At 44.1% G+C, this 115,343-nt stretch carries 105 protein-coding genes and 2 pseudogenes (1 of these 107 running past the window's edge); 48 read left to right on the top strand and 59 right to left on the bottom strand.

Features of this window, described 5'->3' with window-relative positions:
• Positions 1-654: 654 nt before the first annotated feature.
• The 3 genes from GPUN_RS00020 (at position 655) to GPUN_RS00030 (ending at position 2,954) form a co-directional block, all read left to right on the top strand.
• Positions 655-906: a hypothetical protein gene (locus tag GPUN_RS00020; protein ID WP_141567177.1), complete on the top strand. Its 252-nt coding sequence runs from the start codon at positions 655-657 to the stop codon at positions 904-906.
• Positions 907-1,393: 487 nt separating this feature from the next.
• Entirely contained in the window at positions 1,394-1,654 is a 261-nt protein-coding gene (locus GPUN_RS00025; protein WP_006002116.1) for a helix-turn-helix transcriptional regulator, read from the top strand.
• A gap of 1 nt (position 1,655) precedes the next feature.
• The gene (locus GPUN_RS00030) at positions 1,656-2,954 is read left to right on the top strand and encodes a type II toxin-antitoxin system HipA family toxin (protein ID WP_006002118.1); all 1,299 of its coding nucleotides are present in this window, start codon (positions 1,656-1,658) and stop codon (positions 2,952-2,954) included.
• A gap of 602 nt (positions 2,955-3,556) precedes the next feature.
• On the opposite strand, the gene GPUN_RS00035 is transcribed toward GPUN_RS00030, so the two are convergent.
• On the bottom strand, positions 3,557-3,829 hold the full coding sequence (locus GPUN_RS00035; RefSeq protein ID WP_006002120.1) for a hypothetical protein: 273 nt from the start codon (positions 3,827-3,829) through the stop codon (positions 3,557-3,559).
• A 406-nt stretch (positions 3,830-4,235) separates the two neighbouring features.
• Positions 4,236-6,542, bottom strand: a complete 2,307-nt coding sequence (parC, locus tag GPUN_RS00040; protein WP_006002124.1) for a DNA topoisomerase IV subunit A — start codon at positions 6,540-6,542, stop codon at positions 4,236-4,238.
• A 174-nt stretch (positions 6,543-6,716) separates the two neighbouring features.
• On the opposite strand from parC, the gene GPUN_RS00045 reads away from it, so the two are divergent.
• Positions 6,717-9,887 (top strand): hybrid sensor histidine kinase/response regulator, encoded by a 3,171-nt coding sequence (locus tag GPUN_RS00045; RefSeq protein ID WP_158309250.1) that lies wholly within the window; start codon positions 6,717-6,719, stop codon positions 9,885-9,887.
• Here GPUN_RS00045 and GPUN_RS00050 read toward each other — a convergent pair.
• From GPUN_RS00050 to GPUN_RS00060, 3 genes are all read right to left on the bottom strand, one after another.
• On the bottom strand, positions 9,884-10,585 hold the full coding sequence (locus tag GPUN_RS00050) for a DUF2982 domain-containing protein (RefSeq protein ID WP_006002129.1): 702 nt from the start codon (positions 10,583-10,585) through the stop codon (positions 9,884-9,886). The two genes, GPUN_RS00045 and GPUN_RS00050, sit on opposite strands and share 4 nt — an antisense overlap.
• Positions 10,586-10,679: 94 nt before the next feature.
• Complete coding sequence (locus tag GPUN_RS00055) at positions 10,680-13,844, bottom strand: efflux RND transporter permease subunit (protein ID WP_006002131.1); 3,165 nt, start codon at positions 13,842-13,844, stop codon at positions 10,680-10,682.
• A gap of 3 nt (positions 13,845-13,847) precedes the next feature.
• Entirely contained in the window at positions 13,848-15,107 is a 1,260-nt protein-coding gene (locus GPUN_RS00060) for an efflux RND transporter periplasmic adaptor subunit (RefSeq protein WP_006002133.1), read from the bottom strand.
• Between the two features lie 174 nt (positions 15,108-15,281).
• Here GPUN_RS00060 and GPUN_RS00065 point away from each other — a divergent pair, with 174 nt between their 5' ends.
• Entirely contained in the window at positions 15,282-15,923 is a 642-nt protein-coding gene (locus GPUN_RS00065; protein ID WP_006002135.1) for a TetR/AcrR family transcriptional regulator, read from the top strand.
• A gap of 37 nt (positions 15,924-15,960) precedes the next feature.
• Here GPUN_RS00065 and GPUN_RS00070 read toward each other — a convergent pair whose 3' ends face one another.
• A complete protein-coding gene (locus tag GPUN_RS00070) occupies positions 15,961-16,863 on the bottom strand; it encodes a DMT family transporter (RefSeq protein ID WP_006002137.1) in 903 nt (300 codons plus the stop codon).
• 222 nt (positions 16,864-17,085) lie between these two features.
• On the opposite strand from GPUN_RS00070, the gene GPUN_RS00075 reads away from it, so the two are divergent.
• Complete coding sequence (locus GPUN_RS00075) at positions 17,086-18,111, top strand: aspartate carbamoyltransferase (protein WP_006002139.1); 1,026 nt, start codon at positions 17,086-17,088, stop codon at positions 18,109-18,111.
• A gap of 74 nt (positions 18,112-18,185) precedes the next feature.
• Positions 18,186-19,472, top strand: a complete 1,287-nt coding sequence (gene hemL, locus GPUN_RS00080) for a glutamate-1-semialdehyde 2,1-aminomutase (RefSeq protein WP_006002140.1) — start codon at positions 18,186-18,188, stop codon at positions 19,470-19,472.
• A 311-nt stretch (positions 19,473-19,783) separates the two neighbouring features.
• Here the strand turns inward: hemL and GPUN_RS00085 are convergent, their stop codons facing one another.
• Together GPUN_RS00085 and ggt are read right to left on the bottom strand one after the other, a co-directional pair.
• The gene (locus GPUN_RS00085) at positions 19,784-20,740 is read right to left on the bottom strand and encodes a Dyp-type peroxidase (RefSeq protein ID WP_006002142.1); all 957 of its coding nucleotides are present in this window, start codon (positions 20,738-20,740) and stop codon (positions 19,784-19,786) included.
• Complete coding sequence (gene ggt, locus GPUN_RS00090; protein WP_006002144.1) at positions 20,740-22,434, bottom strand: gamma-glutamyltransferase; 1,695 nt, start codon at positions 22,432-22,434, stop codon at positions 20,740-20,742. The genes GPUN_RS00085 and ggt overlap by 1 nt, the downstream gene beginning before the upstream one ends.
• A gap of 171 nt (positions 22,435-22,605) precedes the next feature.
• On the opposite strand from ggt, the gene GPUN_RS00095 reads away from it, so the two are divergent.
• Positions 22,606-22,890, top strand: coding sequence for a hypothetical protein (locus tag GPUN_RS00095; protein ID WP_006002146.1), 285 nt, complete (start codon positions 22,606-22,608; stop codon positions 22,888-22,890).
• A 94-nt stretch (positions 22,891-22,984) separates the two neighbouring features.
• Positions 22,985-23,428 (top strand): VOC family protein, encoded by a 444-nt coding sequence (locus tag GPUN_RS00100; protein WP_006002148.1) that lies wholly within the window; start codon positions 22,985-22,987, stop codon positions 23,426-23,428.
• A gap of 149 nt (positions 23,429-23,577) precedes the next feature.
• On the opposite strand, the gene GPUN_RS00105 is transcribed toward GPUN_RS00100, so the two are convergent.
• From GPUN_RS00105 to mrcB, 3 genes are all read right to left on the bottom strand, one after another.
• Entirely contained in the window at positions 23,578-24,810 is a 1,233-nt protein-coding gene (locus GPUN_RS00105) for an ammonium transporter (RefSeq protein ID WP_006002150.1), read from the bottom strand.
• A gap of 24 nt (positions 24,811-24,834) precedes the next feature.
• On the bottom strand, positions 24,835-25,173 hold the full coding sequence (glnK, locus tag GPUN_RS00110) for a P-II family nitrogen regulator (protein ID WP_006002153.1): 339 nt from the start codon (positions 25,171-25,173) through the stop codon (positions 24,835-24,837).
• A 182-nt stretch (positions 25,174-25,355) separates the two neighbouring features.
• A complete protein-coding gene (gene mrcB / locus GPUN_RS00115) occupies positions 25,356-27,710 on the bottom strand; it encodes a penicillin-binding protein 1B (RefSeq protein WP_006002155.1) in 2,355 nt (784 codons plus the stop codon).
• A gap of 318 nt (positions 27,711-28,028) precedes the next feature.
• Between mrcB and GPUN_RS00120 the strand changes: the two genes are divergently transcribed.
• From GPUN_RS00120 to GPUN_RS14090, 4 genes are all read left to right on the top strand, one after another.
• Positions 28,029-29,321, top strand: coding sequence for a lytic murein transglycosylase (locus tag GPUN_RS00120; RefSeq protein WP_006002157.1), 1,293 nt, complete (start codon positions 28,029-28,031; stop codon positions 29,319-29,321).
• A gap of 49 nt (positions 29,322-29,370) precedes the next feature.
• A complete protein-coding gene (purU, locus tag GPUN_RS00125) occupies positions 29,371-30,222 on the top strand; it encodes a formyltetrahydrofolate deformylase (RefSeq protein ID WP_040519890.1) in 852 nt (283 codons plus the stop codon).
• Between the two features lie 124 nt (positions 30,223-30,346).
• The gene (locus GPUN_RS00130) at positions 30,347-32,533 is read left to right on the top strand and encodes a M3 family metallopeptidase (protein WP_006002164.1); all 2,187 of its coding nucleotides are present in this window, start codon (positions 30,347-30,349) and stop codon (positions 32,531-32,533) included.
• An 83-nt stretch (positions 32,534-32,616) separates the two neighbouring features.
• Complete coding sequence (locus tag GPUN_RS14090; protein WP_141567178.1) at positions 32,617-32,763, top strand: type II toxin-antitoxin system prevent-host-death family antitoxin; 147 nt, start codon at positions 32,617-32,619, stop codon at positions 32,761-32,763.
• Here GPUN_RS14090 and GPUN_RS14435 read toward each other — a convergent pair.
• The 14 genes from GPUN_RS14435 to rpsJ form a co-directional block, all read right to left on the bottom strand.
• Entirely contained in the window at positions 32,713-32,880 is a 168-nt protein-coding gene (locus GPUN_RS14435; RefSeq protein WP_006002166.1) for a hypothetical protein, read from the bottom strand. The two genes, GPUN_RS14090 and GPUN_RS14435, sit on opposite strands and share 51 nt — an antisense overlap.
• A 72-nt stretch (positions 32,881-32,952) precedes the next feature.
• Complete coding sequence (locus GPUN_RS00135; RefSeq protein WP_006002168.1) at positions 32,953-34,398, bottom strand: 3-deoxy-D-manno-octulosonic acid transferase; 1,446 nt, start codon at positions 34,396-34,398, stop codon at positions 32,953-32,955.
• On the bottom strand, positions 34,398-35,366 hold the full coding sequence (gene moaA, locus GPUN_RS00140) for a GTP 3',8-cyclase MoaA (RefSeq protein ID WP_040519892.1): 969 nt from the start codon (positions 35,364-35,366) through the stop codon (positions 34,398-34,400). Before moaA ends, GPUN_RS00135 begins: the two co-directional genes overlap by 1 nt.
• Before the next feature lie 178 nt (positions 35,367-35,544).
• Positions 35,545-35,802 (bottom strand): 30S ribosomal protein S17, encoded by a 258-nt coding sequence (gene rpsQ / locus GPUN_RS00145; protein WP_006002171.1) that lies wholly within the window; start codon positions 35,800-35,802, stop codon positions 35,545-35,547.
• Position 35,803: 1 nt separating this feature from the next.
• Positions 35,804-35,995, bottom strand: coding sequence for a 50S ribosomal protein L29 (gene rpmC, locus GPUN_RS00150; RefSeq protein ID WP_006002172.1), 192 nt, complete (start codon positions 35,993-35,995; stop codon positions 35,804-35,806).
• Entirely contained in the window at positions 35,995-36,408 is a 414-nt protein-coding gene (gene rplP / locus GPUN_RS00155; protein WP_040519839.1) for a 50S ribosomal protein L16, read from the bottom strand. The genes rpmC and rplP overlap by 1 nt, the downstream gene beginning before the upstream one ends.
• 2 nt (positions 36,409-36,410) lie before the next feature.
• Positions 36,411-37,115 (bottom strand): 30S ribosomal protein S3, encoded by a 705-nt coding sequence (gene rpsC, locus GPUN_RS00160; RefSeq protein ID WP_006002174.1) that lies wholly within the window; start codon positions 37,113-37,115, stop codon positions 36,411-36,413.
• 9 nt (positions 37,116-37,124) lie between these two features.
• Entirely contained in the window at positions 37,125-37,457 is a 333-nt protein-coding gene (rplV, locus tag GPUN_RS00165) for a 50S ribosomal protein L22 (protein ID WP_006002175.1), read from the bottom strand.
• A 12-nt stretch (positions 37,458-37,469) separates the two neighbouring features.
• Positions 37,470-37,745 carry a 30S ribosomal protein S19 gene (gene rpsS, locus GPUN_RS00170; RefSeq protein WP_040519841.1) on the bottom strand — a complete coding sequence of 92 codons (276 nt, stop codon included), beginning with the start codon at positions 37,743-37,745 and terminating at the stop codon, positions 37,470-37,472.
• A 15-nt stretch (positions 37,746-37,760) separates the two neighbouring features.
• Positions 37,761-38,585 (bottom strand): 50S ribosomal protein L2, encoded by an 825-nt coding sequence (rplB, locus tag GPUN_RS00175; protein WP_006002177.1) that lies wholly within the window; start codon positions 38,583-38,585, stop codon positions 37,761-37,763.
• An 11-nt stretch (positions 38,586-38,596) separates the two neighbouring features.
• The gene (gene rplW / locus GPUN_RS00180; RefSeq protein ID WP_006002178.1) at positions 38,597-38,896 is read right to left on the bottom strand and encodes a 50S ribosomal protein L23; all 300 of its coding nucleotides are present in this window, start codon (positions 38,894-38,896) and stop codon (positions 38,597-38,599) included.
• Entirely contained in the window at positions 38,893-39,498 is a 606-nt protein-coding gene (gene rplD, locus GPUN_RS00185; RefSeq protein ID WP_006002179.1) for a 50S ribosomal protein L4, read from the bottom strand. The genes rplW and rplD overlap by 4 nt, the downstream gene beginning before the upstream one ends.
• Before the next feature lie 14 nt (positions 39,499-39,512).
• Positions 39,513-40,151, bottom strand: coding sequence for a 50S ribosomal protein L3 (gene rplC, locus GPUN_RS00190; protein WP_006002181.1), 639 nt, complete (start codon positions 40,149-40,151; stop codon positions 39,513-39,515).
• An 18-nt stretch (positions 40,152-40,169) separates the two neighbouring features.
• On the bottom strand, positions 40,170-40,481 hold the full coding sequence (gene rpsJ / locus GPUN_RS00195; RefSeq protein WP_006002183.1) for a 30S ribosomal protein S10: 312 nt from the start codon (positions 40,479-40,481) through the stop codon (positions 40,170-40,172).
• A 573-nt stretch (positions 40,482-41,054) separates the two neighbouring features.
• On the opposite strand from rpsJ, the gene GPUN_RS00200 reads away from it, so the two are divergent.
• Positions 41,055-43,283 (top strand): GspE/PulE family protein, encoded by a 2,229-nt coding sequence (locus GPUN_RS00200; RefSeq protein ID WP_006002185.1) that lies wholly within the window; start codon positions 41,055-41,057, stop codon positions 43,281-43,283.
• A gap of 32 nt (positions 43,284-43,315) precedes the next feature.
• On the opposite strand, the gene GPUN_RS00205 is transcribed toward GPUN_RS00200, so the two are convergent.
• Together GPUN_RS00205 and GPUN_RS00210 are read right to left on the bottom strand one after the other, a co-directional pair.
• Positions 43,316-44,749: a helix-turn-helix domain-containing protein gene (locus tag GPUN_RS00205; RefSeq protein WP_006002187.1), complete on the bottom strand. Its 1,434-nt coding sequence runs from the start codon at positions 44,747-44,749 to the stop codon at positions 43,316-43,318.
• Between the two features lie 209 nt (positions 44,750-44,958).
• On the bottom strand, positions 44,959-45,534 hold the full coding sequence (locus GPUN_RS00210) for an HAD family hydrolase (RefSeq protein ID WP_006002189.1): 576 nt from the start codon (positions 45,532-45,534) through the stop codon (positions 44,959-44,961).
• Positions 45,535-45,825: 291 nt separating this feature from the next.
• Here GPUN_RS00210 and GPUN_RS00215 point away from each other — a divergent pair, with 291 nt between their 5' ends.
• Positions 45,826-46,113 carry a YebG family protein gene (locus GPUN_RS00215; protein ID WP_006002190.1) on the top strand — a complete coding sequence of 96 codons (288 nt, stop codon included), beginning with the start codon at positions 45,826-45,828 and terminating at the stop codon, positions 46,111-46,113.
• Between the two features lie 119 nt (positions 46,114-46,232).
• Here GPUN_RS00215 and tldD read toward each other — a convergent pair whose 3' ends face one another.
• The 8 genes from tldD to GPUN_RS14095 all read right to left on the bottom strand — a co-directional run bounded on the left by tldD (position 46,233) and on the right by GPUN_RS14095 (position 56,714).
• Positions 46,233-47,678: a metalloprotease TldD gene (tldD, locus tag GPUN_RS00220; RefSeq protein ID WP_006002192.1), complete on the bottom strand. Its 1,446-nt coding sequence runs from the start codon at positions 47,676-47,678 to the stop codon at positions 46,233-46,235.
• A gap of 182 nt (positions 47,679-47,860) precedes the next feature.
• Positions 47,861-51,766 carry a YhdP family protein gene (locus GPUN_RS00225; RefSeq protein WP_006002194.1) on the bottom strand — a complete coding sequence of 1,302 codons (3,906 nt, stop codon included), beginning with the start codon at positions 51,764-51,766 and terminating at the stop codon, positions 47,861-47,863.
• Complete coding sequence (gene rng, locus GPUN_RS00230; RefSeq protein ID WP_006002196.1) at positions 51,766-53,232, bottom strand: ribonuclease G; 1,467 nt, start codon at positions 53,230-53,232, stop codon at positions 51,766-51,768. The genes GPUN_RS00225 and rng overlap by 1 nt, the downstream gene beginning before the upstream one ends.
• Before the next feature lie 5 nt (positions 53,233-53,237).
• On the bottom strand, positions 53,238-53,810 hold the full coding sequence (locus GPUN_RS00235; RefSeq protein ID WP_040519844.1) for a Maf family protein: 573 nt from the start codon (positions 53,808-53,810) through the stop codon (positions 53,238-53,240).
• Positions 53,811-54,287, bottom strand: a complete 477-nt coding sequence (mreD, locus tag GPUN_RS00240; RefSeq protein WP_006002201.1) for a rod shape-determining protein MreD — start codon at positions 54,285-54,287, stop codon at positions 53,811-53,813.
• Complete coding sequence (gene mreC / locus GPUN_RS00245) at positions 54,288-55,163, bottom strand: rod shape-determining protein MreC (RefSeq protein WP_006002204.1); 876 nt, start codon at positions 55,161-55,163, stop codon at positions 54,288-54,290. It lies immediately after the preceding gene.
• Between the two features lie 11 nt (positions 55,164-55,174).
• Positions 55,175-56,218 (bottom strand): rod shape-determining protein, encoded by a 1,044-nt coding sequence (locus GPUN_RS00250; protein WP_006002206.1) that lies wholly within the window; start codon positions 56,216-56,218, stop codon positions 55,175-55,177.
• A gap of 181 nt (positions 56,219-56,399) precedes the next feature.
• Entirely contained in the window at positions 56,400-56,714 is a 315-nt protein-coding gene (locus GPUN_RS14095; RefSeq protein WP_006002208.1) for a hypothetical protein, read from the bottom strand.
• 250 nt (positions 56,715-56,964) lie between these two features.
• Here GPUN_RS14095 and GPUN_RS00260 point away from each other — a divergent pair, with 250 nt between their 5' ends.
• Positions 56,965-57,537, top strand: a complete 573-nt coding sequence (locus GPUN_RS00260) for a hypothetical protein (RefSeq protein WP_006002210.1) — start codon at positions 56,965-56,967, stop codon at positions 57,535-57,537.
• A gap of 221 nt (positions 57,538-57,758) precedes the next feature.
• Here GPUN_RS00260 and ssb read toward each other — a convergent pair whose 3' ends face one another.
• The gene (ssb, locus tag GPUN_RS00265; protein WP_006002213.1) at positions 57,759-58,340 is read right to left on the bottom strand and encodes a single-stranded DNA-binding protein; all 582 of its coding nucleotides are present in this window, start codon (positions 58,338-58,340) and stop codon (positions 57,759-57,761) included.
• A 24-nt stretch (positions 58,341-58,364) separates the two neighbouring features.
• Positions 58,365-59,741, bottom strand: coding sequence for an MFS transporter (locus tag GPUN_RS00270; protein WP_006002215.1), 1,377 nt, complete (start codon positions 59,739-59,741; stop codon positions 58,365-58,367).
• Between the two features lie 198 nt (positions 59,742-59,939).
• Between GPUN_RS00270 and GPUN_RS00275 the strand changes: the two genes are divergently transcribed.
• Both GPUN_RS00275 and uvrA read left to right on the top strand, forming a co-directional pair.
• Positions 59,940-60,413: a LabA-like NYN domain-containing protein gene (locus tag GPUN_RS00275; RefSeq protein WP_006002218.1), complete on the top strand. Its 474-nt coding sequence runs from the start codon at positions 59,940-59,942 to the stop codon at positions 60,411-60,413.
• A 108-nt stretch (positions 60,414-60,521) separates the two neighbouring features.
• A complete protein-coding gene (gene uvrA, locus GPUN_RS00280) occupies positions 60,522-63,362 on the top strand; it encodes an excinuclease ABC subunit UvrA (protein ID WP_006002221.1) in 2,841 nt (946 codons plus the stop codon).
• Between the two features lie 74 nt (positions 63,363-63,436).
• Here the strand turns inward: uvrA and ppa are convergent, their stop codons facing one another.
• Together ppa and GPUN_RS00290 are read right to left on the bottom strand one after the other, a co-directional pair.
• Positions 63,437-63,973, bottom strand: a complete 537-nt coding sequence (gene ppa, locus GPUN_RS00285) for an inorganic diphosphatase (protein WP_006002223.1) — start codon at positions 63,971-63,973, stop codon at positions 63,437-63,439.
• A 75-nt stretch (positions 63,974-64,048) separates the two neighbouring features.
• Positions 64,049-65,017 carry a class 1 fructose-bisphosphatase gene (locus tag GPUN_RS00290; RefSeq protein WP_006002225.1) on the bottom strand — a complete coding sequence of 323 codons (969 nt, stop codon included), beginning with the start codon at positions 65,015-65,017 and terminating at the stop codon, positions 64,049-64,051.
• Between the two features lie 221 nt (positions 65,018-65,238).
• Here GPUN_RS00290 and mpl point away from each other — a divergent pair, with 221 nt between their 5' ends.
• Positions 65,239-66,618, top strand: coding sequence for a UDP-N-acetylmuramate:L-alanyl-gamma-D-glutamyl-meso-diaminopimelate ligase (mpl, locus tag GPUN_RS00295; RefSeq protein WP_081483865.1), 1,380 nt, complete (start codon positions 65,239-65,241; stop codon positions 66,616-66,618).
• A 170-nt stretch (positions 66,619-66,788) separates the two neighbouring features.
• Positions 66,789-67,577 (top strand): S1/P1 nuclease, encoded by a 789-nt coding sequence (locus GPUN_RS00300; protein WP_006002230.1) that lies wholly within the window; start codon positions 66,789-66,791, stop codon positions 67,575-67,577.
• A 94-nt stretch (positions 67,578-67,671) separates the two neighbouring features.
• Here the strand turns inward: GPUN_RS00300 and rraA are convergent, their stop codons facing one another.
• Positions 67,672-68,157, bottom strand: a complete 486-nt coding sequence (gene rraA / locus GPUN_RS00305; RefSeq protein ID WP_006002232.1) for a ribonuclease E activity regulator RraA — start codon at positions 68,155-68,157, stop codon at positions 67,672-67,674.
• A gap of 168 nt (positions 68,158-68,325) precedes the next feature.
• Between rraA and lptM the strand changes: the two genes are divergently transcribed.
• The 10 genes from lptM (at position 68,326) to cysE (ending at position 79,507) form a co-directional block, all read left to right on the top strand.
• Positions 68,326-68,511 (top strand): LPS translocon maturation chaperone LptM, encoded by a 186-nt coding sequence (lptM, locus tag GPUN_RS00310; RefSeq protein WP_006002234.1) that lies wholly within the window; start codon positions 68,326-68,328, stop codon positions 68,509-68,511.
• Positions 68,512-68,514: 3 nt separating this feature from the next.
• Positions 68,515-69,765 (top strand): diaminopimelate decarboxylase, encoded by a 1,251-nt coding sequence (gene lysA / locus GPUN_RS00315; RefSeq protein WP_006002236.1) that lies wholly within the window; start codon positions 68,515-68,517, stop codon positions 69,763-69,765.
• A 3-nt stretch (positions 69,766-69,768) separates the two neighbouring features.
• Positions 69,769-70,659: a diaminopimelate epimerase gene (gene dapF / locus GPUN_RS00320; protein ID WP_006002238.1), complete on the top strand. Its 891-nt coding sequence runs from the start codon at positions 69,769-69,771 to the stop codon at positions 70,657-70,659.
• On the top strand, positions 70,656-71,402 hold the full coding sequence (locus GPUN_RS00325) for a DUF484 family protein (RefSeq protein ID WP_006002240.1): 747 nt from the start codon (positions 70,656-70,658) through the stop codon (positions 71,400-71,402). Before dapF ends, GPUN_RS00325 begins: the two co-directional genes overlap by 4 nt.
• A gap of 5 nt (positions 71,403-71,407) precedes the next feature.
• Positions 71,408-72,307 carry a tyrosine recombinase XerC gene (locus GPUN_RS00330; protein ID WP_006002242.1) on the top strand — a complete coding sequence of 300 codons (900 nt, stop codon included), beginning with the start codon at positions 71,408-71,410 and terminating at the stop codon, positions 72,305-72,307.
• Entirely contained in the window at positions 72,304-73,029 is a 726-nt protein-coding gene (locus GPUN_RS00335) for an HAD-IA family hydrolase (protein WP_006002244.1), read from the top strand. The genes GPUN_RS00330 and GPUN_RS00335 overlap by 4 nt, the downstream gene beginning before the upstream one ends.
• A 422-nt stretch (positions 73,030-73,451) precedes the next feature.
• Positions 73,452-74,621: a benzoate/H(+) symporter BenE family transporter gene (locus tag GPUN_RS00340; RefSeq protein ID WP_006002246.1), complete on the top strand. Its 1,170-nt coding sequence runs from the start codon at positions 73,452-73,454 to the stop codon at positions 74,619-74,621.
• A 254-nt stretch (positions 74,622-74,875) separates the two neighbouring features.
• Positions 74,876-77,485, top strand: a complete 2,610-nt coding sequence (locus GPUN_RS00345; RefSeq protein WP_006002248.1) for a TonB-dependent receptor plug domain-containing protein — start codon at positions 74,876-74,878, stop codon at positions 77,483-77,485.
• 213 nt (positions 77,486-77,698) lie between these two features.
• Entirely contained in the window at positions 77,699-78,553 is an 855-nt protein-coding gene (gene yghU / locus GPUN_RS00350; RefSeq protein ID WP_006002250.1) for a glutathione-dependent disulfide-bond oxidoreductase, read from the top strand.
• Between the two features lie 138 nt (positions 78,554-78,691).
• Positions 78,692-79,507 carry a serine O-acetyltransferase gene (gene cysE / locus GPUN_RS00355; RefSeq protein WP_006002252.1) on the top strand — a complete coding sequence of 272 codons (816 nt, stop codon included), beginning with the start codon at positions 78,692-78,694 and terminating at the stop codon, positions 79,505-79,507.
• Positions 79,508-79,696: 189 nt separating this feature from the next.
• Here the strand turns inward: cysE and GPUN_RS00360 are convergent, their stop codons facing one another.
• Positions 79,697-79,882, bottom strand: a complete 186-nt coding sequence (locus tag GPUN_RS00360) for a hypothetical protein (protein ID WP_006002256.1) — start codon at positions 79,880-79,882, stop codon at positions 79,697-79,699.
• A gap of 274 nt (positions 79,883-80,156) precedes the next feature.
• Here GPUN_RS00360 and GPUN_RS00365 point away from each other — a divergent pair, with 274 nt between their 5' ends.
• The 5 genes from GPUN_RS00365 to GPUN_RS00385 all read left to right on the top strand — a co-directional run bounded on the left by GPUN_RS00365 (position 80,157) and on the right by GPUN_RS00385 (position 88,121).
• Entirely contained in the window at positions 80,157-80,768 is a 612-nt protein-coding gene (locus GPUN_RS00365; RefSeq protein WP_006002257.1) for a flavin reductase family protein, read from the top strand.
• A gap of 117 nt (positions 80,769-80,885) precedes the next feature.
• Entirely contained in the window at positions 80,886-83,054 is a 2,169-nt protein-coding gene (gene uvrD, locus GPUN_RS00370) for a DNA helicase II (protein WP_006002261.1), read from the top strand.
• 344 nt (positions 83,055-83,398) lie between these two features.
• On the top strand, positions 83,399-84,499 hold the full coding sequence (locus tag GPUN_RS00375; RefSeq protein ID WP_006002264.1) for an efflux RND transporter periplasmic adaptor subunit: 1,101 nt from the start codon (positions 83,399-83,401) through the stop codon (positions 84,497-84,499).
• Positions 84,500-84,646: 147 nt separating this feature from the next.
• Complete coding sequence (locus GPUN_RS00380) at positions 84,647-87,724, top strand: efflux RND transporter permease subunit (RefSeq protein ID WP_051987255.1); 3,078 nt, start codon at positions 84,647-84,649, stop codon at positions 87,722-87,724.
• A gap of 58 nt (positions 87,725-87,782) precedes the next feature.
• On the top strand, positions 87,783-88,121 hold the full coding sequence (locus GPUN_RS00385; protein WP_006002268.1) for a hypothetical protein: 339 nt from the start codon (positions 87,783-87,785) through the stop codon (positions 88,119-88,121).
• A 167-nt stretch (positions 88,122-88,288) separates the two neighbouring features.
• On the opposite strand, the gene GPUN_RS00390 is transcribed toward GPUN_RS00385, so the two are convergent.
• Positions 88,289-88,774 (bottom strand): GreA/GreB family elongation factor, encoded by a 486-nt coding sequence (locus tag GPUN_RS00390; RefSeq protein WP_006002270.1) that lies wholly within the window; start codon positions 88,772-88,774, stop codon positions 88,289-88,291.
• Between the two features lie 246 nt (positions 88,775-89,020).
• Here GPUN_RS00390 and GPUN_RS00395 point away from each other — a divergent pair, with 246 nt between their 5' ends.
• The 3 genes from GPUN_RS00395 to GPUN_RS00405 all read left to right on the top strand — a co-directional run bounded on the left by GPUN_RS00395 (position 89,021) and on the right by GPUN_RS00405 (position 90,584).
• A complete protein-coding gene (locus GPUN_RS00395) occupies positions 89,021-89,470 on the top strand; it encodes a phosphate-starvation-inducible protein PsiE (protein ID WP_006002273.1) in 450 nt (149 codons plus the stop codon).
• Between the two features lie 425 nt (positions 89,471-89,895).
• Positions 89,896-90,366, top strand: a complete 471-nt coding sequence (locus GPUN_RS14500) for a hypothetical protein (RefSeq protein WP_006002275.1) — start codon at positions 89,896-89,898, stop codon at positions 90,364-90,366.
• Positions 90,366-90,584, top strand: a complete 219-nt coding sequence (locus tag GPUN_RS00405) for a helix-turn-helix transcriptional regulator (RefSeq protein WP_006002277.1) — start codon at positions 90,366-90,368, stop codon at positions 90,582-90,584. Before GPUN_RS14500 ends, GPUN_RS00405 begins: the two co-directional genes overlap by 1 nt.
• 165 nt (positions 90,585-90,749) lie before the next feature.
• On the opposite strand, the pseudogene GPUN_RS00410 reads toward GPUN_RS00405, so the two are convergent.
• Both GPUN_RS00410 and GPUN_RS00415 read right to left on the bottom strand, forming a co-directional pair.
• A pseudogene (locus GPUN_RS00410) lies at positions 90,750-91,058 on the bottom strand (pirin family protein); the annotation flags it as partial.
• 50 nt (positions 91,059-91,108) lie between these two features.
• On the bottom strand, positions 91,109-91,987 hold the full coding sequence (locus tag GPUN_RS00415; RefSeq protein ID WP_006002279.1) for a LysR family transcriptional regulator: 879 nt from the start codon (positions 91,985-91,987) through the stop codon (positions 91,109-91,111).
• Positions 91,988-92,141: 154 nt separating this feature from the next.
• Between GPUN_RS00415 and GPUN_RS00420 the strand changes: the two genes are divergently transcribed.
• Entirely contained in the window at positions 92,142-92,642 is a 501-nt protein-coding gene (locus tag GPUN_RS00420; RefSeq protein WP_006002280.1) for a lactoylglutathione lyase family protein, read from the top strand.
• 57 nt (positions 92,643-92,699) lie between these two features.
• Here the strand turns inward: GPUN_RS00420 and GPUN_RS00425 are convergent, their stop codons facing one another.
• Positions 92,700-92,882, bottom strand: a complete 183-nt coding sequence (locus GPUN_RS00425; RefSeq protein WP_006002281.1) for a hypothetical protein — start codon at positions 92,880-92,882, stop codon at positions 92,700-92,702.
• Between the two features lie 102 nt (positions 92,883-92,984).
• On the opposite strand from GPUN_RS00425, the gene GPUN_RS00430 reads away from it, so the two are divergent.
• Entirely contained in the window at positions 92,985-93,197 is a 213-nt protein-coding gene (locus tag GPUN_RS00430; protein ID WP_006002282.1) for a hypothetical protein, read from the top strand.
• Between the two features lie 71 nt (positions 93,198-93,268).
• The gene (locus tag GPUN_RS00435; RefSeq protein WP_006002283.1) at positions 93,269-94,123 is read left to right on the top strand and encodes a phytanoyl-CoA dioxygenase family protein; all 855 of its coding nucleotides are present in this window, start codon (positions 93,269-93,271) and stop codon (positions 94,121-94,123) included.
• Between the two features lie 305 nt (positions 94,124-94,428).
• Here the strand turns inward: GPUN_RS00435 and rarD are convergent, their stop codons facing one another.
• Complete coding sequence (gene rarD / locus GPUN_RS00440) at positions 94,429-95,391, bottom strand: EamA family transporter RarD (protein ID WP_051987256.1); 963 nt, start codon at positions 95,389-95,391, stop codon at positions 94,429-94,431.
• Between the two features lie 193 nt (positions 95,392-95,584).
• On the opposite strand from rarD, the gene recQ reads away from it, so the two are divergent.
• On the top strand, positions 95,585-97,408 hold the full coding sequence (recQ, locus tag GPUN_RS00445) for a DNA helicase RecQ (RefSeq protein ID WP_081483868.1): 1,824 nt from the start codon (positions 95,585-95,587) through the stop codon (positions 97,406-97,408).
• 2 nt (positions 97,409-97,410) lie between these two features.
• On the opposite strand, the gene GPUN_RS00450 is transcribed toward recQ, so the two are convergent.
• Positions 97,411-98,082, bottom strand: coding sequence for a glutathione S-transferase (locus tag GPUN_RS00450; protein WP_006002286.1), 672 nt, complete (start codon positions 98,080-98,082; stop codon positions 97,411-97,413).
• Positions 98,083-98,166: 84 nt separating this feature from the next.
• Positions 98,167-98,550 carry a c-type cytochrome gene (locus tag GPUN_RS00455; protein ID WP_006002288.1) on the bottom strand — a complete coding sequence of 128 codons (384 nt, stop codon included), beginning with the start codon at positions 98,548-98,550 and terminating at the stop codon, positions 98,167-98,169.
• 304 nt (positions 98,551-98,854) lie between these two features.
• Between GPUN_RS00455 and GPUN_RS00460 the strand changes: the two genes are divergently transcribed.
• The 4 genes from GPUN_RS00460 to GPUN_RS00475 all read left to right on the top strand — a co-directional run bounded on the left by GPUN_RS00460 (position 98,855) and on the right by GPUN_RS00475 (position 103,261).
• Positions 98,855-101,725 (top strand): EAL domain-containing protein, encoded by a 2,871-nt coding sequence (locus GPUN_RS00460; RefSeq protein ID WP_040519852.1) that lies wholly within the window; start codon positions 98,855-98,857, stop codon positions 101,723-101,725.
• 118 nt (positions 101,726-101,843) lie between these two features.
• Positions 101,844-102,461: a GTP cyclohydrolase II gene (ribA, locus tag GPUN_RS00465; protein WP_006002294.1), complete on the top strand. Its 618-nt coding sequence runs from the start codon at positions 101,844-101,846 to the stop codon at positions 102,459-102,461.
• 237 nt (positions 102,462-102,698) lie between these two features.
• A complete protein-coding gene (locus GPUN_RS00470; RefSeq protein WP_040519854.1) occupies positions 102,699-102,944 on the top strand; it encodes a type II toxin-antitoxin system CcdA family antitoxin in 246 nt (81 codons plus the stop codon).
• A complete protein-coding gene (locus GPUN_RS00475) occupies positions 102,944-103,261 on the top strand; it encodes a CcdB family protein (protein ID WP_040519856.1) in 318 nt (105 codons plus the stop codon). The genes GPUN_RS00470 and GPUN_RS00475 overlap by 1 nt, the downstream gene beginning before the upstream one ends.
• Positions 103,262-103,457: 196 nt before the next feature.
• On the opposite strand, the gene GPUN_RS00480 is transcribed toward GPUN_RS00475, so the two are convergent.
• The 9 genes from GPUN_RS00480 to GPUN_RS00515 form a co-directional block, all read right to left on the bottom strand.
• A complete protein-coding gene (locus GPUN_RS00480) occupies positions 103,458-104,324 on the bottom strand; it encodes an ATP-grasp domain-containing protein (RefSeq protein ID WP_006002301.1) in 867 nt (288 codons plus the stop codon).
• 119 nt (positions 104,325-104,443) lie between these two features.
• Complete coding sequence (locus GPUN_RS00485; RefSeq protein WP_006002303.1) at positions 104,444-105,415, bottom strand: hypothetical protein; 972 nt, start codon at positions 105,413-105,415, stop codon at positions 104,444-104,446.
• Positions 105,412-106,482, bottom strand: coding sequence for a VWA domain-containing protein (locus tag GPUN_RS00490; RefSeq protein ID WP_006002305.1), 1,071 nt, complete (start codon positions 106,480-106,482; stop codon positions 105,412-105,414). The genes GPUN_RS00485 and GPUN_RS00490 overlap by 4 nt, the downstream gene beginning before the upstream one ends.
• A 73-nt stretch (positions 106,483-106,555) precedes the next feature.
• Positions 106,556-107,341, bottom strand: a complete 786-nt coding sequence (locus GPUN_RS00495) for a MotA/TolQ/ExbB proton channel family protein (RefSeq protein WP_006002308.1) — start codon at positions 107,339-107,341, stop codon at positions 106,556-106,558.
• Complete coding sequence (locus tag GPUN_RS14695; protein WP_006002310.1) at positions 107,342-107,470, bottom strand: hypothetical protein; 129 nt, start codon at positions 107,468-107,470, stop codon at positions 107,342-107,344. It lies immediately after the preceding gene.
• Between the two features lie 96 nt (positions 107,471-107,566).
• Complete coding sequence (locus tag GPUN_RS00500; RefSeq protein ID WP_006002312.1) at positions 107,567-109,591, bottom strand: SUMF1/EgtB/PvdO family nonheme iron enzyme; 2,025 nt, start codon at positions 109,589-109,591, stop codon at positions 107,567-107,569.
• 27 nt (positions 109,592-109,618) lie between these two features.
• Positions 109,619-111,061: a hypothetical protein gene (locus GPUN_RS00505; protein WP_006002315.1), complete on the bottom strand. Its 1,443-nt coding sequence runs from the start codon at positions 111,059-111,061 to the stop codon at positions 109,619-109,621.
• Between the two features lie 72 nt (positions 111,062-111,133).
• Positions 111,134-112,498, bottom strand: a complete 1,365-nt coding sequence (locus tag GPUN_RS00510; RefSeq protein WP_158309251.1) for a hypothetical protein — start codon at positions 112,496-112,498, stop codon at positions 111,134-111,136.
• Between the two features lie 20 nt (positions 112,499-112,518).
• Positions 112,519-113,157, bottom strand: coding sequence for a hypothetical protein (locus tag GPUN_RS00515; protein ID WP_040519859.1), 639 nt, complete (start codon positions 113,155-113,157; stop codon positions 112,519-112,521).
• 497 nt (positions 113,158-113,654) lie between these two features.
• Between GPUN_RS00515 and GPUN_RS00520 the strand changes: the two genes are divergently transcribed.
• On the top strand, positions 113,655-114,077 hold the full coding sequence (locus GPUN_RS00520) for a hypothetical protein (protein WP_006002328.1): 423 nt from the start codon (positions 113,655-113,657) through the stop codon (positions 114,075-114,077).
• 20 nt (positions 114,078-114,097) lie between these two features.
• On the opposite strand, the gene GPUN_RS00525 is transcribed toward GPUN_RS00520, so the two are convergent.
• Positions 114,098-114,322 (bottom strand): VF530 family protein, encoded by a 225-nt coding sequence (locus GPUN_RS00525; RefSeq protein WP_006002330.1) that lies wholly within the window; start codon positions 114,320-114,322, stop codon positions 114,098-114,100.
• Between the two features lie 153 nt (positions 114,323-114,475).
• On the opposite strand from GPUN_RS00525, the pseudogene GPUN_RS14745 reads away from it, so the two are divergent.
• Positions 114,476-114,745 (top strand): annotated as a pseudogene (locus GPUN_RS14745) (protease HtpX); the annotation flags it as partial.
• Between the two features lie 21 nt (positions 114,746-114,766).
• On the opposite strand, the gene GPUN_RS00535 reads toward GPUN_RS14745, so the two are convergent.
• A protein-coding gene (locus GPUN_RS00535) for a Clp protease/crotonase-like domain-containing protein (RefSeq protein ID WP_006002333.1) crosses the window boundary here: on the bottom strand, positions 114,767-115,343 show its 3' portion. Its footprint extends 188 nt past the window's final position; 577 of the gene's 765 nt are visible here — the last part of the coding sequence; its start codon lies beyond the right edge, outside the window; its stop codon occupies positions 114,767-114,769.

Genomic DNA, 115,343 nt, shown 5'->3' on the forward strand with positions numbered 1-115,343 from the left:
AATGTCACTGAAAAGCTAGAATATGTACCGGCGACAATTAAAGTTTAATCAAGTAGAGAATGTAAACGGTGGATTTTATCAATACATTGTAGGCTGGGCCGTTGGGGAGGCAATAAACCATGCGATAAGGGGCTCTGTGAGTCATGCACAGGGGTTTAGCGGGAGAGACCATTCCGAAAGCAACGAGTATTTCAAAAAGAATCAGCATAAATTTAGTGGAATGATCTAATATTAAACGGATGTAAATAGGGCAAGCTTTTGCCCTATCTTTTTACAGGATTTATAAAGGTAAATACCGATGAAAAGTGCACTTTTAGTAGTCAGTGGATTTTTAACATCAATTATACTGAATAGATTTTTTGATTTTTCATTTGTAACTGAAGTCGTCATAGTCTGCGTTGTTGCCGCATCTATATACTTCATCGACAAACGTGTCGTCAAAAAGAAAACATAATGGCGAATAATTTAAAAGTCGAATGTCTGTTTTTTACAAACGCTTTAGTCTCAACTTTGGTTTTTAACGATTATTAAATGTCAATTACCTTGGCCGGTCGCATTGCCTCACAAAATACCACACTACCCATAGGTCGTTGCCTCATCTAAGATGACACTACTTGTACATTGCGATGTAGGGGATATTTGATGATGAGAACAATGAGCTTAACAACAAGGCGCGAGTTGCTAGATAGTGTTAGGCAACGATATGAAAATGCTAATCGGATTGATAAAGGGCGAGTATTGGACGGCTTTGTTGCTGCCACTGGATATGAGCGCAAATACGCAACACGACTTCTCAATAATGATGAAACAACCACAGCGCTCAGAAAACGACACGACTCCCAGAAGTACGACGAGCAAGTTAAGCAAGCGCTGATTTCCCTTTGGTGCGCGGCGGATCAAATTTGACACGGCTTCGGAGACGGAAAATTTCTTGCGCATAAGCATGGTTTTTAAATGGGATTATTTGATATTTTTCGGCCAAATTATTTTAACCAACTGATACCAATGAATATTAATAGAACGTTTTGTACCTATTTAGCCCAAGTAGGCCTTTCACAGTTTTATAATCGACAGATTTCTATCTACAATTTATGTTTGTTATTCGTGATTTTCGTCACAGAAAAATCATATATGCATAATAAATGTAACTACAAGTTAAAAGACGGTTAAAGACTTAGGTTAATTTCTTTTGTCTGAACAATTGCTCAGTATGATTTCTTTGCCCTTTGATGTTGACCTAACTTCGCATTAGTCCAAGTTTGTACAGTACATGGTAATACCTCACAAGGTATAAGTTGACACATATACCGGCTAGGGTATAGTTAAACCTATATACCTCTTGGGGTATAGGCTTTTGCTTATACCTTCAAGGGTTTAATAGTGGAGAGGCTTAATGAAGCTTAACAACTCAAAAGAGCTGGCAGATTATATAAAGCGGCATCGAAAAAAGCTTGCTCGGACGCAAGCCGATGTGGCCGAGCATGTTGGTTTAATGCAAAAAACCATCTCGGCTATTGAAAACTCGGCGGGTAGCTCGCGTATTGATACATTATTTAAAATTGCACATGAATTAGGTCTATCAATTGAGTTGAAGCCGAAACATCCATCACAAAGCGACCACAAGGAAAGCAGTCGCTGGGATAAGGAGTGGTAATATGGAAATGATGGTAAGCCTTAACGGGATCAAAGTAGGTACACTCTCAAAAGATAAGAACGCAGGACTACATTTCTCCTATACCGAACAGTGGATGGAGCGCCCCGGCGCACGTCCCATTTCTTTGTCGTTGCCTATCACGAAACAAAAATATTCTGGCGATGTGGTTTATAATTTCTTTGACAATTTGCTTCCAGATAGTTCTGACATCCGAAATAAAATACAAGCCAGATTCAATGTAGGTTCTGGGCATTCGTTCAATCTTTTGGCGGCAATAGGCAATGACTGTGTGGGTGCTATTCAGTTGTCTTCAAAACAGCCTGCGTCAGTAAACAAAATTTGCTACAACGTATTATCAGCGCAAAAAATTGAAAAATTATTGCAAGGCTACAAACATACGCCTCTTGGCATGGAAATCGACGATGACGATTTTCGGATTTCGATTGCGGGTGCTCAGGAAAAAACCGCTTTACTTAGAATTGGTAAACAATGGACAAAACCAATAGGTGCTACACCAACCAGCCACATATTAAAATTACCAATGGGCGAGTTGCCGCAAGTAGGTATCGATTTAACCGATAGCTGTGAGAACGAATTTATTTGTTTGGAGCTTGCTAGAGCCTTCGGTTTTAGTGTGGCCAATTCAGAGGTGCTATACTTTGGCAAGCAAAAAGTATTAAGCGTTGAGCGCTTTGATCGCAAATATTCATCTGATGGTTCATGGCTTATGCGCCTCCCTCAAGAGGATTTTTGTCAGGCAATGGGCATTTCGTCAGCGCAAAAATATCAATCAGCTGGTGGCCCCAGCATCGCAGACTGCATAAATTTACTCACTGCTTCGTCTAACGCTAAAGATAGAGCAACATTTTTTAAGGCTCAGATCTTCTTTTGGTTAATTGCCGCGATTGACGGCCATGGTAAGAATTTCAGCATATTCTTAGAGCCTGAAAACCGATACCGCATGACCCCATTGTATGACATCTTGTCAGCGTTTCCTGTCATGTCGAAAAAAGCCTTACAGCCGCAAACGATCAAAATGGCAATGTCTTTAAAAGGTAAAAATATCCATTGGAAATGGAACAACATTCAGCCTCGTCATTTTGTATCGACTGCTGAGCACGTAAAGTATCCTGTAGACAAAGTTATATCCCACTATGAATACTTTATTGATAATGTGGAAGATGCCATCACTAAAGTCGAGGGTAAAATTACAAAGAACTTTCCAACCTATGTTACAGAGGCTATATTTAAAGGGCTGAGGAAACAAGCAACCAAAAAGTTGTTGATTGATAAACGCTAAAGGTATTGTCAACTTATGCAACTGAGCCGACTAAATTCGCCGAAATAAACATTAACCTAAGTTTTGGACACAACTCACCCTATCCCATTCTGCGAAGGAGCGTTCACAGAAAGCGCTCCTTGGTTCCTGTTGTCACTTTTGCGGGTACTGTCAAGTTATCGTAGACACCAGAACAATCTAGGGTGTCCGAAAAAGGTTGACCACGTCAAGAGCAACTGGACTCGAAAAGATCATCATATCCTCAGGGTAATAAAATCGATAATAAAACGGGTTGGTTGTTTGCTACAATCGCGCGTCATTTACAAGATAACTATAAACTACAGTATAAAAAGCTGGAAGCAGGTCGTTCTATAAATCAGGTAATTAAATCGATTGTAACTACTGACTAAGAGACTCGTCATTGTTACACCAAGCAATTAAATCGGCTTCGGAGGCAAATACTCTATCCAGCTGAGCTACAGGTGCATAAACAACAAACATCAACAACCTAGCGGCTGCCCGACAAAATATGCAAGGTCAATAAACTAACCCGAAAGTCATCACAAAACATATCGCTGGCCAGTTTAAAGATTTACACTCGTTTTTCCAGTCTTATTTGCGACTTATGGATTTTTCTTATCGTCTTCACCTAGCTCAATCACAATCGGCAGAATTACTTTAGGCTTTGCCTTTTCAGCCTCTATTTCCTTACTTTTTTGATAATCACGAAAATCATCTTTATAATCTTCGATGGTCACCGGTTCACCCCGAAGGCAGCGATCGCGGTCTTGTTCAATGTATTGATCACAGCGCTGCATACGCTGTTGCTGTTCAGTAAAATCGACGTCTTTTGCGATACAGCCCGTTAATAAAATAGCGCTAACTATAATAGCCATACTGTAGTATTTTTTTGTCCATGATGTTTTATTCTTCCTTTCAATATTCTCTTACGTTTAAATACGTGTTCAGCGTAAATAAATATCATAAATGATTGCTTATTAACCACTTACGCCATAGTACGAGAATGAGTTTATCTGACACTGCGACTAAGCGCTTATCTTAATACATAAGCCGATAAATAATTAAGTTGAAGACAATAAAATTATAAAAATAGCCAAGCAAGGCGACATAAAAATCAGTGACAGCATCTAAGTTATTGAGCTGCCTGACCAGGTCTTATTGCCCGGCGTAATGGATATGCACGTCCATTTAAGCTCTGACGCAACCGGCAACTTCCTTGCTTCGCGCAGTAATTCGATACCACGGCAAACCGTAAAGGCGGCTAAAAACGCTGAAATTACATTAATGGCCGGACTCACCTTCCGTTGAATCGCCTTTAACGCCACCTTTAGACACTACCACTTCAATCTCAACACTATCAACGCGCTGCAATCCCCTAGGCAATTTATTCCCACGGCGCCCCCTTTCCCCGTAGTAATGACTCAAGTCAGCAGGCGACAGCAACATGCCGCGCTTACCCGCCACCACTTTTACGCTAGCGCCTTCAGGTACAACCATAAGCTGAGTTAAGTACTCTTCGCGCGTTTTTGCTTTAGCAGAAGGTATATTCATCAGCTTATTGCCTTTGCCCTTGCCTAAAATCGGCAAATCGCGCATTGGAAATAACAGCATACGCCCGTCGTTTGAAATACTTAAGCACCAGTCGGTAGCCACATTGCTTATAGCGATAGGCGCCATTATTTTCGCCGCCGTAGGTAATGACACATAGGCCTTACCCGCTTTGTTCTTGGTCAGCATATCTTCAAAGCTAGACACAAAGCCGTAGCCTGCATCGCTGCCAATTAAAAACTGTTGTTTGTCTTGTGCCATCAGCACAAATACCGCGTTTTCACCCGCAACAATCCCAAACCGCCCGGTCAGCGGCTCGCCTTGGCTGCGCGCAGAAGGTAATGAATGCGCATCACAAGAGAAACTGCGCCCGCCCGAATCGAGGAACACCACGAGTTGATTACTTCTGCCTTTAGCGCTGGCTAAAAAGCCATCGCCCGACTTATAACTAAGCCCTAATACATCAACATCGTGCCCTTTCGCGCAACGCGCCCAGCCTTTGTCAGACAGCACCACGGTAACAGCCTCTGACGGTATTAGCTCTTTTTCAGACAGTGCTTTAGCTTCACCACGATACACAATGGGGCTTCGGCGATCATCCCCGTAAGTGTGCGCGTCGGCCAATAGTTCTTTTTTCATGAGCGTTTTTAAGCGCCTGTCAGATCCTAACAATAGTTGCAGTGCATCGCGCTCTTTGGCGAGTTCGTCTTGCTCGCCGGTAATTTTCATTTCTTCTAGCTTGGCCAAATGACGAAGCTTAAGTTCTAATATCGCTTCGGCCTGCCTGTCAGACAGCTTAAAGCGGCTCATTAGCACTTTTTTAGGCTCGTCTTGAAAGCGAATTATTTCAATGACTTCGTCTATATTTAGAAAGGCAATTAACAAGCCCTCTAATATGTGCAGACGTGCAAGAATTTTATCAAGACGATACTGTAGCCTGCGCGTGACGGTGTTTTTACGAAACACCAGCCATTCGGTTAAAATGGTCACTAGGCCTTTCACTTTAGGACGCCCGTCTAGCCCTATCATATTAATGTTAACGCGGTAGCTTTTTTCTAAGTCGGTGGTAGCAAACAGGTGCTGCATTAGCTGTTCAATATCAACTCGGTTAGAGCGCGGCGTAATCAGCAGGCGTGTTGGGTTTTCGTGATCAGACTCGTCGCGCAGGTCTGACACCATAGGTAGCTTTTTAGCCTGCATTTGCGCCGCAATTTGTTCCATTATTTTACCGCCTGATGCCTGATGCGGAAGAGCGGTAACAATAATATCGCCACTGTCTTGATGATAAACGGCGCGCATTCTAATAGAGCCGCGGCCACTTTCATAAATTTTAGCAATGTCGCTTTTAGGCGTAATTATTTCTGCGTCGGTGGGGTAGTCTGGGCCTTGCACAAACTCAAGCAATTCGCTTAGTTCAGCCTTGCTGTTATCCAGTAAATGCGCGCACGCGTTAGCTACTTCACGCACATTATGCGGGGGTATATCAGTTGCCATGCCTACGGCTATGCCGGTTATACCATTAAGCAGAATATGCGGTAAGCGCGACGGAAGCACTAAAGGTTCGTCTAAGGTGCCGTCAAAATTTGGCTGCCAGTCGGCGGTGCCTTGGCCAAGTTCGCTCAGCAACACTTCACTAAATTTAGACAGCTTGGCTTCGGTATAACGCATGGCCGCAAACGACTTTGGATCATCCGGCGCGCCCCAGTTACCCTGCCCGTCTACCAGCGGATAGCGGTATGAAAACGGCTGTGCCATTAACACCATCGCTTCATAACAGGCGGAATCACCGTGAGGATGAAACTTACCTAATACATCACCCACCGTGCGCGCCGATTTTTTATATTTCGCATTGCTATTTAGGCCCAACTCAGACATCGCATAAATAATGCGCCGCTGCACAGGCTTTAAGCCATCGCCAATGTGCGGAAGAGCCCGGTCCATAATTACATACATTGAATAATTCAGGTAAGCGTCTTCGGTAAAACGCCCCAGCGGCATTTGTTCAATACCATCACTATTAATAGTGGTGTCGTTATTCATATTGCTCGACTCTTTATAGTTCTATTTATTGTAAAAGTGCTTGTAATATAACTAAGGCTTAATCTGTGTTAGCCAGCATGGGCAAAGTATTCTTTTTATTGTCTATACTTATTACAGCGTACATTTTATATTAAACCCATGGTAGCGTATTTTAATCAAAAGCATAATAGACCCTTGCACAAACATAAGCGACTCATTCAGTTTTTTTTGCTCATTTGCTGTGTAAGTGTTCAGTTCGTGGCGATTGCGAGTAAAAAGACCATTATTGTTGACGACAGCTTTACCTCGCGCCTGCTATCGCAAGAGTTTTCAATATACTATCAAGCGTCCAGAGCGCTCAGTTTTGACGAGTTTAAAAAGTCTCGTCATTTACTCCCCTATCGTAGCTTTAACACGCCAAACTACGGCTTCGTTCAAAAAGGTGCATGGCTGTATGCGAAAATTGAAAATCGCAGCGATATCAGCCGATGGATGCTCGAAATTCGGTTTTCCCAAATGCAACACGCACAAGTATTTATCACGTCACAAGGTACGTTAATACAATACCTTAACGACGGTATCCAGAACAAGACAAGCCCCTACCCGCTGCCTTCTTTTGAACTCGACTTACCCAGTAACACACCGCTTGAAATGTATATTTATATTAAGTCGAGCAGCATGGTGCTAGTAGCACCTATATATTTGCACACCGACAAGGCCCAACGTACGCAGTCTATGCTCGACTTCAGTATATGGGGCGTGTTTTACGGCGTCTTATTAGTACTTTTTGTGTATGCGATTACATTTTTTGCGTATAAAAACCGCCTTATCGGCGCAGTGTACATTGTGCACTTGTTCATAATGCTGTTGTTTCAGCTTTTGTGGAGTGGCCACACGGCATTATTGTTTGATTGGATAAACACGCTATTTTTGTATGTGCGGGCCGAATCAATGGTTATTGCAATGTGCATAAGCGCCACCTTGCTAAATTTACTGCTCGTGCCAAGCAACATGCATCGGCCAAAAATCCGCATTATGCTGCGGTATTTACTGTATGTTAATTTACTCTTCTTTTGTGCTTTTTTGGTGCCCGGCTTTTTGCCTCAAATTAAGCTCGGCATTACTTATGCACTATGCTTTGCCACCCTTTCAATTAATTGTGCTATATGTATTAACGCCTTTATCAACGATTATTTTCCCGCACGAGCACTGCTAATAGGCTGGGCGTCTTCAATAATAGGTTCAAGCTTGAGTATTTTGTTTATCTTTGGCATCTTACCCAACAACCCTTTTCATCAGCATATATTTCACTTTACCTTACTTGTGCAAACAGGCATATTTTTACTGGCAATGGTACTGCGCAATCAATACAACTTAGAGCTTGAAGTAAAAGAAGCTGAAAGCGACGCACTAAGTAATTTCGATGTTATTGAAGAACAAAATGTCCGCTTAGATTTAGCGCGCAAAGAAGCGATTAAAGCAAGTGAGATTAAATCGCAGTTTTTAGCCAACATGTCGCATGAAATAAGAACCCCACTTAATGCTATTATGGGCTTTAGTAAAGAGCTTGAAAACAATCAAAACATGCTTGAGCGCGAAGAGCATGTGCGCATTATAAACTCTGCTGCGACCGACCTATTAACGGTGGTTAACGATATTCTTGATCTTTCGAAAATGGAGGCTGGCAAACTAACCTTAAATACACGGCCTTTTTCACCTCGCAACTTGCTTGAAGATGTGGCTGCTTTAATGTCTAAAACGGCACACTTAAAACAGTTAGAGTTTATATTTGAGATCCATGAACTGCCACATTCTTTGCTCGGCGACGCCTTTAAAATAAAACAATTACTGATTAATTTACTGAGCAACGCACTCAAATTTACCAACTATGGTTACATAAAGCTAAGCGCTAGAGTGAGGGAGCAAACACAAAGCCATGCGACCCTAGAGTTTGAGATAAAAGACAGCGGTATAGGTATCAATCAAAGCGATATAAGCAAGATATTTACCGCGTTTCAACAGCTTGATGACGACTTAAACCGCTCATTTCAAGGTACCGGTTTAGGCTTGGTTATTTGTAAAGAACTCGTGAATTTTATGGGCGGTAAAATCACTGTATTAAGCGAACCTGCCCAAGGCAGCACGTTCACCGCTAGCATTGGATTTGGTATAGACTTCAGCACAAAGCGGCTGAATAAAACGCGTAGATTTGAAGATAAAACGGCGTATATTATTGACGACTGGAATGAATCGAGCCGCGCTTCTAAACTACAGCTAGCAGCGCTTGGGTTCTTAACCGTAACATTAAAAGAGGTTTCCCAGTTAAAAAATTACGCCATTGGCAACGCGTATGTGTTTATTTTTTTACCCTTTAGAAATCTGCAAAACCGAAACCACGTTAATAAACAGCGCAACGAAATGCGCATTGTTAATACTGTATTTGTGTATTCGGGCCCTGAGCCAAACCAACTAGAGTTGGATGCCACTTTAGCGCCACCTAAATTTATACGCATGCCATTGACGAGTCGCAAACTCAAAGATTTAGACACTGCTGCGCATAAACCAAATGAAGGGGCTTCACATGAACATGTCAAGAAACTTCCCGCAATTCGAATGCTGGCAGTAGACGATATGGCGCTAAACTTGCGCCTGTTGCAAACGTGGCTTAAGGCATCCCCTGTTATTTTGGATGTGGCCTATGACGGCGAAAGCGCTATTGAACGCTGTACAAATACCGATTACGATTTAATCCTAATGGATATTCAAATGCCCGATATGGACGGTCTAAAAACCACTCGCTTTATTCGTAAAACTGAGCTAAATATAGGTACACCCATTGTTGCAGTAACGGCACATGCAATGGAAACTGAGCAGCAGCACTTTTTAGACTCTGGGATGGATGATTTTTTATCGAAACCAATCAGTATTAATAACGTGGTTGCATTGATTAATACGTGGTGCGAGCAAGTGCCAGATAGTAAACAAAACGCCGTAATTAACAGCGCTGTCACGAATTCAATTGATTGGGAAACTGCGTTAAAGCTTTGCTACCATAATCACGACTCGGCTATTGAGTTCTTAGATGCATTCACGCATCGATTAACAACACATGCCGCACAAATTGAATCAGGATTAAAGCAGCAGCGTAACGATTTAGTATTAGCGAGTATTCATAAACTCCACGGGGCATGCTGCTACACCGGGGTTCCACGTTTACAAGACTTCTGCCAGCAGGCTCAAAACATCTTAAAAACCCATCAGGATGAAATACTTCCTGAAACAATTACCTTCCTACTGCTTGAAATAGACAATATTATTGAAATATGGCCAAAACTCAGAAAGAGCTTGCTTACGTCACCCCACTAGTTAGGTTGAGTTAACTGCAGGCTGTCTTGACACTCGCGCAAGAACTTAACGAAATCTCTACCGTCGCGGTCTAGTTCGTTTACCGACAGGTAAATCTCATACCCTATGCCTTGCTGTAGTCTGCGCATTCTGTTGGCAAACATAGCGCTTACACCAGTGATCATGACGCCGTCTAGGCGCTTGTATTTAACGTCGTTAATAATGTCATCGCCAGGACAGTGGCCAGTGGCGCAGTCACTCATGGCTATTTGCGTCACGAGTGGACGCTGCTCCATTAGCAAATGCGTGATTAAGCGCATCGAAATATTACCCAGAAAACGTTCGGGGTCTTTCAACTTAAAGCCAACCATTTCTAAGTCAATATGCTCTAAGCCTTTGCGCACTCTCGGTACGTCTATTCTTTGAATGTTTTCCCATTCAAGGCGCCATTTGCCTTTACGGTGGTGATACACAATGGCCTCTTTGGTAATTTCAAGGCTGTGTTTAGGCTCGCGCAGCTTGTAAAAGCCAATCACAAAAGCCACTATGCTACCGCTTAAAAACATAATGCCCACTAAAAAAAATAACTGCGGCAGCACCAGAATAATAACGGTGCCAAATAAGGCCACAATACCGCCTACCAGCAGGCTGGTAATGCCATTGCCAGCGGCTGCCCCTTTGATAAAAATTGCTTCAGGCTCTACATTAGTACCAGACATAAAAATATAACAACATTATGATAATTGCGCGTACAACAATATACCGTGATCGCTTGCAAAAAGCACAGTCTGTGTCACCGTTTATGAAATTTATTCACGATGCGTGTAAACCGATTTGTTGTGCATGCGACGACTGGCGTCTAAAGCGAGCCCGACATAGCGTTGCTACTAGCACAGGTGTAAACACAAGTGAGAGTATTACCGAGAAACCCACGCCACCGGCAAGCACCACTGCTAATGGCGGCCAAAATGTCCCTTCACTGAACAAGAGCAAAGGAATTAGTCCGCCCACTGTGGTGAAGGTTGTTGATAAAATATGCCTAGAGCAACTCATGGTTTCGTTTACTATGGCCACCGTATTGCCTTTCATTGCATCAGGGTTTGCTGCTATTGCAGCAATAACCACAATAGATCCGTTAATAGCCACGCCTATTAGGCCGGCGCTGCCTAGCAGTGGGTTAAAACCAATGGGTAAACCCGAAAGCCACAGGCTTAAAAAACCTAAGCCCACAGACAATACCGCCACAACCGCGATAACCGCGGCAAAGCGCACACTGCTAAAGCTCAAAATTAAAGCCGTTATCATGAGTACCAGCAACACCGGTAGGTAGGTGGCCAACTGGCCTAATGCCTGCTGTTGCTCGTCTGCATCACCTGCCATTTTTATGCGATAACCGGGGGGCAAGGTAATGCTACTGTCAATAATACTGCGAAGCTGCTCGCTTACGCTTACCGCAGCGATACTAGGTAATAAATACGCTTGTATTTTATTTACGCGCTCACCGTCTACCCGCGTTATACCGCTAATACTGGGATTTATTGTGAGTATGCCCAGCGCACCTACGCCAATTACTTGCTTGTTTTGACCTTGTCCGCTTATAAGCGGTATGGCGTCTAATTGGGCAAGAGTAGCGCGTTTTTCTTCACTTATACGTACTCGAATATCAAGCTCTTCGGTGCCTTCTAATATTGACCCACCGGTGCGGCCGATAAGAGACGCCTGCAGCTGTTGAGATATTTGCGACAGCGAAAGCTGCGATAAGTAAGACTGATTTTCGCTCACCTCTAGGACTATTTCAGGCTCACCCGACGTAATCGACACCAAGGACTGAGTAATCCCTGGTATTTTGGTCATAGCGACACGCACTTGCTGACCCAGTTCATCTAAGACCGCTAAGTCGGTCCCATATATGTCAACTTCAAGAGGGGCTGCTATGGGCGGACCTTGGCCAAATTTACGCACCACTATTTTAGCATTTGGCAGGCTGTCCTGTAGCTCATATGTTAAGTCGACTATTAGGGTTTCAGCTATCGCAACCGATTCAGTGGTAATAACTGCATTAGCAAAATTTGGGGCATTGTCGCGGCTCATTACTTGGTTGTAATACACCGAAGGAGTAGACGCGCCTATCAGCCATGTAACCTGCCGTATACCTTCTTTTTTGGCGATAAAAGCATCGGCTTCAAGCACAGTTTTATAGGTGTTTTCAATACTACTACCGTCGGGCAATATGACATATATTTCGAACTGGTCCCTATCTGCGCTTGGGAAAAACACATTCGCTAACTGCTGCGATAGCACAAAACCCATCAGGCAAAACCCCACCACAATAGGCAACACCAGTAATGGTCGTTTAATCGCTTTGCCAATTACCTGACGAAAGGCCTGCGACACCTCTGGTAGTTGATATCCTCGCTTATACCACGGTGCACTGGCATCTGCCTCGCGCGGCAAATAACGTGCTGCTAAAGCTGCAATAAGGGTTAATGAAATAGCTAAGGATCCGATAAGTGCCATCACTACACTTATGGCAATAGGCCCTATAAAATCGCCAATATTACCTGCCAGTAAGAAAATGGGCATAAACCCCAAAATAGTGGTTAGGGTTGACGCTAGCAACGGTGAGAATAAGTGACTGACACTTTTTTGCAAAACAGCTAAGCGCGACATGTGTTTGTCAAGCAGATTTAAGCGTATTTCGTCGGTAATAACAATAGCATTGTCTATGAGCAAACCAATGGCGATAATAATCCCAAAAATAGACATTTGGTGTATTTGCTGATTAAAGAAAGTCAAACTAAACACCGCAAAGCTAGCGCATAAAGGCAAGGCTAGGCCTACAATCCAAGACGCTTTGGCCCCCATAAAAAACAGCACCACTAGCATTACCACGAAGCTGCCGAGCAAAAGATTGCCGCTGAGCTCGCCTAAGCGAGCTTCTGTATATTTGTTTTGTTCAAATATTATCTCACTGGAAATTGAATTACCAAATTCTTCATTGAACTGCGCTAGTTTATCCTTTACGCCTTGAGTCCACTGGTCTACTCGCACCGAGGTTTGCATGCGCGCTGCAATCATAATGGTGCGCTGTGAGTTTAATAAGGCTATTTCAGAAAAAGGCAGTGCGGGGCCTTTTTCTATGGTGGCAATGTCTTGCAAACGCAAATAATTACCGTTGACGACCTGCAATGGTATTTGCGCGAGCACTGCGGTGCTTGCTAAAGGCTGTGACACCTGCAGGCGCATTTCTTTATAAGGATTACGAATAATGCCGGCAGGTGACTTAGGATCGGCTTGCTCTATACGCTGGCTGACCTCACTTAACGATAGTCCGCTTAGTGCAAGCTGCTGTGGGTCTATCACCACGGTAATTTCTTCTACCGGCTCGCCGTAAATCAGTACAAGCTCGGTGCCGCTTACATTTCGGATACGATCTGACAGTTCGCTGGCCATGCGCCCTACTTGCGTCAACTGGGTGTTTTCAGGGTATTTCGCAGTGACTGACAACAAGACAGTAAAGGCGGTTGCACCGCGCTTGTCTTCTAGTACCGGGGCGTTTGCGCCTGGGGGAAAGCGTTTTGAGGCGTCGTCTATGGCGTCACGTATTTTAGAAAAAACCTGCTGGTTACTGCTGCTGTCTATTGCGTCTTGTAGTTCTACGAAAACAGAGGAGAAACCTGCTTTGGAGGTCGACTTTATTTCCTTTATTTCAAACAACTGGCGCAGTTCATCTTCTAGTACATCACTGACTAAGGCCTCTACCCGCTGCGCTGAAGCACCCGGGAAACTGGTTAGCACCGCCACGTTGCGTAGGTCTATACGAGGATCCTCAAGGCGCGGCAAAGTATTAATAGCTGACAAACCTGCCACTAAGATGATAATGATACTTAAGGCTAAGAGGTGACCCTTACGAAAAAAAGCGGTGTACCACGGATAACTGGTTGCACTATTTTGTTCCTGCGGTGATGGTGAACTCATCGTTTATAGCCCTTTTACTGCAGTGGCTTTTGAACGAGCAGATGCATGCGTGAACTGGTTTTCTACCTCAACTACATTGCTCACACTTTGCTGAGGCACTAAGCGATGAATACCCGATACCACTACTTTTTCGCCGTCGTTAATAGCGCCGCTAACAAAGGCATTTGTGTTGTCAGCATATTCAATTGACACTAAGCGTGTTTGAATAGTGTTGTTAGCGTCAACCACATACAGCGTCCACAAACCTCGCACACTGCTGGCTAATGCAGAAAGCGGCACCCATGCACCCCGCGTTTGCATCGGTATGTCAACGGTGAGCGACACCAAGTCACCTGAGATTATCAGCGCTTTTTGCTGCGCGCTTAAAAGGTTCTGGTCTATACTAAACACTGCATCGATAGTCCGAGTGGCTTGATTACGCTGTTTAGCAACTGAGGCAACTTGCGCCATAAATATCTGATCATGCATAGCCAACTGCCGGTTTTCGCCAATGCTAAGACCAAAGGCGGTTTGCTCAGGCAAGCCTATGCGTGCTTCTAGCGCATCTTTGGCTAAAATAGAAAATACGGCTTGCCCGGCATTAAGCACGGTGCCGGCGTCTACATACTGGCGCACAACTTGGCCAGCAAATGGGGCCTTAAGAGATGATTTAGCTAATTCTACGCCCAAGCTAGCTAAGCGAGCCTGTGCCTCACTTGCTGCTGCGTTAGCGGCGTCTAACTGCGCCTTAACTTCATCTAAACGTTGCTGCGGCTCTAGACCCTTTTCGACTAGCTGTACAATACGCGCTTCGGAAAGCTTGGCTAAGGTAGCGTCGGCTTTAGCGCTTTGCAGTTCACTGTTAAGTTCGTTTTTGCGCGCTGCTAAGCGAGCAGTATCAAGATTAGCAAGGACTTGACCTTTCACCACCGAAACACCTTCAAGCACCGCTAGCTGACGTAAAGTGCCGTTTAGCTCAAAACCAATATCTGATTGTTGCACCGCGCCAATTTGTCCATATACCACACGCGGCTTAATATAGCTGGCGTGCATCTTAATTATGCTTACTTCCACCTTCGCCTGCTGCATGACCAAGAGCTTGTCTTCATCTAAAGCCAGCACCGATTGATTGCCTGAAAATATCATGAGTATCGCTAGCAGCGCAAAGCTCACCACGGTAATAAGCGCTAATAGCAGTCTATTGGGCTTTACTGGTTCAATACCAGAAGGCGCAAACTGTGGGGGGTTCGATTCTTGGAGGTTATCGCGATAAGACTCTGGCATGTATTATTTTCCGAAAAAAAGCTCAAAGCAAGTTTGCCAATCCTTGTTAAAAATGGACATTGCTTGGGGTAGAATGGCATACTAGAATAAATATACTAGACTGTACAGTCTAGTAATGTTAAATTTTCGCCATCAGAAAAAAAAGCACCAACTTGAGCAGGTAAGTATTTAAAAATGACAACGTCAAACACGCCAAAACAGCCCGTGCTTGGACGGCCTAAAAGCGCGGCTAAACGTCAGCAAATTTTACGTAGCGCTGGTGAACTGCTGTTGTCGCTTGGCTATAACAACACCTCTATGGATGCGCTTGCAAAGCACAGCGGCGTGTCAAAACAAACCGTTTACTCACACTTCAATAATAAAGAAGCGTTATTTAACGCGGTGATAGAAAGCAAATGCAAAATGTACCAGGTAGAAGAGGCAAGTGTGTGTATTGACACCCAGCCTTTACGGGCCATTTTGAGCAGCATAGGCCTTTCTTTAATTAGCTTACTGAAAGACGACAACGTTATTGCGATGTATAAAGTGGTGATTGGTGAGTCCAAGCAAGACTCATCCGTTGGGCAATTATTTTACGAAGCTGGGCCGCTGCATAGTATAAATATGGTGTCTGAACTGCTGCAAAAACATCCGCAAAGTCAGCTTAGCGAGGCACAGGCTTATGAAGCGTCAATCGATTTTTTTAATTTACTGAAAAGTGATTATCATATGCGCGGCATTTTACACTTGCCATATGAACTAACTCAGACGCAGCAACAAGGTTTAGCCAATACGGTTGCTCGCAAGACCATTGCTTTATTGGCTGTAATAACATGAAAAAGGCAACTATGTTGGCACCGTAGTCCTAGTTTGGTCAATTTTTCTGAGGCACGACCTTCACTTTTATCATTACCATAGCAATACCGCCCAGCACCATAGCCTGCGCAATTAACAGTGGTAGCGTTATCGCTTCACTTACCCATATAAGACCACCAAAGGCAGCAATTACCGGCACCATTAACTGCACGGCGCCCGCCTGTACGCGGCTAAGGTTGGGCAACGCAACATACCAAATCGCATACCCCAACATAGATGTGACTACGCCCGATACCACCGCCAACCCCACACCTTGCGCCGACAGCACCGCAGGCATTAACAAATAAATCAATAGCAATGGTATGCAAAAAACAGCACTAAGGATAAAATTACTACCTGTATCGAGAAAAGGAGCCGAAGATCCTCTGCCTAGCAAGGTATATACGCCCCAAGCAATACCCGCAATCAACATGCATATTAAGCCAAATATCGACAGGATGACATCCTCCCCTACAAGCTGGGAATACACGAGTAAAAACAGGCCGCAAAAAGCAATAAACACACCCACAATATGCAGCCAAGGCAAGTATTCTTGTTTATAAATGCTTACCCCAATCATGGTTAATTGCACCATGCCAAACAGCACCAAAGCGCCCACTCCCGTGCTTAGCTGCACATAGGCAAACGAAAACCCCGTAGCATATAGCAACAGCATCATCGCACCCAGCCATCTTTGGCTTATAGCCTTAAACGCTTGTTTTAACGTACATATTGCATTAATGTCATCGCGTCCACTTAGCGCTAAAATAATAACAAAGACTACGGCGCCTGACATTAAACGAATAATAGTAAAGCTAGTCGCATCTATTTGGCCCTCGCCTAGGGCTAGCCGGCACAGCACTGAGTTACCCGCAAAGGCCAAAAGCGCAAAAACGGTCGTAATTAAAGTTTTGATGGTCATTCTTGTCATGTCAATAGTTTACTACACAAAGGTGGGTGGCTGCCTTGGGCTTTTTGGATTAAAAATAAGCTTGAATAGCGAAAATTTGATATAATGCGGCGCGCCTTATTGGTCATATTTATTATATTTTGAATATCGCACTAGTAAAGTGTCAGTTTATGACCACCCTATTGACACGCGGTATTTCTAAGTACCACTATTAAGCACTATGGATAAACTAACATGAAGTCTTTTATTGGGGAACATATACTCAGCGTTGATCAGTTTGATCGCAGCGCGGTAGAACATGTTTTTGCCGTTGCCGACAACATGCAGCCATATGCATTGCGTAAAAAACGCACCACCGTGTTAGACGGCGCTATTTTAGGCAACTTATTTTTTGAACCAAGCACTCGCACCCGTGTAAGCTTTGGCACCGCCTTTAATTTATTAGGCGGTGAAGTACGCGAAACCACCGGCATGAGTAATTCAGCGTTGGCAAAGGGTGAATCACTATACGACACTGCGCGTGTATTAAGTGGATACAGCGACATTATTGCAATGCGCCATCCAGTGTCAGGCTCGGTGGCTGAATTTGCAAAAGGCAGTCGAGTACCGGTTATTAACGGCGGCGACGGTGCAAACGAGCACCCCACCCAAGCGCTGCTAGATTTGTACACCATCGCTAAAGAGCGTGCCTCCTTTGGACACGGCATAGACGGTTTACACATTGCCATGATTGGCGACTTGAAATTTGGCAGAACCGTGCATTCACTTGCCACCATGTTAAGCTTGTTCAAGAATATAAAGTTTACGCTCATCTCACCAAAAGATTTAAGCATGCCCAGCAAGGTATGCGACGTAATAAGCTCTGCGGGGCATTCACTCACCATTACGCAAAAACTCGAAGGACTGGTTGAAGCTGACATTTGTTACCAAACGCGTATACAAGAAGAACGCTTTGCCACGCAAGAACAAGCCAATCAGTTCAGGGGGAAGTTTAGACTGAACCAGCAAATTTATACGCAGCACTTTAAATCGCAAACGGTCATTATGCATCCGCTACCACGAGACTCTAGAGCTGAAGCGAATGAGCTCGACAACGATTTAAACGTTCACCCTAATCTAGCCATATTTAGGCAAACCGACAACGGCGTATTGGTAAGAATGGCCTTATTTGCACTTACATTAGGGGTACACAACATTGTCAAGGATTATGACCGCAGCGTGCACTGGTTTAGCAACAAAGGGGCACCTGCCAAGACGTGACAGCCAAATTGTAGCAGCCCTTATACTGCTACAAACATCTTCAACCTTATTAAACAAAAGAGAGCCAAAGATACATGACTAATTCTGAAACTTTATTTGCTAGAGCACAGCTTACTATTCCAGGCGGCGTTAACTCTCCGGTGCGCGCGTTTAAAGCGGTAGGCGGTACACCGCGTTTTATCGCCCGTGCTGACGGCCCTTACATGTTTGATGTAGATAACAACCGCTATATCGATTACATAAACTCATGGGGCCCTATGGTACTAGGCCATAATAATCAGGCTATTCGTGAAGCGGTAATAAAAGCGTCTGAAAACGGCTTGAGCTATGGTGCGCCTACCGAGGCAGAAATACAAATGGCCGAATTAGTGTCATCTATTGTGCCGTCTATGGAAATGGTCAGAATGGTAAATTCAGGCACCGAAGCCACCATGAGCGCAATACGTTTAGCACGCGGATACACCGGCAGAGACAAACTGCTTAAATTTGAAGGTTGCTACCACGGCCACGCCGACTCGCTGTTAGTAAAAGCCGGTTCTGGCGCGCTCACGCTTGGGGTGCCAAGCTCACCAGGCGTGCCTGACGATGTTGCCAAGCATACGCTCACCGTCGACTTTAATAATATAGATTCGGTTAAGCAAGCCTTTGTTGAACACGGCCATGACATTGCCTGCATTATTGTAGAGCCGGTTGCTGGGAACATGAACTGCATTTTGCCTGTGCCCGGATTTTTAGAAGGCCTACGCACTATCTGCGATGAATATGGCGCGGTGTTAATTTTTGATGAAGTGATGACGGGGTTTCGCGTTTCCTTGGGCGGCGCGCAAGAACGTTTTAATGTGATGCCCGACTTAACCTGCTTAGGCAAAGTGATTGGCGGCGGCATGCCCGTAGGCGCCTTTGGTGGCAAACGTGAAATTCTCACGCATATTGCCCCCACGGGACCTGTGTATCAAGCGGGAACGCTGTCAGGTAATCCTATTGCTATGGCCGCTGGTCTGTGTGCACTAACGCAGCTAAAAGCAGAGGGCTTTTACGACAGTATTTTCAAGAATACCCAAGCCATCGCTGATGGTTTTCAGCAAATGGCCGATAAAAATGGTATTGCACTTTCAACCAATGTAGCAGGCAGTATGTTTGGTATCTTTTTTACGGATGAAAAAGTAACGAGTTATAAGCAAGCGACAAGCGTTAACCAAGCTCAGTTTAATCAGTTTTACCACAGCATGCTAAGTGAAGGCGTTTATATGGCGCCGGCCTCATATGAAGCAGGTTTCGTCTCAAAGATGCACACCAGTGACGTTGTCGACGCTACCATAACTGCCGCAGACAAGTCGTTTGCTAGGATTACTGCTAAATAAATGACATCCTTTGCTGTTATCTCTGTCATTTTGGCGCTTTATGCGGTATCCACTGCCGCGCTTTGGTACATGCAAAAACGCAATAATAAAGTGCACATTTAGAAAGTGCACATTTAGCAAAACGATGCGGATAAGGCTGAAGATATCGTACTTATCCATCATATTACTACCTGCAAAAAAATCGCGAATGAAACAGACTGAGATGGAAAAGTACGCGTTTAGAAAAATTAGCACTTGCACAGATACATTGCATTCTTGCCAGCGCTGATTACGCTCACAACAGCGACAGACATTACGACCTCAAATAGCCGCTAACCTTTTTCAGGCTCGTTGCTTTGGGTTTCACTTGCAGCAAGAGTACTTTGACTTCGGATAAAGCCAATAGAGGGCGCAAAAAAAGCAGCGCCCGTTTCCGCGCTTGAATAATCAAGCAGTTTGTCGTAATGACCATTGTCATCACCATAAATCCGGCTATGAAGTAAATTTTTGAAAGCCTGGGGGTGATTGCTACAGGCGATAAAATAGAGGCCTTGAGTGGTCATATCGCCATACGGCATACTCTGATTCAAAAATATAGGATACTCACCGCCTGGGCCCACAATTTTAGTTCTAAAAGCGTGTGAGTCTAAGCCAGATCCCATCACATCCATATTATGCTGTTTGGTTTTACCCATTACTTGCTGCTGATGCTTGTCTGACAGCTTACTCCATTTTGACATATCATGCCGATAGCGTTGAATATGAATGTAGGAGCCATCGGCAAAGGCCTCATCGTCATTGCCCACTAAGCTAATAGCAAATTTTTTGCGTCCGCGGGGATTTTCATCAGCAATTAAGAAACCCGTCCAGTTGCGTCCATCTAAATATCTAAAGGCTTGTACTTGTTCAACTAGCTCAGTATGTAGTTTCAAAGACTGCATAACTTCCATGCCCAATGCTTGACAAATGTCTAAGCGATCGGCGCGTATTTGCACAAACAAATCACACGGCAATACTGGTGCACAACGATCTTCGCACTGCATATCAGGGAAGGGTCCAAGCTGCGCTGGTCGATTACTAGGATATAGATCATCCCAAAACGCGCTGCCTACCCCAATTACGCCCGACACCATCGCCTCGTAGTGCTCCTCGTTAAAGTGTTCAAACAAATCTAGCAGCGCTGCCAGCTTTAGGCGCACGCTTGATACGTCATCGTCTACCACATTGAAGAGTAGATACAGTGCGTGCAAATTAGGTTCCGCGCAAACACCTTTTTGAGCTTGAGTCATTAATAACCAGCCGCTTGACCATCTTTTCGAGATTCAGATGCGCCATAGTAAACTTTATTTTTACTATCGAACATGATTGCCTGATAGCCGCCAAACGAGCCTAAACTGTCCCGCATTGTGTGGCCTTTTTTTATCAACTGCCGGCGCGTTTGTTGGCTAAAACCGCTTTCTAAACTAACATAGCCGCCGTCTGTCATAAGCTTGCCCATTGGTGTGCTAGACCCGGTGTGCAGTATTCGCGGCGCGTCGCCTGCCTCTTGTATATTCATACCAAAATCTACCATGTTAATAACAATTTGCGCATGCATTTGCGGCTGAGTACCGCCGCCCATAACACCAAAACTCATTAGTGGTTCGCCGTTTTGGGTAATAAACGCCGGAATTATAGTATGAAAAGGCCTTTTGCCCGGTGCGTATTGATTAAAATGCCCTTCCTCCAAGGCAAACATTTCACCCCGATTCTGTAACACAAAGCCCAAGTCTGTTGGGATCATGCCCGAGCCCATGCCGCGGTAGTTACTTTGAATTAACGACACCATGTTGCCTTCTTTATCTGCCACAGTTAAATAGATGGTGTCACCTTCATTTATGCCGGCATCCACGCGCTTGGTCGCTGTTGTAGGCGAAATAAGCGCTTGGCGGGTTTTGGCGTATTCTTTGGAAATTAACCAATCCACGGGGATTTGATTAAACAAAGGGTCGGCATAAAATTTAGCACGATCGGCAAAGGCTAACTTTTTCGCTTCAACAAAGGTATGCACGTACTCAGGCGAGTCGTGCCCCATGCTTTGGATGTCGTATAACTCAAGAATATTTAAAATTTGCAGGGCCGCTATGCCTTGGCCGTTTGGCGGTAGTTCCCACACGTCATAGCCTCGGTAGTTGCTAGACACCGGTTCAACCCAGTCAGAATAGTGGGCAGCCATGTCTTGATAGCTTAAAAACCCGCCTTGGTCTTGCATAAAGGCACCAATGGTGCGAGCAATATCGCCTTTATAAAACACATCACGGCCACCGGTGGCTATTTTTTCATAGGTGTTCGCCAGCGCTGGGTTTTTAAACACTTGGCCTTTTACGGGTGTTGTACCATCAATGGTGAACGTGTCAGTAAAGCCTGGATATTGACCAATGCGCTTTTGGTTACTTTCAAAGTAATAAGCGATAAGTTCAGAAACAGGAAAACCGTTGCGAGCATAGTTTATAGAAGGCGCAAGCAACGTTTTCATGGGTAAAGTGCCAAAGCGTTCACTTAGCATAAACCAGCCGTCTACCGCGCCGGGCACTGATACCGGCAGTGGACCAAATTTTGGAATTTCAGTGATGTTGTTTTGCGTGAAGTACTCTAAGGTTAAAGACTGCGGAGAACGACCTGATGCATTCAAGCCATAAAGTTTTTTAGTTTTAGCGTCCCATATAATAGCAAATAAGTCTCCGCCAATACCACTGCCCGTTGGCTCCACTAAGCCTAACATAGCATTTGCTGCAATAGCTGCATCTATAGCATTGCCACCGCTTTTTAAAATATCAAGCGCAACTTGAGTGGCTAAGGGTTGGCTGGTCGCTGCCATGCCGTTTTGCGCAATAATCTCTGAGCGACTCGCAAAAGGAGCACCAGTTATGCGATCATAAGAAAAGGCGGTGCCGGCAAGGCCAATACTCAGTACCGTAAGGATAGAAAAAATACGTAATGTCATAGCAAACTTACCTCTAATTTTTGAGTTATACTTATAATAGAGAAGAACATAGAAGAATATACAAAAATACCGTTTTATTGCCTATTTGGCTATGTTTGTTTGAAATTTAAAGGCGTCAACAAAATATACGCATATGCTATGGTAAACTATCACTATAAACAAGGAGGCTCTATGCACATAGACAAAGCAAAAAAGAGAATAGCCAAGCAAGTTAATAAAGGCTTTAGAGGCTTCCCGCTCATTGCCATTGAGTATTTTGGCAACACCGCTAACGTTGCTACTGAAGTTGTTGTCCAATTTACTTTAGAAGAAGAAAGCCAGGCGCAAGAGGAGCGATTTGCCAGCCAAGGTGACGCCAGAGAAAATGAAACTATTCAAACATCCTTAGTCAAAATAATTGAACGCGCAGGTGCTAATTCAGTTACGCAAGTAAGCGGCGTTACGCTTATAAAATGAAAGGTTAGTCAATTACAGTAGCGAGCAGCAGCACTATTTTTCACAATTCATATATGTCTTTACACAGTTTAAAAATAGGAAAAAGGTTTACGTTATGCAATATTTGCACACCATGATAAGAGTGACCAATTTAGAAGATTCACTGCATTTTTACTGCGATTTACTGGGTTTAGTAAAAACAAGTCAGTATGACAGCGAAAAAGGTCGGTTTTCCTTAGTATTTTTAGCCGCGCCCGAAGATGAAGCGCTCGCCAAAAAACGCAGCGCACCTTTGCTAGAACTTACTTATAACTGGGATCCGCAAGAAGATTACACAACGGGACGTGCATTTGGTCATTTAGCCTTTAGGGTAGATGATCTTTACGGCTTATGTGACAAACTACAAAGCAGCGGCGTGACCATTAACCGACCGCCTCGCGATGGCCACATGGCCTTTGTAAAATCACCTGACAACATTTCAATTGAGCTGCTGCAAAAAGGTGACTCCCTAGATCCAGCTGAGCCTTGGGCGTCAATGCAAAACACAGGAACGTGGTAGCTACACATATTTATGAAGAAAAAAAAGCCAGCTAATGCTGGCTTTTCAATAACATACGGCAGTTTATTCTATATTATTATCATTATTGATTGTTGTATTACCGCACCTTTCTTCAAACTCACTTCTTTTCAAGCGCTTTATATAAAGGCTTATTTAAACTCAGGGTATGCCTCTAAGCCACATTCACTTATATCCACGCCTTCGTATTCTTCTTCTTCAGATACTCTTATGCCCATAATCGCTTTGAGTGCTAACCACACTAAGAGACTGGTCACGAATACCCAAATAAAGATAGTAAAGGCCCCTGCAAGCTGACCCGTAAATTTAGCGCCTTCATTGGTGATAGGCACCAGCATTAGTCCTAAGAAGCCTACTGTGCCATGAACAGAAATTGCGCCCACCGGGTCATCTATTTTTACTTTGTCTAACGCAAGAATGCTTAACACCACTAATATTCCGCCCAGTGCCCCAAACAATGTGGCCTGTAAAGGAGTGGGTGTAGATGGTTCTGCAGTTATGGCAACTAGTCCGGCTAATGCACCGTTTAAGGCCATGGTTAAATCTGCTTTACCAAACATGAGGCGAGCTAATAATAGGGCAGACACCAAACCACCGGCTGCGGCCATATTAGTATTCATAAATACTACAGCGACTGAATTAGCATTTTCAACCGAAGAGGTCGCCAGGACCGAGCCGCCGTTAAAGCCAAACCAACCTACCCATAGTATGAATGTGCCTAAGGTTGCAAGCGGCAAATTTGCCCCGGGAATTGCATTTGCTTTGCCGTCTTTTGAGTACTTACCCGCTCGTGCGCCTAACACTAATACCCCAGCAAGTGCTGCTGATGCGCCTGCCATATGCACAATCCCTGAGCCAGCAAAATCGCTAAAACCCAATTCTGCTAAGGAGAACAAACCAAGTACCTTCTCACCGCCCCACGTCCAACTGCCTTCCATTGGATAAATGAAGCCTGTTAGCACCACCGTAAACGCTAAAAATGCCCATAGTTTCATGCGTTCAGCCACCGCACCTGACACTATCGACATGGCGGTGGCAACAAACACAACTTGAAAGAAGAAATCGGCCGAAGGTGCATAGCCTGCTGGTTCCTCAACACCGGTTGCTCCGTCTGCCGTAATGCCGCTTAAAAAGAGGCTAAAATCATCGCCGCCATACATTATGCTGTAGCCACAAATCATATACATGATAGAAGCGACTGCATACAAAGCCACGTTTTTAGTTAAAATTTCGGTGGTGTTTTTTGCACGCACTAGGCCCGCTTCTAACATCGTAAACCCTGCGGCCATCCACATGACTAATGCGCCGCATATTAAAAAGTAAAAGGTATCTAGCGCATACCCTAATTCAAATGTAATTTCCATTGTGGTGTTCCCCAAAAAATTTACTTATAAGGCTTCGTCGTCAACTTCGCCGGTTCGAATACGCACGGCTTGTAACAAGTCGTACACGAATACTTTGCCGTCACCGATTTTGCCGGTTTTTGCTGCGCCAACAATAGCTTCTATTAAGCGCTCTACCTGATCGTCTTGCACCGCTATTTCAAGTTTTACTTTGGGTAAGAAATCGACTTGATATTCAGCGCCTCGATAAAGCTCGGTGTGGCCTTTTTGGCGGCCAAAACCTTTTACCTCAGTAACCGTTAAGCCATCTATACCGATGTCAGAGATGACTTCTCGAACATCGTCTAGCTTGAAGGGTTTTATGATGGCAGTGACTAATTTCATGTGTTGCTCCTGCGTGATTACACGTTAATGTGATGTGTTAACACAAAACAATACAAAAGGAATGCCAGAAATTAATAATCTTATTTTTCATAAGCTTACATTGAGAAAGGGATGGTTATAAATAAATAAGAGCACTGCAATGGTGCAAGTGCCCTATCTTGAACATTTATGGTGCGCCTATGCTAAGGACCAAATAAACGCTCCCACCACGACTTTTTACCCTCGGTGGGTTGAATAACAGGTTTGGGTTGACTAAGGCAGCCGCTTGGCTCGCCCAAGGCAGACTTAATCGCTGGCACACTAATCACGTCAGGGCAGCCTGGCAGTGTTTGCTCGCCCGTAACTTGATTGAAATGGGCGATCGTTAAGCTACGCGGAAACCGTCTTACCAAGGTTTTTGGCGACTGCTGCTTTTGCAGGGCTATAAATATAGGTAAAGCACCCGTTGCACCCGACATATTAATAGGCGTGTTGTTGTCATTACCAAGCCATACAGTGGTCACTAGGTTTCGGTCGAAACCTGAAAACCAGCTGTCACGGTAGTCATCGGTGGTGCCGGTTTTTCCTGCCATATTAATGTTAGGAAACTCAGCTTTTATGCGTCTAGCAGTGCCGTGGGTAGTCACTTTATGCAACGCGTAGTTGACTAAATAAGTCGCGTCTTCGTTAGCCCGTATTTGCTCACGATTGGTACGTTTCCATAAAAGCTGGTCTTTATGTGTGGTAACCGCATACAACGAGTACAAAGGCTTGAATACACCGTTGTTTGAGATAGTTTGATACACCTGATTCACCTGCAGTGGCGAAAGCTCCACCGCGCCTAATGCAACCGACGGAAGCGCTCTTGTTTGGGTATTAGCACCTAGCCTGTTAAGGCTTCGAACTACTTCATCAAAGCCTATTGCTGCGGCCAAGTTTACGCTAGGCACGTTGTATGATTTTATCAGCGCATCGACTAATAATACTTGTCCTCTAAATTCTTTATCGGCATTTTGCGGCGCCCATTTTTTGCCATCGGCATCGTCAAAGGTGATTGGCTTGTCATCTAGCAGCGTGGCTAAGGTAAACTGACTGGGATCTTCAAGCGCGCTTAAAAAAGTTACCGGTTTAATCAGGGAGCCAATAGCCCGCTGCGCTCGCAGTGCTCGGTTAAATCCTGCAAAGGCGGTATTTTTGCCGCCTACTATTGCTCTAATCCCGCCTGTTTTAATGTCTGACATGACCAGTGCCGCTTCTAAATTCGGCTGCTTGTAGGTTTTTGACTTAGCTGAGACTACTTGTGTGACCGCATTTTCTGCCCGTCTTTGGGCGTTTATATCCAGCGTGGTAAAGACTTTTACCCCCGACATTCTCGATTCTTTAGTTTGTACCACTTCGCTAAGCTCTGCGCGCACTTTATCCATAAAAGCAGGGTGCTTACCCGAAGCAAGACTAGGGCTGTCATTTGTTACTAAGGGTCGACTCACCGCCGTTTCATATTCTTGGGGCGTAATTTCACTCGCTTCCAGTAAAAGCCGCAGCACTAAGTCTCTGCGCTTGGTTGTGCGTTCAATATGCCGTTTAGGATCAAAATACGACGGACCTTTAACCAAACCTACCAGCGTGGCAATTTCTTCAATCGCCAGCTCGTTCAAGGGCTTGTTGAAAAAATAGTGGCTGCCCAAGCCAAATCCATGCACCGCTACGGCGCCATTTTGGCCTAAGAACACTTCGTTTATATAGGCGTTTAGAATTTCATTTTTGCTATAGCGTGCGTCAATAACCAAGGCCATGGCGGCCTCTTTAAGTTTTCTGAGATAAGACTGTTCGCGGGTTAAAAACAGGTTTTTCACCAGCTGCTGGGTAAGAGTACTGCCGCCTTGCACCGTTCTGCCGGCGCTTATGTTAGCCATAAGAGCGCGTAAAATAGAAAGAGGCGCGACGCCATGATGCGTGTAAAAGTTTCTATCTTCAACCACCACCAGGCCTGCTTTTAATAGGTAAGGGATGTCGGCGTCAGCCATTAACATGCGGTCTTCGTCTAGGCCGCTAACCAAGCGTGATACCAGCCAAGGCTCTAAACTCGTGCGCGATAAAACATTGCCGTTATCAAGTATTTCAATCCGAGAAATACGGGGGCCTTCCCAGCTTATTTGCATTCTCTGGGCAGGGTATAAAGTATCGGGATAATTAAATTCACGGCGATAAATAACGAGGCTATTGCTGCTTTGTGAGTATTCGCCTAACTCACTAATGGTGGACTTTTTACGATATCCTAGAAAGGAAAGCTCATCCACGACTTCTTGCATGGTAATTTCTTGTTTAACATCCATGGTAAGCGGGCGTGCATATATTTGCGCCGGTACTTGCCACTTATTGCCTTCAAATCTTGGTTTAATTTGCGCGTCTAAATAAACAAGATAGGCCACTACAACTGCAGCAGATAGCAGTATAAGTTTACCAAAATGACGTTTTAACCATTGAAACGGCGTGAAATTAATCCGCTTTTTGTTCACTTGTTTACCTTTTTTTCGCATTTTGTTACCAATATTTGCCATTCTTAGGATGTTATATTACGGTAAAGTTCCCGGATGTTATTCATTGTATGCAACATGATTGAGAACCGCTTGCTGCGCTATACTTTAAGCTGTACCCGCATGAACTGATACGCTATGAAGATAAGGTAATTAAGCTCTTCGTTATGGCTGCATGTTATAAGAGCTTGATCGTCTTATTCACTTTTATTTGATTGTTTAAGGAAGTAATTCTCGGTAGAGTATACCAAGCCTTTGTTACCAATACCTTATCCAAGGATGCGCTTTTTGAAAACTAACTTGAATACATTACCTTGCGTTACACTCGTGGATCAAGCTGCGATGAAGCAGACGCATAAATCTCGCGCTCCATTATCGTTGCACGCCTTATTAAACAAATGTAGTTTTTCGAAACCCATAAATCTATTGAGCGCTATCGCTGTTCTATGCAGTGTGTCTTTTACCACACTCGCCCTTCAAACCCAAGACGTAGCGTCGCTTGTAGCTCAAAACAAGGCCAATTTTGGTCAGTGCCTTGAAGGCAAAAAAGTGGAAGCCCTAAATGCAGGCGTCAGTCAGTCTAGAGTAAATGCTGAGTTTGACGGCTTCACTTTTATTCCACGGGTGATTGAATTAGATCGCAGCCAGCCTGAGTTTGTATCCACCTTCCCTAACTACTTTTCAAAGCGTGTAAACGAGTGGCGCATTACTAAGGGCCGTGAAAAATACGCAGAGCATCGCGAGTTCTTAAGAACATTAACTGACCAGTACGGTATACCAGGTCATTATTTGATTTCATTTTGGGGCCTTGAAACTAACTATGGCGGCTTTAAAGGCACAATGTCAACGCTTGATTCCTTGGCCACCTTGGCCTGTGACGAACGCCGCTCTCGCTTTTTTTCCAACGAGCTGTTTTTAGCCTTAAAGCTGATGGACTCTCAAGACTTAAAGCGTGAAGAGATGCAAGGTTCTTGGGCCGGTGCCATGGGACATACCCAATTTATGCCTACCACCTACACGAATTATGCAATAGACGGCGACGGCGACGGTAAAATAGACTTATGGGAAAGTGAAAAAGATGCCTTAGCATCAGGTGCGAATTTCTTATGGCAGTTAGGCTGGCAACCAGGACTTCGTTGGGGACGTGAGGTGAAACTTCCACAAGGGTTCGACTTTCAGTTAGCTAATAACGAAGTGAAAACCATTACTCAATGGAAAGCGCTGGGTATTGTGAAGGGCGACGGTAGTTCACTGCCTAACAGTGACATAGAGTCACGCTTACGGGTGCCTGCGGGTCATCAAGGGCCTGCATTTTTAACCTACGCTAATTTTCGCACCATTATGCGTTGGAACAACAGCGAGTTTTACGCCATTGCAGTGGGCCAGTTAGCCAATCAAATCGCGGGCGGTGCAGGTTTGCATGCCACACTGCCTGATTTACCCAGTTTCAAGATAAGTGATATTGTTAAGCTTCAAAACAAGCTTAATGAATTAGGCTATGATGTGGGCGGCGCCGACGGTATTATGGGGCCAGCAACACGCGAAGGTATAAGGCAGTTTCAAGCTCAAAATGGCTTGGTTGCAGACGGTTTTCCAAGCCCTTCTACCGTCGACACGGTGCTAAGCACACGGTAATTACCCCTAGCGATTTTGGAGATGCGTTTTGCCTAGTGCAGAAAATAATATGGATGCAAGTACCTATAGAGTAGTCATAGATTGCCCTGACCAAGTAGGGCTTGTGGCAGCGGTTTCTCAGTTTTTTGCGTCGGTAAACGCAAGTATTCTTGAAGCCAGTCATCATACCGATGTAAAGCTGGCGCGTTTTTTTATGCGCCATGAAATAGCCGCGAATTCGCTCAAGCTAAATCACACTGACTTTAAGCAGGCCTTTGCGCAGCTTGCACAAAAGTATGATATGCGATGGAGCCTCAACAGCTCTCGTTCTAAACCTAAAGTAGCCTTGCTGGTGAGTAAAGAAGAACACTGCTTAAATGATGTGTTACACAGATGGCATACTGGCGAATTAAACTGCGATATTCCCTGTATTATTGGTAACCACAAAAGTATGCAAAAGTATGCTGACTGGTATGAAATACCTTTTCATTATATCGACTTTAGCAACAAGACTGAGGCCTTTGCTCACATTGAGGCGCTTATTCGCGACTACAAAGTTGACTTGACCGTGCTAGCCAGATTTATGCAAATAATCCCGGATGACGTATGCCAGCGCCTTAGCGGTAAAATCATTAATATTCACCATAGCTTTTTACCTTCATTTGTAGGCGCTAAACCCTATCAACAGGCCTACGACAGGGGCGTTAAGCTTATTGGCGCAACCTGCCATTACGTGACCAGTGTACTAGATGAAGGGCCTATTATTGAGCAAGAAGTAATGCGAATATCGCATAGCGACAGCAGCGATGATATGGTCAGAAAAGGTAAGCGATGCGAAATAAACGCCTTAGCTAACGGCCTTCGTTACCATATTGAAGACAGAGTAATTGTATTTGAAAGCAAAACAATTGTGTTTAACTAAGTCAGTCGTATTGCTAATTACAGCATTATAATTAAAGCATTAATCGTATAGTAAAAGCAAAGTGCGCCCATTAATGGTGCTACTTGATAAATCAAAATAAACGTTCATATTTAAGGAAATACTTTTGAAAAAAATAAGTACTAGCCTGCTCGCCGCAAGCATCGTATTGGCATTATCAGCGTGTTCGCCACCGTCTAACAATTCTACAAGTACAGGTTCAAGCATTGAGCAAAGCGCTGCCTCGGCTCAAAGCGCTCAGTACGACAACATTTTATTAGCCGAATTCAAAGGCCCTTATGGCGGCGTGCCTGCTTTTGATAAAATGGATTTGGGCTCACTCAAAGACGCCTTAACCATAGGAATGAAAGAGTCCTTAGCGGAATATAATGCAATAGCGAATAATCCTGAGCCTGCAACTTTCGCCAATACCTTCATTGCCATGGAAAGAGCCGGCAGTGCCCTTAACCGCGTATTCACCTACTATGGCATTTGGAGTTCAAACAAATCAAGCGCCGAATTTAGAGATATTCAACGAGAAATGGCGCCGTTATTGTCGACCTACCGCTCTGAAATATCACAAAATAAAGCGCTATTTGAACGCATAAAAGCAGTGCACGACAGCGATGAGATAAACACGCTCACCATGGAAGAACAGCGCATAGTTACCAATGGCTATCAAGGTTTTGTAAGAGACGGCGCACTATTAAATGATGCGGATAAAAAGCGTTATGCTGCCATTAATCAAGAGCTTTCTTCACTACATACTCAATTTGGCAACAACGTACTGGCAGATGAAGAAAACTACGTTTTATTTTTAGACAAAGACCAGCTAGCAGGACTACCTGATTCTTTCGTTAAAGCGTCAGCCTCTATGGCACAACAGCGTGGCCAAGCCGGTAAGTTCGCAATCACTAACACGCGTTCTTCTATGGATCCATTTTTAACCTATTCAAGCAATCGTGAACTGCGCCAAAAGGTATGGGAAACGTATTATAGCCGCGGCGACAACGCCGATGAATTTGACAACAATGCGCTAATCAAGCAAATATTAAAGCTTCGCCACGAACGCATACGCTTACTCGATTACGACAATTATGCGCAGTGGCGTTTAGAAGATCGCATGGCGAAAACGCCTGAAAACGCGATGAATTTAATGCAGCGCGTATGGCCTTCGGCCATTGCCCGCGTTAAAGAAGAAGTTACCGACATGCAGGCGATAGCCGACGCACAAGGCGCTGACATTACTATACAACCGTGGGACTATCGTTTTTATGCAGAGCAGGTTAGAAAAGACAAGTTTGCGCTAGATTCAGACGAAGTAAAACAGTACCTGCAGCTTGATAACCTGCGCGAGGCTATGTTTTATGTGGCTAATCGCTTGTTTAATTTCGAATTCACGCCAGTACAAGACGGCAAAGTACCGGTGTTCCATGAAGATGTAAAAGTGTGGGAAGTGGCCGACAAAACCAGTGGCAAGTTTATTGGTCTATGGTATTTAGATCCCTTTGCACGTCAAGGCAAACGCTCTGGCGCATGGGCAACCACATATCGTTCGTACACGACATTTGACGGCGAAAAAACGGTTTTATCGTCAAATAACTCTAACTTCGTAAAAGGCGCTGACGGCGAACCAACACTAATATCGTGGGATGATGCCGAGACTTACTTCCACGAATTTGGGCATGCCTTGCATTTCCTTTCAGCAGATGTGGTGTATCCAAGCTCGCACTCAGGCGTTCGCGACTACACCGAGTTTCAGTCTCAGCTGTTAGAGCGCTGGATTTTAACCGACGAAGTCATTAACAATTATTTGGTGCATTATAAAACAGGTGAGCCTATACCAGCCTCTTTGGTTGAAAAGATAAAAGCGGCATCAACCTTCAACGAAGGCTTTAAAACAACCGAATATATGGCCTCGGCAATAATGGATTTACGTTATCACACTACCGATCCAGCCACTATTGAACCTGACAGCTTTGAAACAGAGCAGCTTAAAGCACTCGGCATGCCAGAAGAAATAGTAATGCGTCACCGCTCACCCCACTTTGGGCACATATTCAGAGGCGAAGGCTATGCTTCAGCCTATTATGGCTACATGTGGGCCGAGGTACTCACCTCCGACGCTGCTGAAGCCTTTGCGCAGTCACCGGGTGGTTTCTACGACGAAGAACTAAGTGAACGTTTAGTTAAGTACTTATTTTCCGTTAGAAACGCAATGGAGCCAAGCGAAGCCTACCGTAAATTCAGAGGTCGCGATGCGAAAGTGGAAGCCTTATTGCGCGATAGGGGTTTTCCAGTCGACGGTGAGTAAAATCACCATCGGGAATTTATAAGCCCAGCCTCCAAAAGGAGCTTGCTTACTTTTAGCAAGTTTCGACCTATTGCGGTCATAAGATGAGTGCTCAATCCGAGCCAGTTTGTATTACGAGAAACGGAAAAGAACAGGGCGTGCTTTTGTCAAGCCATGAATATGCAGCCATAAAAAGTCAATTATTGCAGGCTGCCGCCCAAGGAGATCGTGCTAGCGGTATTGGTGGCTAAAACTGCGGTATGCTCATTCAAATTAGCATCCTGAAAATCAAAACTAATATCGTCTGGGCAATAACGTTTGAAGAAATCTCTATCGTAATCCTGACTGCTAAAAACAGTAACTTTCATAAACTATCTTAATTAAATTAGCGCTATGTAATTAGTATATTAAAAGAAATTCTTTCTTGGCGACACTGGGCATTAATTTTTCTGGTCGAGTATGGGCCGCAGTATACTCATGGTGTATTCAACGGCGCCGGCGTTTTTAAGCAGTACTTGCAAGCCTCGTTCACCGTCTTTGGTAGCGTCTTGTGGTCGCGATAGCCAATGTTGGAACACTTCTGTTAGGGCCTGCTCACTGTGGGTCACCATGAGCGCATTTTGTAGGGCAAGATGTTGGCAAATGGAAGGGTTGTTAAAGGTACTGGGGCCCATTGCGATTGGTTTTGCATAGAGCGCCGCTTCTAAAGCGTTGTGACCGCCTTTAGGGGCAAAACTACCGCCAACAAAAGTCACTGTGCATATGCTGTAGCAGGCTTTAAGCCAGCCCATTGTGTCCACTAACAGGCAATCAATTGGCTTTTCTGTTTGCTTTTCTGGGGCGTCTGGTACTGAGACCTTACTTGATACAAATGCCAAACTCGACTTGTCCACACATTTGCCACTTTGCGACACCCTTGCCACATTAAATCCCGTCGCGCGCATCAGATGATGCACGTCCTCGAAGCGATGGGGGTGGCGCGGCACCATAATTAAGAGTAGGTCTTGGTGGCGCTGTTTAAGATGCTTATAAGTATTTAGCAGCATTTTCTCTTCAGGATCATGCGTAGACGCCGCTAGCAATATTGGCCTAGTGCCTAATTTATAATCGCTGAGTATTTGCTTACCTAACGCTTCGTCGGCTAGATTAGGCAATAAATCAAACTTCATATTACGCGTCAGTTTTAGCTTGTTCTTATAAACTCCAAAGGCCACAAAGTTCTCAAACGACTCTGAACTCTGGGCGCAGATCAAGCTAAACTGCCGAAAGGTAGGTCTAAAAAGCCATGAAAATTGTCTGTAGCGGCGCAAAGATTTAGTCGTCATGCGGGCGTTTATAAGTACCACCTGCACGCCTCGTTTAGTGCAAACATGCAGCATATTGGGCCACACTTCAACCTCGGTTATCAAGACCAAACACGGCTTAAGCTTTTTATAGAATCGATTAATAAACAAAGGAATGTCTACGGGTAAATAATTATGCGACACCCTGTCCTTGAACATATTATAGGCGTGAACACCGCCGGTGGTAGATGAAGTGGTCAGCGTAATGGGTATATCGGGATATTCTTGTAATAAAGAATGAATGAGCCCACTTGCCGCGTTAATTTCTCCCACCGATACACAGTGAATATGAATACCGCCGGTTTTGCTTAAATGGCCCACTTTGCCAAACCTTTCCAAAAACGAACGATTTTCAAGCGGCTCTACGTCAGCGTTTGATTTTTTCTTGAATAACAGCAACCCTATGGGCAGCAAACAGCATAGTAGCAGAGTATAGGCATAGCGCGCCATATTGTATATAAGCGACGCATAGGCAGAGACGGGATATTTTTGTGTCATAAATAAGGTGTAATTAGTTGTCGTTGAGCATATTTGAAAAAGCACTAACCGCCTAACATGGCTAAATGCGTAGTGGCGCCGGTTTGTCGTTCGTGTAAAAAATGTGACGCTTTCTTTGTTGCCACGACCGACTGTAAATAAGCAATAAGGTTTTCTCGCTTCTCATCGTTTAGGCCCCAGCGTAAATCGTAACCTTGCTCTCCAAATAAACACAAATGCAGTTTGCCGATAGCCGATACACGAAGCCTGTTGCAGCTATCACAAAACCCAGTTTCATATGGCGAAATTACGCCAACCTTGCCGATATAATTAGGGTGCTGGTACACCTTTGCGGGGCCCGATAGCTTGTCTGTTAACACCCTTGTGAATCCGTTTTCTTGTAACGAAGTTTCAATATTTGAGGCGCGCATATGCTGTTGCTCAAAGAAAATAGGATTGTCGCCTGTTTCCATTAGTTCAATAAACCTGAAAGTAATGGGCTTGTCTTTTATAAATACCAGCACGTTTTTAAGCACGCTGGCATTAAACTGCTTCATTAGCACCAGATTAAGCTTTATTTCTAGCCCAATATTAGCAGCAATTTCAACGCCTTTGAGTATACCCGCTAAATCGCTATAGCCGGTAATAAGTTGGAACTGCTTAGGGTCGAAACTGTCAATACTCACGTTGACACTATTTAGGCCTGCATCTTTAAGCTGTGCGGCCATTTTAGCCAGCCTAAAACCATTCGTAGTAAGCGCTATTTTCTCTACTGCGTCTTGCTTGCGGACAAGGTCGATAACACGTGGGAGATCTGAACGTAGGCAGGGCTCACCGCCGGTGATCCTGACTTTCTTGGTGCCTAACTCGGCAAAAACCGAAACCACCTGCTGTATTTCATCTAGACTCAAAAATCGCTGCTGATGAGATCTCTTATAGCCGTCTGGCAGGCAATATTGACAGCTAAAGTTACACACGTCAGTAACAGAGAGTCTCAAATATTCAAATTGCCGGTTAAATTTGTCTGACAACACCATAGCGCTTAATCATTATCCGAATAAAGTAGTCATTGTTAGAGGTTAACATTTTAATCGTGCCACGGTAAATATTAGCATTTAGTTTTGCACTCTAGTTTATGTCTGTATAGCAGACATAAAAAAAGCGCTATTCATAACAAATAGCGCTTTTTGTGGTGCTTAGAAAAGATCTGCGTTATACGCGGGCTTTTTCTAAAACGTCAACTAACATCCAAGTCTTAGACTTTGACAAAGGACGGCATTCAGTAACAGATACTAAATCGCCTTCGTTACAAACATTAGCTTCGTCGTGTGCATGTAACTTAGTAGAGCGCTTGATAAACTTTCCGTAAATTGGGTGCTTAACAAATCTCTCTACCATAACAGTAATGGTTTTATCCATTTTGTTACTTACCACACGACCTTGGACTGTACGAATTTTTTGTTCAGACATCTTATTCTCCAGCTTTCTGAGTCAATATGGTTTTAACACGTGCAATACTACGACGTACTGTTTTGATTTGGGCAGTTTGTTCTAACTGACCGGTAGAGTTCTGCATACGTAAGTTAAACTGCTCGCGTAGCAAGCTAGTTAACTCAGTGTTTAGTTCTTCTACACTTTTTGCTCTCAGTTCTGTCGTATTCATTACATCACCGTCCGAGTTACAAAGGTGGTTTTAAATGGTAATTTAGACGCGGCCAAAGCAAACGCTTCACGAGCAATTTGTTCTGGTACACCTTCCATTTCATATAAAACACGACCTGGCTGAATTTGGCAAACCCAGTATTCAACGTTACCTTTACCTTTACCCTGACGCACTTCAAGAGGCTTCTGAGTAATGGGCTTATCAGGAAACACACGAATCCAGATTTTACCTTGACGCTTAACATGACGAGTCATGGCACGACGTGCAGCTTCAATTTGGCGAGCAGTCATGCGACCACGGCCAACTGATTTAAGGCCATAGGTGCCGAAACTTACTTTACCACCGGCAACAGCAAGTCCACGGTTACGACCTTTATGCATCTTACGAAATTTCGTACGCTTTGGTTGTAACATGATTAACCCTCTCGCTTAGGATTACGACCTTTCTTCTTCGGTGCAGATGGAGCTGGTTGCTCGTGTGTAAGTGGTAAACCACCTAGCACTTCACCTTTGAAGATCCAAACCTTAACACCAATGATTCCATAGGTAGTTAACGCTTCAGATGTGGCGTAATCAATATCTGCACGGAATGTATGCAATGGTACACGACCTTCACGATACCATTCAGCACGTGCGATTTCAGCACCACCTAAACGACCACTGACTTGAACCTTGATACCTAAAGCACCTAGACGCATTGCGTTTTGTACAGCGCGCTTCATAGCACGGCGAAACATAACACGACGCTCTAACTGGCTAGAGATTGAATCTCCTACTAGCTGTGCATCTAACTCAGGCTTCCGAACTTCGGCAATGTTCACTTGTGCTGGTACGCCAGCAAGCTTAGTGATGTGATTACGTAACTTTTCTACGTCTTCACCTTTTTTACCGATTACTACACCAGGGCGGGCAGTGTGTACAGTGACACGTATGCTTTTCGCTGGGCGCTCGATCACGATTTTTGAAAGTGATGCATTCTTAAGTTCTTTAGTCAGATACTGACGAACTTGATGGTCACTGTATAAATTGTCGGCATACTCTGCTGTATTAGCGTACCAGGTTGATGTCCATGGTTTGCTGATACCCAGGCGTATACCGGTAGGATGAACTTTCTGTCCCATTATCTACTCCTAGTTATCCGCTACAATCACGGTTATGTGACTGCTACGCTTAAAAATACGATCAGCACGGCCTTTCGCCCGTGGCTTAATACGCTTCATAGTTGGGCCTTCGTCAACGAAGATTTTAGACACTGATAAGTCATCAATGTCTGCGCCTTCGTTGTTTTCGGCATTCGCGATGGCAGACTCAAGAACCTTCTTGATTAAACCAGCGCTTTTCTTTGGGCTGTAAGTAAGCACTTCAAGCGCTTTCTCGACGTGTAACCCGCGGATTTGATCTGCTACCAAGCGTGCCTTTTGAGCCGACGTGCGAGCATGACGATGTTTAGCTAATGCTTCCATTTCTTACTCCTCTTATCGTTTGGCTTTCTTATCTGCGACATGGCCGCGATAAGTACGCGTTGGAGCAAATTCGCCCAACTTATGACCAACCATTTCGTCACTGACAAATACAGGAACGTGCTGGCGACCGTTATGGACTGCAATGGTTAACCCGATCATATCAGGGCTAATCATGGAACGACGAGACCAAGTCTTAATTGGTTTCTTGTCTTTCTTTTCCAATGCAGCTTCTACCTTCTTCAGCAAGTGCAGGTCAATGAAGGGACCTTTCTTGAGAGAACGTGGCATGGTGAATCCTCGCTTTTACTTGTTACGACGACGTACGATAAGTTTATCGGTACGCTTATTGCTTCGGGTTTTCTTACCTTTAGTAGGAACACCCCAAGGGCTTACTGGATGACGACCACCAGACGTACGACCTTCACCACCACCGTGTGGGTGGTCAACTGGGTTCATGGCTACACCACGAACAGTTGGGCGAACTCCGCGCCAGCGTGTTGCGCCAGCTTTACCTAGTGAACGAAGCATATGCTCAGAATTACCCACTTCACCGATTGTTGCACGGCAGTCAGACAAGACTCTACGCACTTCACCTGAGCGTAATCGTAAGGTCACATAAGAACCTTCACGCGCTAAGATTTGTGCATATGCACCAGCAGAACGTGCTATTTGAGCACCCTTGCCAGGCTTCATTTCGATCGCATGTACTGTTGTTCCAACAGGCATGTTACGCATAGGCATAGCATTACCGGCTTTAATAGGAGCATCAGCACCAGATTGAACTGCATCGCCTGCTTTAGCGCCTTTAGGCGAAAGCATATAACGACGCTCGCCGTCTGCGTAAAGCACTAGTGCGATATTTGCAGAACGGTTTGGATCATATTCTAAACGCTCAATTTTGGCTGGAATGCCGTCTTTGTTGCGTTTAAAGTCTATCACGCGGTAGTGATGCTTATGACCACCACCAATGTGACGTACTGTAATACGACCTGTATTGTTACGTCCACCAGACTTGCTGTTTTTTTCTAATAAAGGCGCGTAAGGCGCTCCTTTATGTAGATCAGGATTGATTACCTGAACAACATGACGACGACCAGCGGAAGTAGGTTTTGCTTTTAACAATGGCATGTCAAATCCCCTTATTCAGCGCCACCGACGAAGTCGATGTCTTGACCTTCTTTAAGCACAACATATGCTTTTTTCCAGTCGCTGCGTTTACCGAACGACTGACCGTGACGCTTAACTTTTCCTTTAACATTTAAAGTGCGTACGCCTTGAACTTCAACTTCGAAAAGTTTCTCAACGGCCGCTTTAATTTCAGCTTTCGTTGAATCAGGTAACACTTTAAATACAAAAGAATTGTTAGTCTCAGATGCCATAGTCGACTTTTCTGAAACATGAGGTGCTAGTAGCACTTTTAATAAACGTTGTTCGTTCATGCTAATGCCTCCTCAAGTTGCTTAACTGCGTCGGCTGTTATTAATACTTTTTCAAAAGCAATTAAACTAACAGGGTCGATACCTTGAACGTCACGAACGTCTACCTTGTAAAGATTGCGTGAGGCTAAGAACAAGTTCTCATCTACTTCGCTCGTTACAATTAACACGTCTTTAAGTTCTAGTTCATTAAGTTTGGCTATTAGTTCTTTAGTTTTTGGCGCATCTACACCAAACTTTTCAACTACTATCAACCGGTCTTGACGTACCAATTCAGATAGAATGCTCTTAAGCGCTCCACGGTACATCTTTTTGTTTACTTTTTGCTCGAAGTCACGAGGCTTAGCGGCGAATGCGCGACCACCACCAACCCAAATTGGGCTTCGGATAGTACCAGCACGTGCACGGCCAGTTCCTTTTTGACGCCATGGCTTTTTACCACCACCACGTACTTCAGCTCTTGTTTTTTGTGCTTTAGTACCTTGACGAGCACCCGCACCAAATGCAACAACCACTTGGTGAACTAGGGCTTCGTTAAATTCACGACCAAAAGTGGCGTCTGATACTTCAAGAGCGCCTTTGGCGTCTTTCAATGTTAATTCCATCAGTTCACTCCCAGTTACGCTTTGCCAGCTGGCAACACGATCACATCGCCGCCAGTAGCGCCAGGTACGGCACCTTTAATTAACAAAAGGTTGTTTTCAAGATCTACGCGTACAAGTTCTAAAGACTGAGTGGTGATACGCTTGTTACCAAGCTGACCGGCCATTTTCTTGCCTTTAAACACTTTACCAGGTGATTGGTTTTGACCAATTGAACCCGGTGCACGGTGAGACAGTGAGTTACCGTGTGTCATACGCTGAGAACTAAAGTTCCAACGTTTAATTACACCCGCAAAACCTTTACCTTTAGATGTGCCTGCTACATCGACTTTTTTAGTGTCGTTGAAGATTTCAACAGTTAATTCACTGCCTACTTCAATATCAGCACCCTCGTTATCTGCAAGACGAAATTCCCATAGTCCACGACCAGCTTCTACGCCCGCTTTAGCAAAATGACCTGCTGAAGCTTTGTTGACGCGATTTGCTTTCTTGGTACCAGCGGTAACTTGTAGTGCACGATAACCATCGGTGTCCTCAGTACGTAACTGAGTCACACGGTTCGGGGTCGCTTCGATAACAGTCACAGGAATAGAGACGCCATCTTCAGTGAAGATGCGTGTCATACCTACTTTACGACCGATAAGACCAATCGACATTGTTATTACCCTCTTCTATTAGCCTAGGCTGATTTGTACATCAACGCCCGCGGCTAAATCCAATCTCATCAAAGCATCAACTGTTTTATCAGTTGGTTCAATGATATCTACTAAACGTTTATGTGTGCGGATTTCGTACTGATCGCGCGCGTCTTTGTTTACGTGCGGAGAAACCAAAATAGTATAACGTTCCTTGCGGGTAGGTAATGGAATTGGTCCACTAACCTGGGCGCCTGTACGCTTAGCTGTTTCAACGATTTCCGCTGTAGACTGATCGATCAACTTGTGATCAAACGCTTTTAAACGAATACGAATTCTTTGATTTGGCATCGATTAAGCTCCAATCGAAAGAACAATAAAAATCATCTTTTCGTATCCCTTACTTCTCGGTAAAGAGAACTGGGAGAAAAGATGTGCGTAAACCAATGACCTCTTATTGAGGTCCTGTTCATGGGTAGTGTGTATACAAACTTGCAAGTACTTTATGCAAAACTTCGATTGCTAACTAGCAGTTACCTAAAGTAGCGACAAGCGCTGATTGACCTAGATAACCACCCACTACAATGTGCTAAAGACACGCAATTTAACTTAGTGCATCGATAACATTGGGCGCAAAGTATACAGCCTTATTGACTTTTGGCAAGTGAGAATATGAAAAAAATCACTTAGTTCTATTATTGAGGACCCGCAAACTCAAATTTTAAATATTAACGATAACCAGATAAAACCTATACAAGGGTCAGCTTTTATCTCGCATTAATAAAGGTATGCTAACTACTTATCCTAAACATAAAGCAAATACTGCATCAAGAAAAAGCACGCGTTAGCCGATAAACGTCTATATCAAATCTGTTTTAGCGCTTAACAGCACCCTTTTGTAGCATTAAGGAAATTTCTCAGTTTATGGTCGACAGTACGCAACATGCCACTATGCTTCAAACCTTGCACACTCAGTTGAATGAGTCACATAGCTTAATGGCGGCATATCAACGAATAGAACCCTTGATTTTGCGAGTTTTTAACGCTAAGCGCATGTCCTTATTTCAGCGCCGGCTGCAGCATCAAGACTTAGTAGCCCGTTTTAAAACGGGCGAAGAAACGCGCGAAATTAAAGTATCGATGAGTCCGCAGTCTATTGTCGGCTATGTTGCCATAGCGCAGCAAGCCCTCATCATTAACGATCCCTATAACGACGAGCTCCTAGAAAACATACATTCCAGACTACGCTTTGACGAAAAGTTTGATCAGAGCAGCCAATTTAAAACCAATAACATTCTGTGTATACCGGTAATGAACGCGGGTGTGTTAATGGGTGTTATGCAAATAATAAACACCGACAACAGCGCTGGGTTTAGTGACAGCGATCTTAGCTTGGCACTTGCAATAACTGACAAGCTTGGGGATAAGTTCCGATATGAACTTGGCGGCACTAGCAAGCCTTTTGATTACTTAGTGCATAAAAACTTAGTCAGCCGTAAGATTATAGAAGAGCTCAGTCAAGACTCAACCATGAAAGAGTCGGTGCAGCGCCTAATATCGGAACATCACGTTGCTGAGAAAGAGATTGGCACTGCAATAAGCGTGCATTATCAGGTACCGTTTATACCTTACTTTCCTGACAACTATCACTTATATCAAACCGACACTAAGCTCAACCTACCTTACTTGAAGCGTAATTACGTTGCCGTATTAGCCGATATGCGCGATGTACGCGATATGCCTATTGTGCTTATGTCAGAGCCTAACAACGCTTCGCTGCTAATGGAAATAGAAAGTGCATTAGGGATAGATAGTTATGAAATAGCGGTAGGTCTACCCAGTCAAATTTTACAATATTTAGGCGAAAACAGCAGCGGCGCAGGCCCTGGTGAAATGGATGAGATACTCGACGAAATAGGCATCACGGGCGATGACGACGACGGCAATGAAGACTTAGCAGAAGATGCACCAGCCGTTGTTAGGCTGGTGAGTCGAGTACTTCACGACGCAAAAAAACTAAACGCATCTGACATTCATATTGACCCAGAAAAGGGCGCAGCAACACGCGTCAGAATGCGGGTGGACGGCGTGATACGTGACTTCACGCAAGTACCGGCTTCGCATCATAGCGCGGTTATTGCGCGTATTAAAATTATGTCAAGTTTGAATATTGCCGAAAAACGGGTGCCACAAGACGGCAAATTAGCCTTTAAGATGTCTGGGCAAGCGGTAGAAGTGCGCGTTGCCACTATTCCTACTATTGCTGGAGAAGGCGCCGTCATGCGTATTTTGGCTGCAGGTAGCGCCATGCCTATAGGTAAAATGAACCTGTCGAAACGTAATCTTGATATGCTTGAAAACATGGTTAAAAAACCACACGGTATATTATTAGTGGTTGGGCCTACCGGCTGCGGTAAAACAACAACCTTACACGCAATATTAGGCTACTTAAATACGCCGAATAAGAAGATATGGACTGCTGAAGACCCAGTAGAAATAACCCAAGCCGGCCTGCAGCAGGTGCAAGTAAATCCTAAAATCGGCTTTACATTCGCCAATGCACTGCGCGCATTTTTACGTGCCGACCCTGACATTATTCTTATTGGTGAAATGCGCGACAAAGAAACAGCGCATGCAGGGATTGAAGCCTCGCTGACGGGTCACTTAGTGCTGTCGACCCTGCATACAAATTCGGCGCCAGAAACCATTGCGCGTTTATTGGATTTGGGCCTTGATCCTGTTAATTTCTCAGATGCCTGCGTGGGTATTCTAGCGCAACGTCTTATTAGAACCCTTTGCCCAGATTGCAAGAAGGAATATCCGGCCTCACAAAGCGATATGTCTTTTCTTAAACGTCAGTATGGCGATAAGTTCTATGCTGAGTTAGGCTTAGCCGATGAGATAATGCTGTATAAAGCAGCCGGATGTGGCAGCTGCGGTGATAGCGGATATAGAGGGCGAACCGGCGTTCACGAGCTGTTAGCGATGACTGACGATTTACGGGCCTTGGTCTATCAAGAGTCTGCAGCCAGTGAAATGAAAGCTCAAGCGATACTTGACGGCATGAGAACGCTGACCCAAGACGCTGTTTTAAAAATCCTCAAGGGCGACACCGATATTTCTCAGATAAAAATTCTAAGCGGTCACGATTAAGCCTATGTAAGGCATCAAACTTAGCCCACAGCCTAACTAGCCCCTTGCACCGTCATGTATTTAAGCAACATTGATGGTGCAAAGCCAAACTCAAGTTTAAAACACTGCGCAAAATAAGAAGGCGAGCTGAAGCCAGTATCAAGCGCGACATTCGTCACACTGTCACCATTTAACAGCAGGTTTGTTGCCTTGTGTAGCCGAAACTTTCTAAGCGTTTCAACAAAGCCTAAATGATAATGCTGGTGTAACCTTCTTGTCAGTGTTTTATCTGTCATTAACATTATGTTTGCGGCTTGGGGTTTATTAAAAGACTCCTCGCAATAATGGTCTAGCAAAAGTCGATTAAACTTTTTAATAAATCGGCTCGACGCAAGATCACCCACATCTTTTGATGGAGCAGCATAAGTATTATAAGTCGAAATACAATCTTCAACCTGCAGACTTATTTGTGAGTCACTGCTGCAATTTGTTGGTGCATCGTTTTTCTTTGCTTGCGAAAGTGGCGTTGAGGCGCATGAAATTGATGAGGCACTGTTAGGCGCTTGCAGTATTTCATCTTGATCAATCTCGCCTGCTTTGGTGCTTATATTAGTGGCAGTAGGTTTATCCAGAATCGGTAGTTTTAGTGTAATTTTGGTTAAAAACTGACGCGCACTCGTAACCTTTAATGAACCCCCTACTTTGCGAAGTAGGGATTGCATGCTAAGTAAGTTAATCGGGCCATAGAGCTGAGCATAAACTATCTGTGGGCATTGACTAATAGCATTAGCTGCGCTTGAGAGTGCATTGGTAATTGTGTCAGATATGCCAGCCCCATTGTCAGACACACTGACAGTAAATACCTTATCTTCTATAAAAGTGTTGATAAATACTGTTAAATTAGATTTATTATGGTTGTGCTTGAGAGCATTGCTGAGTAGTTCATGAATGGCCTTGCTAAACCAGATTGGGCAGACGCTAATATTTGTGTTGTTAACATCGTCAATATGATTGCTGAAATTGATAGTAACAGGCTTATCCGCTAGCCAGCTTAGCTGCTCAACGATAATGTTGGTGGGCAAACAAACCCAGCTTTCGCTGATGTAATAATGACTTAAGCTAACTTCATAACGACTATGGTCTTCAATAAGCGAATCTAGCACACACCGTGGTGTTATATTATTAGGTGCATTATGGCAAACAGACTTACACTGTTTTGCGCTGCGCAAAGATATGCAAGATTTGTGTGCAGTTAGATTGTCTAGACATAAAAAGCTATACCGCAAGCGCTTGGCAAATACCCCTAGTATAAAAGCCAGAATAGCGGTAACACTCATCATTAAGACGGAAGTGCCTAGACCAAAAAATACAAACTGTGGCAAAAATACTTCGTATTCGACGCCTGTGTCTGCTCGCGCAACACAGGGCGATATATAACATGTGCCGACTACGCATGACACGGCGCCATTCCTTAAAATAAATCTCATACTACATCCTTTTAATACTACTTCCTTTTAATACTACATCCATTGGGCATAAGGATATTAAGTGTTTGTATATTGACGCTTTACGATAATACCTTTTTAAATATTCTCCACTCAATGTATACAATCCACACTTATTGCACAATCAAAAATAGGTCGGCGACTGTCAATTTTCGGACGTTTAAATGTGTTGTTTGTGCTTGTAAGCTAGGTTAATCCTGCTGTGCAGCAATATAACGTAGATTCTTACCGTAGTCATATAAATGTTCATTGCTTTCTTGCTTATATAACCAAGCCTGCATATTAGCGTTGTGAGCGGCTTGAATATCATAAATGTAGTCGCCTATGTAGGCAATATCAGGCGGCGCGATTTGCCAGTTCTTGGCAATGCTGAGAAGGCCAGTAGGGTCGGGCTTCGCGGGTGCGTCATCTCGTGTGAGTACTATATCGATGGGAATATTGTTATTAGCAATTTTAATTTGTGTCGCTAGCTGGCAGTTACGAGTGACTATCGCTAGAGGCAGGCCCGTTGCCCTAGCCTGATTGACAAAGGTTAACGCGCCCGGCAGCCAGACAGAGGTATGCGCGTCTTGTATTTCATGGTCCAAAACTATTTGATTTGCACTAGCACGCTCTATGGGGCAATCAATGCGTGCGATATAGCTCAAAATATCATCTTCTTTAGTGCAACCAATCTCTGCTTTTAAGGTGACAAAATCCAAGCTGGTTTTGACTAAGGTATCGTCCAAATCAAAGATAATGGCCCTCACATTTGAAAAATTAAACATGCTGCTTATCCTTAGGCCTGAAAATTACTGACGTCGACCAATGCCAATTTAAATAAACTGTTTATTTATACAGTATAAAACGTTATATTAGTCAAGCAGGGTGGTTTTTAATCCAGTGTGAGCATAACATGCTTTGCTAATAGCGCTGTGAACAACTTTATACAGAACGCTTTTAGCTCAGAGTATTATTTACAAACGCTTAATAAGAAAACCTGATACGGTATTTAAACATTCATCAGGTAATTTAAGACCACAAATTTTTCAACAACTCATCAACCATTGGAGTGCAACATGGCAGTCATTACGCAATATGTAGTGCAACATAAGGGAGTCGACAAATTGGTCACCACCGACAAAAAAGAAGCCGATCAATACGATAAAATGCTAGAAGTCGCCGACAATCTTACCGCCTATATTCAAGCAAAAGGAGTAAAACTTAGCGAGGAACTCGCAGAAGAGTTAGGTATATTATTGGCAAAAAACAAAGAGTCAGTCAGCAAGATCTTTAAAGGCACTTCAGCAGACAGCTTGCTAGAGCAAGAAAACGCTGAAGTGATAGAGTTGAAAAAGGCAAAGTAATGTTTATTTTACCTAATTAGGCTTATAAGAAGGTCAGTACTTACCTTCAGTATCATGCTCTTTAAGCCTGTCACTCATAATGTCATCATCCGTAAGTATCGCTTAGCTGTTATACTCAGTTAAGCGGTCCCGCCTACCGTCATTTGATCTACTTTAAGGGTAGGTTGGCCCACACCAACAGGCACAGATTGACCATCCTTACCACATACGCCAACGCCCGCATCTAAGGCTAAGTCGTTCCCTATCATAGAAATCTTTTGCATCGACTCGGGGCCGTTACCAATCAGCGTTGCTCCCTTAATAGCGTGAGTAATTTTACCCTTTTCAATAAGGTAGGCTTCTGAGGTTGAAAACACGAATTTGCCCGAGGTAATATCTACTTGTCCACCACCAAAATTAGGCGCGTAAATACCTTTATCCACTGACCCAATAATGTCCTGTGGTGAATGTTCACCGCCCAGCATGTAGGTATTGGTCATACGCGGCATAGGCAGGTGCGCATATGATTCTCGACGCCCATTCCCCGTGGGCTTTACACCCATTAGGCCAGCATTGTGCTTGTCTTGCATATAACCAGTCAGTATGCCGTCTTCAATGAGTACGTTACGCTGAGTAGGCGTACCTTCATCGTCTATTGACAGTGAACCACGGCGGTCGTCCATAGTACCATCATCAATTACGGTTACGCCACGTGATGCTACTTGCTTGCCCATACGGCCACTGAAAGTAGATGCGCCTTTTCGATTAAAATCACCCTCTAGTCCATGCCCTACCGCTTCATGCAGCAGCACGCCAGGCCAACCACTGCCTAGTACGACCGGCATCGCGCCAGCAGGTGCTGCAATAGCGTTAAGGTTAACGCGCGCCATGTGTATCGCTTGATCAGCGATTTGCTCATACCGCAGTTGCCCCGATTCAATGGTTTGTTCAAAAAAATCATAGGTTCTGCGTCCGCCAGCACCAGAGCTTCCACGCTCTCGTTTTCCATCTTTTTCTAGCAACACTGAGCAATTTAAGCGAATAAGGGGACGAATGTCGGTAGCGAATGTGCCATCAGTAGCGGCGATTAATATCTCTTCGTACACGCCGGTTAAACTAACGCTAACTTGACTAGCCTCTGGTGCTTTAAGGCGAGTGTAACTGTCCACCCTTTTAAGTATGTCAACTTTGTCGGCGTCGGTCATTTTCAGCAGCGGATTACTGCTAGTATAAAGCGCCTTATTACTTGAGCTTGTGAACCCCGTTACCGATACTTTGCGACCACTTTTGGCAATGCTACGTGAGGCTTTACAGGCTTCTTGCAGCGCTTTTAGGCTAATTTCATCTGAATATGCGAAACCCGTTTGTTCGCCAGTAATAGCGCGTACACCAACGCCTCGTTCAATATTATAGCTGCCGTCTTTTATAATTCCATCTTCTAACACCCAGCTTTCATGCTGAGATAACTGAAAATATAGATCGGCAAAGTCAATTTTGTAATCTAGAATAAGGTCTAACAACTGCGTGAGGTTTTGTTGGTCAAGCCCAGATTGGCTTAATAAATTATCGACAACATTAGGATTCAATAGCGTATCTCTCTTTATGATGGAGCCCCATAGGGTTTTGCGAGCGCTTCATTGCATGTTTCATTACGTTCTTATAGCGATAATGCAGATGCTACTACAAAACACGCCATTTCGATACCGCAGTGCTTTAATAGACATAGCAAGTGGGTGTAAAAGTATTGAGTAGTCAACACCCCCCTTGTTCAGCCGCCTTGCTCTTGTAAGTCGGTCAGACCTTCGTTGGTAGGCGGTGCAAAAGGAGGCAAGTTGCCACTAGGAATAGCCTCTATTTTGGCCGGTAATTCAACCTCAGTGCTTTGTCTGCCCGTTTCAACCAATATCGGTTGAGAAATTGTGCCCGTTATTGAATAATTAATATTAGAAATAACTTTGGCAGATGTCAGCACTTGGTCAAGTGCTAACGCGGCTAGCGCTGTAGGTGGACTAACCGTAAAAAAATAAACCAGCACCGGCAGATTCCCCGTTACATTAGGCGCGAAACTAACATTGTAGTTGAGTACTTGGGTGGTTAAATTAGTGTTGCCATATATTTCAATTTCGCCTGCTGCGCCGTCTATGAAGGTGTCACGCGTGTCTGCTATGCCTTGGGCAATTTGAATGGAGCCTTTCATGTTGTCGTAAAAAAAACCTCTGGCAAAGACATCTCGAAAATCTAAGGACAGTTTCCTGACTAAGGAGTTTAAGCTCAACAAGGTAAAAATGCGCGAGCCTTGATCACTCAACTCGGTCAGTGAGCCATCGCTCAAGGACCAGTCAAGTTGACCATCAAGATTGGCAAAGGCAATATCCATCGGTGAATCTTTCCACGTCAATGCAAATGACATATTCGCAGAGGAGTCTTTAATACCGGCATCAAATCCAAGCTTACTTACAAATGCGCCGAAGTCCTTACTCGTGACATCGCCTGCGATAAAGGTGTAATGATCTTGATTGCGTTTGTACCACTGACCCGACGTGTTTACAGAGCCAAATTCATTGTTAAACTTAAGTGAGCTTATTTTCAACCCTTTGCTGTTAGGGGCCGCTGAAAAAGCTATTTCGCCAAAATTTATGCCCTTGATATCGCAGGCTTTGCAAGTAAAATTTATACGGGGCAAAGACTGTGGCTCAAGCTTGAACTGATCAATCACTGTGTCTTGTTCATCCAAACCTTCTACTTCAATTTCTTCATTTTTTATGCTCGCTTTTGCAATGCGAACATATTCGGCATCAACCACAAGACCTTTGTCATCACGATCATCGAATAAGCTAACGTTAGCCTTAAGCTCGTTGGCATCCACATCGAAAGACCATTGGTCTGTAAGGCGTCTTATATTTATATTCGCGTTGCTTAGTATCTCTCCTGCAACAATTAATTTGGCTGTATTAATGAAAATACGCTCAGGGACCCCTAGTAAATTTATTTTTTGAGGGTCAACACCACTCGTTAATGTGTTTATGAAGGGATACCAATCCTGCGCAATTATGCGATCTAGATTGGCAGTAATACTAAAGCCAAGGCCACGATTACCTTCGGGTACTGATCCTAAGGATAAATGTGCACGGTTAAACTGCTTTTCTTGATGTGCAAGTGCCCCGTCAAAATAAGCAATATCGCCCAGGCTAAGGGTAATGCTCGACGCTATACGATCTCCACTTGCGTTAAGTATTAAGGGTAAATTCCGTTGCGCTGTTTTAGCAAAGGGCTTAGGTAACTTTGCTTCAATGCCAACTAAGCTGCTGGTAAGCTTAGCGTCATAAGTGAAATTCTTTGCCATAAGATCAAGACCAAGATTGAATTGCCAATCGCTACGCCCATCGAATAAGGCGGCAAGCTCTGCATTTATGTTTTGAGCCAGCAGCGACGCCTGCCAGTTACCAGTCATATCAGCGCTGAGAGAATATTTGTCTTTTGATTGTTTTCCGCTAATATCAATGCTAACAGCTTGATCAAACAATGTTGCCTTCATGGCGTCAATACGGATGGTTTCGTTATCAAAACTTAACAGGCCTTTGGTATTATTAAAAGCAAGATTGATGGCGGGAATAGAAACCTTATTGTTGTCTAAATACACCTCTCCCTTCACGCGGGTTTTAGTCCCATCGTTTAAGGGGATATACAAGGCTAACTGTGTGCTTAGGTCGCCATCAACTAACACATCTTTGTGTAGCAGTTGACCTAAGCTCGCGGCAAGGGAGCTTTGCAACATAAGACTGGTAATATCGGCGCTGCTGGCCGCTCCGTCAGCAATAATCGTGAGCAGCGCATTGGCATCTAGCGCATCAATATTGGCCTGCAAGTTCGTTAAGGCGACTTTGTCTAATAATCCCCTTTGACCTTTCATGTTTAGGCTTTTATTTTCAAACAGTAAATCAATGTCTAGCTTAGTCAGTGCAGGCCAACCCTTGGAAAAAGAAAAGTCGGCTTGCTCTATTGCCACCGAACTTTGAAATACGCCGGAATTATCAGTAAATGGAAAGTTGGATAAGGCTCCATGCCAAATTATGTCGGCATCGTTTGCCTTACCCTTGCCCACAAAGGCATTTTGCAAAAAACGGCGCGTTCCATCGCCCATTAAGTGCTTAGGCAGCAAACCTGGTATTTTAGCAAGCGCAAAAGGCTCTACGTCAATCGCCAGCGATAAAAATTTATTGGCAGATGCGTACTGCGTGTTAACCAGCAGTGCTAATCCATCAACTAGCGCTGTACCGTCTTTTATGGCTAAGCTTATAGCGCCTTGGTCTTTGACTAGATTGATAAGCAAAGGTAGCTTAAGTGCTTTTACGGGCACCGACCGCGAAAAATAATACTGTGAAGCAAGCAAGGAATCCTGGCTACTAAGCGCTACTTTTCCGCTTTTACCTTGCCAAAAAATAGAGGCCTGTAAATTGTTAAAGCCCGGTAGCTTATTATACTCTTGCCAGTGCATATCTTGAATCTCGGCTTGTAAACTCAAGCCACTTTGATCAACTAAAGCACTCAGCTCAAACAGAGTAGCGTCGGCATCGGCCTTTACAAGTGTCTCGCCTAAAGCGCTAGAAAACAGACTCGTCAGCGGCAGTAAAGGTTTCAAAGACAGCGCTTGTTCTAAGCGAAAAACCGCGCCTTGCTGCGGTGAAAAGTGGCCATGTATGTCGCTTTTAAAATCATTGCCTTGAGTTTGAATATGCAAGTCAGCGATGGAAAAATCCCATTTTTCTTCATCTTTTATTCCAGCAAAACGCGCGTTAATGCTGTTGCTTAAAGTCGATTCTTTAGTGACCCATTCAAAGGTGGTGGGTAATATCTGTCCGTCAATTCTTTGTAATTCGCCATTTTTGATGTTAGCCCACACTTCCAAATTGCCTTTACTCGAGACCAGCTTACCTTCTAAGCCCGTAAATTCGTTTATCCATGAAGATAAGTTTATATCTTGAGCCTTGGCAAATAGTGTGCCGCTGTAGCTATCTACATTGCCATATAAATCGAGTATGAAACGTGCACTGTTGCTAGAAAAATCCTGCAAAGTAAATTCGCCCACGCCTTGATGCCGATTGTCTTGGTTAAGCCAAGACAATTTTGTAATATCAATGACTTGATTATTTTCTTGGCTTATGAGGCTTAAGCGGCTATTTGATACTTCAAAGCTACTTAACTGCTCAAGAAAAATGTTCTCAAGTGCCGCTATAATAGGAAAGTCTGAATTAGCCGTCTTCATGCGAGTGAGATCAATATCTAAGGCTAGTTCGTTGAGTGAAACCTTATTGCTTTGCACTTTACCAGACACAATAGACGCCCAAAAATCGACTTTTAAAAACACTTCTTCGATATTCAGGACCAAAGGGGATTGGTCACCATTTTTAATGCTGACATTGCGCAAAACGATGGCTGGACCGTCGTTTTGCCAACTAGCAAATAACTCGCCTATGGCTAGCTCTATTGAATATTCACGGCTAATGTAGTTTTCAAGGTATTCTTTATTATCGTTTAAAAAAGGCAGCGAATAGCGCAGCAAGCTCATAATTAAGGCAAGTAGCACCAGAGCAATGGCAAATAAGGTCCATAGCTTTTTTAGCATGAAGGTCGCGCCAGCGCCTAGTTTACTGCCCCAACTGGCTTTTGTTATCATTACATCATTACAACGTCAAACTTGTCTTGATGGTAAAGCGGCTCGTTAAGTACCTTAATTTGTTTCCCAACAAATGCCTCCAGTTCGGCCAAAATATCTGACTCTTCTCCAAGCAAAGCTTCTGCCACAATTGCAGACGCATAAATCACAAATTTGTCAGCGCTGTAAGCCTTATTCACCCTGACTATTTCACGCGTAATTTCAAAACAAATAGTCTCTATGGTTTTTATACTGCCGCGCCCTTTGCAAGCGGGGCATTCACCGCATAGTAAATGTTCAAGAGACTCACGCGTGCGCTTGCGCGTCATTTCAATCAGTCCAAGCGCCGTGAAGCCGTAGATATTCGATTTAGCTCTGTCTTTTGCTATGCTAATTTCTAATGAATGTAAGACTCGCTTTTTGTGATCTGGTTCCATCATATCGATAAAATCGATGAGGATCATGCCGCCTAAATTACGCAATCGAAGCTGACGCGCAATCACCGACGTCGCCTCTATATTGGTGTTGAAAATAGTTTCTTCTAAGTTACGATGCCCTACAAAAGCCCCTGTATTTATGTCGATGGTGGTCATTGCTTCGGTTTGGTCTATAATTAAGTAGCCGCCCGATTTTAAGTCTACCCGCCGGCCTAAGGCACGCTGAAGCTCGTTTTCAACATCGTACAAATCAAATATTGGCAGGTCACCTTGATAGTATTCAAGCTTGTCGAACACCTCTGGCACATATTCTTTGGTAAATGTTCTAAGCTCAGTGTAAGTCAGTTTTGAGTCTACCCTTACCCGATCAATTTTTGACCCGACGAAGTCACGCAGTACACGCCGCGCTACGGGCAAATCCTCATATAGCATATGAATTTTAGTGCCGGGCTTGCGCGACTGAATTTTTTCCCATAAGGCGCGTAAAAAGCTTGCATCTTGAATTAGCTCTTGTGCCTCTGCGCCCTCTGCTGCGGTGCGCAATATAAAACCGCCGTTTTCGTCACACAAGCCTGACACTATAGCGCTTAATCGCTCTCTTTCTGCGCTGTCCTCGATTTTTTGGGAAATGCCCACGTGCGTCACCGACGGCATGAACACTAAATATCGTGACGGTATGGTAATATCGGTGGTGAGTCTTGCGCCTTTTGTACCGATTGGGTCTTTCACCACTTGCACAACAATGATTTGTCCCTCGCGCACCAGCATACGAATATCTTTTCTATCAAATTGGGAAGCGTTCACCTCTTCGGCAAGTTCATCGTATACCGCAATGTCGGAGGCGTGTAAGAAAGCCGCTTTGTCTAAGCCTATATCGACAAAGGCTGCCTGCATGCCCGGCAACACTCTGATTACTTTGGCTTTATAGATGTTGCCAACTAAGCCTTTTTTCGTATGTCTTTCTATGTGAATTTCTTGCAGAATTGAATTTTCAATTAACGCAACGCGCGACTCGGAAGGGGTAACATTAATTAGTAGTTCTGCGCTCATGAGATTTACTCGCTGACTTGTGTTAAAAGTTCTTTGGTTTCATAAATAGGAATACCGATAACCGCGCTAATACTGCCGCTTATAGATTTCACATATTTGCCACCAATGCCTTGGATAGCATAGCCACCGGCTTTATCATGTGGCTCGCCTGTTTGCCAATAGCTAAGTGCGCTTTGACTAGATATTTCACCCATGTTCACATGGGTGATGAGCACCTTATTTAACGTACGCATGCTAACGGTATTAATGACAGCTACGCCAGTATAAACTTGATGCTGGGTATTACTTAACAATGTCATCATGCGCCTAAAATCGGTAAGGTCGTAAGGCTTTCCTAAAATAGTATCGCCGACGCTAATCACCGTATCTGAGCCAATCACTAAAGACCTAGGATGACGCTTTGCCACGCTCTGGGCCTTGCTCAGCGCAAGGCGCAGAACTAGATCGTGCGGACTTTCATGGGGAGACGGCGTTTCGTCTATGTCGGCGCTGTCAAAACTCAACTCAGGCGCAATATAAGCCACCAGCTCTCTACGCCTAGGAGATGCTGATGCTAACACAACCGGCAAACAATACATTTAGGTAACCCGAAGGTTGCGTCGAAATTTTCGTAACAGCCAGAAAAGCCATGGCCAGAGGATCATAGACGCCAAACATGGCCACATAAACACCCAGCTAAATTCAATACCGGTGATTAAATACACCAACCAGTACACAATCAGGTGATATAACGCCGACAGTACAAGCACCATTACTGCTTGCTGAGGCATAGAGTAATTACGTAAACGCTGATAATTAGCCGACATTAGATAAACCGGAACCGCTAAAGCAAAGCTGTGAACGCCTAAAGCCGTGCCATATAAAATATCAAGAATAAGCCCTGCAATACCGGCAACTCCTACATTTACCCTATTTGGCAGCGCCATTGCCCAATACAATAGAATAAGCAAAAGCCAGTCAGGACGGTATAAATCCATTGGCGGCGGCATCGGAATAATCTGCAGGATAACACCCATTATAATGCTGATAAAAATAAAGGATTTATTGGCGCGCATTTAAGAGCCCTCTCGCGTTAATTCGTCGCTAGGACTTAATGCGTCTACCGGCGCTATGTCGGGAGGCCATAGTAGCAATAAATATTTAATACGGTCTAATTGAGCTGAAGGCTTTGCCGTAATACTGGCAAAAGGTAAACTCTCGTCTCGCACAATATTAATAATGGTGGCCACCGGGTAACCGGCAGGGAAAATGTTGCCTAAACCTGACGATATTAATAAATCGCCCTCTTGGATATCACCGCTGTGGACAACGTGGTTGAGGCTTAGCTCGTTTAAGCTGCCACTGCCGCTGGCAATCATGCGAATATTATTACGACTTATGCGCACCGGAATAGCGTGCGTTATATCAGATATGAGTAACACCCGCGAGTTGGTGGTACCAACTTCAACAATCTGCCCCACAACACCCGTGTCATCTAGCACCGGCTGGCCCTCGTAAACACCGTGAATAGCACCTTTGTTAATCACTATTTGATGGCTATACGGATTATTGTCTACCGCCATTAACTCCGCAATCATCCTATACATACCTTCGCGCACGGGGGCATCGAGTAACTCTCGCAAGTTATTATTCTCGTCTTCAAGCACAACAAAACGCTGAAGTTTTTCATTCATGAGAGTAATCTGATTAGTCAGACGTGAGTTCTCTTCAAGCATTTTTTGACGAGAATTAAAGCGAGAGGCGCTCCAATCAAGGAGCCCTCCGGGTAAATCGGCAATGTACTGCAGCGGACTCACCAAAGAAGTAAGGTAGGTGCGCAGAGTTGACAAATTATCCACTTTGGTGTCGATCACCATAGCCCCAACGCTTAGCATGAGCACTATACATAAGCGTGTTAGTAAGGAAGGGCCGCGGGCGAATACTTCATTCATATAGGCGTGGCCTACTCGTAGCTAAACAAGTCGCCGCCGTGCATGTCGATCATATCGAAGGCTTTACCGCCGCCGCGCGCTACACAGGTGAGCGGATCGTCTGCAATAACCACCGGAATGCCAGTTTCTTCCATTAGCAAACGGTCAATGTCTTTTAACAAAGCGCCACCGCCAGTGAGAACCATGCCGCGTTCAGAAATATCTGACGCGAGTTCGGGCGGAGACTGCTCCAACGCCACCATAACCGCGCTAACTATACCGGAAAGTGGTTCTTGCAGGGCTTCCAAAATTTCATTGCTGTTAAGGGTGAAACCACGCGGTACTCCTTCGGCTAGATTACGTCCCCGCACTTCAATTTCTTTTACATCTTCCCCTGGATAGGCCGTGCCAATTTCATGTTTTATACGCTCTGCGGTGGCTTCACCAATTAATGAACCAAAGTTACGACGAATATAATTAATGATGGCTTCGTCGAATTTGTCACCGCCAATACGCACTGAAGACGAATATACCACGCCGTTTAAAGAAATGATCGCCACTTCGGTGGTACCGCCGCCAATATCAACCACCATGGAACCAGTCGCTTCAGAAACCGGCAGACCAGCCCCTATCGCGGCAGCCATGGGCTCGTCTATGAGGAATACTTCACGTGCGCCTGCACCTAGGGCTGATTCACGAATAGCACGACGCTCAACTTGGGTAGATCCACACGGCACGCACACCAGCACGCGAGGTGAGGGGCGCAAAAAGTTGTTATCGTGGACTTGTCTAATAAAATGTTGAAGCATTTTTTCAGTCACATAGAAGTCGGCAATTACACCGTCTTTCAAGGGCCGAATGGCTTTTATATTACCCGGGGTTCGGCCCAGCATCTGTTTTGCTTCATGTCCAACAGCCGCGAGACTTTTAGGCCCAGCATGGCGCTCTTGTCGAATGGCGACAACCGAAGGCTCGTTAAGCACTATTCCTTTGTCTTTAATATAAATAAGGGTGTTTGCGGTACCGAGGTCGATAGCCAAGTCGTTTGAGAACATGCCTCGAAGCTTTTTGAACATGGGGTGCCTTTATTATTATAATGTGAATAAACGGTACTATTGTAACCTAAGTCTTTTCATTTCCATAGCGTTGGGCTTAAGTAAATACCGAAGACAAAGGAATTTTGAAGGTATACGAGATGACTTCGCTAGCAAGCAGTAAAGACGCATTAATGTTGACAGAGCATAGCACTACACATTTTTACAAAATGATTTTGAGTATCGCATAAACCGACAAGGTTCTGCTCACGACATTAACGCTTGTTTCACAAAAACCGGTGCTGGAAAATCTGAAGTATTGTCGGTTTACGCCATTAAACGAAATAGTTTGCGTGGTGCGTGTGGCTGCATCCCTGCGCCCGTTTAGGCGTGTGACATTGCTAAAACTGAGCGCGCTTGAAGCCGTTGTATTAGAGCTTAGTGCGGCTAAATTCAAAGGGAAGCTTGTTGTGGTTGAATTACCAGTAATGAAATCGATAAAATTGGGGGTAAGGAAAATGTTGTTGGGAATACACATTACAAAACTTGTTCTTCCAATATGTTTGGTAATTGGTATGTTCGTGAAGATTTTATTACTTCCCCCTAATATTGATTAAACTATGAAACCTAACAAAACAATAAACATCGTTCGCTTTGCTTTCTGTGAAAAAAACTCGCGCTCGCTCTTCTTTTCACGTTATTATAGGCGTTATATTTCAGAGTCACTCCACCGATAAGCGGGGCACTCTTTAAAGTTTTGGAATTCAATTAAAAAGAGGACTACTAATATGCGCTCTGTTTGTTACTTTTATTTTGCCATTTTTTTATTATTCACGTGCGAACTTGCAAACGCAGAAGATGAATCTATACGTCATAATGAATTGCAAAAATCTGAAAGTCTGATTGATGCCTTTTATTCATTTGAAAAAGATCGACTAGAAGCCGAGTTAACATTTGCACAAGGTTCGATTCCCTATGTCCTATTTTATCAAGGGTGGGCAGAAGGCGGTAATTACAAAATTATAAAACGTCAGCCATGTTTAGCAAAGAAGTTAGAGATTATAAGTTGCTCTATAAAAGTTCAAGATGATCTTATGCTTGCTTTAGGTATTGATTTCAATGTTACAGATACCTTCAAAATTAAATTCTCTGGTTCGAAAATTATTTCAGTAGAAACAAGCTCTAATGACTTGGAGGTTTTTTGGCAGGCGAGAGAATGGGTTAAGATAAAAAACCCAGAATTAATTGAAGTCCCATGTATAGGAATTTGGAATGGTGGCCCAACGCCCGGGAAATGCGTACGTGCAATGGTTGAAGGTTATACTCTTTTCGCCAAGAGTGATGATTTTCCAAAACAATAACGTGTAGCGGTGTTAAGTTATTATCCATACAAGCCACTCAAGCAGGACTTTTGACAGTTGGTTAGTTTCCGCTTCGCTTCACATTTTAACCAACAATTAAAAGCCTCTTTTAATGTACAAAAAAACCCCTTTTTTTTATCAATCCTAGCTGTAGGCTAGTAAAAATAAAGAACAAAGGGGTTTTAAATAATCTTACCCTACTAATCTAAGTTTCTTTCAAATTAAAACGGGATATCGTCATCAAAATCTATATCTGGCTCAGACATTTTAGGTGCCTGCTGGGGCGCTTGCTGGGGCTTTTGTGGGTTTTGCTTATATCCACCTTGACCGCCGCCCGAGTTTTGCTGATCATTACTTTGATCGTAGCTGTCTTGACCGCCACTGCTTTGCTGCGCCGGACGCTGCTGGTAGCCGCCGCCTTGTGCGTTTTGACCGCCGCCTTGGTTACCCCCACCGCCACCGCCGCCGCCGCCACCCATCATTTGCATGTTGTCAGCAATGATTTCAGTTGTATAACGGTCGTTACCCTGCTGGTCTTGCCATTTGCGGGTTTGTAGTTTTCCTTCAACGAATATTTGTGAACCCTTCTTTAAATATTCACCGGCAACTTCAGCTAAACGGCGGTACATGGTTACTTTGTGCCATTCTGTGCGTTCTTGCTGCGCGCCTTGCTGATCTTTCCAGCTTTCACTGGTGGCAATGCTCAAATTAGCCACTGCGTTTCCGTTTGGCATGTAGCGTATTTCAGGATCGTTACCTAAGTTACCTACAATGATGACTTTGTTTACACCTCGTGAGGCCATGATGTTTCCTTTATTAATCTGGTTTTAAATCTGTGCTTTAATATGCGCGTTAGCTACGTCCATTTCAAATATTTTAGCGTCTACTTTCAAATACATAGCATTTTCTTCAGGGTCGGCTAGTACTTCTTGCACGCCTGCCATGCTGTTAATTTTGTCGCGTAAAAGCTGCAGGCTTTGCGCGTCTTTATGTCTATTTTCGAGCCTTAGTGTGACGCGCTGTACTTGCAGCGTGCTAGAAGCTAGGCCTGAGGCTATTAAGCTTAACAAAAAGATAACGACTAAGCACATAATAAAGGTATATTCAGGTGAGAAATAGCTGTTCAAAAGGCCTGAAAGTACACCGCCTAAAAACGCCCCTAAAAACTGATGGCTCGCATAAATACCCATGGCACTGCCTTTGCTGCCAGCGGGGGATATTGAAGACACCATTGCCGGCATTTTTGCCTCTAAAAAATTAAAGCCGGTAAAGAACAATATTCCCGCCATCGCGATGCCAGACCAGCTAGGCGAAAGAATGAGTAACAAAGCAAATGCACTGGCCATAAACAACAGCGCTACCCTAAAACTGATACTAACGGGCAGTTTACCAGCCATTTTTATCAAGCCTATAAGGCCTATTACCGAGGCAAACAGTACCAAAGAATAAAGCGCCCAATGCTCGCTTAAGGGCACATTTATGCTAATTAACATAACTGGCACCTGCACAAAAAAGCAGGTAATTAGCAAATGCACCACTAATACCGACCAGTTTAGCCGCCATAAATGAGGATGCTTAAATAAACTACCCAGCAGCTTTGTCTTTGGTAGCGCATCGCCCGACGGCGCCTGATAGGCCTTATTGTCGATGCCTAGGCGCACCAGTGGAATACACAACAGAGAAAATACAGCAGTAATCAAAAAAATGCCCTGCAGACCAAAGCTCGCCGCAATCACAGGACCTAGTAACAAAGCAATGTAAAAAGAAAACCCAATTGAAATACCAATTAAAGCCATTACCTTAGTACGCTGTGATTCACGCGTAACATCGGTAGCCAAGGCCATTATAGCGCCGGCAATAGCACCACTACCCTGTATTATTCGGCCAATAGTGAGTAACCACATACTGTCTGCCAAGCCCGCTATTAATGAACCAATAGCGAATAAAACGAGCCCAATATAAATAATGGGCTTACGTCCCCACTTGTCCGAGAGCAGGCCCATTGGGATTTGAAAAATAGCCTGTGTTAGTCCGTAGCCGCCTATGGCTAAACCAACCCACAGCGGCGAATAGTCGGGGTATTCTTGCGCGGCTACTGCAATAACCGGAATTACCATGAACAGACCAAGCATACGTAACACGTAGACCGAGGCTAAACTTATGCCAGCCTGCCATTCAGATTTAGTCAGTGAATTTGCTTCCATTTAGCGCAAAAGCTTCCTATGTGATCAAAAGATTGTGTAACAATGTGTCACCATATATGGTAGACCTTTGTGGTGCATATTAATAGTATTGCACGCATACTGGCAAGCTAGTAAATGTAAAGCACACAGACATGGCACCCTTAGTTCACTAATTACAGTTAGTATGTCAAAGCCCCACATCAATGAGGAACCTATCCATTGCACAAAATAGCGATTTTTGCCGATGTTCAAAACATTTACTACACCACCCGCGACACCTTTAACCGGCCATTTAACTACCGCGCTTTTATGCACGAGCTGAGTTTACATAATGACATTGTATCGGCCTATGCCTATGCTATTGACCGAGGCGATCCCCAACAAATGAAATTTCAAAGTGCGCTGAAACATATAGGCTTTGAGGTAAAACTCAAGCCGTTTATTCAGCGTAGCGATGGCTCAGCCAAAGGCGACTGGGATGTTGGCATAACCATTGATGTGTTAGAACAAGCCCCACACGTTGACGAAGTTATATTGTTATCAGGCGACGGCGACTTTGCTATTTTACTAGACACCATTACTCGCAAGTATGGCTGTAAAACCTCGGTATACGGTGTATTAAACCTTAGCGCCAACGCACTCATACAAAGCGCGACTCAATTTATAGATATCAATAAAAAGTGGTTACTGTAACCAAAGTGTACACTTTGTTTAGATGAAGGATGTTTAACAAAAGCATCATTTTTAAGAAAGCTGTGACATAATATTTGACTACTTTAGAAAGGTGTATTTTTAGCAAACATGGATTACATAGAAGTTCGCGGTGCGCGCACGCACAACCTCAAGAATATCGACATAACCCTTCCTCGCAATAAACTCGTTGTCATTACAGGCTTATCAGGATCGGGAAAATCTTCTCTAGCGTTTGACACTTTATATGCAGAAGGTCAGCGCCGTTATGTTGAGAGTCTTTCGGCCTATGCTAGGCAGTTTTTGTCCATGATGGAAAAACCCGATGTCGATCACATTGAAGGTTTATCTCCCGCTATTTCGATAGAACAAAAGTCTACTTCGCATAACCCTCGTTCAACCGTGGGCACTATTACCGAAATTTATGATTATTTACGCTTGATGTTTGCTCGCGTTGGCACACCGCGTTGCCCCGAGCATAAAGTGGCTTTAGATGCACAAACAATCAGTCAAATGGTCGACAAGGTGCTGACCTTTAAAGAAGGCACCAAGTTAATGTTACTTGCACCGGTAGTGCAAGAGCGAAAAGGTGAACATACAAAAACCCTAGAAAGTTTAAGCGCACAAGGCTTCATTCGCGCCCGTATCGACGGCGAAGTATGTGATTTATCCGATCCTCCCGACCTAGATTTGCGCAAAAAACATACTATCGAAGTCGTTGTAGACCGTTTCAAAGTACGTGACGATCTACAACTGCGTTTAACTGAGTCTTTTGAAACCGCATTAGCGCTATCCGCAGGCACGGTAAAAGTGGTTTACATGGATGACAAGGATCAAGACGAGATTGTGTTTTCGGCTAATTTTGCCTGCTCACACTGCGGCTACAGTATTTCTGAGCTAGAGCCTCGGATCTTCTCATTTAACAATCCCGCAGGAGCGTGTCAAACCTGCGATGGTTTGGGCACAAAACAGTTTTTCGATTCACATCGAGTTGTGTCAAACAGCGAGCTGAGTTTGTCGGGCGGTGCTATTCGTGGTTGGGACAAGCGCAGCTATTACTATTTTCAAATGCTGATGTCGGTAGCCGAGCATTTCAGTTTTGACTTAAAAATACCTTTTAAAGATTTAGATAAATCTGCCAGAGACATTGTGCTAAACGGCTCAAAAGGCGAATCAATCACCTTTAAATATATAAATGAACGCGGCGACATTATGGAGCGCAAGCATCCGTTTGAGGGGATAATCCCTAATATGGAGCGCCGATATAAAGAAACCGAGTCAAACACCGTGCGCGAAGAACTCGCTAAGTACATGAGCCACCAGCACTGCACTGCCTGCTCAGGCTCGCGTTTGCGTTTAGAAGCGCGCAACGTATTTATACAAGAAACGAACTTGCCTGCCATCGCTAACATGTCGATTGAAGAAGCATTTAACTTTTTCCGCGACCTTAAACTAAGCGGTCAGCGCGCCGCTATTGCTGATAAAATTCTAAAAGAAATTATGGATAGACTTAATTTCTTAATTAACGTGGGCCTTAATTACTTGTCGCTTGAACGCAGCGCCGACACTTTGTCAGGCGGCGAAGCCCAGCGTATTCGTCTGGCTAGCCAAATAGGAGCTGGACTTGTAGGGGTTATGTACGTGCTTGACGAACCTTCAATTGGTTTGCACCAGCGCGACAACGAGCGCTTGCTCAAAACACTTCGCCACCTGCGCGACTTAGGCAACACCGTAATAGTGGTAGAGCACGATGAAGACGCCATCAAAGAAGCCGACTACATCGTAGATATTGGCCCTGGCGCTGGCATACACGGCGGTGAAATAATCGCACAAGGCAGCTTGCAAGACATTATGTCGTGCCCTGAATCACTCACGGGGAAATATCTTGCAGGCATCGAACGGATAGAAATACCAAAAGTACGCACGTCCACCGCAGACAAACATTGGTTAGAGCTAAAAGGGGCCACTGGCAACAACTTACGTAATGTAGATCTTAAAATACCCACTGGCTTGCTGACTTGTATCACCGGCGTCTCGGGCTCGGGTAAATCAACTTTAATAAACGACACTTTTTATCGCATTGCCCAGCGCGAACTTAATCGCGCCACGGTGAATGAGCCCGCGCCGTATAAGTCAATGACGGGCTTAGAACATCTTGACAAAGTGGTCGACATTAATCAGGGTCCAATCGGCCGAACGCCGCGTTCAAATCCAGCAACCTATGCGGGTTTATTTACGCCTATTCGTGAAATATTCTCAGGCACACAAGAGGCGCGCTCACGTGGCTACAAGCCCGGCCGCTTTAGTTTCAACGTAAAAGGCGGACGCTGTGAAGCCTGCCAAGGAGATGGCTTAATAAAGGTTGAGATGCACTTTTTACCCGACGTATATGTGCCGTGCGACGTCTGCAAATGCAAGCGTTATAACCGAGAAACGCTCGAAATACGGTTTAAGAATAAGAATATCCATGAAGTGCTCGACATGACGGTTGAAGACGCGCATGCGTTTTTTGAAAAGATCCCTTCAATCGCCCGCAAACTTCGTACCTTGATGGATGTAGGGCTTTCTTATATACGCTTAGGTCAATCGGCTACTACGCTTTCAGGCGGAGAAGCGCAGCGCGTTAAGTTAGCCAAAGAGCTATCAAAACGTGACACCGGCCAAACGCTTTATATTTTAGATGAACCCACCACCGGCCTGCATTTTCACGATATAAAGCAGCTGCTGCAGGTACTGCATAGGCTAAGAGATCATGGCAACACGGTTGTGGTTATTGAGCACAATTTAGACGTTGTAAAAACAGCAGACTGGGTCATAGACTTAGGTCCTGAAGGCGGTTCAGGCGGCGGCCAAATTATTGCACAAGGTACGCCAGAAAGCGTAGCGAAGAGTAAAAAATCGTATACGGGCGGTTTTTTAGCGCCAATGCTTAAGGCAAAGCGTCCTGCATAGGGTGCTAAGCGTGCATAGTTAATAAAGCCCGCGAGGCGGGCTTTTTTAAACTAATATAGAAGTGCTTAAGCCTACTATTTTGCATCTTTTTGGTAGCGTTCAGCGCTTGACACAAGTTCAGCTTTGGCGGCATCTATACCTGCCCAGCCTTCAATTTTGACCCACTTGCCTTTTTCCAAATCTTTGTAATGCGAGAAGAAATGCTCAATCTGGTTTTTAGTGATTTCAGGCACATCGTCAATATCTTTGATGTCTGAGTAAATTTTAGATAGCTTATCTACCGGCACCGCAATTATTTTAGCGTCTATGCCCGACTCATCAGTCATGTTTAATACGCCTACAGGACGTACTTTAATGACCGAACCTGCAATAAGAGGATGCGGCGTCATGACGAGTACATCAACTGCGTCACCGTCGTCAGACAAAGTGTTGTTTACATAGCCATAGTTAAGTGGATACTGCATGCAGGTACCCATAAAACGATCGACAAACAAAGCACCTGTGTCTTTGTCTACTTCATATTTTATAGGAGCCGAATATGCGGGTATTTCGATGATCACTAATACTTCATCAGGCAAGTTCTCACCAGCCGGTACGTTGTTCAAACTCATTTTTTTTCCTTTGTGTAATACTCAATTAATAATGTATATAGCCAACTACCATGAGTAGCCAGCCTTGCTGCTTGGCTACTTGAAACGCGCCACGCAGTTCTCAACTTCTTCTTTAGACCCAATAATAACGGGAACGCGCTGGTGAATTTCCTCAGGCATTACATCCATAATACGGCCACTACCGGTAGAGGCTAAACCGCCGGCTTGCTCTACCAAAAACGCCATGGGATTTGCTTCGTACAATAAACGTAATTTACCTGGCATTTGTGGATTGCGCTTATCAAAAGGGTACATGAAAATACCGCCGCGGCAAAGCACCCGATGAACGTCGCCTACCATGGCAGCAACCCAGCGCATATTGTAATCTTTTTCACGCGGCCCTTCGCTACCGGCTAATAATTCACTTACGTAGCTTTGAATGGGCTCTTGCCAATGGCGTTGGTTAGACGTGTTGATAGAAAATTCACTGGTTTGCACAGGTATTTTCACATTAGGATGCGTGAGTAGAAAGCCGCCGTGAGTTTTATCTAGGGTATATAAATGCGTACCGCGACCGGTTGTCATGGCTAACATAGTAGAGGGGCCATATAGCACATAACCCGCTGCAACCATTTGCGTTCCCGGCTGCAAGAATGCCGAAGGGTCGTCGGCTTCCATCCACTGCGGGGCATGCGCGATTGAAAATATAGTGCCAATAAGACTATTAATTTCAGTGTTTGACGAGCCATCTAGAGGGTCAAAGCTAACTAAGTAGTTACCGTTAGGTGAACAGGGCACCACGCTTTCTTCTTCTTCAGAAGAAATAGCCTTTACGTAACCCGACTCTGACAATATGTCTTTTAATATCTGGTTAGAAATAACGTCTAGTTTCTTTTGTGTTTCACCCTGCACGTTTTCGCTTAAGGTTGACCCTAACACACCCGCAAGCGCGCCCTGACTCACTCGAAAAGAAATTTCTTTACAGGCAGCTAGCAGCGTGCGAATAAGTAATACTAATTCCAGCGGCGCACCGTCATGCTGTAATTGCGAATTGAGTCGTTTCATTAGTAAACGTTTCCTATGTAAAATGGGGTGTTGAATTGTTAATCAAATAAATTATGGCATAACTTGACCACAAAATGGACTAAACCAATGAAAAAAAGTCAAACACTTTAGTCTCATGCTTCTATAGTGTAACTGGGTTACCAAGCGATTAAAAACAGTTATTTCGGCTTGCTCAACTCATCTGCTACACTTAGTGAATTATTCATTAAACAATATAAAACATGCACGTACATATACTAGGAATTTGTGGCACATTTATGGGCGGTATCGCTGCCATTGCTAAAAGCGTGGGCCATACCGTCACCGGCTCTGATCATAATGTTTATCCCCCCATGAGCACCCAGTTAGAGCAGCTTGATATCACCCTATTCCAAGGCTACGATGACAGTCAGTTTACGCCTACACCCGACATGGTCATCATTGGCAATGCATTAGGACGTGCAAACCCCGCAGTAGAATATGTCTTGAATAAAGGCTTGGCGTATACTAGCGGGCCTCAGTGGCTACTAGAAAATTTACTAAAAGATCGGTGGGTGCTAGCGATTTCAGGCACCCATGGCAAAACCTCAACTAGCAGCATGTTGGCCTGGATTATGGAGTCGGCTGGCTTAGCGCCCGGATTTTTAATAGGCGGCGTACCCGAAAATTTTGGCATATCGGCACGCGTAGGCCAGTCTCCCTTTTTTGTGATAGAAGCAGACGAATACGACAGTGCTTTTTTTGATAAACGCTCAAAGTTTATTCACTATCGACCCCGGACGCTTGTGATCAACAATCTTGAATTTGATCACGCTGATATTTTTGAAGACTTAAACGCCATCAAAAAGCAGTTTCACCATCTCGTTAGAACCGTACCTGGAAATGGTCGTATAATATCACCCGCTGACGAGCCTAATGTTCAGTCGATGTTAGAAATGGGCTGCTGGAGCGAACAAAGCTTGGTAGGAAACGCTAGTGAGTCGCGCTATAAGGCCACTAAAATAAGCCCCAACTGCAGTGAGTTTTTACTCACCCACACCAGTGATATTCAAGGAAGGGTAAGCACAATAGTAAACTGGCCGCTCATTGGCGAGCACAATATGAATAATGCGGTAACGGCGATTGCCGCGGCGCATCATGCGGGCGTGGATATAAAAGATGCGGTCGCAGCTATGGCGACGTTCAAAAATGTAAAACGCCGCATGGAAGTAAAAGGCGTGGTAAATGGCATTACTGTTTACGACGACTTCGCTCACCACCCCACGGCAATTAAAACGACCCTGCAGGGTTTACGCGCCAGCGTAGGTAAGCAGAAGATTGTCGCCATACTTGAACTTCGCTCTAATACCATGCGTACAGGCGTGCATAAGGATGCATTGTCAACGGCGTGGGAAGAGGCAGATTCAGTGCACCTGCTCGAGCCTGCGCATTTAACGTGGTCGCTCAACGATGTTATTAACAACAGTAAGACGTTGGTAATACCGCACAAAACAGTACAATCCATTGTAGATGCGGTTGTTAAATCGGCACAAGCGGGCACTCACATCTTGGTCATGAGCAACGGCGGATTCGGCGCTATTCACCAGAAATTATTAAATACCTTAGGAGAAATAGATGGGTAAAGCAATAATATTAGCGATAACAGGCGCCGACGTGGTCATAAAAGAGCGGGCAGCTTATACTGTTGCCGCGTGAAATGCCGTTTTTAAGCAATCACCTAGACATACCCCAAACCTTAGTAAAGCCTTGGGGTTATCGATTCCCTAAAGAGATATAAAAAGAGAACTATCATATGAAATTAGCAAAATCGCTCATATTGGCAGGCATGTTAGCCGCATCTGCGTATTCACAGGTAGCGAACGCGTGGGGTCAAACAGGGCATCGTGTTACCGGTCAAATTGCCGAACTATATTTAAGCATAAGCGCACGCTCAGCCATACAATCTATTCTAGACAACGAAGGTTTAGCTGAAATAAGCACCTACGCGGATGAAAACCGCTCCAACCCTGCCCACTTTTGGCAAAAAGTAGCTGGCCCCTTCCATTACGTTACCGTGCCGCCGGGCAAAACATACGTTGAGGTAGGTGCCCCAGAAGAAGGCGATTCCCTTACCGCTATTGAAATGTACACCAAAACGCTACAAGATCCGCAGTCATCGCGGGCCGACAAACAGCTAGCGCTGAAGATGATTGTGCATATTATTGGCGATTTGCATCAGCCCCTACACGCAGGTAACGGTAACGATCGCGGCGCTAACGATGTGAAAGTTGAGTTTTTTTGGGAAGATTCTAATTTACATCGTGTATGGGACTCGGGCTTAATTGATCGCAAGCAGCTGTCATATACTGAATGGTATAAGTTCTTAGCGCCCAAAATTTCCGCTGAAAAAGCGGCGGCTTGGCAAACGACAGATCCACTCGTGTATATTCAAGAAAGCGTCGAAATCAGGGATACCATTTATCCCGACGGGGAAGTCTTATCGTGGCAGTATTTGTATGATCATACACCGGTCATGACGCTGCGTTTGCAGCAAGCTGGCGTTAGAATTGCGGCGCACTTGAATGCGGTATTTGCAAAGTAAACACGCCGTCGCTTCTCGTTTTGCTTGTCTAGTATGATAGCCGTTGGTGAAAGACGCGTTTTGTGCTTCTCACCAACTGTTTATACGGTAAGGTTTACTCTAAATCTAAGGGTTCGCCTGACACTACAATGCCAGTGTTGTCTGCATATAAATGGTCCTCAGGTAGGAAAGTCACGCCTGCGAAATTAACCGCTATGTCTAAGTCGCCCACTTCACGCGAGTCGGCACTTACGGGAATAGCGCCTAGGGCATGAATGCCAATATCATAGTCTTGCAGTAAATCCACATCGCGAATAGCGCCATAGCAGATTATGCCTTCCCAGTCGTTTTCTAGGGCTAGCTGAATATTTTCTGCGTCAACTAAGGCACGCCTAAGTGAGCCGCCCCCGTCTATTAGCAGTACTTTACCCATGCCGTTTGTGGCGAGTATTTTGTCAACCAAACCGCGATTTTCAAAACATTTTACAGTGGTTATTTCACCGCAATACACAACGCGTGCGCCAAAGTTAGTAAATATTGGATCAACTACGTCAACACTGTCAGCAAACAAGTCGCATATTTCAGATGTATTGAAGTCCATGGCTATTCCTTACAAGTATAAGATTACACTATTTCAGACTAGCACACTTTTGTAATTTCTACATACCAGTCTTGCATCTAAAGCTATGTAAATATCTATTCTAAAAGGTTGCTTTTTTGCCTCGCTCAAGGCATGGTTAGCACAATTATATTTGTCAGAATTGAACTTATGCGTCACCTAAAACTAACGGCTGTGATTGGCGTAGTGTTACTGCTTCTTAGCGGCTGTGGGCAAAGAGGCCCGCTTTATATACCTCAAGACATGCCTCAAGAAAACACAGAACCAACGTTAGTGCCAATTACACAAAACGTCCTGCCAGCTTCATCTTCTTCGCTTACGCTAAAAGGGGCCTAACAAATGGACTTTTTTACGTATAAAGACAATCTGTTGTTTGCAGAAGAAGTTGCGGTAGACGATATTATTGCCGAACATGGCACGCCCGCCTATATTTATTCTAGAGCGACATTAGAGCGACATTGGCATGCTTTTAACAATGCAGTAAGCGCTCACAAACATCTTATATGCTACGCGGTAAAAGCAAATTCAAACATAGGTGTACTGTCGGTATTAGCCAAGCTAGGTTCGGGATTTGATATTGTATCAGGCGGTGAGCTCGCGCGCGTGATTGAAGCAGGCGGAGACCCTGCAAAAGTGGTTTTTTCAGGCGTAGCCAAAACACAAGGCGAAATAGCCTATGCGCTAGAACAAGGCATAAAGTGCTTTAATGTAGAATCATTTCCCGAACTCGACCGAATTAATACCGTGGCCAAAGAAATGGGCAAAAAGGCACCTATATCGCTGCGTATTAACCCTGATGTCGACGCTAAAACACATCCTTATATTTCGACAGGTTTAAAAGCGAACAAATTTGGTATCTCAAGAGAGTATGCTATTGGGGCCTACGAGTATGCTAACACTCTGTCAAACCTTGACATTCAGGGCATGGATTGCCATATAGGCTCGCAAATAACCGAGCTGTCGCCCTTTGTTGATACGCTTGAAAGACTCTTAGCCTTAATTGACCAGTTAGCGGCAAAAGGCATCCATATCGCTCACCTCGATGTAGGTGGAGGCCTAGGCGTCAGATACAACGAAGAATCACCACCACACCCAAATGAATACGCAGCCGCTATGGCCACAACAATGGTAGGCCGCGAAGACCTTATGCTAATACTAGAGCCCGGCCGGGCCATAGCCGCAAATGCGGGCATTTTAGTTACCAAAGTGGAATTTTTAAAACAGGGTGAAGAGAAAAACTTCGCCATTGTAGATGCGGCAATGAACGATTTAATCCGCCCTGCGCTGTATAACGCTTGGCAAAAAATAGAACCCACCAATGTACGAGAAGGCGCGGGTAAAAAATACGACGTTGTCGGCCCGGTGTGTGAAACTGGCGACTTTTTAGGCAAAGACCGCGTGCTAAACATTGAGCCAAACGACAACCTCGCGGTTAAAAGTGCGGGTGCCTACGGCTTTGTGATGGCTAGTAACTACAATAGCCGCTGCCGCTGCCCCGAAATAATGGTAGACGGTGACAAAGTGTATGTTGTGCGGATGCGCGAAACCCTAAGTGACCTTTACAAAGGCGAACAAAGGGTGCCTAACTAGCCTATGCAAAATGACGGCAACTACCCTCAACAAGAACAGCACTTTGCCCATAAGCAAAAAAAAAGCATTATCCACTTTTCCAAAATGCATGGTTTGGGTAACGATTTTATGGTGATAGACAACATCACGCAAAATGTATTTTTTTCGAAAGAAAAAATATTGGCCTTGGCAGATCGCAATTTCGGCATTGGCTTTGACCAGTTGCTTCTTGTTGAGCCGCCCTACGACCCTGAACAAGACTTCCACTACCGTATCTTTAACGCCGACGGCAACGAAGTTGCGCAATGCGGCAATGGCGCTCGCTGTTTTGCACGTTTTGTTAGAAATAAAGGGCTGACCAATCGTAATAAAATAAGCGTTAGCACCAAATCGGGGCGCATGATTCTGTATCTTGAAAAAGACGGCAACGTTACTGTTAATATGGGAAAGCCTAATTTCATCCCTGAGTACGTGCCATTTAAGGCCAACAAGCAAGAGAACACCTATATTATCAGAGAAGACGACCAGACTTTTTTCTGCGGCGTAGCGTCTATGGGCAATCCGCACTGCGTGATTGAAGTTGCCAACATAGACAAAATAGACATTAACAACATAGGCTCCATTTTAGGCAAACACGAACGCTTTGTTGAAGGCGTAAATGTAGGGTTTATGCAAATAGTCAGTAAACACGAAATTAAGCTAAGAGTATATGAACGTGGCGCGGGCGAAACTTTAGCCTGCGGCAGCGGTGCATGTGCGGCAGTGGCCATAGGACAAATGCAGAAAAAACTTGGCCAAGATGTTAAAGTTGTGCTGCGCGGTGGTGAGCTAAAAATACGCTGGCAGGGCGGCGACTCAATGTTGAAAATGACCGGCCCAGCAGAACATATTTACGATGGACAAATATCAATATGACAGACTTAAACGCAAAGCCAAGCGTGGCTCAGTGGGAAGTAAACGACCTCAACGATTTATCGCCACGGGTAAAAAAAGAGTTAGTCAGTAATTACCTACTAGCTAACCCAAGTTTTTTGATCGACAACCCCGATTTATTGGTGCAAATTCAGGTTCAGATGCAGCATAACGGCGTGGTGTCACTCACCCAAATTCAAGCAGCCCAGTCGCGTGAAAAAATTCAGCTGCTCAAATCACAGTTAGAAGCGTTAGTCCACAACGCGCGCAAAAATGAAGTGATTTATAAAACCTACGCCGACCTAAATCTTGCTTTAGTCAATACGACGAGTATCGTTGAGGTAGAGTTATGTTTACACACGCACTTAGTCGGTACTTTGCGCCTTGAGTCGGTCCGCCTTGTGTTACTCAATAATGATAATACCCAGCATGCACCCCTTTCTGAAATACAGCAGCGCTCACTTTTTGATAAAAAGCTTGCTCGCCAACCGTTTTATTTTGGCCGTGTGGGTAACATTGAAAAAGGCGCACTTTTTCCAAAAGCTGAAGCCGAGTCAGTTGCGCTGGTATTGTTAAATGAACACGACACATCTACGCAAAATACATTGCGCTCAGACAAGCCTGCCAACATGGGCCTTTTAGCCATAGCCAGTAAAGATCCCTTGCACTTTCAGCCTGAAATGGACACGGTGCTGCTAAACTATTTGCGTAAAAACCTTAATCATCATCTAATAAGACTGCGCTAAGGTTTATGGATACTGACGCTAGCAGCCTACATACTTGGGTAAATAGCTACATCCAAGAGTGTAGAGTTGAGCGCCAGCTATCGCCGCACACTATAAAAAGCTACACACGCCAGCTACAAAGCGTGGTTAAACATATCAGAATAAGCCAGTGGCAAGACCTAAGCCCAACCATAGCCAGACGTATTTTACAGCAGGCAAATAAAGAGGGTTTGTCAGCCCGCTCTATTAACCTTCGCCTTTCCGTGCTGCGTAATTTTTGTCGATTTTTGGTGCATAAAAAAGTGATGCCTAATAATCCGCTAGACGCTATTCATTCTGTTAAACAAAACAAACCCCTGCCCAAATATTTAAATGTAGACGAAGTCAGTAGCTTATTAAATTTTGAAGGCGATGACTTTTTAAGCCTGCGCGACAAATGCTTATTTGAGGTCATGTACGGATGCGGGCTTCGTTTATCGGAGCTTACCGGCTTAATGCATAACGATTTATTAGGCGACGGCACGCTCAAAGTCACCGGTAAAGGCAATAAACAGCGTATATTACCCATTGGCAGCAAAGCGCAGATAGCCATTGATGAGTATTTCCTCGTGCGCAAAGCGCTAGTTGATTTTTCAATAGAGCCCGCGCTTTTTATTTCTATTAGACAAACCAGCTTATCAAATCGCCAAGTGGCAAACAGATTAGAGAAATGGGCGAAACATCAAACCCTATATCAGCAAATTAGCCCACATACGCTACGCCACTCCTTTGCCACGCACTTGCTTGAATCGAGCAATGATTTACGCGGCGTACAAGAGCTATTAGGTCACGCTAGTTTGTCAACCACGCAAGTATATACGCACTTAAATTTTCAGCATTTAAGTGCGGTATACGACAACGCACATCCACGAGCACGCAAAAAATGATTGTATTTAAACCTCTATCTCATATTAGGGCTATATCATTCGATTTAGACGATACCTTATATGACAATATGCCTTATATTTATGAAGCGCAGCGCGCCTTAAACGAATATATTCTAGAGAATTATCCAATTGCTGCCGCTATCACTCCTGCAAAATGGCAAGAAATTCGCTTCGCCACACTGGCAGAGCAGCCAGAACTGGCCAACGATTTAGGCTTATTGCGCACCACCGTCATCACCAAAGCCTTCCTGTTAGCGGGTATGCCTAGTCATTTAGTATCAAAAGCAGTCACCAATTGCTTTGACTTCTTTTACTTCAAGCGAAGCGATTTTGAAGTGGCTAAATCGGTACGTAAAGTATTAAAAAAACTGTCAAAGCGCGTGCCTATTGCCGCTATTACCAACGGCAACGTAGACCTTAAGGCCATAGGCATCGAAAAGTACTTTAGCTGCATCATTCACGCTAGCCCCACTCACCCAATGAAACCCGACCCCGCCATGTTTGACCACGTTTCAGCAACCTTAAAAATACCCAGCAAAAATATCCTGCACGTAGGGGACGATTTAGACAAAGATATAAAAGGCGCCGTCGACGCCGGCTACCAAACCGCCTGGCTCGCCGTTAATCGTCCCATGCACCTACGCAACGAAAACGCCTCCATGCTTCCGCATATACAGCTAAGTGAACTAAAGCAACTCACTAAACTCGTCAAGAAACGCTAATGCCTTATTCTTTCAACACTATGATTTTTAAATACTACATTTGTGCATTTTACCCACGTTAGCATTTTTGTCATGATGACCTATTATGATTTTATGGACTCCCTTCAATGCTAACGACGAATAAATTTATCGCTATTATTACTTTCTTAAGCGCGATTCTCCTAAGTACAAGCTATTAGGCAAGTTCAAACGAGCCCGGTAAAGCAGGGCTATCACCAACAGACTACTTCAAATTCACATTCGTGAAAGACCCGCAGGTTTCACCTAACGGTGAAAATATCCTTTTTGTGAAATCACAAGCACTCTTACACGGCCGTCCTATGAATGCATTTCCTTGATGGGTGTTTGCCCAGAAAGTTTAGCCTTGCTACCACGTTTTTTCTGTATACAATATTGTTTTTTCAAACATTTCTTCCTTCTCTATGAAAACATTTCTCAAAGATTTTTCAGTGTCTGCTGCCACTGCAGGCTTTATTGCAGTGTTAATTGGTTTTGCGAGCTCTATTGCTATTGTTTTTCAAGCGGCAGTAGCCTCTGGGGCGAATGCTGAGCAAATGGAGTCTTGGGTGTGGGCACTTGGTATTGGCATGGGTTTGTGCACGTTTGGTTTATCTTTATATTATAAACGGCCCTTAATAATTGTGTGGTCTACGCCCGGTGCAGCGCTCATTGCCGCGAGTCTTAGCGGCTCTGACGGTAGTCTAGAACAAGCCACCGGTACGTTTATTTTTGTGGGCTTGTTAATTGTAATTGTAGGCGTGTCAGGCCTGTTCAAAAAGCTCATATCTTATATTCCGCTTTCAATCGCTAGCGCTATGCTTGCGGGTATTCTGCTACAGTTTGGTATTGGTATATTTAGCGCAATGAATAACATGCCAGTGCTAGTTATTCTTATGTTCGCCACATATGTTGCGATGAAATACTACCTTCCTCGATACACTATTCTTGCCGTGTTAGTGGTAGGTACTTTATTTTGTTTACAAACAGATGCACTCACCTTATCGCAAATTGATTGGTCTTTTGCCACACCGCAATGGGTGACACCTGAATTTTCTCTCGCCTCAATTATTGGTATAGGCATTCCATTATTTATTGTAACAATGGCTTCACAAAACCTTCCAGGAGTGTCCATTCTTAAAAGCAGCGGCTATTCTCAGCAGAATGTGTCGCCCATAATTACTACAACTGGTTTGAGTACATTGGCATTTGCCCCGTTTGGTGGTTTTACGTTTAATTTAGCTGCGATAACCGCGGCTATTTGCACTAGTGAAGAGGCGCACATTGACCCAGGTCGTCGATATATTGCAGGTGTGTCAGCTGGTGTTTTTAATATAATTGCGGGATTGTTCGGCGCTGCAGTCGTGAGCTTATTTGCCGCTTTCCCGCACAGTATGGTTGCAGCACTAGCGGGGCTTGCCTTGCTATCAACCATTGCCAATAGTTTGAAAGCAGCCTTACAAGCAGACTCGGAACGAGAAGCGGCCCTTGTAACTTTTTTGCTCAGCGCAAGTAGTTTGAGTTTTTTTGGGATCGGGTCTGCTTTTTGGGGCGTGGTCGTTGGCATGTTAGTGCTGCGGTCGAGTAAAATTTGAAGGCGTCAGAGAAATTTAAATTTCCTCCTAAAATCAAAGCTAGTTGCATAGGAAAGTGATGTGTTTTATTCTTTCTAAGCTTACTATATAGTAAGCCATATGAGTTTTATGCCAAAACCGAATATAAGTATCATCTTAAACGTTTAAAAACAGCGTCGAAGGTGAGATTCGGTTTTGTCAGCTCGTGCAAATTAAAGCTGCAATATAACTTTGCTTCAAGTTTTTAAAAAAATAAAACACCACCAGGGATAATAATGAAACATAGCACAATAAAACTCACTCTATTAGCCACGGCTATTTCAAGTAGCATGGCTGTGCACGCACAGTCAAACGAAATCAGTCAGGTTGAACGGATACAAGTCACCGGTTCACACATAAAAAGAACCGACATGGAAGGACCTTCACCGGTTACTTCCTTATCTGCCGAAGACATCAGCAACACAGGCGTGACAGATTTAATAGGCTTATTTACTAAACTACCCATGGCGGGACAGGGTACCTTTTCCACCCAAGGTAACAGCAGTGACGGCACCGGCAATGGCGGATCAAGTGTATCGCTAAGAGGCTTAGGCGCTGACTCAACGCTTATACTCGTGAATGGTCGCCGTATTTCGGTTTCGCCTTTCGCCAATGAAATAGACACGGCCTTTGTTGATATAAACAACATTCCAATTGCGGCAATTAAACGCGTTGATATATTAAAAGACGGCGCATCGGCCACCTACGGTTCTGACGCAATCGCTGGCGTTATTAACATTATATTAAAGGATGATTATAACGGCTTAGAAGTGACCACCAGAATAGGCGATACTGCAGATGGCGGCGGCAAAGAAGCTAATACCAGCCTATTGTTTGGCAGCAGTTCAGAAAATGCCAGTCATACCTTCGTACTGGATTATTTTGACCGCGAAGAAATACTTAATGCTGATAGATTCTATACCAGCTCTGCTAACCAAACGGCTTTAAGACCCAATGACCTTTATGCCACAGACGGCAGAAGCTCGTCGGGCTACCCTGGCACTATCGCACTAGCCTCTAATAACTCTATTCGCGTACCTGACACCTTCGGCAACGATGTTTGTCCAGCTGAAGACATTGTGGGCACTTTATGCCGCTATGACTATGCACCAATGGGCTCTACCGTGCCAGCTTCAGAGCGCGTTAGCTTTATGTACATGGGCAAGTTTGAGATTAATAATGAACTGCGAGCGTTTATTGAGCTAAACGGCCAAAATTCAAAAACCACCATTAGAGGGGCTGCTAGCCCAAGTTTTAATGAATTGTTTATGTCGGCTGACAACGCAAATCACCCGTTTGCCGATGACCCCACTAGTCAATTTTATCAGCAAGAGTTAACTATGCGCCGTCGTTTGGTAGAAATTGGCAATCGTGAAAAGCGTGTCGATTCAGATTATTATCGCAGCGTGTTGGGCCTGCAAGGTGAAATTGCCGAGTGGAGCTGGGAAGCGGCTTATAGCTATATTAAGAGTGACTCAATTGAACGTGGCGTAAATGGTTTTCCAAACTCACGTCGTACTCAAGAAGCTATAGACAGTGGTTTATGGAACCCCTTTGAGCCGTCATCTAATAGCCAAGCAGCGCTTGATTTTATCGAAACTCAAACCACTCGATACGGTAAATCTACAAGCCGTTCGTTTGATGGTAAAATTTCTGGTCCTATTATGGATATGTCGGCCGGCGAGCTTATGCTAGCAGTGGGCGCGGAGTATCGTGAAGAGACTATTAGTGATAACCCCGACGACCAGTTTTTGCGCGGCGACGTGTTTGGTACCGAAGCAACACAGGCAAACGGAGAGCGTGACAACACCTCTATTTTTGCCGAGTTAGCCATACCCATTACTAACACGCTGAATGTTCAAGTTGCGGTGCGTCATGAAGACTACAGCGATTTTGGTACCACTACCGATCCTAAAGTTGCTTTCATATGGACACCTACCGACGAATTATCAGTACGAGGCTCATACGGAACTGCTTTTCGTGCACCGTCTTTGAGTCAAATTGGTTTAGGCAGTACCGACGAATCACCAAGCTTAGTAGATACCGTGCGCTGCGATGCTATCGGCAATGTGGATCAAGCCTGCGAACTTTTTGAGTACACGGCCATATTGGCGGGTAACCCAAATTTAGGGCCAGAAGAGTCTAAAAGTTATAACTTAGGCGTGATTTATGAAGTCACCGACAACATTGATTTCTCGGTAGACTATTATAATTACGACATTGAAAACGTTATTGGTAAAGACACGCAGTTTGTATTCACCACACAAGGTGGCAACCCAGCGGTTGTAGATCGTTTGGCAACTGGCATAGAGAATGATCCTGGCCAGGTGATAAACATCTTTGATCGTTTCGAGAATTTATTCGATCTTAAAACATCGGGACTAGATCTTGATTTAGGCTACCGAGTGTCTACCGACATGGGTGACTTCAAACTCAACTACGTCTTAAACTATGTGTTGAATTACGAAGATATTCGCACAGGTGGTCGTATCGACACTCAAGAAGGTGGTTTTGAGCAGCCGCAGGTACGCTGGACAACTGCAGGCTCTTGGGTAAAAGATGACTGGAGTGCAAATTTTGCCATCAACTATGTTGGCGAATTTGAAGAAGATGCAGCAGTGCGAATTCGGACAGACGGCACCATTGCGCCTGATATTGACGCGATGATAACGGTTGACACTGTAGTTAACTTTTCTGGTATCGACAATACTACGCTAACACTTGGGGTAACAAACTTGTTTAATGAAGAGCCACCGTTTAGCTACAATTCATGGACAGGTTATGTGTTAGGCACGCATAACGCACAGGGCAGATTTATGTATGCTCAGGCTACTTATCGTTTTTAAGTATCCCAATTCACAATTTGTAGACTAACTAATGTTATTGTGCAGCAAATTGTAAAGTAAATTAAAAGGCGCCATTATGGCGCCTTTTTACTGGCCTAAAATACGATAAGCCATAGCAGATAAAACAAGTCAATTTGACCCAAAACCGCGTTGGCGGACTATAACACTCAGTACATTACTTAATATTACGCTAACAAAACAGGAATGTAACTTATGAGCGGCAAGGTATATCAACCACCAAAAGTATGGACATGGGACCAATCGAGCAGCGCAAAGTTTGCCAATATTAATCGTCCTATTGCGGGGGCAACCCACGACAAAGAATTACCCATAGGCGAGCATCCGTTCCAATTACACTCACTAGCTACCCCCAATGGCGTAAAAGTCACCATTATGTTTGAAGAGTTGCTAGCGCTAGGCGTAAAAGACGCTGAATACGACGCATACATTGTTGATATTCAAGAAGGGGAGCAGTTTGGCAGTGACTTTGTCGCCATAAATCCAAACTCAAAAATCCCAGCTTTGATTGATCGTAGCGGGGCAAGTCCGGTAAAGATATTTGAGTCGGGCGCAATTTTGGTCTATTTGGCTGAAAAATTCGGGCATTTTTTACCTGAAGAACCTGCCAAAAGAGCTGAAGTAATGGCTTGGCTTATGTGGCAAATGGGTGCAACACCATTTTTAGGCGGCGGCTTTGGCCATTTTTACGCCTATGCACCAGAAAAGCTTGAATACCCGATTAACCGCTATGCCATGGAAGTAAAACGCCAGTTAGATGTGCTTGATAAGCAATTAGCCCACAATGCGTTTATAGCCGGTAACGAATACAGCATAGCCGACATCGCTGTTTGGCCTTGGTACGGATTACTAGTACAAGGCAAGATTTATGAAGCCGGAGATTTTTTAGAAGTTGAAAGTTACACTAACGTGCTTAGATGGGCTAATCAAATCAACCAGCGAGAAGGCGTTAAACGCGGACGAATAGTCAATCGCGTTTGGGGTGCTGAAAATGAGAAACTAAGCAATCGCCATTGTGCTAACGACATCGACGAAGTCTTAGCTAAGTAGTGCACCCGAATTACTATAATCACTCTCCGAATGCCTTGAATTTACAATATTTAAGCCAGTATAACCCGCTAGGCTTTAATAAGGCCGCGTGTTGCTCTACACTAATGTTCAATTATTCACACGACACAAGACGCAAGTATGTACAAAACAATTAGTCGCGAAGCATTTTGGCTGGCCCTTAAACAAGAGGCTAAACTAGTTTCAGCGAAAGAACCGATGTTAGCGAGTTATTTAGAAGCTTGCGTGCAAAAACACCATAACTTTGAAACGTCACTTAGTTTTATATTATCAAATAAAATAAGTGACGATGTAATGCCTGCTACTACCCTAAGCGAAATGTTCAATTATGCTTACTCGCTTAATCCTGAAATGGTTGAAGCCGCGGTTGCCGACGCGCAAGCCATTGTAGCTAGAGACGCAGCGGTTTCAAGCTACTTAACGGTCATTATTCACTTTAAAGGCTTTCAAGCTCTGCAAGTACATCGTTTAGCACATCATTTATGGCAAAGTGGTCGCAAAGAACTCGCACTATTTATGCAAAGCCGCAGCTCAGAAGTATTCTGTGTTGATATTCATCCTGCCGCTAAAATTGGCAAAGGCGTCATGTTTGACCACGCCACCGGCATTGTTATTGGCGAAACCGCGGTGGTAGAAAACAACGTATCAATTTTGCAAGACGTTACACTAGGTGGCACCGGCAGTGAGTCGGGCGACCGTCACCCTAAGGTGCGTGAAGGCGTGATGATTGGCTCGGGCGCTAAAATATTAGGCAATATAGAAATAGGCCGAGGATGTAAAATAGGCGCCGGCAGCGTAGTATTAAAAAGCGTGCCGCCATGCATGACAGTGGTAGGCGTGCCGGCTAAAATAGTGGGTCAGCCAAACTGTGATATGCCATGTGACTCTATGCAGCAAAACGTATTTGAAGATAAAACGCGAGTAACGAAGGCTTAATAGCGATTGTCTCGCCACAGTTCGCTAACAGTTGTAACTGTGGCGAGCTCTTTACTCACAATTTCAGATGAAAACCTGCTCTGGCCAAAGCAATCGCCATGTTCATATCGAATATAAACAAAGGCATAAAAATACCAGGCACAAAGCAAATATTTGCGACAGCCGTAAGCCTAAATGCTTTAGGAGCACTCAATCGTCTTTTTTAGAGGCCGGCTCAGGCTGGTGCCGTTTTTTAGATTCACTGTTTTTAAGCCTTTTTTCGCGCTCCTTTTTTTCAAGCCCGGTTCTAATATGCTCGGCGCTTTTATTCTTTGATGAATGTGCTAACTCTTCTGCATCAAAGTCGTCTAATTTTACACGATTGTCTTTACCCATTTTACTCGTCTACTTTGGAATCCACTTTATGTGTGGTATTGATTGTAGTGCTAAAACGCAAATAAATGAACACTCAAATCGAATAATTTTGCACTAATGCGTATAATTATCACACCAAGGTTTAAAATATAGTAAAAACATGCTTCGCTGTATCGCCTTAACCAAGCCCTTCATCTAAGAAACGTAATGAAATGGTATAAAATAAGTAAATGCGCCCTTGCACCGAAAAATCATTTGCATTGGCTTACATGATAAATTTAGAAAAGGAAACCCAGTGAATATTGATTTGTCGACCCTGTCTAACACCAACATATACCACGTAATGACACAGACTATAATACCTAGACCCATTGCATGGGTGCTTAGCGAAAACAGTAATGCGAGTATGAACTTGGCGCCCTTTTCATATTTTAATGCAGTATGTTCAGATCCGCCCTTATGTATGTTGTCTATGGGCAAAAAGCCAGATGGTGCAGCCAAAGACACCGCAACAAACCTAGTCGTTGGCGCGTACTGCGTTATTCATATTGCCCACTTAGAACAGGCCGACACAGTTACCGCCACCGCCGCCACCCTAGAATATGGCGAGAGTGAAATAGACCATAGTAGGGTATCACTTGTTGAACACGCGAACTGGCCTCTAAAACGCATTAGCGACTGTCCCATTGCTTACTTGTGCAAAGTACACAGCACCAGCGAAATTGGCAACACGCCTCAGCAGCTTGTGTTTGCACAAGCCTTAGAGTTGTATGCAGATGACAGCGTAATTTCACAACAAAACGAGCGTTTTTATATCGACGCTTTAGCTGTGAACCCTTTAGCCCGCTTAGGCGCAAATCAGTATGCGAGCATAGGCGACGTTATTAGCAAAAGTCGGCCTAAATAAATGCCAGCATAAAAGCCTGTATAAATAGACAGCTTTGTGCGCATTTTCTTGTTATATTTAGCATATATAAGCAAATCGCTTTTACTCACATTATCACCTATATATAAAGGCTATTGAATGGATGTTTCCCTTCTTCTTGACGAACTAAACGATAAACAGCGAGAAGCTGTAGCGGCACCCAATCAAAACATGCTCATACTCGCGGGCGCAGGCAGTGGCAAAACACGCGTGCTGGTGCATAGGATTGCATGGTTAATTGAAGTGGAGCATATATCCCCCTATGGTGTGCTAGCAGTAACTTTTACAAACAAAGCGGCAAAAGAAATGCGCTCGCGCGTTGAAAGGCTTATGGGTAATTCACTCAAAAATATGTGGATGGGTACCTTTCATGGCTTAGCGCATCGCTTGCTTAGGTTACATTATGAAGAAGCGAAACTACCGCAAAATTTCACTATCTTAGACAGCGACGATCAGTATCGTTTAGTAAAACGCCTGATAAAAGCCTTAAACTTAGACGAAAAACACTGGCCACCCAAACAAGTGCAGTGGTTCATAAACGGTAATAAAGACGAAGGCCTTCGCGCCGCCCAAGTTGAAACCTTCGACGACCCCACGCAAAAGAAAATGCGCGATATTTACAAGGCTTACGAAGACGCCTGCCAGCGCTCAGGCCTAGTCGACTTTGCTGAACTATTGCTGCGCTGCTATGAAACTATTCGCGACAACGAGTCACTTAAAAAGCACTATCAAAAACGCTTTCGCTCAATATTAGTAGACGAATTCCAAGACACCAACAACATTCAGTACGCTTGGCTTAAGCTACTCACCACCAAAGACAACAACATGATGATTGTGGGCGATGACGATCAATCAATATACGGCTGGCGCGGCGCTAATGTTGAAAACATAGCGCATTTTTTGAAAGACTTTCCTAACGCCCAAACCATTCGTCTTGAACAAAACTATCGCAGTACCAGCAATATACTAAGTGCGGCAAACGCGGTTATAAACAACAACAGCGGCCGCTTAGGAAAAGAGCTGTGGACGAAGGGCGAGGAAGGCAAAAAGATCGCTCTCTACGCCGGCTTTAATGAAGTAGACGAAGCGCGCTTTATTGTGTCGCGTATTAAAGACTTTCATGAACAAGGCGCCGCGCTGAGCGAGTGCGCCATCTTGTACCGAAACAATGCCCAGTCACGTGTGCTGGAAGAAGCCTTACTGCATCAACGCATGGCCTATAGAATATATGGCGGACTACGATTTTTTGAACGCCAAGAAATTAAAGACGCATTAAGCTATTTACGCTTAATCAGTAACCCCGTAGACGACGCTGCGTTTGAACGGGTGGTTAACACACCCGCTCGCGGTTTAGGGGATAAAACGCTAGGCATTATTCGCCAGTTTGCGCGTGAACACGAAAAATCCATGTGGGACGCAGGCCAAGCAATGCTTAATGAAAAACGTCTGTCGGGGCGCGCTGCAAAAGCACTGGCTAGCTTTTTTGACACCATCGACAAGCAGGCAAAAGACACCTTCGACATGCCGCTGCACGAACAAGCCGACAGCGTCATTAAAGGCTCTGGTTTATACGCCATGTATCAAGCAGAAAAAGGCGATAAGGCGCAAGCGCGAATAGAAAACTTACAAGAATTAGTCACCGCTGTTAAGCAGTTTGAAATACCTGACGATACCGAAGAAATGACGCCCTTAGCCGCCTTTTTAGCCCACGCTAGTTTAGAAGCCGGCGACGCCCAGGCCGATGTAGACCAAGACGCGGTGCAGCTTATGACCATTCACAGCGCAAAAGGACTCGAATTCCCCTTAGTCATATTAGCCGGCGTTGAAGAAGGTATGTTCCCTAGCAATATGAGCAATGAAGAACCCAGCCGTTTAGAAGAAGAGCGCAGGTTAGCCTACGTGGGCATGACCCGTGCTATGCAACAACTAATAATCACTTACGCAGAAACACGGCGTGTCTATGGCCAAGATAAATACCACACTATATCGCGCTTTGTGAGAGAAATTCCTGGCGACTTCATTGAAGAAATACGCTTGCGCTCGCAGGTCGCCCAGCCTGTTTATAATCGGTTTAGCGGGCAAGCCTCGCATACTTCTTTTGTCGACAGCGGTTTTGCCTTAGGAGAACGCGTTATGCACGCCAAGTTCGGGGAAGGCACGGTGTTGAATTATGAAGGCAGCGGCGAGCATGGCCGAGTACAGGTGCATTTTGACGATATTGGCAGTAAATGGCTTATGCTGGCATATGCTAAGTTAGAGAAATGCTAAACGAGTTGGTGAAAGAAGGCCCCGCATATGCAAGGCCTCAACGTTTAACGTAAGATAAATTAATTTTTTTGTGCCCTTAGTCACAAGCATGGGCGGTGCAATTTCACCTACTATGATTTGCTAAAACGCGTTTAAGGTCGCACGCTCGCTCCTGATTACTTCTATTCTTTTGCATATAAAGTGAATTTTTTATAGCACTTTTACCTTACCCATCTATTTATAAATAAACGATATTTAATAGTCTTTACGGACGCATATACAGTAATATTATGAACTGCATGTTGCTTTTCTAATTGTAGCTTTTACATCATCTTCATGGTTAACCATTTATAAGGAATGAATACATGCTCCAACTTAAACGCTGGCTAATCACCATTGTTTCCCTACTGGTGATTATTGCGGGCTTGGGCTTTGTGAAATTTACGCAAATAAAAGCGGCAATGGCCTTTGGTGCGTCTTTTCCTGAAGCCAGCGAAACAGTGGAAGCAACTAAAGCACGGTGGTCTAGCTTTCAGCCGACCGTCACGGTAGTGGGCCAAGTAAGATCTAAAGCAAGCGTTGATGTACGTAATGAAGTTGAAGGTATACTGACCACGGTAAATGTGGGATCGGCTGCTAAGGTCAACAAAGGCGACATATTAGCGCAGTTCAATGTAGACACCGAAATGGCGCAGCTAGATGCTGTGAAAGCTCAAATTGACTTAGCTAAACTTGAAGTGCAACGCTTTGCCGATTTGCTGAATGTGCGTGCATCTTCAAAAGAGCAGCTTGATCGTGCAAGCGCTCAGCTTGCCATAAATAAAGCACGTGCGCGGGCATTAGAAGCTACCATTGCTAAAAAGACCTTAATCGCGCCTTTCAGGGGATACACCAGCATTCACGATTGGAAAGTTGGTACTTACTTACCCGCTAACACTTTTTTTATAAATGTTACGGGGAAAGATAAGGCCGTGTGGGTTGACTTCAATCTGCCACAAATTTACGCTAATATTAAAGTAGGTACCTTGATAATGGTGAATGCTAAGGCATTGGCCAGCGCGCGCCCTTTACAAGACGCTAATGCTGCCACATCAGCAACCATAGTAGCGGTTAATCAACAGCTAAATACAAGTTCGCGCACACTGCAAGCCCGCGCTGAAATAGTTAGTCCGCCGCAAAACATGCGCCCCGGCGCAGTCGTATCGCTACAGCTGCCGACGGGCGATGAAAAGCCGGTTATTCCACTGCCTAACCAAGCTATTCGCTACGACTCTTTTGGCAGCTTTGTATATGTGCTAACTAAAGACGATGAAGGCAATTATAGAGCGGCCCGCAAGCCTGTAAACGTGGTGAGTAAAGAGGCCGATTTAAGCCACATTTCAAGCGGCGTTGAGGCCGGTGAACTAGTGGCTACCGTAGGCTCAGCTAAACTCTTTCCCAATATACTAACGTACGTTAAAGAATAATCAGCATCAGAGCAATCTGTTACGCACTTTCCATACTCATCGCACAATTGTAAGCAGGCACTATAAGTGAATGACAAAATAAACAGCGGATCTAACACGCTAGACAAACATGAAGCCGGTGCCACTTTATTAAACACCCCTTCCAAAATGGACATTTTTAGCAAGCGCCCGGTGCTTGCTATTGTGTTCTCGCTAGTGCTTATACTGCTTGGCATACGCGCTGCCATGAATATTTCGGTACTGCAATTTCCGCAGATCAGCAGTGCGTCTATCCAAATAACAACGCCTTATGTAGGCGCTTCAGCCGAAATTGTGCAAGGGTTTATAACCGAACCCATTGAACGGGCTGTATCGTCGGTGCCGGGCGTTGACTATATAGATTCAAACACCACACCGGGCCTGAGTTTTGTAACCGTTTGGCTTAAACTCAATGAAAACAGTTCATCCGCATTAGCGGAACTATCATCACGTATCGATCAAATTCGCTTTGAACTGCCCGAAGGCGCTGAAGACCCCGCTATTCAAGTTGTAAGAGCCGACCGTCCCTTCGCTATTTTTTACTTAACCGTAAATTATGATGAAGAAAACGCAGGTATGTCACGCTTGGAAGTAAGCGATTACTTATCCCGAAATGTCTCGCCTACTTTGGCTTCAATACCCGGTGTTCAGCGCATTGGGCTTGAAGGCGCGCGCTCACCGGCCATGCGAATTTGGCTAGATCCACAAAAAATGGCGGCGCTTGATGTCGCTGCCGACGACGTGTCTAGCGCACTTCGCGCTAATAACTTAATTGCCACAATAGGCAACAGCGAGAACGATCAGCAGCGCATATCGTTATTAACCGACACCAGTTTAAGCAGCGTAAAAGAGTTTGAAAATTTGGTTGTGCGCGATAGCAATAACAATCAGGTAAGAATTCGTGACATCGCCACTGTTATGTTAGGCGAAGAAGAAGGCGTCACCACCGCTCGTTTAGACAAAGAGCAAGTACTGTACATATCGGTTTGGCCCCTGCCCGGCGCGAATGAGCTTGAAATTGGCGATCGCCTATATGTAATGATAGACGAAATAAATAAAACCTTGCCTAGCGGCTTAAGCATTACCGACGGCTTTGACGGCACTATTTATATGCGCGACTCGCTGCGCGAAATATTCATCACCCTAGCCGAAACGGTGTTGTTGGTAGGTCTAGTTGTGCTGGTAATGATGGGCTCGTTTCGTACCGCATTAGTGCCCTTAGTGACTATTCCTATTTCGATACTAGGGGCGATAGCCGCCATGTATATGGTAGGTTTTTCCCTTAATCTGTTAACCGTGTTGGCCATAGTATTGTCGGTGGGCTTGGTAGTAGACGACGCCATAGTGGTGGTAGAAAATGTGGCGCGCTACATGCGCTCAGGCATGGGCAAAATGGAAGCGGCGCTTGCCAGCTCTCGCCAGTTACTTGCGCCTATAATAAGTATGACGATTACCTTGGCGGCTGTTTATGCGCCCATAGGCTTATTAACGGGTTTAACCGGTGCATTGTTTAAAGAGTTTGCATTTACTTTGGCAATAGCGGTCATAATTTCAGGCATAGTCGCACTAACCCTGTCTCCTATTATGGCAGCTTATGCTAGCCCTGAAGGCGGCAAGGAAGGCAAAATAACCAAAAAGATAAATGGCTATTTTGAATCACTGCAAATATTTTACGGCAAGGTGCTTGATAAAACCATGTCGTTAAGATCGCAAATTTTAGTGGCTGGCTTTATCTTGTCTTTGCTCAGCGTACCGTTTTATCTACTCTCATTAAAAGAACTGGCGCCTACAGAGGACCAATCAAGTATAAACGTTATTATTGAGTCGGCGCCTGAGGCCTCTTTAGACTATACACTCACGCACATGAACGACGTGGTAGACACTCTACTTGAGCTTGAAGGCGCGACAAACATGTGGCAAATAGTGAATCCTGCGGCGGGCTTTTCTGGCCTTAACTTTGTACCTGTTAACGAGCGTAGTCAAAGCGTGCAAGAAATATACTGGCAGGCCTTTGGCAGCCTGTCGCAGGTGCCCGGGGTAAAGGCATTTCCAGTGTTGGATTCGGCCTTGCCCACCGCCGGCAACTTTTCGGTAGAACTGGTAGTACTGAGCACCGAGCCATATGCCGACATGAAAATTTACGCCGACAAAATGGTGCAAGCCGCCAACCGCTCGGGCAAATTCTTATTCGCCAGTACCGATTTAAAAATAGACCTGCCCCAAGTTCGGTTTATCTTAGATAGAGAGCGCATTGCCGATTTAGGCTTAGACTTAGCCAGCGTAAACAGGCAGCTATCTACTATGCTCTCGGGCAATTTTGTGAACCGCTACAACCAAGACGGCCGTGCCTATCGCGTAATTCCCATGCTTTCGCCTACCGAACGCTTAAACCCTCAAGCGATTATGGATTTGCAAATTCGCATAGGCGACGCCAGCACAATACCGTTTAGCGCTATTGCTGAACTGCAAACTGAAACCGCGCCTCGAGTACTGTCTAAATTCGAGCAAAAAAATGCCTTTAGAGTGTTTGGTGAAGTAATACCCGGCACCACTAAAGAGCAAGGTCTAAGTGCCCTTGAAGACATAGCGGCGCAAATGCTCCCGCAAACTTATTCTATTGACTATGCGGGTGAATCAAGACAAATTAGACTACAAGGCAGCACATTAGAAGGCGTGCTGTTAATTGCACTGGTGTTTGTATATTTTGTATTAGCGGTTCAGTTCAATAGCTTTAGAGACCCTTTGGTGGTACTGCTTGGTTCCGTGCCATTAGCACTTGCCGGGGCGATGATGTTTTCATTTTTAAACTTCACTACCATCAATATCTATTCTCAAGTAGGCTTTATAACCTTGGTAGGCCTTATTGCTAAAAATGGTATATTAATTGTAGAGTTTGCGAACCATATGCAACGCCAAGGTCTACATAAAATAGAAGCGGTCAAAAGCGCTGCAAAAACAAGGCTAAGACCCGTACTCATGACCACCGCAGCAACCGTGCTGGGTCACTTTCCCTTAGTGCTAGTGACTGGCGCAGGCGCAGAAGCGCGAAACAGTATAGGCATAATACTAGTGGCGGGTATGCTGGTAGGCACCTTTTTTACGCTAATAGTACTACCTAACGTGTATATGCTTTTAGCGTCTGACCACACTAAAGATTACGAGCGTGAACGTGATGGCGATGCAGATTTAGTAACAGTTAACTCGTAACGCTGTGCGTTCGCTGGCATCGTCACATTATTATTTATTTTTAAGGAAAGTGTAGCCCATGAACTTGTTTTTTGAACGCACTCATACCCCTGGCAAAACGATTATTGTCTTTAAGCCTTATTCAATGTATCTGCTACTTATTATTTTAGCGATAATGACCGCGCTTACATTCACCCCAGCGCTAGTGGCTTATGAACATTTTGTGTCGATACTAATGCCGGTAGCTGCCGCGATTATCGCAGCACGTATTGTTCTTATGTATAAGGTGAATAAGGAAATCCAGCAGGCTATTCGCGAAGATACAGTAAAGGTTACCGGCGGCAAGTTAAGCGCGAAGAATCCGTTGACGTTTGAGATTACACAGAGCGCGCCCGTAACACAAAAACCCGAGCTGTGATTTGATTTTCAAAATCTCCCTGTTTTTATCTTTAGTTTTTATCTTTAGCTCTTCTCACAGCCTGCGCTAATATTGTAGATATGAAAAGGCTAAGAAACGCTATAAAAAGCAATGGTATAATAAGGTGTAGATTAAGCTCGTGTGGACTAGCATGTATCTCCATTGCTTTAGACAATGTCGCTGATTAAGTAGTTCTTTTTACGCGACCCGACTGTAAACTCGAACTCATCGTCAACAAATTTCCCCAGCAAATGCCTCCCTAGCGGCGATGATGGTGTAATGACCATTATCGCCCTTTCTTCTACTACAAATTTTAGCCCGCCTGCTACGGGTGCTAGAAATAGAGATAATGACTTTTCATGCTCATCTTCTAAGATAATTAATGCGCCTACCGCAATGGCGTCACCTGGTGAATAATCGCGCGCTTCAAGCGTGCGGGTTGCTTTCAAATCAGCTAGGCATTGTGCTGCGCGCTTAGCTTGACCTTCGGCTAAATAGGCTGCCTCTAGCGCGAGCGTATCGTATTTATTTTCTGCAACATTAGCTTTGTCTGTTGAGGTGGAGTATGCCCTTTTTGCTTCAGTTAAAGCTGCTTGGTAGGCTTGTTCAAGCTCCAATATTAAATGATCAATTAGGTTTTTTTTATACTGCATATGTCTGGTTGGGCTCTTGAGGCAGGAACAATTGAAAGATAGACTTGAATGTGAGTCGACTATGTCGCTAATTTAGAATCGAGTCAATGGTACTCGCTAAAAATTGACTAGACAATATAACTTATGTTTGGGGCACGGTTACGTCTGTTATCAATATAATATGGTCGAATATTTGCTAAATTACCACACTAGCGCTATGTTAGTATCTACTTTGCGAAGCGTCAATTCAGGTAATTAAGCTCACATATGACTTCAAAAAAACAAAATGATAACGATGCTAATACAAAAGAAGACTCAGCAAAAGTCGTCGACGGGCCTGACCCAAGTGAAAAGGAGCGCTCTGTCGTTTTAGGGTTTTTTAGTATTATAGAACGAATTTTATTGTTTTTTTTAGTAATACTGACTTTGGGCGGTGTTGGCTTTGAAATCCAGACAATATTCAAGGCTAGAACAATAATCCTTGCAGACATACTGCTCATGTTTTTATATCTAGAAGTTATTGCAATGGTAGCGGTATTTTATTCTGATAGAAACTCGGTATTTGTATACCCCATCTTTATCGCAATAACCGCACTTGCCCGCCTAATAATCCTGCAGGGTAAAGACATGGATCCGCAAAACATTCTCTACGAAGCTGTCGCCATACTTGTTTTAGCAATTGCAATTGTTGTGTTACTAAGGATGAGAAAAAGTTAAAGCACCCTTTTTTAAGGAAATTACGCAATCTTCAAAGCGCTAATATAATCTTGGCATAGGGCCGTTCACCATAGGCTTTCTCGGCCCGCTTTTGAGCAGAGTCACTACCTTGCAATAAATCGACTGCGGCGACACCGCGAACACTGGCCCCGGTGGTACCTGCTTAGCGATGGCTCATAAATACGTGAACCCATTTTACTGAGTATGGAAAGGCTAATTCAAGCGAGTGCATCCTAAATATAACTATTAAACAGCACCGTGGTTGACAAAACACCGTGTCATTGCCCCTTTTTTATAACGCAAGCCCACTTTAAAATCTGCTATGATCTTAAAAATGTTCTTTAAAATTAACTTAATGTATAATATTTTTGACATGGAGTTAATTTTAAATTACTCTTCACGCATATTATCTAAGAGAATTTAGTATGGACATGTCATTTAAAGAAAAGAGCGCATGGATTTCATTTATTAGCACGGTCAGTATTTTTGGGTATTACTTCTATAGCATTTTCATGCTGATTGGTGAGCCGCCAGAAATAGCCAAAGAAGCTGCAAAAGATTATTTAATTCAAGCCGTTTTTTTAAGCATTGTGGTTGAAATATTTTTCCACGCAGTACTAAATGCAAGCAATAAAAAAGAAGCCGCATTGCAAAGCGATGAGCGTGATAAAGCTTTCGAATATAAAGCTAATAGTCTTGGTTATTCAATCTTAGTGGTGGGTGTGGTTATTACCTTAGGAAGAATAATAACGCTAGAATATAACCCCGAATTTGCGGAACAACATTCTTCGCTGCAAATTCCATTGCTAACTGCGCATATTTTAATGTTCACATTTATATTGTCTGAAATAGTGAGATTTGGTGGGCAAATATTTTTTTATCGAAGAGGCTATTAATGCTGACACAATTTCAGATTGTAAATCGGGTCAGAGAAAAGCGTTTTTTTGCTGATGAAATGACTCAGCAAGAACTGGCTGATCTCGTTGGCGTTACCAGGCAGACTATAATGGCTATTGAAAAAGGTAAGTACTCACCTTCCTTAGAAGTCGCTTTTAAAATTGCAGTCGTATTTGAGTGTAGATTTGATGATGTGTTTACATATGAAATACTATAAGTTTTGCAAGGTAGTCAGCACCTCAGCACTTCTTAGATGTAGAGGCTTGAAACAAAAAGCGGTTACATCCTCTCATAAACATATATAAAACCATTTTGCTTAGCGTCAACAGACCATGAAACAGTGCAGCCTTCCTGCAAATGTATATCTAAAAATTGAGGTTAAATAGCCTGGCTCAGACATTTTTTCTTTTGCAGGCAGATTCACCCAAAGCTGAAAACCTTGCATTCGGCCCTGCGTTTGCTGTGGCATTTCTTCATGAATAATGCCTTTGCCTACATTCATCCACTGCAAGCCGCCGTCTTCAATTACACCCGAATTACCAATGGCGTCTTTGTGGCCCATCTTACCCTTTAGCATATAGGTAACGGTTTGAAAGCCTCTATGAGGGTGCTTTGGAAAACCTAGTATATAGTCTTGTGCGTCACGAGCACCAAATTCATCTAGCATCAAAAATGGGTCTAATGTCGGCACAAGGTGAGCATAAACCCTATGATAGTTGAAACCTCAAGATAGGATTACTTTTAATTAATGGCTAAAAAACGTTTGATACGTTCGCTTATAAATTTTATACGTTGGCTTTGGCTTACTTGGGTATGGCGACACAAATATAAGGTTTCATTTACAGCAACGGATAAAATATGGATACAAATCTTGTGTTGCGCAGCAAATGCCTTTGCAGCATACATGGGCAGAACACTGAAGCCAAAGCCACGACTTACCGGCTCTAAAATAAGGCTTATTTGATTTGAAAAACCTTTTTCAGTAAATTGGCTCACATGCTCAAATTGAGGAAAGTTTCTGCTTAATAAAGTATTACAGTGATGGTTGCCATCAGGGTGTGAAATAAAACCCAATTGCAGTAACAAGTCCCAATCAATTTTTTGAATACTGCTGTGGGTAACTAATACAAGAGCTTCTTGTCCTATTGCTTCGCACAAGACATCATCGCATGAACTTGGCTGTGTCATTATGCCTAAATCAACATGGCGCAGTCTCACGTCTCGTTCAATGCTTTTGTTTGGCGCAAATGCATGAGTCATGATTAATTGCGGGTGCTGCTGTTGTAAATCGAGTAAAAATGGATAAAGGTTTAGACCTATACTCCCGGGGGTCGACAATCTTATTCTTCCTTCGAATGCATCATCTTGCCTTAACTGTTGCCCAAGTCGCTCATTGGCAGTCACCAAGGACTGGCCTTCTTGATAAAGTTGTAATCCAGCGTCAGTTAATATGAACGACTTGCCCTCACGTATCAGCAGTGGCGTACTAAGTTGCTGTTCCAGCTTTTTTATTTGCTGGCTAACGCCCGATTGGGTCATGAAGAGTATTTCAGCGGTTCGCGTAAAATGACCGATGTCAGCCAAGGTGCAAAATGTTTTTAACCAGATGATATTAATCATTACAAAAGGTACTCAATAGTAATCCAAATAATAATTTTTCATACTTTATCATTGCGATTATAGTAAGGCTACTGAATTGATAATCACACAGACAAACAGTGATTTTTGAATATACTATTAGCCTAACTTAACACAATATTATTTGGAGAGAATGATGACAAGCGCATACCCAAGAACGTTTTCACATATCGGAATTTCGGTTCCTGATGTAGATAAGGCCGTTGAATTTTATACTCAGGTACTTGGCTGGTATTTGATCATGAAACCCACTGAAATAAAAGAAGATAGCAGTCCTATTGGTGAAATGTGTACCGACGTATTTGGAGGTGGTTGGGAAAAATTTAAGATAGCGCATTTGTCGACTGGCGACCGTGTTGGTGTAGAAATATTCCAATTTAAAGACCAAAAAAATCCTGACGACAACTTTGAATATTGGAAAACAGGCGTTTTTCATTTCTGCGTTCAAGATCCAAATCTAGAAGAGCTAGCCGAGGCTATAGTCGCTGCCGGCGGTAAAAAGCGCATGGAAAAGCCGCGCTATTACTATCCCGGTGAAAAACCTTACCGCATGATATATATGGAAGACCCTTTTGGGAATATATTAGAAATTTACAGTCATAGTTATGAATTGACCTACTCAGCAGGCGCATATTAGGCTCTTGGTCAGCAGATGCAAAATATTTATGTAAGTTTACACGCTTTCTAGGACTCTTTACAAAAACATCAGGCCTGTTGCCAAGCATTTGGCACATTTGGTATCGAGTTCTTTTTCAGTCTTATTTTCATATTTTGAAACATCTTCTGCGTTGAGAACATCACGGCCATTGGGACCAATATAGATGTACTTCGCTTTTTCAGACAGTAATAATGCAGCAACCGGAAGACGCGCTTTCATAAATCTTCGATGAGCTTGTGCCTAAAGCATCCCAAGCTTAACTTCTTTAGGTGGTATACGTAAGTCTACCCAAGATGATATTTCTGCGACTTTTGTGCCTTTATGTCAAAATCAGCTAGTTTTTTTACTAAAAACGTAATTGATGTGCTAGTGCATACCTATAGTCGCGGATCCATTTCTAACGAAGCTTTTGAGCGCCGTCTCGACAAGGTGATTGAAATGACCTCGCACCAAGCAATGATGGACCAAATCGCCGACTTAGATGCAACGCCTAACGAAGACACCTTGACCTACGCACTAAAAAACATAAACTAAATATGACAAGCTCATTAGACAGGTAATGAGACTGAAGTCTAAAAATTTATGCAAAGTTAGGAATTGAATAAATGCTCACTCAAGCACAGCAGCAAGCATATCAAACACAAGGTCATTTGGCTTTGGATGAACTATTTAGCCCGCAGCAGATGCAAACACTGCGCCAAGCCGCCCTTAAAATAGTGGATGACTTTGACCCAGAGTCAACAAGATCTGTTTTTTCTACTGACAACGCCGACACTAACCGTGACCACTATTTTTTAGCGTCAGGTGACAAAGTAAGATGTTTTTTTGAGGAAGAAGCTTTCTCATCTTCTGGCGAATTACAACAAGACAAATCCTTGAGCATCAATAAAATTGGCCATGCACTGCATGTATTATCGCCAGAGTTCAAGGCCTTTAGCCAATCTAAAATAATTTCAGATATCGCCAAAGGCCTTGGCGTTATAGCGCCTGAAATTCGCCAGTCGATGTACATTTTTAAACAGCCCAAAATAGGCGGCGTAATTCGGTGGCATCAAGACGCTTCTTATTTTTACACTATGCCAATGTCGGTAGTCACATTTTGGTTTGCGATAGAAGATGCCACATTACTCAACGGTTGCCTACAAGTAGACAAAGCAGGTGCAAATTTCCCTCTAAAAGAGCAATTTAAACGCTACCCTAACGACAGCACTGAACTTGTACAATTAACAAATATTAAATGGCCAGCAAATGAACGGGCCTTACCATTAGAAGTAAAAGCAGGATCGCTTGTAGTGTTTAACGGTGTTTTGCCACATTTTAGTGAAGCTAATCGTTCTGATAAATCTCGTCATGCTTTTACCTTGCATATTACCAGTGCACAAGCGCAGTATGACAAGTTAAACTGGTTACAGGCAGAGCCGGTTCCGTTAACTTCAAGCTCAGGGCTGCTATCAAATTGATGCTAAAGAAGAGCTTGGCAAACTACGTTTACTGGCGATTAAAGATTTCTTAGCGAATATCGTTACCACTGCTCGTTGGGTACTTGGTCAGGCATTTGCAATCGTAAGACCAGCCACAAACAAAATCACCCAGTTCATATAAAGCTCACAATTAGTTTTGGGCCGTCCCCTAACAATGATCGAGCGCTGAGGTCGTCCTCACTTCTAGGTGCCAACAACGTACGTCGGACTTTTTGGTAATACATGGGGTGTAGACGTAGCCATTACTTGACTAGAGGATTACAAAGTTAAAACAAATTATTTCACTAAGGGCTTTGCACAGCCTTCTTGAGTTTACGCTCAGCCCTATAAGCCGTGACCGAGTCGTACGTGAACAATCCAAGCGCTGACCACACAAAGATAAAGGTAACTAGCCGGGCGCTTGATAAAGGTTCATCGTACATAAAGGTGGCTAAGCAAAACATAATACTAGGCCCAATATACTGTAAAAATCCTAGTGTGGAATACCTTAGTCGACGAGCTGCTCCCGTAAAGCACAGCAGCGGCGCGGTCGTTACAATACCAGCGCACATAAGCACAATATTTAAGTGAGATGAATTTTGGGTAAAATTGCCGCTCACCTCAGCAAACCATACCCAATAAATAATCGCTGCGGGCAGCATCATAAGTGTTTCTATAAACAGGCCCGGCATGGAATCAACTGCCACTTGCTTGCGCAAAAGTCCATATATGCTAAAACTAAACGCCAGCGTTAAGGCTATCCACGGCAATTCGCCATAGGTAAAAAGCAAAATAAGTACACCAGCAAGCGCAATTCCCACCGCTACTTTTTGCAGGGGCCGCAATACTTCACCCAAAAATAGGCGGGCTAAAAACACGTTAATTAGGGGGTTAATGTAGTATCCTAAACTCGCCTCTAGCATGTAATTGTTGTTAACGGCCCAAATAAATAGCAGCCAGTTAAGTGCAAGCAGCAAGCCCGCAATAAATAGTGTTTTGAGGACTTTCGTTGAAGCAATTGCCACGCGCACTTTAGCAATACCGCGCAGACCAAGCACCAAAAAACACAGCACAAAAACAGACCACACCACCCTATGCATGAGCACTTCGGGGGCTGGAATAGCGGTAAGCATTTTGAAGTAGATAGGCGCAAACCCCCACATACTATAGGCACAAAGGGCAAATATTATGCCTATTTTAGTTTGATCATTTGCTTGAGCGTTCACGTCGTGTCCAATAGCGTAGCGCGACTTTATAGCGCTACGCATAAAGCCTTGAGCTGAATAGGCAAGTATTGTCGCAGTATTGCTTATCGGCATGCAAGGTCTGTTTGTACTACACCGACAAACTATCCCGCAGATCATTAGATTACCAGTGCAAATATAAGTACAATAGGTTGCTAATTAGCGTCTATTGAAATTGAGCAGTACTTTGACCCAAACTAGCAATGTTCTGAAGAGCATTAACACCGATATAACGCCTAACATTACTTTGCAAAACACCTGCTTAAAGGTGCTGAAAAAAAGTTTTGGTTACGATGAATTTCGTGACGGCCAGTGGGACGTCATAGAAAGTGTGCTAAACGGCCACGACAGCTTAATCCTGCTGCCCACCGGCGGCGGTAAATCAATATGCTACCAGTTACCTGCCCTTGTTTTTGAAGGCATAACAATAGTTGTTTCGCCGCTCATCTCGCTTATGCAAGATCAAGTGCAGCAGCTTCAGGCCCAAGGGGTAGAGGCTGCATATATAAATTCAAGCCTGGCGCCTGAAGAGGCTAATGAAGTCACGCGAAAACTTCACAGTGGCGAACTCGACATTTTATATGTCGCCCCTGAGCGTTTGCTGCAAAGCTATTTTTTGCGCAGCCTGCAGACCCTCAACATTAGCTTAATAGCAGTAGACGAGGCTCACTGCGTAAGTCAGTGGGGACATGATTTTCGCAAAGAATACCGCCGTTTACACGAAGTTAAACACGCTTTTCCCAACGCACCGGTTATCGCACTCACTGCCACAGCAGATCATGCGACCCAAGCCGACATTGTGTATCAACTAGGCTTAAACAATCCATTTGTTTATAAGGGTGGCTTTGACCGACCCAATATACGCTACAATCTGCTGGCGAAGTATAAAGGCGGTGACCAAGTGCTTGACTTTGTAAAGCAGCAGCGCGGCAACAGCGGCATTGTATACTGCAACAGCCGCGCTAAAGTAGACGACTTAGTAGCAAAGCTGCAAAAAGCAGGAATAAGCTGCGGTGCTTATCACGCAGGTAAAGACACGCAAGAACGCGAGCACGTACAAAATCTATTTTTAGCAGACGACCTACAGGTAGTCATCGCCACTGTTGCCTTTGGCATGGGCATAAACAAATCAAACGTACGTTTTGTGGTGCATCACGACGTGCCGCGCAGCATTGAGTCGTTTTACCAAGAAACGGGTCGTGCCGGACGTGACGGTATGCCGGCCGAAGCGCTGTTGCTATTTGACGACAAAGACGCCGCGCGTATCAAAAAATGGATTGCCGATGGCGCCACCTCAGAGCGTTTTGGCATTGAAATGCACAAATTTGAAGCCATGCAGGCCTTTGCTGAGGCACAAACCTGCAGACGCCAAGTTTTACTTAATTATTTTGGCGATCACCGCCACAAAGCTTGTGGCAACTGTGATATTTGCCAGTATCCGCCTAAAATGTTTGACGGCAGCGTAGTCGCCCAAAAACTGTTGTCGTGTATTTTCAGATTACAAGGTGACACCGCAGTGCAGTACGTAATTGATGTACTTAGAGGCAAGCAACATCATAAAATACTCGACAACAAGCATAATGAACTCAGCACCTATGGTATTGGTAAAAAAGACCCAGACCAATATTGGCATAATATTATTCAACAGGTAATTCACCAAGGTCATATACGCATTGATATGACACTTAATGGTATTTTGCGCCTAAATGAGTCGGCGAAAGGGGTGCTTAAAGGCAGCACGCTTGTGCAGCTAGCGGTGCCTAAATTTAAAGTCAGTTCGGCTAAAAAGAATACCTACGAAGCCAGCAATATAGACAAGGTGCTGTATGCCAAGCTTAAGAATTTGCGCAAAAAGCTCTCGGTAGAACAAGCCGTACCGGCCTTTAACATATTCAGCGACGCCAGCCTTAACGACATGGCAGCCAAAATGCCAATCACGCTAGACGATTTTTTAAATGTAACCGGCGTGGGAGAAAAGAAACTGCTGCAATACGGCGGGCCTTTCACTCGCCTAATTGCAGATTATTTGTCGGCTAGATAGACCTAGCTGGCAGCTTTTTCAGCAGCGGCCATCTTTTTCATTGCGAGTTTGTAGCTAGGCTCACTTTGGAAGCGCTCTACGTAGGCCGTCATATTGGGCGAATCTGCTAACTTGCCTGCGTTATACATGGCTTCTAAACCAAAGCTCATTTGAATATCGGCCACGGTTATATTGTTGCCCACTAGCCACTGCTTACCCTCAAGATGATCTTCGACAAACGACATGTTGCGCGCAACTGCCTTGCCAAAATAGGCATTTATAACGGCTTCAACAAATTTCTTTACGACGAACTTTATGAAAAACGGACTCGCTTTTTCTATGCCTTTATTTAACACCATAGATGTTACCAGCGGTGGCATAAAACTGCCTTCGGCGAAATGTGACCAAAACTGCACATTAACGAAATCGTCATGCTCTTTGGGCGGTATAAGGGTGGTGTCTTTGGCTTCTTTTACTATGTACTCGCAGATAGCGCCAGTTTCTACAATGTTATTGCCATTATGGGAGATAATCGGTGCGGTGCCTAAAGGGTGAATTGCTTTTAAACTGCTGGGCGCTAAATTTGTAGTGGCGTCGCGTTGGTATACTGTTATCTCGTAATCGAGCTTTAACAGCTCAAACATCCACACTAGACGCTGTGAACGTGAGCTATTTAGATGGTGTAAAATGAACATAGTACGGCCTTTTAGATAAGTGATATTGAGTTATACACACCTAGCGACGTTTAAGATTACACCCAGCTAAATATGAGCGGCTTGTTATTTTGAGCTGTTGGGAACTTTCTTACCCGACGGGTCCATGTTTGCATAAAAAGCTGACAAATCCACGATATCTTGATCGCTGAGCCGTTTAGCATGAGGTGACATAGCAGCATTAATGCGCTGACCTGATCGGAAGGCCTGCAGTTGCAGTTCCATATAAGCTTGTTTTTGACCCGCTAAATTAGGATAAATAGGAATAATAGAGATGCCGTTTTTACCATGGCATTGCCCGCAAATGGCTGCTTTTCTTTCGCCCTGAACAATATTTGGCACAAGGCTAGGCTCTCCACAGGCCGACACACTCATCAGTAAACTTGCCAGCGCTGCTATTTTTACCAATAAATGCTTAGAGGACTTTACATAATCAAGCTGTAACTTCATCGCTAGGATCCTTGTTAACTTATGTTGTTACCAATCGTTCAATACCTTAGCATACCGTATAGTGAAATTATCGCACCTTATGTTAACTAATGAGAGCACATTAAAAAATGTGTTAGCTATTGGTAGCACTTGTTGTATTAGTTTGTAATTAGTATTAACCTTTACACTAATTCACGTTGCGTATATTTTGTTATATTTAAGTGTACCTAGTACAGAGCGTCCTGCAGACAGTTATTCGTTAAGCGCCTGACAACACAAGGTTGCCTGGCTAAATATCCTACAACAATGACAATGACAAAGGTAAATGATCCTATTGCGCCTGCTTATTTTACTAATTTCCATAATCTTAAGCTCCTTAAGCTGGCAAAGTCCGGCACAAAGCCAATACGAAGGTAAAGCGCTTGACGCTTACTTCAACAACGCCATAAACGTTAATCCTTTTGCTGAGTTTCATGTAACGCAAGAAGACGCACTACTTTCAGACGTGCAGCAGCTCAGTCAGTGGCAAACGCACACAGAGTTTACGACTATTGCAGAGAATTCGGTCTTGTGGGTGCGCTTTAACATAGCGAATAACGCAACTGTTAACCGCATGCTCACGTTAATAGCTGGCAGTGCTTTTATCGATCGCGTTGATGTATTTTTACTTGACGAGCAGGGTCGGATAATTCAAAGCGCACGATCTGAAGACGAACAGTCAAGCGCTACAAATTTAAGCCGCAAAAGCTTCAAAATGCACTTTGTGTCTCGAAGCGAATCTACCTTTACTATATATGTTCGCATACAAGACGACGCACAAACATTGCTCCCCCTTGAGCTGTGGCAAACCGAAGCTTATTCCCAAGAAGCGAGCGTGCGGCTTATATTATTAGGCGCAATGAGCGGCGGTTTGTCATTGCTAGCAACTTACTTTTTGCTGACTTACGTGCTGCAAAATGCACCCGCTCGTTTTTGGTTTTTTTTGTTAGCCACCGGCGCAATGACCACCATGCTCAACGCTGAAGGTATATTACCGTCGTTATTCTTTCTACCATCAATGACCGCTGAGCTCACCAGTTTAAGTTTAGTACTCACTCTATTTGCGAGCATAAAAATAACCCGTCTTATATTTGACCCAATTCCCTCTTGGTGGGTGGGCACAAATTATGTACTTTTAGCACTGCCCTTATTGGGCGTCTTCGTGCTGAGTGATTTTAACCAGTTAGTCGCCTTAATGGCGTTTTCCATTTTCTTTTTCACCAGTAAAATCATTGCAACCGTGGTGTACCACAAAGCGATTGATTTACGTAGCGCGGCTATATACTTTATTGGTTGGATATTTTTGGGCTTAGTGGGGATATTCGAATTTTTAAGCTTTTTGAACCGGGACGATTACCTATCATACACCGCTTTATATCCATTTGCGTTTACGTGTATAGGAGTCATGTTAATTGGCGTGGCTATTATTAGCCGTGAACAATCCATTCACGCTAAACGTATTTTCTCCCAAGGTGAACAAATAGAACAGCTGCAGCATTACAACGACCTGTTTCAACATGCCGCGGAAGGTCTTTATACCGCGCTGCCAAACGGTGACCTTATTCAGGTAAATCCTGCTATATGCGCGTTATTTGGTTATAAAAACGGTGATGATTTATTGTCAAACAAACCCAACATAGCTGACTTTTTGTCCAATACTAAAGGCGCTGACCTTTTATTAGGCGAACTGATTATACAAAAAACGGTGCTAGGTAAAGAAATGAAAGGCAAACGCGTTGACGGCAGCGAGTTTTGGTTTTCTATTTCATGCCAGTTGAAAAAAGTAAACGGCGAAAATCTGCACTTTGGTTCACTGTTTGACATTACTCAAAGACGCCTCCACCAGGTAAACCTGCAGTATTTAAATACCCATGATCAGCTCACTGGCTTATTCAACCGCAGGCACTTTTTGCAAATGATGAATGAGCGCATTCAGTCTCGTGAAAATACCAAGAAATTTGCCCTAATATTTTTAGATGTCGATCAGTTTAAAGTCATAAACGACACCTGCGGGCACTCCGCCGGCGATGTCTTTATAAAAGAGCTCTCGCATGAGCTGTTTGCTGTAGTAAGCGAGCGTTACGCTTTTGCAAGACTCAGTGCCGACCAGTTTGGCTTAATTGTCGATTTTGAAGATAGCAATGAGCTGCGCATCTTAGCCAACTCACTGCTTGCAAAAGTACGCAAATTTGAGTTTAAATGGGATCGCCACATTTTTAACCAAAGCGTCAGTATTGGTATCGCATCCTGCGATGACAGTATTCCAAGTGGCGAAGAGCTGCTAAGCTATGCCGACACAGCCTGCTTAATTGCAAAAGAAAGCGGGCGCGATAAAATTCAAATCTATTCGCCCGAAATGGGGATGCATTCACACTATAAGCGTGACTTGTTTTGGGTAAATGAAGTTAATAAGGCGATAAAAGATGAAAGCTTCGCGCTTTTCTATCAACATTATCGACCGCTTAATAAGTCAGACGAATTACAATACTATGAAATATTGGTACGCTTGCGGACAAAAGACAACGACCTGGTGACACCTGAGTTTTTTATGCCCAGTGCAGAAAAAGCGCTTATTAGCAACAAAATAGACAAGCAAGTTGTTGAAGCCTATTTTAAATGGCTGCAGGCAAACCCCGAGCATGAAGCTAAACTAGGCAAAGCCAATATAAACCTTTCAGGCTTATGTCTGTCTGACGACGATTTTCAGTATTTCCTATTAAATGCCTTTGAAAAGTATAGCATTGCGTACCAGAAAATTTGTTTTGAAATAACCGAAACGATGGCTATTATTAGAATGAATGACGCGGTTGAATTTATGACTAAGTTTAAACGCCTGGGCTGCACCTTCGCACTTGACGACTTTGGCAGCGGGTTTTCAAGCTATAGCTACTTAAAAGATTTACCGGTAGACTTTGTAAAAATAGATGGTCACTTCATTCGCAACATTTTGCACGACCCAATCGACCTCGCCATGGTAAGCTCTATTAAAGATGTCGCGGTGGCCATGAACATCCAAACGGTCGCTAAATCTGTAGAAACACCTGAAATAATGGTCCAAATTGGAAAAATGGGCGTAAACTTTGCCCAAGGTTATTGTATTGCTAAGCCCGAGCCATTAACCTCTTACACTGATTTTTCAGAGCCGCAGCACACGTAGACATTTCATCACGTGGAATATGTATTGCCGCAAATAGACGCTTGTAATTGTGGTTTGGGTCCCAGTTGCTTGTTTACGTATAAAAGCCGCAAAATAAAAGTACAAAAAGCAGAAATAAATGACATCTAACACGCCTAAATTTGAGTTTATCAGTCAAGCAAAGTTACCCACCCGATATGGGGATTTTACGATCCACGGGTTTATCGACCATAGCAATGGTCAAGAGCATGTAGCACTTTCCTACGGTAATTGGGATCCTATTGCAACCGTGCCCATTCGCGTTCATTCAGAGTGTTTAACCGGCGATGCTCTTTTTAGCACCCGCTGCGACTGCGGCTTTCAACTAGAAAGAGCGCTTGAAAATATCGTAGAGCATGGTTACGGCGTGCTTTTATATTTACGCCAAGAAGGTCGCGGCATAGGACTGCTAAATAAGATCCGCGCCTATAATCTTCAAGACCAAGGTTACGACACGGTAGAGGCGAATGAACATTTAGGCTTTGATGCTGACTTACGCGACTATGCGATTTGTAAAGTTATGCTAGACACTTTATACGTTAGCAACGTTGAGATCATGACTAACAATCCTCAAAAGATTCAGGCCTTAACGGATTTAGGTGTTAATATTATTTCTCGCCGTCCCATTGATCACGGCATCACCGAAGATAATAAAGTGTATCTACGGACAAAGACCACCAAGCTTGGGCATAAATTTAACCCCGACAGCCTTAAGTGAATAAGGCGCGTAAGTGTTCGATCCTATTAATGTTTGAAACTACACAAGACTTAGGCATGACGGCAAACGTGCCACAAACTGATAGCTCGTTTAGCGTTACCACGAAAATTCGCTTTGCCTAACTAGTAACCAGAGCTTATTGCTCAGATTTTGCTTCAACCAACCGCTTAAATCTCACTCTGTACAATGCGCATCGAAATGCGCATAATGGTGGGGCTGAATAAAAAGGAAAAACTTATGAGTCATCTTTACGATATCAATGCCCCTAAAAAACCAACTAATTTATCGGTTAATAGCGATTTATTAAAACGCTCAAAAAAATTAAACGTTAATCTTTCTGCTACGCTTGAGCAGGCCCTAAATGAAAAATTAGCCATACTTGAAAGTGAGAGATGGAAAGCGGAAAACAAAACCGCCATCTCGGCTTACAACAAATATATAGAAGCAAATGGTTGTTTCAGTGACGAATACAGAGAACTTTAATGGCGCAATTTGAAATCTATAGAAACCCATCTCAGAAAACTAAAGAGGCTTTCCCTTATATCGTCGACATCCAACATTCAATAATAAATGACTTAGCCACTAGACTAATAATTCCCCTAGCAAATGCTGAAGTTTTGTCTAATCAAGCAATGAAAAAGTTGACGCCGTTAATTGAATACAATGATAGGAAATACTTTCTAGTTACACCTCAGCTAACATCAATGCCAAAGCGGCTTCTGAAGCAGCCGTTAGGAACCATTGAACTGCAAAGGCACCATATTATCGATGCATTGGATTTTGCTATCACCGGTATTTAAATCTGCTTATTTAGGAGGCTTTGCTCCAGTCTCCAATGTGCCATTTGTGATCATTAGAGACGACCTTATTCATTATTCCTTGCGCAAATTCAAGCTGTATCAAAAATGTATGGTTAATAAAAGTTAAGCAGATTTTAAAGGATGTTCAGTTTCAAACATTAACTCAATAATACAGTAAGGCCATTCTGATAAGGTCTTAAGCTTGCGCCCGCTTTACGATTGCCTGTGCAAACCGCAATGCCGAAGCCTCATCCATATTAAAGTACAAAGAAGGCTCTATCAGCTCTACTTCAATAATCGCTAAACCTTTGGCGGTGCTTAGCATGTCTATGCGAGCATAAAGGGCACTTTCAGGTAAAGCATTCAAGGTTTTTAACGCCAGTGCTAGCATGGCCTCGCTAGGCGCAATACTGTGCAGTTGCCCGCCATGCTCTTCTTGCACTCTAAAATCGCCACTGGCGGGCACCTTGTTAATGCTATGACTATATTCACCGCCAAAGTAGAAAAGTGAATATTCGCCCTCATCAACAATACTTTTTTCAAAAGCTTGGACCATAATTTCACGCCCTTGCAGCTCTTTTTTTATGCTTTGTTGGTTAAATAAAAAGTCTTCTTCGTTTAAGCGATAGGTGAAGTCGGCATTAGCACTTATCAGCGGCTTTATAATAATGTCACTTGTGCCAAAGTAGTTAAAGGCAGCTTGAATTTGTTTGCTATTGAAGGCGCCTAGCCAAATCGTGGGCAGAATATCCACGCCTTTTTCTGCCAAGTCTTTCAAATACGATTTAGATATGTTGTATTGCATTAACGCTAAGGGGTTTTCTAAATGTGCACTGCTAGCGTCAATGCGCGCAAGTGTTTGCATAAAAGAGTCTGCGTGTAGCTGATAATCCCAGGTACTTCTGACTATTACTACATCATACTGGCTGTAGTCTATTTCTTTATCATGCCATGATACATCGTCAACCTGCCAGCCAAGCGCGGCTAAATGCGGTTTAACTAAATCATCGTAAACAAAGAAATTTTCGAGACCTGTAGTGGTTAAGAATGCACAACGACCCATGTAAAATCTCATCTTGGGATTTGAACTGGGCCGTAGCCTAAGGTAAAAACACACTGGGGTCGAGTGAAAAAAATTATAAACAAAACAAGCTTGACAGAGCATCACATAAGCACAGCAAACTACTTAGACAAAAATGTGCCTCTGTTTTGCCTGGCAACTTCTGTCATTAAAGTAGAAAAGCGCAAACTATCTTCGCCTAACGCGCGACTAGCTTGGCGAAAGCCAATGGCATGAATACGGGCTAGCTTCTGGCCATTTGCGTCGGTGTTTAGGCGATTTATGTTGGCTAAGGTAAGGTCATACGAACCACCCGAATAGTCATCGCCAAATACATAGAGGGCAAGGGAATCGGTTCGTTTAGCGTAAACCTGCAGCGCCCGCTCTATACCTTCAACGGGAGAACTATTTGAGCTACCCGACCATACGCTCATGGCTCGCAATACTCCACTACGCTGGGCTGGCGTGTCATTTCGCCAGCGGCCCGCGCTAGTAGGCAATAAATACTCACCGTTGTCGGACATAACTTGAAAGCCTTTTACCTCGGGGTGATTATTAAGTACTTCTCGCATGCTGCTTATGACTGTCGCCCACATGCTTTTCATACTGCCAGAAGTATCCACAATAAAAATAACATAGTCACTATCTACCGGAATACCGCCTACTTCGTCATCACGCTCGGGTGCATCGCCAACACTTATAGCCGCTCGTTTGCGCTGTTCTAATACTACTTCAAGGCCAAAAGCTTCGTCGTTAAGCTGCTGTAAATTTTGCTGAGAACGGTTTATGTCTGCTGCTAAGGCTTGGGCTTTTGAATCATTGCTTGCTCCTTCTTGCTGCGCACTTTGCAACTTTGCTTGCTGGGCGGCCATTTGCGCTTCTAAATCCTCTAATGTGGTTTGGGCATCAGACAACGCGGTAATCGACTCGGTAATCGACTCGGTAATTTGCGCTACGTTAGCCGACTGGCTAAAATCAGCTTCCTCGCCGTTTTTCGCCAGTAGTATAAGCATAACGACCGCGCCAAAAGCACATGAAATCACATCTAAAAACGACAGGTTAAACACTTCTATTGGGGTACGTCTTTTCTTCATGGCCAAGTGCCAGCAGGGCTTATAAATGTGCCGCCTGTTACGCTAGCCCACTGCCAATATAACGCCGAGGCCTGTGGATCGCCTTCAAGGGGCAATAAAATGACATTGGTGCGCGCACCTGCCAATTTATTTATGTTTAAAGTACGTTGCATCACCGCGACTCTGCAAGCACCCGATATAGTTGTCTGCTGGCCTGGCAATGGATTACAGCCGCGCGAAGTAGAAAATCCGCTTGATGCGTTAATTAAAGACGGCAATCCATCAGTAATAATATATAAATCGGTCATGTCAGGCATTACGCTTTGAAGCTGCGCTAAGCCTTCTTGTAAGTTTGTGCCATTTTGCGGCACTAGGGCATTTACGTCGGCAACCAGCGCTTGTATGTTAGTACTTACCTTAGCGCTGATAACCGCCTGAGAGCGAAGTACCTGCGCCTTATCGTTAAAACTTACCACCGCAACGCGCGCGCTATCAGGCAGACGTGCTAGCATCCATTTAACAATATTCAAAGTTCGCTGCCACTTAGGACCGGCCTTTTTAACCGCATCGGGGGCAAGTTTGCGCTTGATAATATCAATTAAGCCCTCGTCGGTCATAGAGGCGCTGGTGTCTATTAAAATGCCAATTCTTTGCCCTTCAACAATAAGGCCTAACAAATAGGTTTCTTCATTGATTGCAGGTAGCGCAATCGCATCATCGGCAGTTTGCGGCGCAATAGCGGCAACCGCATCTTCAAGCTTGGCAATTACTGCTTTTTTATCTGCTATAGCCTGCTGCAGGGCTTTTTGCTGAATGCTCAATTGCCCAATGCGCCTTGCTTGTTCGCTTGCATTAGCCTGCTGCTGCGATAGGTCTTGCGCTTGATTACTCAAACTATTAGCAAGGCTTTGGGATTGATTTTGTGCAGCGGCAAGCTCTTGCGCTAAGGTTTCTATTTCGTCACTGGGAATAAGTGTATCGTCGTTAAAATTCACAATGAGGAGGATGAGTAAAACCGCCCCTAAGCCACAGGCCATTACGTCTAAAAAGGCGAGATTGAAACCGTTTTCACGTCTTTTAGTGACCATAATTAACGACCATAACTATCCACTGTAACTATCCACTATAACTATCCACCATATTCAACCCGCATAAACGACACTATTCCTGCTGGTGAAGCTGCGTTAACAAGTGTTTTTCGCAGTTCTTTTGCGTGTTTATTACCATTTCGTCTTGTCTGTTATTTAGCACATGTAGTAAATACATAAGAATAATGGAGATTATTAAGCTCACAAGGGTTGAGTTAAAAGCGACGCCGAGCTTGTCGACCATGCCTGAAATATCACCTGCCACCGCTTCTTCTGCCTTTGCCAAAGCAGAACCAATACCTCTTACAGTGCCAATAAACCCGATGCTGGGAATAGCCCAAATAAAATATCGGATCATGCTGTTACCCGATTCTAATTGCGCCGCGAGCATCTCTACATTTTCGGTAATAGCGTTGGAAGCGTGCTGCACGTTCTGGGTGTTTTTATAGCGGCGTAAACAATTAATCCAAGTCGACATAGAGCTGTTTTCTGCGTAGGCGCTTTGCTCTAATTCGTTAAGCGCTTCGCTGACATTAAGCGCTTGTGTTTTGTCATATGCCTGTAGGTAATCCATGGTAAAAAGAGGCTCTTCGTGAAACACAATGCGCTGGTATTTATACATAATCAAAAAACCACAAAACAGCCCAATAGTCACACTAGCCTGCTGTTCAAAGTCTTTTAATATAACCCAAATATTGCTAGTGGCACCGCTGCCATAGGCGGCAACGGCAGCTTCAGCGAACGGCCTTATTGCGCCTTGGTAAAGCAGATGTACAGCGGTAACTATGACTAAGAAAACAATCATAGATACCACCTGCGATGGGTTCATGCTTGAGGTATGCGCGCTGATTTTTGTCATTTAAATATCGCTCGGTAAGCTAGCTGGCGAGTCTATACTAATTTGCACCGCGGTAACCACGCCAGCGGCGGCTAATGCAGCAAGGCACAGGCCTATTAGGATAAGTTTACGTCTTGTTTGTTTATTCATTATTTGCTCTATTTAGTCCTTACGTCGCTCAAACTGAGCCTTGTTTACGTGTATTAAGCAACTGCTACCAATGCCGGTTAGCGTCTATTGTAAAGCCTATTCACGGCTATCATAACGGGCAATTCTAAAACCAATCGTTTCTTTCCCCGACGAAGAGAATTCGCGAAATGCCGCACGCAGCTCTCGTAAACGTCCAGTTTCATAATTTCCGCCTTTTATTACCCACGATTCACCGCGCGCTGCCCCTAGGTAATCAAGATGGCGCTTACTCATATCGGGCAAAGAAGTGGTGTAATAATCGTGAACCCATTCACTTACGTTGCCGTCTAAGTCATAAAGGCCAATGCGGTCGGCCTTAAAGCTGCCCACGTCGGCAGGCCCTGCCTTACCATCTTCGTAGTCATCAAAAAAGATAAGCTGGGCGGTATTCATACTTTTGTCAGCAAAATTCCCTTGATTGTCCCGCAGTTTCTCTTGATTGCCCCACACGTATACGGTACTGACAGCGCGTTTCGCTTTTTTGGCAAGCCACTCCCATTCGCCCTCAGTTGGCAGTCTATAACCGTTTGATGAAACATCTGCGCCCATGTAGCGCCCATTATTGAAGCGGTAAAAAACCGGTAAACCTTCTTGCTGACTCAGCCAGTTGCAATATTGCGCCGCCTCTAACCAGCTTATGCCCGTAATGGGTAAGTTAGAATTTACGCCAGTGCTGGCACCCAAAAAAGCACTAAACTGCGTTTGGGTGATTTCTTTTTCAGACACCCAAAATGGCCTTGAGAAATCAAGATCTACTTGATGTTCGTTGCGCCGTCTGCCAGTTTCGTTGGCAGGTGAACCCATGGTGAATGCGTCACCGTTGAACTTACGCATAGCAATACTCAGGGTATTGATGAACAAAGGCTTACCTTCAGCCTTTCTAGCAGCAAATTCAGTGAGCAAGTTTATGTTTACATTATTGGTCTTGTTAGCTTGAGGAGTAAAGCTTGTGCTAGCACTTCTAAAGCCTTGTGCACTGGCTGTTACACTTTGCTTTACCGCTAAAAAACGCGCGCTTACGGGGCTTTTCTGTGTGCTATTACCGTTTACAATCAACGCAGCGGGCACATTAGTGGTAATGGTAACTTGACCATATAAGGGCGTTAAGCTCACGTTTATGCGTGTGGGAGTCTCTTTGTTTACGTTTATGGTATTAATGTAAGACGTATGCCCTGCTTTAGTGTAGTGGATTTTATGCGGCTTATTAGCCGCAAGGTCAATTTGGCCTAAGCTATATTCAATATTGTTAATCAGCAACAAGCCGTTGTTTGGCGACGCGCTAATATTCAGCACACCAGGCTTTGGCAGTAGCTGGTAATTTCTTACAGGCGATAAAGTGTTGGTCTGCACTGCAATTGTCTCTTCTATAGTAAGGTAGTCGTCGCTGCTTAGACGCACCGCATATCGGCCACCTTTCGCGGCAAATATCAACGGGGTTTTCCCCTGATTATCGCCGTCTATGTTTACCTCTACTCCTGATGGAAGCGAGTTAATGGTGATTATTCCGCTCACCTCCCCTAACCTAGCCGACAGTTCTACAGTTTGCGCACGCACTAAACTAAGTGATTGTATTGAAGCTGTAAAATAAGGGTTAGTGGCCCTTAACTGATAGCTACCTGGCGCAGTTTTATATTCAAGTTCAGCGCCTATATAAATTAATACACCATCTAAAAACCATTGCGTTTGCGCTAAATATTGCGTTTGTGAGCGGCTGTTTTCGCCTAAAATAGCTTGCGCATTAATAACCGCAGGGCTTGGCATTAGCATAATGTCAATTGTGCTGGGGCTTTGATCATTGATACTCACAAGGCTAGGCTCAAACGTAGGTGCACTCACTTTTATGCTCACCTCACCGCCTAAAGTATACACACTGCTGTTACCTACCCAAGCAAAGCCTGATACTAGCTCAATCTTCGCGCTGCTAAGTGCGTCGCTAGGCCCCACCAGCACACTAAACCCTTTGATAAAAAACAGCCATAGCCCGAATGCGCCAAGCACCCCCAGCGTTAGCAGGCCTGTCAGCACATACACACCGGCTCCTTTACGTTGCGCTCGTTTAATTTTTGAGTCGATGGGCTGCATAGTCGTGATTATTCTCTTTGGTCTTATTTAAATGCGTTCATCGCATATTAAGGTGAGTGATATGGGCGTATTGGCGTCAACCGTAAATTCAAGGCGTTTATTTCGGTAACCTTGTCGTTGTCCTTGCAATACGTATTTTCCGGGATTCAGAGAAATTATTTTTTGTGCATGCTCGCCCACATGACCTACGCCTACTACTGTAATGTAGGTAAGCCCGTCTGAATTTATGCGCACCTCAACGGGTTTATTATATTCATCAATACTCTTTGCCACATTTTCGATTTGCTGCTGCAAGCTAGGCGACAGTAAAGACGCTAAAAAGGCAGTTTGCACGGCGCTAGACGCTGCCTCTCTTATATTGTCGTCAGCCAATCGCTTGGGCGCAGCAAAAAAAGGGGCAAGTGATTGTTTAGCCGACAGTACTTGCTGCGCTTGGCTTCTATAATTCTGCAAATCTGTGTCACTTGGGTGCTTTGCTAAGGTAGATGACACTAGCGCACTTACCTGCGTCCAGTCATCGTTTTGTGCGGCGCTCTTTATACTCTTTTTTGTCGCGGTTAAGCTTTGCTGGGCCCTAGCCTGATATATTTGCGCGCTGAGTGCTTGCGCCCCTTTACTGTTGGGCTCAATTGCTTGTGCCTGACTCACTAGCTGCTGAGCTTTATTTAATGCGTTTGCACGCAACGCTTGTGCAGCTTGCCCTAAATACTTGGCTAGCTGCTGCTTGTCGTGCTGAGCCTGTGCGTTTGCCAACGTTTGGGCCAACTCACCGCGCAAGGGATCTATTTCAATAATATCGGTAATAACCGCTACCTGCTTAGGCCAATTATTCTCAGACACCGCTATTTTTAACTCTTGCATTAATTTAGAGGCCTCACCAAAGGCATAAATTCTATTTTCTAGTGCCATTGCTTTAATATTACTGGGGGAAAGCGCCAACGCTTTGTTAACCTGCAGCTGAGCTTGCGCCATTTCATCATTGCTAAAGGCTTGTTGACCATTGCTTACATGAAGCGCTATCTGGGCCTGCCATGCATTTATTAGTATAGTTGATTTTTGCGCGAGCTCTTCAATAATCTGGGTCGATTGGACAAAAGCTCCTTGCGCAAAAGCGGTAAGGGCTTGGTCTTTTATTAACGCCAGTTCACTTACTTTGTTAGCCCGAAAGTCAGCCATCATTATTATTTCGTTTATACTGGGCTGGACATTAAGCTCGTATTGAATTAATGCTTGCTTAAAGGCTTCACGAAGCGCTGCCATGTCTGCTTGCGACATACTTACCTCAGCCTGAATTATCTCTGCGTCGATTTTTTCAGCCGGCTCAGCGCTAAGCACGTAGTACAATACAATGCTCACCAGCGTTATTGCAGCAACAATACCCGCGCCGCCGAATAGCTTTGTCTTTTGCTGCTGATGTTGTTTCCTATGCGCCTGAATTTGTGCATCGGCTTTGTTATTCTCGCTTGACACCTATCTATCCTTTTTTACACACAGTGACCAACCAAAGTATCCTTGCTATAAACAAACGATACCTTTATTGCCTTAGAGCTGAACGTCTGGCGTTTTTTCTTCATCAAATACTTTGCGTAAATGCGTTTTCCACTGCATGTACTGTTCCTGCGCGGTACCCTGCAGCTCAACAGTTTCATTTTCAAATTCAATTACCGTGGGGCTAACGCTTAGGTCGAGCGCTTGGCCTTGCTCTTCAATAACTGCGCTTTGTACTTTTAAGCGTGAGTTGTTTTTAAACGCTTCGTTTATCGCCCAGATTGAACCAATACCGGTCGCAATTGCGCCAAGCTCGAACTCAGATGTGTCTCTACCTTTGCTACCTTTAGTGTTGGCGTTTTTGATTAAAATAGCGGTTAGGATCGCACCGCCAATCGCCAAAGCAGTGGATGTATTACGTTTTCTCTGCGCTTCACGCGCCGCAATTACTTCAGGCAGTGTTTCTTCTTGCCAAGTCGCGTAAGCGGAGCGGGTTTGTGCTTGAAACACTTCGAAATTATCCTGCAGGCGGTCAACAAACAGCAGTTCTTGTGCTCTTAAATCTTCTATACGCTGCAGCATTGGATCGTTACCGTCTGGAATACCGGTTAATTCAAACTTGTAGTAGCGCTGCCCGTTTTTGCGTTTGAGCGATGAAGTCAGATATTGCGAGTAATTTTCAGGTGAGTAATAGCGTGCATAGCGCATAAGTGACATGTTCTTTATCGCTTGCTTGTCGCTTGTCGATAATTCAGCCAGCAGGCTCACAACATAGTCGCTGGCTTGATTGAATACGGGCTGATAAGGGTTTTTGCCCGCGTTTTGCTGATCGCGCAGAAATCCGCGAGAGACGGTATGCTCAAATGACCTGTTGCCAAGTATTTCGCCGCTGCTGTCTAGCACCGTTATTTCAATTTCAACTTGCTCACTGTCAGACTGTTTAATTTCGCCCAATACAAATAGATCTGAAGGCGTGCTGGCGCTTGGCACCACGCTGACGCTAGCAAATACTTTTTTATTATCTAAGGCCTCTTTCATTTGGGATGCAAATAACTTCGCTTCGGTACGCCGCAACTGCGGCCAAATGCCGTCTTCTACTAACTCATCACCGTCGATTTCACCGAAGCTATCTAAGGGTAAGCCGGGAGAAAACGTAGGGATCGCGACGTCCAAAAAAATCTCCGCGTTTATAAGCTCTGAGGGAATTTGCGTATTACTGTTAGGCCTAGTTTGTATGTCTGATGGGCCTACGAGTATCGGTGCGTTTCTACTGTTAGATGTTGTGCTTTCACAGCCCGTTATCACCATCGCGGCGCTTAATAGGGCCCAACAACACCAGCTAGCGACTCGTTTGTCAGAACGTGGCACACTGCTGTGCTTCGTTATACGTGATACTAATTGCTTATTCTTTACTATCATCTGTATTCTCTTCAGTATTATTAGCCGCAGGCATAATTGTTGTATTGCTGCCTAAGCCCCTTTAGCATATCAGGATCTTGCGTTTTTGTGATCTCTTGATACAACAGCTTACAAATTATTCGGTCGTTGTCTTTAGGTGCAATGATACCTCTTACAGAAGTTGTAGAACTCTTACCTGAGATGCTAGCGCCTATTCGATTTTGCATTGGCGGTATTTCATCGTTGCCGTTTGTGCCTGCTGCGTTAGCTTCCTCCTGTAAACTGCCCGCAGAGCCGCCGCCTGATTCAGCCAAAGCAGTTTGACCGCTGCCTGCGTCGCTAGCGCCTTGACCCGCTCCACCACCAGACTTGTTTTGCGCTACCGCACTCACGCAGGTACTGTAACTATCAATAGATGCATACAACGAATCGTCAAGCAGTGCAATACGCTCTTCTTTTGTGAGTAAGGCTTGATTTACGTCATCAAGTGCAACTTGCGTGCATTCGTAGGCCGACGTTAACGGTACTGATGTGCTTTGCCACTCGGACAAAGCCGCTAAGGGATAAACGAAAAAAACCATTGCCACCATGCTTTTGTAAGGTCTCATTCGCGACAAAGTATCCACTAGGCGTATAAAAGAAAAGTCAGCAAAAATATTCTTTTTCTGTTTTTTGTACATGCGCTTCAACTTGTAGTAACTACTTTACAATTAGAATAACACAGTCTTAAAAGGTTCAAATGAGTCAATGAGGTTTGTTTGTTCTGTTGTCAAGAATTAATCAGTGTTTTCATTCTCAACATATTGTTTTATAACATTTGCAATTCGTGGGTCTTACTACACATAAGATGCAACGTCATTACCGCTGACACATTGGCTATTTTATATTGCTTAAACACCGCATTTGGGTAATTACTTTGCTGGCGTTTAATTTCAGCTATGTAGCCTGCACATAGGGGTGTCAAGGCGCTTCATTTGTGAAATGTTTCACCAACTTCAGCAGTGCCGAGTCTGTCTTGTCTTGTCTTGTCTTGAAAAAAAAGACACAGGTGTTGCTCAGTATTGCTTGAAAGTATAAACTTAAAGACGGGGCTGTTTGTCGCCACGGTAAACGTTTTGAATTAGAAAAAACCGACACCTACCTTGGTTTTTTATTGGTGGAATACAGGATACTTTACATGATTAATACCAAAATATATAAAGCCGTTTATAGTTTGTCTGAAAAGCTAATGGCAGCGGCTAGTGCGAACAATCAAGACGCCTTTAATGCACTCTATGGTGAACTAGAAACGCTGTGCATGAAAAACGAAAGCACTGATAAAGACCATCCTGAACAGTGGGAAACCCTTGCTGACTTCACTGAAGAATTAAACGATGCATTAATCGTTTATGAAAAGGCACTTGCAAAAGCCAGCGCGATAAATTCAAAAGACCATATGTCCTCTATCGCATATTCCATGGCGACATTGCAGATTGAGTTAGCACAAACTGGCAAGGCGATTAAAAGCCTGCAAAATGCAAAAATCAGTGCTAATAAAATTGCAGACAAAGAGCTAAAGGCAGAAATTGACGAGCTGCTTGAAAAAACACAAAGAGCCTAACACTACTGCCATCAAATATATTATTTGAAGGTATGCACGAACAAACTTTCCACTTTTTCCCGCGCCCATGGTGTCCGCCTTAAAAACTTGAGACTGGATTTAATAGACGGATTTGACTTAAAACAATTAATATTAATGCGCTGAGCTAAGCCTTCCCAGCCATATTTGCCTTGCAGTTTAGTGACTATTTGCTCAAGCGTTACTCCATGCAGTGGATTGTTAGCTTGCTGATTATTATCGCTCATAAAGTTTACCAAATTAATGTGTTGGTTATAACGTGAAATAAATAACCCGTTAAAGAATGTCATGCACACTGTCTGTGCTTATATTTTTTTGTAAATTGTGACTTTTTAAAGCTTCACGCCGTCTTATTATAGCGTATTAATTTAGGAACCTTTATGCTTAGAATTATTCTTTTTTTGGGGACCAACATTGCCATTTTAGCCTTGTTGAGTGTTACCTTTAGTTTATTTGGAATACAAGGCTTATTGGCGCACAACGGCGTTGATCTAAACCTTACATCCTTGCTTATTTTTTCAGCGCTTATTGGCTTTGCAGGTTCTTTTATATCGCTGCTTATTTCAAGGTGGATGGTCAAACGCTTAATGGCTGTGCACGTTATCGAGCAGCCTAGTAACGCCACCGAGCACTGGTTAGTGGAAACGGTGCGCGCTTTACAGTGCAAATATTTACTGCACGCTTACCTCGTATACTTGCCGAAAAAGTGGGTTACTCTGCGGAAGCCAATACCCCCCTTTTACGCTGACATTACTGACGCCAAGTCGGGCAAGAGATTCAAGGCTATAATAAAAACCAAAGTAGTCGTAGGCTTCGTAAATGGCCTGGTAAAGCCCTAGTTGACCATAATAGGGAATGTTTTTATCCATTTGCGGATTTACCCGTGAATACAGTTCATTCTCTAGGTAAATGATATATTGCAGGCGTTCTTGTGGCCCAAATACTTCGCACTTTCCAAATACATTAAGCACTTCGTTTTTAGCGCAGCGTGAATTCGAACGGCGCATTCCCAAATCTTCGCCCTCTTGTTTGACCGAAATAATGGCCTCATAGCCGGCGCGTCCAAAAGTGGCGCCAGGGCTTACCGTCTCAGAATAAGCTTGGCGCATAAGAGAACCGAAATTTGCCTGCTTTGGTCCACCGTGGAAAATCACCAAGGAATTAGGATTGAGTATTTTATTATAAGCCGATAAGAACACATAGTTGGCACAGGAAGAAATGCAAAAATCGATAACTTCTACCGACATT

Source organism: Glaciecola punicea ACAM 611 (genome assembly GCF_000252165.1).
GTDB lineage: Bacteria > Pseudomonadota > Gammaproteobacteria > Enterobacterales > Alteromonadaceae > Glaciecola > Glaciecola punicea.

Coding starts and splice junctions, on each gene's coding strand:
- GPUN_RS00420 (WP_006002280.1), top strand. CDS start 92,142: ATGACAAGCGCATACCCAAGAACGTTTTCACATATCGGAATTTCGGTT.
- GPUN_RS00120 (WP_006002157.1), top strand. CDS start 28,029: ATGAAGCAGACGCATAAATCTCGCGCTCCATTATCGTTGCACGCCTTA.
- GPUN_RS00485 (WP_006002303.1), bottom strand. CDS start 105,415: ATGAAGAAAAGACGTACCCCAATAGAAGTGTTTAACCTGTCGTTTTTA.
- rpmC (WP_006002172.1), bottom strand. CDS start 35,995: ATGAATACGACAGAACTGAGAGCAAAAAGTGTAGAAGAACTAAACACT.
- GPUN_RS00510 (WP_158309251.1), bottom strand. CDS start 112,498: ATGATAGTAAAGAATAAGCAATTAGTATCACGTATAACGAAGCACAGC.
- GPUN_RS00205 (WP_006002187.1), bottom strand. CDS start 44,749: ATGAGATTTATTTTAAGGAATGGCGCCGTGTCATGCGTAGTCGGCACA.
- parC (WP_006002124.1), bottom strand. CDS start 6,542: ATGAATAACGACACCACTATTAATAGTGATGGTATTGAACAAATGCCG.
- rpsC (WP_006002174.1), bottom strand. CDS start 37,115: ATGGGACAGAAAGTTCATCCTACCGGTATACGCCTGGGTATCAGCAAA.
- GPUN_RS00450 (WP_006002286.1), bottom strand. CDS start 98,082: ATGTTCATTTTACACCATCTAAATAGCTCACGTTCACAGCGTCTAGTG.
- lysA (WP_006002236.1), top strand. CDS start 68,515: ATGGACTTTTTTACGTATAAAGACAATCTGTTGTTTGCAGAAGAAGTT.
- GPUN_RS00235 (WP_040519844.1), bottom strand. CDS start 53,810: ATGTATTGTTTGCCGGTTGTGTTAGCATCAGCATCTCCTAGGCGTAGA.
- GPUN_RS00055 (WP_006002131.1), bottom strand. CDS start 13,844: ATGAGTTCACCATCACCGCAGGAACAAAATAGTGCAACCAGTTATCCG.
- GPUN_RS00340 (WP_006002246.1), top strand. CDS start 73,452: ATGAAAACATTTCTCAAAGATTTTTCAGTGTCTGCTGCCACTGCAGGC.
- rplC (WP_006002181.1), bottom strand. CDS start 40,151: ATGTCGATTGGTCTTATCGGTCGTAAAGTAGGTATGACACGCATCTTC.
- GPUN_RS00520 (WP_006002328.1), top strand. CDS start 113,655: ATGATTAATACCAAAATATATAAAGCCGTTTATAGTTTGTCTGAAAAG.
- GPUN_RS00470 (WP_040519854.1), top strand. CDS start 102,699: ATGAGTCATCTTTACGATATCAATGCCCCTAAAAAACCAACTAATTTA.
- GPUN_RS00415 (WP_006002279.1), bottom strand. CDS start 91,987: ATGATTAATATCATCTGGTTAAAAACATTTTGCACCTTGGCTGACATC.
- GPUN_RS00290 (WP_006002225.1), bottom strand. CDS start 65,017: ATGAAACGACTCAATTCGCAATTACAGCATGACGGTGCGCCGCTGGAA.
- rplD (WP_006002179.1), bottom strand. CDS start 39,498: ATGGAATTAACATTGAAAGACGCCAAAGGCGCTCTTGAAGTATCAGAC.
- GPUN_RS00455 (WP_006002288.1), bottom strand. CDS start 98,550: ATGAAGTTACAGCTTGATTATGTAAAGTCCTCTAAGCATTTATTGGTA.
- GPUN_RS00105 (WP_006002150.1), bottom strand. CDS start 24,810: ATGGAAATTACATTTGAATTAGGGTATGCGCTAGATACCTTTTACTTT.
- GPUN_RS00100 (WP_006002148.1), top strand. CDS start 22,985: ATGCAATATTTGCACACCATGATAAGAGTGACCAATTTAGAAGATTCA.
- GPUN_RS00395 (WP_006002273.1), top strand. CDS start 89,021: ATGACTTCAAAAAAACAAAATGATAACGATGCTAATACAAAAGAAGAC.
- GPUN_RS00250 (WP_006002206.1), bottom strand. CDS start 56,218: ATGTTCAAAAAGCTTCGAGGCATGTTCTCAAACGACTTGGCTATCGAC.
- ssb (WP_006002213.1), bottom strand. CDS start 58,340: ATGGCCTCACGAGGTGTAAACAAAGTCATCATTGTAGGTAACTTAGGT.
- GPUN_RS00435 (WP_006002283.1), top strand. CDS start 93,269: ATGCTCACTCAAGCACAGCAGCAAGCATATCAAACACAAGGTCATTTG.
- GPUN_RS00050 (WP_006002129.1), bottom strand. CDS start 10,585: ATGTCTGGTACTAATGTAGAGCCTGAAGCAATTTTTATCAAAGGGGCA.
- rarD (WP_051987256.1), bottom strand. CDS start 95,391: ATGCGTAGCGCTATAAAGTCGCGCTACGCTATTGGACACGACGTGAAC.
- GPUN_RS00475 (WP_040519856.1), top strand. CDS start 102,944: ATGGCGCAATTTGAAATCTATAGAAACCCATCTCAGAAAACTAAAGAG.
- GPUN_RS00405 (WP_006002277.1), top strand. CDS start 90,366: ATGCTGACACAATTTCAGATTGTAAATCGGGTCAGAGAAAAGCGTTTT.
- GPUN_RS00330 (WP_006002242.1), top strand. CDS start 71,408: ATGGATACTGACGCTAGCAGCCTACATACTTGGGTAAATAGCTACATC.
- GPUN_RS00480 (WP_006002301.1), bottom strand. CDS start 104,324: ATGGGTCGTTGTGCATTCTTAACCACTACAGGTCTCGAAAATTTCTTT.
- rpsQ (WP_006002171.1), bottom strand. CDS start 35,802: ATGTCTGAACAAAAAATTCGTACAGTCCAAGGTCGTGTGGTAAGTAAC.
- yghU (WP_006002250.1), top strand. CDS start 77,699: ATGAGCGGCAAGGTATATCAACCACCAAAAGTATGGACATGGGACCAA.
- uvrA (WP_006002221.1), top strand. CDS start 60,522: ATGGATTACATAGAAGTTCGCGGTGCGCGCACGCACAACCTCAAGAAT.
- GPUN_RS00085 (WP_006002142.1), bottom strand. CDS start 20,740: ATGACTCAAGCTCAAAAAGGTGTTTGCGCGGAACCTAATTTGCACGCA.
- GPUN_RS00060 (WP_006002133.1), bottom strand. CDS start 15,107: ATGCCAGAGTCTTATCGCGATAACCTCCAAGAATCGAACCCCCCACAG.
- GPUN_RS14500 (WP_006002275.1), top strand. CDS start 89,896: ATGGACATGTCATTTAAAGAAAAGAGCGCATGGATTTCATTTATTAGC.
- rpsS (WP_040519841.1), bottom strand. CDS start 37,745: ATGCCACGTTCTCTCAAGAAAGGTCCCTTCATTGACCTGCACTTGCTG.
- purU (WP_040519890.1), top strand. CDS start 29,371: ATGGATGCAAGTACCTATAGAGTAGTCATAGATTGCCCTGACCAAGTA.
- GPUN_RS00200 (WP_006002185.1), top strand. CDS start 41,055: ATGGTCGACAGTACGCAACATGCCACTATGCTTCAAACCTTGCACACT.
- glnK (WP_006002153.1), bottom strand. CDS start 25,173: ATGAAATTAGTCACTGCCATCATAAAACCCTTCAAGCTAGACGATGTT.
- dapF (WP_006002238.1), top strand. CDS start 69,769: ATGCAAAATGACGGCAACTACCCTCAACAAGAACAGCACTTTGCCCAT.
- GPUN_RS14095 (WP_006002208.1), bottom strand. CDS start 56,714: ATGTGTATTCCCAACAACATTTTCCTTACCCCCAATTTTATCGATTTC.
- GPUN_RS00095 (WP_006002146.1), top strand. CDS start 22,606: ATGCACATAGACAAAGCAAAAAAGAGAATAGCCAAGCAAGTTAATAAA.
- mpl (WP_081483865.1), top strand. CDS start 65,239: ATGCACGTACATATACTAGGAATTTGTGGCACATTTATGGGCGGTATC.
- lptM (WP_006002234.1), top strand. CDS start 68,326: ATGCGTCACCTAAAACTAACGGCTGTGATTGGCGTAGTGTTACTGCTT.
- GPUN_RS14090 (WP_141567178.1), top strand. CDS start 32,617: ATGAGTGCTCAATCCGAGCCAGTTTGTATTACGAGAAACGGAAAAGAA.
- GPUN_RS00270 (WP_006002215.1), bottom strand. CDS start 59,741: ATGGAAGCAAATTCACTGACTAAATCTGAATGGCAGGCTGGCATAAGT.
- GPUN_RS14695 (WP_006002310.1), bottom strand. CDS start 107,470: ATGAATAAACAAACAAGACGTAAACTTATCCTAATAGGCCTGTGCCTT.
- GPUN_RS00070 (WP_006002137.1), bottom strand. CDS start 16,863: ATGACCATCAAAACTTTAATTACGACCGTTTTTGCGCTTTTGGCCTTT.
- hemL (WP_006002140.1), top strand. CDS start 18,186: ATGACTAATTCTGAAACTTTATTTGCTAGAGCACAGCTTACTATTCCA.
- GPUN_RS00515 (WP_040519859.1), bottom strand. CDS start 113,157: ATGTACAAAAAACAGAAAAAGAATATTTTTGCTGACTTTTCTTTTATA.
- ribA (WP_006002294.1), top strand. CDS start 101,844: ATGACATCTAACACGCCTAAATTTGAGTTTATCAGTCAAGCAAAGTTA.
- GPUN_RS00325 (WP_006002240.1), top strand. CDS start 70,656: ATGACAGACTTAAACGCAAAGCCAAGCGTGGCTCAGTGGGAAGTAAAC.
- GPUN_RS00035 (WP_006002120.1), bottom strand. CDS start 3,829: ATGGCTATTATAGTTAGCGCTATTTTATTAACGGGCTGTATCGCAAAA.
- GPUN_RS00430 (WP_006002282.1), top strand. CDS start 92,985: ATGTCAAAATCAGCTAGTTTTTTTACTAAAAACGTAATTGATGTGCTA.
- GPUN_RS00345 (WP_006002248.1), top strand. CDS start 74,876: ATGAAACATAGCACAATAAAACTCACTCTATTAGCCACGGCTATTTCA.
- rplB (WP_006002177.1), bottom strand. CDS start 38,585: ATGCCATTGTTAAAAGCAAAACCTACTTCCGCTGGTCGTCGTCATGTT.
- rpsJ (WP_006002183.1), bottom strand. CDS start 40,481: ATGCCAAATCAAAGAATTCGTATTCGTTTAAAAGCGTTTGATCACAAG.
- GPUN_RS00225 (WP_006002194.1), bottom strand. CDS start 51,766: ATGATAACAAAAGCCAGTTGGGGCAGTAAACTAGGCGCTGGCGCGACC.
- ggt (WP_006002144.1), bottom strand. CDS start 22,434: ATGACATTACGTATTTTTTCTATCCTTACGGTACTGAGTATTGGCCTT.
- cysE (WP_006002252.1), top strand. CDS start 78,692: ATGTACAAAACAATTAGTCGCGAAGCATTTTGGCTGGCCCTTAAACAA.
- GPUN_RS00030 (WP_006002118.1), top strand. CDS start 1,656: ATGGAAATGATGGTAAGCCTTAACGGGATCAAAGTAGGTACACTCTCA.
- GPUN_RS14435 (WP_006002166.1), bottom strand. CDS start 32,880: ATGAAAGTTACTGTTTTTAGCAGTCAGGATTACGATAGAGATTTCTTC.
- GPUN_RS00460 (WP_040519852.1), top strand. CDS start 98,855: ATGATCCTATTGCGCCTGCTTATTTTACTAATTTCCATAATCTTAAGC.
- GPUN_RS00390 (WP_006002270.1), bottom strand. CDS start 88,774: ATGCAGTATAAAAAAAACCTAATTGATCATTTAATATTGGAGCTTGAA.
- mrcB (WP_006002155.1), bottom strand. CDS start 27,710: ATGGCAAATATTGGTAACAAAATGCGAAAAAAAGGTAAACAAGTGAAC.
- GPUN_RS00065 (WP_006002135.1), top strand. CDS start 15,282: ATGACAACGTCAAACACGCCAAAACAGCCCGTGCTTGGACGGCCTAAA.
- rplW (WP_006002178.1), bottom strand. CDS start 38,896: ATGAACGAACAACGTTTATTAAAAGTGCTACTAGCACCTCATGTTTCA.
- GPUN_RS00075 (WP_006002139.1), top strand. CDS start 17,086: ATGAAGTCTTTTATTGGGGAACATATACTCAGCGTTGATCAGTTTGAT.
- GPUN_RS00490 (WP_006002305.1), bottom strand. CDS start 106,482: ATGGTCACTAAAAGACGTGAAAACGGTTTCAATCTCGCCTTTTTAGAC.
- GPUN_RS00210 (WP_006002189.1), bottom strand. CDS start 45,534: ATGTTTAATTTTTCAAATGTGAGGGCCATTATCTTTGATTTGGACGAT.
- GPUN_RS00425 (WP_006002281.1), bottom strand. CDS start 92,882: ATGAAAGCGCGTCTTCCGGTTGCTGCATTATTACTGTCTGAAAAAGCG.
- GPUN_RS00500 (WP_006002312.1), bottom strand. CDS start 109,591: ATGCAGCCCATCGACTCAAAAATTAAACGAGCGCAACGTAAAGGAGCC.
- GPUN_RS00385 (WP_006002268.1), top strand. CDS start 87,783: ATGAACTTGTTTTTTGAACGCACTCATACCCCTGGCAAAACGATTATT.
- ppa (WP_006002223.1), bottom strand. CDS start 63,973: ATGAGTTTGAACAACGTACCGGCTGGTGAGAACTTGCCTGATGAAGTA.
- GPUN_RS00025 (WP_006002116.1), top strand. CDS start 1,394: ATGAAGCTTAACAACTCAAAAGAGCTGGCAGATTATATAAAGCGGCAT.
- rplV (WP_006002175.1), bottom strand. CDS start 37,457: ATGGAAGCATTAGCTAAACATCGTCATGCTCGCACGTCGGCTCAAAAG.
- GPUN_RS00360 (WP_006002256.1), bottom strand. CDS start 79,882: ATGGGTAAAGACAATCGTGTAAAATTAGACGACTTTGATGCAGAAGAG.
- mreC (WP_006002204.1), bottom strand. CDS start 55,163: ATGAATGAAGTATTCGCCCGCGGCCCTTCCTTACTAACACGCTTATGT.
- GPUN_RS00375 (WP_006002264.1), top strand. CDS start 83,399: ATGCTCCAACTTAAACGCTGGCTAATCACCATTGTTTCCCTACTGGTG.
- rplP (WP_040519839.1), bottom strand. CDS start 36,408: ATGTTACAACCAAAGCGTACGAAATTTCGTAAGATGCATAAAGGTCGT.
- uvrD (WP_006002261.1), top strand. CDS start 80,886: ATGGATGTTTCCCTTCTTCTTGACGAACTAAACGATAAACAGCGAGAA.
- GPUN_RS00020 (WP_141567177.1), top strand. CDS start 655: ATGAGCTTAACAACAAGGCGCGAGTTGCTAGATAGTGTTAGGCAACGA.
- GPUN_RS00495 (WP_006002308.1), bottom strand. CDS start 107,341: ATGACAAAAATCAGCGCGCATACCTCAAGCATGAACCCATCGCAGGTG.
- GPUN_RS00335 (WP_006002244.1), top strand. CDS start 72,304: ATGATTGTATTTAAACCTCTATCTCATATTAGGGCTATATCATTCGAT.
- mreD (WP_006002201.1), bottom strand. CDS start 54,287: ATGCGCGCCAATAAATCCTTTATTTTTATCAGCATTATAATGGGTGTT.
- GPUN_RS00215 (WP_006002190.1), top strand. CDS start 45,826: ATGGCAGTCATTACGCAATATGTAGTGCAACATAAGGGAGTCGACAAA.
- GPUN_RS00525 (WP_006002330.1), bottom strand. CDS start 114,322: ATGAGCGATAATAATCAGCAAGCTAACAATCCACTGCATGGAGTAACG.
- rng (WP_006002196.1), bottom strand. CDS start 53,232: ATGAGCGCAGAACTACTAATTAATGTTACCCCTTCCGAGTCGCGCGTT.
- rraA (WP_006002232.1), bottom strand. CDS start 68,157: ATGGACTTCAATACATCTGAAATATGCGACTTGTTTGCTGACAGTGTT.
- GPUN_RS00260 (WP_006002210.1), top strand. CDS start 56,965: ATGCGCTCTGTTTGTTACTTTTATTTTGCCATTTTTTTATTATTCACG.
- GPUN_RS00380 (WP_051987255.1), top strand. CDS start 84,647: ATGGACATTTTTAGCAAGCGCCCGGTGCTTGCTATTGTGTTCTCGCTA.
- GPUN_RS00300 (WP_006002230.1), top strand. CDS start 66,789: ATGAAATTAGCAAAATCGCTCATATTGGCAGGCATGTTAGCCGCATCT.